A 114697-nucleotide genomic window follows, 5' to 3' on the forward strand; every position below is an offset into this window, starting at 1 on the left:
GCAATGATCCCATCAGGCTATGGTGGCTGGGTGGGGAGGCGGGGCGGGTGGTCTGCAGCGAACTACGGCTGCAGCGCGTTGATGCCTTCCTGGACCCGCGCCTCGATCTCGCTGCGCGGCAGGCCCGCCGGGATCGCCTCGCCAAACCGGTAGGTGATCTGGCCCCGCCGCTTGATCAGGCCGCGATAGAGCGGCCCGCTGTTCACCGCGACCGGCACCACCGGAAGGCCGAGCAACTTGTAGAGGCCTGCAAAGCCCGAGACGATTGCGCCTTCCTCACCATGCGGCGTGCGCGTGCCTTCCGGGAAGATCAGGAAGGGTCGCCCCTCTTCCTTGGCCACCTTCGCCGCGCGCATCAGGCTGCGCAGTGCCTTGGCGCCTTCGTCGCGCGCAACCGGGATCAGCCCGTACTTGGTCGCCGCGCTCCCCCAGATCGGGATCCTGAACAGTTCCTGCTTGGCAAAGATCACCGGCTCTTCGAAAACGCACGCTGCATCGATCGCTTCGAAGAAGCTTTCGTGCCGCATGGCATAAAGCGCGGGGCCATCGACCGGCCCGCCTTCCTGGATTATACGGATGCTCAGCAGGTGGTGCACGCTCCAGCGGTGCAGCTTGGTCCACGCTCCGGCTACGCGGCGAATACCGCGCCTTCCCTGCAGTGGCACCAGCAGCAGCAGGGGCAATGTCCCGAGATAGAAAACGCCATAGAAGGCGAGGCTGCGGATCAGGTTCATCCTACGAAAACAGCGGGCCCACGCTGCGGCTCACCAGCCATTTGTGATACTCGACGAACAGCATCCAGAAGCTCGGCTCGCTGCGCACCGCATCCTCGATCAGCTTCACGTCGCCGGGCAGTTCGCGCCGCAATTCCGCCGCCGCACGGCGCATGTGCCAGTCGCTGGTGACGAGCCGCAGGCTCTTGACCCCGTTTGCCTCGGTCCATTCGCGGGTTTCCTGCGCATTGCCGCGCGTATCGGTCGCTGCGAAACCCAGCGTGACGCAGCATTCCATCACCTTGTCGGGAACCTTGAATTCCTCCGCAAACTCGGCGGGCTTCACTTCCGGGTCGACCCCCGTCACCAACAGGGTATCGGCGCTGTCGGTCTGGACGACTTCGAGCCCGCGACCGATGCGCCCGGCAGAGCCGGTCGGCACGATCACCGCGTCGGTCCGCTCCATCGGCGCAGGTTCGGGCAGCCACCCGGCGAACCAGACGAAGCCGAGCAGCCACGCAAGCAGCGCCAACAATCCGATACGCCAGATCACAACATCGTCCGAACCGCTGCCAACACAGTGAAGCGCGCGGTCAACACCGCCAGCGCCACCCCGAAGATGGGGATCAGTGCAATCAGTCTCCAGTCCAGCCAGTCCAGACCAGCGCTGGCGATCATTCCGCTGTCGAGAGCGGAGAACTGGTAGCCCAGGCCCAGAACCGCCGCGAGCCCCAGCAACAGCCCAACGATCCCGCCGAGGATGGAATCGAACAGCACCGCACGCTGGAACAGTTGCGCAATCTGCCCATCGGTGCCGCCCAGCAGGTGGACGATCGCGATCGTCTCGCGGTTATTGCCCAACGCACTGCGCGCCGCGAGGAACACGGCTGCCGCGCTCGTCACCGCCAGCAGCAGCACCAGTGCGAGCGCAAGGTACTGAAGCGATGTAAGCGCGCTGAACACCGGTTGCAGCCAGGATGATTGCGCATCGACCCGCGCATCGGGCGCGACATCGGCCAGTCTTTGTCGCAATTGCTCGATTGCTTGCGGATTTGCCTCTCCGCCCAGCCGCACGTCGATCAGCGCGGGCACGGGCACGCTTTCCGCATCGCCCGCCCCGCCCAGCCAGGGTTCGAGCAGGGCGTCGAGTTCTTCCTGCGGGACCAGACGGCTCTGCGCGACGATATCCATCGTCTGCAAAGCCTCCTGTGCCGCCGCTGCCTGCTCGGCGCGGCCTGCTGGATCTGCCTCCAGGATCTGCACGGTCGCGCCGCCCGACAGTTCGGATTGTGCACCACCCGCAAGGTTGCCGAGCGACAGCCCGGCCCCGGCCGCCAGCACAGTCAGCGCGACCATGATGGCAAGCACCCACGGCATTGGCCCGGCGAGCCGCGCCTGCGGAATCAGCGCACGCGCCTTGGCACCATCGAAGGTCGACTGGCCGGAACGCGCGGCATCGGTAATCGGTGGCTTGCTCATCGATGCGTCTCGTCACCGGCATGCCTGCGCGGCGGGTAGCGCAAGGCGCCCGTCGGGTCCGCGAGACGTCCCTTGTCGAGCCGCATGATCATCGAACTGCGTACGTTCTGCAGCAGGTGCACATCGTGCGTCGCCACAATCACCGTGGTGCCGAGGCGATTGAGCGATTCGAACAGCCGCATCAGCTTCAGCGCCATGTCGGGGTCGACATTGCCCGTCGGCTCGTCGGCCAGCAGCATATCGGGCCGCCCGATAACCGCGCGGGCAATCGCCGCGCGCTGCTTTTCGCCGCCCGAAAGCGTCTCGGGCCGCGCCTCGGCCCTGTGCGCCAGCCCCACCCAGTCAAGCATGTCAGAAACCGGCTGCACCAGTTCGCTCTCATCCACTCCCGCGATCCGCAGCGGCAGCGCGACATTGTCGAACGCGGACAGGTGATCGACCAGCCGGAAGTCCTGAAAGACGACGCCCAGCCGCCGCCGGAACCCCGGCAGGCGCGAGCGCGGCATGGTGATGACATCGCTGCCGAACATGCGGATGATCCCGCGCGAGGGCCGCTGCGCGAGGTACAGCAGCTTGAGCAGGCTGGTCTTGCCCGCGCCGCTGGCCCCGGTCAGAAAATAGAAACTGCCCGGCCACAGCGAGAAGCTGACATCGGTCAGGATCTCCTTGCCGGTGCCATAGCGCAGCCCCACGTTATCGAAGAACGCGACTTCGCCGTCACCACCTGACATGGTGTTGCCTCATGCTGTCCGGACCCGTCCCGTGGTTAACACAAGGCGGGATATAGGGTGCATTGCGTGTGGACAAAAGGCGCAAAACCTGCCCGTCCACCACCGGGGCGCTTGCCTCTGCATGCTTGCAAGGCGTAATGGAAATGACACTATGATCCTCGCCTGTCCTGCCTGCGACACACGCTATGCCGTGCCCGACAGCGCCATTGGGGCGGAAGGACGCACGGTACGCTGTGCGCGATGCCGCCACAGCTGGTTCCAGGAAGGCAGCACACTCGACCTCGAAACGCTGGAAAAGGACGGTTCGGCCAAGGCCGAAGCCGCACCCACGCCGCGCCAACCGTGGCACGATGTGCCACCCATTGCCGATGAAGAGGATCGTGAGCCGGCAGCGGATACTCGCTCGCAATTCGCCGCCGAACCCCCATTCAAGCCACGCCGCAACCCGGTGAAAATGTGGGGCATGGCCGCCAGCCTGTTCGCGATGATCTCCGTCGGGACGATTGCGGCGGTCAGCTATGCCGGCCTGCCCGACTGGGTACCGGTCAGCCGCCCGACCTTCGCCACGAACGAGCCCGACCTGGTGCTGGAATTCCCGGCCAACCAGCAGGACCGGCGGACCCTGCCCGATGGCAGCGAATATTTCGGCGTCGCGGGCGAGATCAAGAATGTCGGGCGCGAGACCAAGGCTGTCCCGCCCGTGCTGATCGTCCTTTACGATTCGCGCAATCGCAAGGTCTATAACTGGGAGATCCTGCCGCGGCAGGGCCGCCTGCAGCCGGGCGAGTCGCTTGATATCAACGAGGCGATCACCGACCTGCCGAAATCGGCCAAGTTTGCCGAGATCGGCTGGAGCCCTTCCTGAGCCTTTCGAGGGCTTTCTGAAACCTGTTGTAAAGGCGCTTGCGGGGTGCGTGCACCCCTGCTAGGGCGCCGCTTCCTCACGGGGACTGGCCAATGCGCCAATCCCTGAATGCAGCCCGGAAACACGCGGGCATGTGTGCGGTCGTGGCGGAACTGGTAGACGCGCAACGTTGAGGTCGTTGTGGCCGCAAGGCCGTGGAAGTTCGAGTCTTCTCGACCGCACCAAACCCTTCATCATCGGGTCAATTCGGGCAAGCACATAAGGGGCTGCCCGCACTCGCGCTTCAAATCACCCAGTCGGGTGCGATGGCGCTCGCTTGTGAGACATCGCGCGCATCGCTGCCTTCGGGCCGCGGCGATGCGGTCGCAACCACCACGGTCGCCCCGCTGCGTGCAGCCAGTGTCGCCACGGCATAGGCGCGTGCGCCCCATTCGGCAGAGCCGCGGTCCAGCCCCGTACACACGCTTTCCTGCAAGTCCCCGTCATCGAAGGCCATCACGCGATTACCGCTGGCGGAGAGCCCCGCGACGATCCGTGACAATTCATGCGCGGAGTCTTCAACTCCTCCGGCATCGAACCACACGATGTCGGCCTCAGGGCCGTTCCGCAAACCGGACTGAGCGCTATCCAATGCACCGATCATGCCCGCCGCGACAGTCGCTTGCGTTTCCTTGTCGAGCAGGATGAACGCGCCGAACAGGCTGCCTGCCTTATAGGGCTCGACCGGCAATTCTCCCGTCGTTTCGAGCGAGACGGTCCGCATCGCGTTCAGCGCAAGCTCCTGCCCGCCGTCGGGGAGGTCCACCCGCACCGCTATCGAGCGCGTAGCAGACTTCAGCACATAGTCGCGCGTCGGGCTGAAGCTTTGTTCGGACAGCCACACCAGTTCCGATGTCATGCGCGTGGCCAGTGGCAAGGGTTTGTCGGCAGATGCGATCACATCCCCACGCGAACAATCGACCTCGTCGGACAGAACGAGCACCACGGCCTGGTTCGCACCCGCGCTTTCAAGGTCTCCGTCCATCGTCACGATACGTGCGATGGTGCTGGCATGCCCGCTCGGCTGCACGAGAATGCGGTCGCCAACGGCTATGCTGCCCGATGCGATGGTGCCTGCGAAGCCGCGAAAACCTTCATCCGGGCGCAGCGCCAATTGCACAGCCATGCGGAACGGTTCTTTTGCCCGCTTTGACCGCAGCCCCGTGGGCACGGTTTCCAGCAGGCTGAGCAGCGCGGGCCCATCGTACCAGGGCATCGCGCTGGACGAAGACGCGACATTGGCGCCGGTCAGTGCGGAGAGCGGCACGGCATCGAAGTGCTCGATCCCCTCTTCCCTGGCGAAAGCTGCAAAGGCGCCGACCACCTCGTCGAAGGCGTCCTGCAGAAGGCGCACACGGTCCATCTTGTTGACCGCCAGCACCATGCCCGAAACGCCCAGCAGCTTGAGCACGCGCGCGTGGCGCCGGGTCTGTTCGGTCAGCCCCTGCCGCGCATCCACCAACAGCACGCCATAGTCGGCCTGCGAGGCGCCGGTGACCATGTTGCGCGTATATTGTTCGTGCCCCGGCGCATCGATCACGATGAACTTGCGGCTCTCCGTCGCAAAATAGCGATACGCGATGTCGATGGTGATGCCCTGCTCACGCTCAGCCGACAGGCCATCGACCAGCAACGCGAGATCGAGCGAGTTGCCCTGCGTACCGAAGCGACGGCTTTCGGCGGCGAGCATTTCCAGCTGATCGGTTGGCACGCTGTTGGTTTCGTACAGCATCCGCCCGATCAGCGTGGACTTGCCGTCATCTACGCTGCCGCACGTGATGAAGCGCAACAGGTCTTTTTCGAGCGGGGGAGCGGCGCGCGTTTCGGCCTGCGCGCTGGCTGCGACGGACCCATGCATCAGAAGTATCCTTCGCGCTTCTTGCGCTCCATCGAGTCGAAACTGTCACGGTCGATCGCGCGGCCCTGCCGTTCGGAAACCTTGGTAGCCAGCGTCTCGGCAACCACCGCCTCCAGCGTATCGGCGCGGCTTTCGACGGCCCCGGTCAGCGGGTAGCAACCCAGCGTGCGGAAGCGCACCCAGCGCTCTTCCGGTACCTCGCCATCGCGCAGCGGGAAGCGATCGTCATCGACCATCAGCAGCATGCCATCGCGCTCCACCACCGGGCGCGGAGCCGCGAAATAGAGCGGTACGATGGGAATGTTCTCGGCAGCGATATATTGCCAGATGTCGGCTTCGGTCCAGTTGGAGAGCGGGAAGGCTCGGATCGTTTCGCCCGGTGCCTTGCGCGCGTTGTAGAGGTTCCACAGCTCGGGCCGCTGGCGGCGCGGGTCCCAACGGTGCCCTGCGGTGCGCACGCTGATGACACGCTCCTTCGCGCGGCTCTTGTCCTCGTCGCGGCGGGCGCCGGCGAAGCTGGCATCGAACTTGTGGAGGTCAAGCGCCTGCCGCAGCCCCTGCGATTTCCACATGTCGGTGTGTAGCGGGCCGTGGTCGAACGGGTTGATCCCGCGCTCCTTGGCCTCAGGGTTCTGGTGGATGAGCAGTTCGACGCCGTACTTCTCCGCAATCGTATCGCGAAATTCGTACATTGCGCGGAATTTCCAAGTCGTGTCGACGTGCAGCAGCGGAAACGGGACCGGCGCCGGGAAGAAGGCCTTGCGCGCCAGATGCAGCAGCACGGCGGAATCCTTGCCCACCGAATAGAGCATCACCGGATTTTCGCTCTCCGCGACGACTTCGCGGAAGATATGGATGCTCTCCGCTTCGAGCATCTGCAGATGGCTGAGCGGCGCGGTCATGCGGCATTCCCGATGATTTCGCGCACGGCCTCGCGCGTGACCTGGCCGATAAAGACCAGCACGGGCGCACCTTCCGGCAATGTGGCTGCACGCTGGGGCAAGGCGGCGAGCGAGCCGCGCACCTCGGTCTGCTCAGGCAGGGTCGCGGATGCAATGGCGAGCGCGGGAGTCAGCGGATCGAGCCCTGCGCCAATGGCGCGGCTGGCGAATTCGGCCAGTGTCGCGCGCGGCATGTAGATCGCCGTGGTTACGTGCGGGTCCGCAATAGCCTGCCAGTCGATATCCTCGGGCAAGGCGCCCGCCATCGAATGGCCGGTAACGAATTGCACGCGGCGGGCATGCTCGCGTTCGGTGAGCGAGAAGCCCAGCGCGGCGGCGGCCCCCTGCGCGGCAGTGATGCCGGGGATGATCGCCACGGGCACCCCGGCGGTGCGGCAGGCCTCCAGTTCTTCGGTCGCGCGGCCGAAGATCAGCGGATCGCCACCTTTCAGGCGCACCACCCGCTCGCCTGCCTGGGCGAGCCGCACCAGCTCTGCATCGATATCGCGCTGGCTGACCGAGGGCCCGCGTCCACGCTTGCCAACGGAAATGCGATGCGCTTCGCGCCGGGCGAGTTCCAGCACCTCGGACGACACCAGATCGTCGTAGAGGATCACGCTCGCGCCCTGCAGAGCGCGCACGGCTTTCAGGGTCAGGAGCTCCGGATCGCCCGGGCCTGCGCCCACCATGGTCACGCTGCCGCCGGTTTCGCCTTCGTCCTTCAACAGGTGGGTAAAATCGCGGGTCGTCGGGCTGTGTTCGGGTGCGCTCCAAGCTGCGGCAGTAAACCGCTCCCAGAAGCGCCGACGCGCCTTGGCATCGGGCACGCGGGCCTTGAGCGTCGTGCGCCAGCGCTGGGCGGCGGCGGCCCAGCCTGCAAACCCGTTGGGCAGCACGGCTTCGATCCGGCTGCGAATCGACTGGCCCAGCATGGGCGCCGCACCATCGGTCGAGATGCCGATCACCACGGGTGAGCGGTTGACGATCGATCCGATCTGGAAGTCGCACAAGGTGGGCTTGTCGACCACGTTGACCGGCACCTTCGCAGCACGCGCAGTAGCGGCGAAGGCCTCTCCATCGGAATGATCGAGATCGCCGATGGCCAGCGCGAGCCCGTCGAAGTCGGTCGGCAGCCAGTCGCGTAGTTCCAGAGTGACGGGGCCATCGACCGGGTTTTCGACGAGGCCCGTCCACCGCTCTGTACTGGCTTCGGGACCGGCAAGCACCAGCACATGCGCGCCCGCCGCGCTCATCAATTCCGCCTTCCAGCGCGAACCATCGGTATCGCCCGCCACCAGCACGCGCCTGCCATCCAGCGCATGGAACAGTGGCAGCTTGGCAAGCGGCGCGATACGCGGCGGAGTCCTTGTCGGCTTGCGGCTCATTGCACGGCCTCCTTTGCGCGGACGAACTTGCCGTCGGCATCGACATGCAGCCCGCATTCCTTCGCGTCGTCCTGCTCCCACCACCAGCGACCCGCGCGTTCCGGTTCGCCGGGCTTCACAGCGCGGGTACACGGCTCGCAGCCTATCGAGGGGTAGCCCTGCGCATGGAGCGCGTTGACCGGCACGCCATTGGTCTCGCAGAAACGTGCCACATCCTCGCGCGACCAATCGTGCAGCGGCGCGGCCTTCGCCAGGCCGCGGCCGGTGTCGAACTCGATTGCCATCACATCGCCCCGCGCTTGCGACTGGTCCGCCCGAAGGCCTGTGACCCACGCTTCGGCGCCCGCAAGCGCGCGCTTGAGTGGTTCGACCTTGCGCACGCCGCAGCAGGCAAGCCGCGCGTCCTTCGTGTGATAGAAGCCGTTCGCGCCCCAATCGTCGAGCAGCGCGGCAAGCGCCTGCGGATCGGGATGGAAGGATCGGATGCGCAGGCCGTAGCGCTGCTCCGTCTCCGCCCAGACCGCGTGCGTTTCCGAATAGAGACGGCCCGTGTCGAGCGTCACGATCTCGATATCGTGCCCGCCCTCGCGGATCATGTGCGTGATCGCCTGATCCTCCAGCCCAAAACTGGTCGTGAAGACGATGCGACCCGCCACCGAGCGGCGCAGCGATGCCAGCCGTTCTTGCGGGGTCGTGCCGGAGAAGTCGGGCAGGCTCATGCCGCGCCCCTTTCCGCCTTACGGGCTTGGGCTCTCCTGGCGAAGATTCCGTCCGGGCCCACGTAAGTGCGCGTGATGGTGGCCGCGGCGGCGCGCCATTGCTCCAGCGGCTGACGGGCAAGATGTTCTTCGGTGATCTCTACCTGGTCGATTCCGCAGGCGAGTGCGAAGGCGAACTGATCGGGGATCAGCGGGCCGACCACGCGGATCGTCCCGCGATAGCCGCGCTGGCGCAGCGTCTCGGCTAGGCTGAAGATGCGCCCGTTGCCGGTCTTCTCGAATGTGATCGCGATCAGGTCCGCCCGCGATGCACCGCGCGCCAGAGACTCGCCATCGGCCTCCGCCGGGACTTGCACCCCGATCCGGTCGCCCGGTCCACGGTCGCAGAGCACGCTATCCAGAGCATCCAGCTCCACGAACGTGGCCTCATCCTGAGTCAGTCCCTTGGCATCAAGCAGAGGCATCGGCGGCCTCCTGTTTTGCTACGAGCGCGGGCTTGAAAGGGTCGGGTCCGGTGCGTTTCAGCACATCCAGGAAATGCTCCTGCGGGCCTTCGCGCAGATCGAGGTAGGTATCGACAATCGCCTCGATTGCACCGGGCACGGCTTCGGCATCGATGCCGGGCCCCAGCCGCTCGCCCAGAGCGGTGGCGTTGCCCGGATCACCGCCCAGCGTGATCTGGTAGTTTTCGCGCCCGGCACGCTCCAGCCCCAGAATGCCGATATTGCCGACATGGTGGTGCCCGCAGGCATTGATGCAGCCCGAAATCTTTATGCTGAGCTTGCCGATCGCCGCCTGCCGTGCAGGGTCCGCGAACACGCGCTGGATATCCTCGGCAATCGGGATCGAACGCGCCGTGGCGAGCGCGCAGTAATCCATGCCGGGGCATGCGATAATATCGGTAATGAGCGCCGCGTTGGGCTCTGCCAGTCCGGCCTCCAGCAGCCGTTCGAAAATGGCAGGCACATCGTCGAGGCGGATATGCGGCAGGACCACATTCTGCATGTGGGTGACGCGCAGTTCGTCGTGCGAGAATTGCTCGGCCAGGTCGGCGAGCACGCGCATCTGGTCTGCGGTCGCGTCTCCAGGCGGCTTGCCGATAGGCTTCATCGATACGATCAGCGCCGCGTGGCCGCGAACCTTGTGGGGTACGAGGTTATGCTGCGCAAACAGCTCCAGCGCGGGGTCGGCATTGCGCGCGTCTGACAGCACTGCCGAAGGTTCCTCGCGTTCATCCAGTGCGGGCGGCGCAAAGTATTCTGCGATGCGGGAAAGCTCGGCCTGCGCCACTTCCGGCCCGCCGCGTTCCATCACGCGGAATTCTTCTTCCACTTGCGCGGTGAATTCGGCGGCGCCCAGCTCGTGCACCAGGATCTTGATGCGGGCCTTGTACTTATTGTCGCGACGACCGTGGCGGTTGTATACGCGCAACACCGCTTCGAGGTAATCGAGCAGTTCTTCGCGCGGCACAAAATCGCGCACGGTCTTGCCGACCATCGGCGTGCGGCCAAGCCCGCCGCCCACGATCACGCGATACCCGACCTCGCCCGCATCATTTGCGACGATCCGGATGCCGATATCGTGCACGTTCACCGCCGCGCGATCTTCCTCCGCGCCCGTCACCGCGATCTTGAACTTGCGCGGCAGGAATTCGAATTCGGGGTGCAGCGTCGACCATTGGCGGATCAGCTCGGCAGTCGGGCGCGGGTCCTCGATCTCGTCGGCGGCGACGCCTGCCAGATGGTCGGCGGTGACGTTGCGGATGCAGTTGCCCGAGGTCTGGATGGCATGCATCCCGACGTCGGCGAGCATCGCCAGGATGTCCGGCACGTCGACCAGTTTCAGCCAGTTATACTGCAGGTTCTGCCGCGTGGTGAAATGCCCGTATCCGCGATCGTACTTGTCGGCGATCTCCGCGAGCTGGCGCATCTGCGCGGAGTTGAGAGTGCCATAGGGCACAGCAACGCGCAGCATATAGGCGTGCAACTGCAGGTAGAGCCCGTTCATCAGGCGCAGCGGCTTGAACTCGTCTTCGCTCAGCGACCCATCGAGGCGGCGCGCGACCTGCCCGCGAAACTGATCGACCCGCTCGCGCACCAGCTGCTCGTCGAATTCGTCGTAGCGATACATCAGGCTTCCCCGCCGAATGAGATGGTCGGGCCCGAGGATCGGATCTGTTCGCGGTAGTGAGCCGCCACCGGTTCCCCGCCCTCGCCTTTCGCAGCCGAAACGAGATAAGCGTCGACAACAGTTCCCGCGCTATCCGCCGCGACCCGTTCGAAACCGCGCGCGGTAGGCTCATCTTCCGCCAGCACGGCATCGGCGAGGCGCAGGACCCAGCCCTCGCCGTCGAAATAGACGACATCCCCACTGCGAAGATCGTTCGCAGTCAGGACGACGGGCAGGCGCGGCAATTTGGAAGATTTTTCCATCCGCGCGATATAGCGCGAACCGCATTGCGCCCCAATGCAGGGATTGCAATAACATGCGCTCTGCTGGAATATCTGCTAATTGAGCATATTTTTCTAATTCGAGGCAATCAGACGCATGGATTCAACTGACCGGGCGATCTTGCGGCTCTTGCAGGAGGACGCCTCGCGCCCCGTCACTGAAATCGCGGAGCGGGTGAACCTGTCGCAAACGCCGACATGGCGCCGCATCCAGAAGCTGGAGGAAGCGGGCGTAATCGCCAGACGCGTGGCGTTGCTCGACCCAGCGAAAATCGGGCAGGACATCAGCGTGTTCGTCGACGTCGAAGCTGCCGACCACTCCCCGGAATGGCTGGACTCTTTCGCGCGTGCCGTAACCGCCATGCCGCAGGTAATGGAGGTCTACCGCATGGCGGGCGAGGTCGATTACACCATCCGCATATCGGTCGGCTCGATGGCCGATTTCGACGCGTTCTACCGTGCGCTGATCGAGGCTGTCCCGCTCAAGAACGTAACCTCGCGCTTTGCCATGGAGCGAATCAAATACACTACTGCCTACTCGCTGTAGGCTGGCGCCACGTCAGCCGTGTGCGCCGAACTGGTTGGCTATGGCGGTGGAGATGCGCAGGCACAGGCCGTAGGCGCGCTCGATCGGCTCGATGTAATCGCGCCGGATCGCGGCATAGCCCTCGCCCTCGCCCTGAGGATAGTCGCCCGGCTCGGCCACAGGGAAATCGCTCTTGCGCGCCATGTCTGCCGGATACGCGCGGCGAAGCTGCGCCAGCGCATCGTCCACCCGCAAGGAGAACACCATTTCCAGCACGTCTGTGCGGCTGATGTCGTTTGCGCGGCTGAACGCAGGGACCGAGACGACCTTCAGGAACATGTGCTGTAGTAGTGCGAGGCGCAGCGCCTGCAACGCGCCGATTGTGCGACGAACCTCCTCACGCTCGGGATCGTGCGCCTCTTCAGGCAACAGGTCGAGCACCCGGTGAAACTTCAGCGCATCGACCCGCAGCCGCGATGCCAGCCGCCGGAACACGCCCGTGCGATCGTCCCCGATCAGGTATTCGGCCAGTGCCTCGCAGGATCGTGCGAGGTGGTCCTCCGTCCCGCGGTAGGTGCGGCTTGCCCAATAGGCGGAGTTGAACAGTTCGCCATGTGCGGCGACCGTCTTGATACTGGCCAATGAGTCCGATGCACGCGCCAGCCGCATGATCTGCCGCCCGCGCGGGCTGTCGTTAAGCAGGGTGGCGATATCCTCATAATTCCCGCTCGCCGCACTGCCGAGCCCTGCGATGATATTCACCGGGTAGCCGAGCTGCTGCAGGATCGCGTTGTGCGGGATTGCGCGGATCTGGCGCAGGCTCATCTCGCGCTCTGCATTCAGGTCCGACTGGCGGCGTGACTTGCGACTGCCCGTCTGGTTCAGCAGCCCCAGCCCGAAGCTGGTAATCGCGCGCGAATAGGTGCGGCTTTCCAGATGGTGGCGCTGGTGATCCTTGATCGCGCGGTAGAAATCGAGGCTCAGGTCGGTGCGGCGGTAGAACGGATCGGTGGGAGCATCGGGATCGCCGATTTCGGGTGTCAGCGCGGCAATCTGCGTCAGCGTCGCGAGCGCCAGTTCCGGCCCTGCGAAGAACAGGTAGCCATCGCCGCCCTGAAAGCTCGCTTCGGCTTCCAGCCTGATTCCTGCACGCGCGAAACGGCGGCGCGCCCACGGGCTGAGCGGCCATTCCAGCCGGTCCGAGAAGCTGGCAGGATGCGCCCCGCGCCCCATGCCCTCGCCATGCGTGTTGAAGACCAGCGCTGCGACATCGGTCAGGTCATTATTGGCCATCGCTTCCGCGAGGCGGCCCTGCAGCCTTTCGATTGCGAGACTTGCAGGCACCTGTCCGACAAAGCGGCCGGCATCGGAAAAACCGGTCTGGATCGCGATCCGGCCACGCCGCTTTGCGTAATCCTTGTAAGCCCTCTCGGCGAGCAGGGCGTCGAGAAAACGCCCGCCATGTTCAAGCGCGCTCTCGGTTTCGAACAGGGGCGAGATATCGATCCGCTCCTCGATCCCGAACAGTTTCGCGAAATAGAGCGCGGCCAGCATGGTCGCAGGCTGTTCGCACTCGGCAACCAGCATGCGGATCGGCGCATCTGCGTCGATATGCTTGAGGATGTGCGCCATTGCGAGAAACTGGCGGACTGCCGTGCTGCTTTCCACCGCAAGGCTGGCAAGGTTGGATCGCTGCGGCTGCGCCTTGGCCAGCAGGTCGCGCAGCGCGGCCATCGCGCCCCGGCTGGACAGGTCGATTTCGGGATCGTCGAGTTCGCGCCGGATCGCGTTGTGCAGCTGCTTCGCGTTCACGCGGAAATGGATCCAGCCCATGCCCAACCCATCGGCCCGCATCGCGGCGGTGAGAGTGCGCAGGGCAACCGCCTGCCCGGGCTCCGCATTGCGCGCGTCCGCTTCCAGCCGGTCGATAATCGGCTCCAGGGTCAGGATCTTGTCGTCCGCCCCTTCCGACATGCGATCGGCCACTGCGGTAAAGTCCGCCGGGTCCGAAACATCCTCAGAAAGACGCTCGGCCAGTTCCTGCGCTCGCTTCTGCGCTGCCAGAACCGGGGCGAGCAGTTTGTGCGAGGGGTCTATCGCTTCCAGCGAGCGGACGTAGCGCGCGAGCCGCTGCGCCTTCTCCGCCAGCCGGAAGGCAATCGAATTCATCCATGTAATGTCCGTGCGCCCGTCCATGTCGTAACCGACCCAGGTGGCAAAGCGGAACGGCAGCGGATCGAGCTCGTGCCAACGGTCGGGCCATTTCTCCTGTGCTGCGCGCAGTACCGCAGCTACGATGCTGTCGCGCGCATCCTGTGCGTGGGCCATCGCGGACATCGCGCATTCGTGCTCGTAGCGAAGCGTGATCTCGGGTTCGATCGCGTCCTTTGCCGACGGCGGCGTATCGCCCGTAAGTGCGCCCTCTGCGACTGCCGCCGATTGCGCGGGTGTCAGCAGGAAAGTCGGGTGCGCAGTGAACACCGCATGCATGCGCGGGTGGGACCAAGCCTCACGGAAAGCATCGAAATCCTCGCCCGTGTTGCGCGCAAGGTCGGTCAGGCGGGATCGGCGCGTTTCGGGGTCGATCAGTCGGCGCAGGCGCGCGGCACGCGCATCCAGCGAACGCTCGACCAGCCCATCGACCAGCCCTTCGATGCCATCCAGCGTCATCTCGCCGCTTTCCAGCGCGCGCGACAGATCGTGCGACAGCTGGAAAACGGGGTTGAAAAGCGGCGTCTCACGGGTCCGCTGATGAAGCGACTGTAGCCGCGCGGTGAGATCTTGAAGGTCCGCCAGTACGGGCTGTTCGCTCATCATTGTCCCCATTCCACGCTTCCTGAACGACTTCGGCGGGCTGGAGGTCCCAAGTCAAGGAAAGCCGGCGCGGTGCAGCGCGCATTCGTCTGCATTGCACGCGGCAGGGTCAGCTGGCGGTCTCAGCCCGTGTCTGCGCGACCCTTCAGGTACGTATCCAGGGCATCGACCTGTTTCGGATCGAGCCGCAGGCCCAGCTTGGTGCGCCGCCAGAGAACGTCGTCCACCGTGACAGCCCACTCATTGGCGACCAGGTGATCGACCTCGCGCTGCGTCAGGCCATGTCCGAAATCGATGCCGCACTCTGCGAGGCTGTCTGCACCAGCAAAGATTTCCAGTGCGGTCGTGCCATAGGCATGCACCAGCCGCGTATGCGTTCGCTGGTCCAGAAACGGCGTGCGCCCGGCAAGCTGCCCGATGAGCGCACTCGCTCCATCCTGGGCGAAGTTCCCGCCCGGTAGCGGCTCATCTCCGGTCCACGCATCGGGGTGCGGGAACTCCTGCCGCGTCGCGAGCATGTCCACCGCCTCTTCCCCGAGGTGGCGATAGACCGTCAGCTTGCCGCCGAACACATTGAGCAGCGGTGCACCGCGCGAGGCGTCCGACAGTTCGAGCCGATAGCCGCGCGTCGCCGCCTCCGGCTTATCCGACCCATCGTCGATCAGGGGCCGCACCCCAGCGTAAGACCAGACCACATCGTCCGGCGTGATCGCTTTCTCGAAGAATCGGCTCGCGCCCTCGCACAGATAGGCGATCTCCTCCTCGCTCGCCCGCACATCCTCCAGCGATCCCGCATGATCCGCGTCCGTGGTGCCGATCAGCGTGAAATCCTCCTCGTAAGGAATCGCGAAGAAGATCCGCCCGTCGGGTAGCTGGAAGAAGTAGGCGAAGAGATGGTCGAACAGGGCGGCCACCACGATATGCGATCCGCGCACCAGCCGCATCCGGCTGTCGTCCTCCACATGACCTGCTTCGAGCACGTCGAGCACTCCGGGACCCGCTGCGTTGACCAGCGCGCGAGCACGGTACCTCTTGCCCCCAGCGTCGACACGCCAGCCATCGCCTTCTCGCGCAAAGCCCGTGACCCGCGATCGTGTGCGAATATCGGCCCCGCGATTGGCGGCATCGCGCGCATTGAGCACCACCAGCCGCGCATCGTCCGCCCAGCAATCGGAGTAGACGAATGCCTTCTGGAATTCGGACTTCAGGGGTTTGCCCGCCGGGTGATCCCGCAAGGCGATGGACAAGGTCGCGGGCAGCTTCCTGCGGCCCCCGATATGATCGTAGAGGAACAGGCCCAGCCGCAGCAGCCAGCGCGGACGCAAGCCATCGACATAGGGCAGCACGAAACGCATGGGCCAGATGACATGCGGCGCGATGCCCCACAGGCGTTCGCGTTCACCCAATGCCTCGCGCACCAGGCCGAATTCGTAATGCTCCAGATAGCGTAGCCCGCCGTGGATCAGCTTCGACGAGGCAGACGAAGTCCCGCTGGCCAGGTCGTTTGCCTCCAGCAGAAGCACCTTCGCACCCCGGCCAGCTGCGTCGCGCGCGATTCCGCATCCATTGATGCCACCGCCGATGACGGCGATGTCGTAAATATGGAGGTTGTCTAAAGCGGTCATGTCGGTCGCATCATCTTGGCCATGCCTGTGGAGCGAAAGCAAGCCGGAGGGTCGGAAACACCGTAATGGTAGCGCTATCTTCAATAGTTGAGAGATCGATTAGCGATGGGCGATGTCAAATGGCACGTCCCCTGCGGCGGTGATACTTTTAACGAATTCGTACTTGCCCCATCGCGATTTTCACGAAATGATACCGCTCACATTTAGTATCGCATCACAGAATGCGCAGGGAGAGGGACAATGTTGGACTGGACACGGGTCGGCAGCACGATCGGCTTGGCGCTTGCGATTACGGCATGCACTGCGACAACGGATGAAGGCCTGTCCACCAGCGTGGCACAGCCCCAGCCGCAGCCAGCCGAAGTGGCCGGCAAGGGTATAGCCAATCCGGAAATCTGGCCAGCCTACGAATATCCGGTGGCGGTCCCGGCGGAAGATCGCACGATGATCGCCGACCTGCTTTCCCGCATGACCCTGGAGGAGAAGATCGGCCAGCTGGTTCAGGCAGACCTTTGCTGCGTCACCCCAGAGGACGTGAAGACCTATAATCTCGGCTCGATCCTGGTGGGTGGCAACAGCGGCCCCAACGGCAACGATCTCTCCCCCGCGCCCGACTGGCTCGAAGCGGCGGACGCCTTTTACCTCGCTTCGGTCGACAAGAGTGACGGCGGACTTGGTATCCCGATCGTGTGGGGAACGGACGCTGTCCACGGCCACGCGAATATCATCGGCGCGACGGTCTTCCCGCACAATATCGGCCTCGGCGCGATGCGCGATCCCGACCTGGTCGAGAAGATCGGCGCGGTGACGGCCAAGGAAATCCGTGTGACCGGGCAGGAATGGACTTTCGCGCCCACCGTCGCGGTGCCGCAGGATTTCCGCTGGGGCCGCGCTTACGAAGGCTACTCCTCGGATCCGGAGCTGGTCGCCTCCTATGTCGGCGCGATGGTGCGCGGGTTGCAGGGCCCGCCCAGCAACGATAACCTTCTCGCCGGACCCTACGTCATCGCATCGACCAAGCACTTCCTTGCTGACGGGGGCACGGATAACGGGGTCGACCAGGGCGATTCCTCGATCAGCGAAGAAGACCTTCGCGACATCCATGGGGCCCCCTATGGCCCCGCCATCGCCGAGGGTGTGTCGACCGTCATGGTCAGCTTCTCCAGCTGGCAGGGCAAGAAGATGACCGGCAACAAGTCGCTTGTCACCGGCGTGCTGAAAGACCGGATGGATTTCGGCGGTTTCGTGGTGTCCGACTGGAACGCGCACGGCCAGGTCGCCGGATGCACAAACGAAAGCTGCCCGCAGGCACTGATGGCGGGCGTCGACATGTATATGGCGCCCGACACATGGAAGCCGATCTATAACGACCTGCTGGCGCGGGCGAAGAGTGGCGAGCTGCCGATGAGCCGGGTCGACGAAGCCGTGACCAAGATCCTCGAAGTCAAGGCACGGCTCGGCCTGTTCGAGGCAGGCAAACCCTCCGCCCGGCCCTACTCGGGCGAGTATGAGTTGCTCGGCGCGCCGGAGCACCGGGCAGTTGCGCGCGAAGCCGTGCGCAAATCGCTGGTGCTGCTCAAGAACCAGGGCGTCTTGCCATTGAAGCCCGGCGGGCGCCTGCTGGTCGCGGGCGAAGGAGCAGACGATATTGCCCGCCAGTCGGGCGGATGGACGCTCAGCTGGCAGGGCACGGGGATCGACAACAGCCACTTCCCCGGTGCGACCTCGATCTGGTCGGGCCTGAAGCAGGCCGTCGAGGCGGGCGGCGGAAGCGCGCAGATGTCGCCCGACGGCAGTTTCACCACCCGGCCCGATGCGGCGGTCGTCGTGTTTGGCGAAACACCCTATGCGGAATTCCAGGGCGACCGCGCCGTGCTGGCGCTCGACCCCGAACTGACTGGCCCGTATGAAACCATGCGCAAGCTGAAGGCACAGGGTATCCCGGTGGTCGCGCTGATGATTACGGGGCGTCCGCTTTACGTGAACCCCGCGCTCAATGCCTCGGATGCCTTCGTGGTCGCGTGGCTGCCGGGCAGCGAAGGCGGTGGGATCGCAGACGTGCTGGTGGGCAACGATGCTGGAAGCCCTCGCCACGACTTCGTCGGCAAACTCCCGGCAGACTGGCCGCGCACAGTGGACATGGCCGATGGCGCCTTGTTCAAATTCGGCGACGGCCTGAGCTATTCCAGTCCGCAAACGGCCTACACCGCCCTGCCCGAACTGGACGCGACGCAGCTTGGTGGCGACAGCCGCCTGTGGTTCAGTGCCGGTGCGCCGGCGGCCCGATGGTCGCTGCTGGTCAATGGCGAAGGCACCGGCGAACAGACGCGCGTCACCACCGTTCCGGCCGAGGCGCTGGGCGGGCGCGTGCGCGTGACGGCGGAAAACTTTGTGGTGCAGGAAGGTGCGCGCCGCTTCTCCATCGATGGCGGCACGGCCAGCGTGGCCTTGCGCAATTTCGAGCCGGTTGACATCGACCGGGAAACCAATGCCGACATCCTGCTGCTTGCGACGATCAAGGTGTGGGACGCACCCGATTCCGCGATGCTCGGCGCAATGGGACCGGATAGCGAGGGGCTTGCCACCGTAACGCTTCCCGAGAGCAGTCGGTGGGTGCGCTACGGCATCCCGCTCAAGTGCCTGCGCACGAAGGGCGCGGACGTCACTTCGCTGACCGAGCCCTTCATGCTCACGACCACCGGCAAAGCGGACTACGCAATCGGCGAGGTGCGGCTGGGCACCGATGCCGAGGTCGTCCTGCCCTGTTCGTAAGGTGTTGTTCCTCGCCCTGGCTGCGGGGCGAGGAGCAACATCCGGTGTGTGCCAGGGTGCGCGCTAGTGCGCCGAAGCCGCTTCGGTTTCCCGAACCGGCTGCGCCCGGCCTGCCGTAAAGGCGAACAGGCACAGCAAGCCGTAGCACAGCGCCGGCACGATGAACGCGACCGTGTAGTTGCTTGCATCGGAGACCGAACCGACCAGCAGCGGAACCAGCGCGCCGCCGACGATGCCGGTGCACAGCATGGCTGAGGTCGCTTCTTCACTCGCACTCGACCGTTCGAGCGTCAGCGTGAAGATCACCGGGAACATGATCGAGTTGAACAGGCCGATTGCCAGGGCGACATAACCCGCGCTGACACCGCCGACCGTGAACACGTACAGGCACATCAGCGCGGCAATCGCGGTGAAGATGGTCAGCAGGCGGTGCGCCTTGAAAACGTACAGCAGCGCCGAACCGACGAGCCGGCCGACGAAGGCACCACCCCAGTAATAGGACACAAGCTTGCCCGCTTCCTCCAGGCTGATGCCCCAGGTGTTATCGCTGTTGAGGAACAGGGCCATCTGCGCGCCGATGGCCACTTCTGCACCGACGTAAAGAAAAATCGCGCCAGCGCCGATCAGCGCCCATTTCGACGAGATTGCTTCCGCGATCAGCTCGAAAATGTTCTTGCCCGACCCGATGACAGGCGCCGCATTGGCCACCGTCTTGCGGGCAAAGAAGAAGAACACGAACAGCAGGATCAGCAGGCCGCAAATCCAGAAATAGGCTGTATCGATCCCGAGCAGCGCGTTGTTGCGCACCTCTTCGGTCAGCGCGACGCCTTCCTCCACTTCGACCCCCTTCAGGAACAGAACCGAGCCGAGGAACGGCCCGATAATCGTGCCGAAGCTGTTGAGGGTCTGCGCCAGTGTCAGCCGGAAATGGCTCTTTTCCGGGTCACCCAGCGCGGCGGCCAGCGGGTTGGCCGCGACCTGCAGGATGGTGATCCCGCTCGCAAGCACGAACAGGCCGATTAGCACGAGGTTGTAGTTGGCGATATTCGCCGCGCCGAGCATGATCAGGCACGCGATCACCATCATCGCCAGCGCGACGAGGATCGAAGGCACCGCCCGCCATTTGGCGATGATCGCGGCGGCGGGAAAACTCACCACGCCATAGGCGATGAAGAACGCGAAGGCGGAAAGCATCGCCTGCCGGTCGTTCAGGGTGAAGATGCCCTTCACCGCCGCGACCAGTGGATCGATCAGGCTGGTGATGAACCCCCAGGCGAAGAACAGCGTCGTCACCGCGATAAATGCGGCCAGCACGCCGGACCGTTTTTCCATTATTTTCCCTCCCCAAGTGAGCGCTTTACCCGCGCCGCCTGACTATGATAGCGCTACCCATGAGCACCGATCAAGCAGATCGGGCCATGGGGAGATGCCGTATGAAACCATTTCTAACGATGGGCTTGTGCGCCCTGTCGCTTGTCACCACCAGCACGGTTTCGCTTGGCTCTAACCCAGATGTGAACGTTTCCACAAGCTTGCCGGTGGGCACCTGCATCAACATGGGCAACATGCTCGAAGCGCCAGAGGAAGGCAGCTGGGGCGGGAAAAGGATCGACGCAGAGGATTTCGCGCGCATCAAATCCGCCGGGTTCGAAACTGTGCGCATCCCGGTACGCTGGCACAACATGAGCTCGCAGACGCCGCCCTACGCGGTCGCGCCCGCATGGATGGACCGCGTGCAGGAAGTGGTCGACATGGCCCTCGCGGCCGATCTCAACGTGATCCTCAACAGCCACCATTTCGACCCGATCCACGAGGACCCGCTGGCGGTTTCGGAGTGGCATGGGGCGGTGTGGAAACAGATCGCGGATCGTTTTGCGGGTTACCCGGACGAGACGCTGTGGTTCGAACTGGAGAACGAACCGCACAAGAACTTTGACCATTCCAACCTGCTCGAAACGCTTGAACCGGCTTACAAGGCAGTACGGGCCAAGCATCCGACGCGCGCGATCATCTACGGTGGCGAGAACTGGAGCGGGATCGACTCGCTCGCCACCCTGCCGATGCCTGACGATCCGAATGTCCATCCGACGTTCCACTATTACGATCCCTTTGCGTTCACCCACCAGGGCGCAACCTGGGTAGGCCCCGATGCCCCGCCGGTCGGGCGCACCTTCCCGAGCGAGGCGGACCGGGTGCAACTGGAGAAGGATGTCGAGAAGATCCGCACCTATATCGCCCGTACCGGGAAGACCCCGTTCATGGGCGAATCGGGTGCCATTGATGGCCCCATCGCCACTGCCGATCGCGCGACTTACCACCGGACCGTACGCGAAGCCTTCGCGGCGACCGGCATCGGCATCTGCGTGTGGGCCTACGCCAACACTTTCCCTTTCTGGAATAGCGAAGACGACCAGTGGTTGCCCGGAATGCGCGCGGCCTTGGGCCTGCCCGAAGATTGAGCGCGAAGGAGTAAGGCAATGAAGTTTCGCACCATCATCACCGCTTCGGCTTCCATCGCACTGGCGATGGGCGCTGCGTCAGTTTCGGCACAGGAGCTTTCGCCCGAATTGCAGGCGTTCGACGCACAGCTTCCCGGCAGCCTGGTCAACGACCCGACCGACCTGGTCTGGCAGACGCAGGGTCCGCTGGATGTGGAAGGCGTGCAGGACGACGCAATCCCCGGTGGCGGCGCCGCGCGCCGCTATGAGATCGACAGCAAGAATGCCAATATCTGGGCGTCGCAGACCTATGTCCCCCTGCTGGCAGGAATTTCGCGCGGGGACGTGATGACGGTCGGCTTCTATGCCCGCACCATCGCCGCCGATACGGACAATGGCAAAGGTGTGATCGGCGTTCGCTTCCAGCAGAATGCGGCGCCCTATGCCGGATTTGCGGACACGACCCTGTCCATCGGGACGGAGTGGGACTGGTACGAAGTAAGCGGCACCGCGAATACCTCGATTGACCAGAAGGAAGCGACCGTCGTGCTGCAACTCGCCGGTGCGAAGCAGACCGTGGAGATCGGGCAGGCCATCGTGGTCAAGGGCGCCGATTCCATTCTGGGCGCTCCGCAGGCCGCAGAGCCGGAGCCCGAAGCGCCAAGCGAGGAACCGCTGGTCCCCGAACCACTGGCGAATACAGGCACGCTGCTGAACCGGCCGGATGTGAGGAACTGGCAGAACAGCGCTGTCATCGGTACGATCGAGGATCGCGAGGAACCGGCGATCTGGCTGGGCCGCGCCACGCGCTTCTCGCTCTCGCAGATTGGCGAAAACGACTGGGATCTGGTGGCGAATATTCCGATCGAGCAAGCCATTGCGGCGGGCGACAGACTGCTCGTGGCAATCGCCGCGAAAACCGTCAGCGCCGATACTCCCGATGGCAATGCGGTGGTTGCGATGCGCATCCAGGACAACACGCCGCCCTATGACGGGTTTGCCGGAAACGTCTTCAAGATCGGCCAGAGCTGGCAACTCATCCGCATCAACACGAGTGCACCGCGAGACATGGCTGCCGGGACCGCCCAGCTATCGCTGCACTTCGCTGCGGAAGCGCAGTCGGTCGATATCGGGCCGGTCTACATCTTCAAGGTCGACTAGTTACCGGTTCCCCGCGACGGCATAGGGGCCGACTACCAGCCCGGTGAAGAGCCCCGCATGGATCGACGCGAGCGGCTCGACATTGATCGTGGGCGATTGCTGCCAGTCGGACGCTTCATCGCTGCGCCACGCGGCCACAGCACTGCCGCCATCGAAGGCCAGCCGAAGCTGCGCGCGTGCGCTGGTCCAATCGGTGCTGTAGACCAACGCCCCGCGTTTCTCGTCCGCATCATCCTTGCGCATCCGCACGGCGATCCGGCGCGAACCATCGGCACCTTCGATCCCCACGGTGAGGAAGTGGCCCTCGTCCATGAAGGCCAACAGGCCCGCGAAATCGCCTGCGTTCTGGCCAGTGAATTCCACTTCGGTCGAAATTTCTGCGGAGTGATGGCGCATCCGGCGGCCGATAAAGGCAGGCCGACCGAGATCGCCCGCCGTCACCGTGCCCGGCTGAAGCTGGATCGTGCCGCCTTCGACATCGTGCCAGATCTGCGATCTGTCGGTCGGTGTCCGAAGTGTGATCCATTCGGGCGAGAGGGTGATAGTGTCGAACCCGTCGTGCCAGTCGCCCCATCCAGTGCCCTGCATCTGCGCTAGGGGTGGCACAGGCACCACCGGCGGCACGGCTTCTCCGGGATCGAGGAATCGCGGCCAGCCATCCACCCAGCGAACCGGCAAAAGGAACGTCTCGCGACCGAGAAGTGTCGACTGGCCTGCGAATGGCCGCGTGGCGAGGAACATGCCCCACCAGCTGCCATCGTCCAGTTGCACCAGGTCCGCATGTCCTGTGGCCTCGACCCGGTCCGGGCGGTCGGGCGAAAGGTCCCGCTGGGTCAGGATCGGATTGACCGGACCGGGCTTGTAAGGCCCATCGACTGAGCGTGAGCGGTAGATGGTCTGCGAATGCTGGTCTGCCGTGCCACCCTCTGCCGCCAGCAGGTAATACCAGCCATCGACCTTGTAGATATGCGGTCCTTCCGCCCAGACCGGCTTGGTGGACAGGTCGACCCCGCCATCGACCAGCAGCGTGCGCTCCGGCATGACCTGCATCGACGCTGTGTCGAATTCCTGCAGCCATAGCGCGCGGTGGCCCTCATATTGCGGCTCGCCGGGAGGCGCGTCGTTATAGACGATCCACGCGCGATCCCCTTCAAAATAGAGCGAGGGGTCGATGCCTCCGAATTCGAGCCATTGCGGGTCGCTCCAGGGCCCGGCCGGGTCCTCCGCAGTGATGACGAAGTTGCCCTTGCATTCGATGCAGGTGTTTACGATCCAGAACTTGCCGTCATGGAAGCTTATGGCGGGCGCGAAAAGGCCTCGATTTGTGCCGAGCCCGCTGAAGTCGACCTGCCCGGGGCGGTCTATGGCATGGCCGATCAGCCGCCAGTTGACGAGATCGCGGCTGTGAAACACCGGAAGCCCGGGAAACCAGCTGAAGGTCGATGTGACCGCATAGAAATCGTCTCCCACCCGCACGACCGAGGGATCGGGATGGAATCCAGGTAATACGGGATTACGAAAAGTAGCCGCGGCTGGCGCCTCTAGATCATCGGTCGCATCATACGACACAAAGTCGAAGATCGCGCGCGGCTGCGCTGCAGCAGGCGCAGCTTGAACACATGCGGCCAGCGCCAGAATCTCCACCAACCGCCGCACCATGTTTCTCTCCCAATTCTGTTCTGTTTAGCCCTTGCCCCCAAACAGGGAGGTCCATATGGTAGCGCTCCCAATGGGAGGGGCAAGAGCCGAAGTGGCCGTCAGACTTACAGATTTACTTCCCGCAGATTTTGCGGACGGACATTTCCTCGGGCGTGCGATTTCGCCGGAGGGACCGGTCGTCATTTCGATCAGGAACGGGGCGCTGTTCGACCTGACCGGGAAGGTCTCGTCGGTCTCCGGCGCAGTGGCCCGGCGGGCTTTCGATTCGGGTCGGGAGCTTGGCCCGGTCGCGGATGGCCTCCCCGACGGGTGGGCTTTGGCGAGCCCGATCGACCTGCAGTGCATCAAGGCGAGCGGGGTGACCTTTGCCCTCTCCGCGATCGAACGTGTGATCGAAGAGCGCGCGCGGGGCGATGCGGGCCAGTCCGCGGCAATCCGCACCCAGCTCGAAGCGACGATTGGAGCTGGCATTCGCTCGGTCGTTCCGGGCAGTGCCGAAGCCGAACAGCTGAAAACCGCGCTGATCGACCAGGGCATGTGGTCGCAATACCTCGAAGTGGCGATCGGGCCCGATGCGGAAATCTTTTCCAAGTCGCCGGTGCTCTCCTCGGTCGGCTATGATGCACCCATCGGTGTGCGGTCGGATTCGAGCTGGAACAACCCCGAACCCGAAGTCGTGCTGGTGTGCGATCCGCATGGCGACGTAGTCGGTGCGACGCTGGGCAACGACGTGAACCTGCGCGATTTCGAAGGACGCTCCGCGCTGCTCCTTTCGAAAGCGAAGGACAACACCGCCTCGTGCGCGATCGGACCGTTCATCCGGCTGTTCGATGACGGGTTCACAATCGAAGACGTGCGCAAGGCCGATGTCGAGCTGACGATTGAGGGGCCTGAAGGCTATCTCCTCGAAGGACGCAACGAGATGGCGCAGATCAGCCGCGATCCGCTCGACCTGGTTCAGCAGTGCCTGTCCGAACACCACTACCCGGATGGCTTCGTGCTATTCTGCGGTACCCTTTTCGCGCCGACGCAGGATCGCGATGTCCCGGGCGCCGGCTTCACCCACAAGATCGGGGACCGGGTGACCATCCGTTCCGAACGGATCGGTACGCTCGCAAACACGGTCACCACGTCGCGCGATGCGCCCGCATGGTCGATGGGCATTGCCGGCTTCATGCGAAACCTCGCCACGCGCGGGCTGGCGGAGAGAATTTGACGATGACGAACGAACTGGCCCCCGAAAATGGCGCCGCGATCTACCCCAGCCTCGCCGGCAAGCGGGTGATCGTTAGCGGTGGCGCATCGGGCATTGGCGAAGGCATTGTCGAAGGCTTCGTGCGGCAAGGTGCGCATGTAGCCTTCGTGGATGTGCAGGACGAGGCGAGCGAGGCCCTGATCAAGCGCTTGGCCAACGCCCCGACACCACCGATATACCTCAATTGCGACATTACCGATTGCGCGGACTACGGGACGAAGATCGAAAAGCTGATCGATCGCCTTGGCGGGTGCGATATCCTGATCAACAACGCCGCCAATGACGACCGGCACGAGGTGCTGGACGTCACACCCGAATACTGGGACCAGCGCATGGCGGTGAACCTGAAACACCAGTTCTTCGCCGCAAAGGCCGTGGTGCCCGCGATGAAGGCGGCGGGTGGCGGCAGCATCGTGAACCTCGGTTCGATCAGCTGGCACCTGGGGCTAGAAAACCTGACGCTCTATCAGACCGCGAAGGCCGGGATCGAGGGCCTGACGCGCAGCCTGGCGCGCGAGCTGGGGCGCGAGGGAATCCGGGTGAACACGATCATTCCCGGCAACGTCCAGACACCGCGGCAAATGCAATGGTACTCGCCCGAGGGCGAAGCAGAGATCGTCGCGGCGCAATGTCTCGACGGGCGCCTGCAACCCGTCGACATCGCGGCGATGGTGCTGTTCCTCGCGTCCGACGATGCACGCTTTTGTACCGCGCATAATTACTGGGTGGATGCCGGATGGAGATAAAGGCCGAAGTTCGCCGCGTCCTCGACGCGAAAAACAAGCTGGGCGAAGGCGTGTTGTGGGATGACGCACGCGGGGTCGTCTGGTTCGTGGATATCAAGCGCCATCGCCTATGGCATTTCGACCCCGACACCGGCAGCAATTCCTACGCCGAGGCGCCCGAACAGATCGGGTGGGCGATCCCGGCCGAAGGCGGCCGCCTGCTGTGCGGCCTGAAGGACGGCCTGTACACCTTCAATCCCGAGACGCAGCGGTTCACGAAGCTGATGGCCGTGCCCGGCGAACCTGCGGGCAACCGCCTCAACGATGCCTGCACCGATCCCTGGGGCCGCGTCTGGTTCGGGTCGATGGACGATGGCGAAAATGCCGCATCGGGCCGTTTCTATGTCTTCGACAAGGGCGAGATACGCCCTGCGGGGCCTGCTGGCATAAAGATCACCAATGGTCCTGCCATCAATCGCGCGGGCAGCCGGATCTACTTTACCGACACGACTGAGCAGAAAATCATGGTCGCGAACCTGTCGCGCGAAGGCGTTGGCGACGCGCGGCCCTTTGCCGATACGGGCGCGCTGTTCCCCGATGCCTACCCCGACGGGCCGGTGGTCGACGCAGAAGATCACGTGTGGACCGGGCTCTACCTCGGCAGCCAAGTCGCGCGCTTCGCGCCGGACGGGAAACTGGTCGCGACCATTGCCATGCCCGCCCGCGACATCACCAAGATGGCGCTCGGCGGCGCCGATTTCGGCACCGGCTATGTGACCACCGCAATCAAGAACATGGAGCCGGCAGACATGCAGGAATATCCACTTGCCGGAGGGCTTTTCGCCTTCGATGCCCCGGTAAAGGGGTTTGCGCAGCCGCTGGCGAAACTGGGATGAAACGGCTCCTCGCCCTCGCCGCGCTGCTCGCATCCGCTCCTGCACTGGCCGAACCGCATGTCGGACCGGGTTACGGCGAGGGAATGGTCCTGCAACGCGATATGCCGATCATGGTCTCGGGCACGACAGCGCCGGGCGCCAAGGTCCAAGGCACGCTCGGCGGAGCCAAGGCGAACACCACCGCAGAAGCGGACGGCAGCTTCACACTCACCTTTCCTGCGCGCCCCGCAAGCGAGACGGGCATTTCGCTGACCCTGCGCGACGCGACCGGCGAAACCTCGATTGGCAACCTGCTGGTTGGGGACGTGTACCTGTGTTCCGGCCAGTCGAACATGGAGCTGTCGGTCAACCGCGCGCTTGACACCTACAACCAGCTTCGGCTTGCGCCGGATGACGGAATTCGGTTGCTCAAGGTTCCCAAATCGACCGCAGCCGTGCCGCAGGCCAGTTTTTCCGAGCCCGTATCGTGGCAGCCCGCCACGCGCGAGAGCGTGGCCGAATTTTCCGCCGCCTGCTTCTACATGGGCAAGCAGCTGCGCGCCGACCGTGCGGGCGTGCCCGTGGGCCTGATCCATTCTAACTGGGGCGGCAGCGCCGCACGCGCCTGGTTCACGCCGGAAAGCGTGGCCGTGATCTACGGCCAGGAAGCACTCGAACAGCTCAAACTCTACGAACGCGATCCGCTCGCCGCTGCGCAGGCTTTCGTGCCGCAGTGGTATGACTGGTGGCGCGCGAACGATAACGGACGCGAACCGTGGACCGACAGTTCGATGCTGGACTGGCAGCCGATCCCACAATTCTCCTTCTGGAACGAGTGGGAGGGCACCGGGCTCGACACCCAGCCGCAGGCCAATGTGTGGCTGCGCCAGACCGTCACGCTCACCGCCGAGCAAGCAGCCGGAGAAGGCGCGCTGGCAATCGGCGCCATCGACGACCTCGATCTCACTTGGGTCAACGGCAATCCGGTGGGCTATACCTTCGGCTGGGGCGTTGAGCGGACCTATCGCGTCCCCGCGCAGTATCTGCGCGAAGGCGAGAACGAGATCCTGATCGCGGCCAACAATATGTGGGATACCGGCGGGTTCTTCGGTGGGCCGGACAGCCTCTCTTTCACGCCCGATGGCGGGCAGGCGATCCCGCTGGGCGCGGATTGGGAGTACGCCATCGGCACCGTGAAGGGCGTGCCGCCGCGTGCGCCGTGGGATGCGAATGCCGGGATCGGCGTGATGCACAACTTCATGGTCGCACCGCTCGGCACCATGCGGCTGGCGGGCGTCGCCTGGTACCAGGGCGAGTCCGACGTGGGCCAGCCGGACTACGACGTGAAGCTGCGCGAGCTTTTCGCCGGATGGCGGCGCCAGTTCGGCCAGCAGACCCGTATGATGGTGGTGCAACTGGCCGATTACGGCGCGCGCCAGAGCGAGCCAGTCGGCTCGGCATGGGCACAGCTGCGGCAGGAGCAACTCGATGCCGTTGCAGCCGATGCCAATGCCGCGCTGGTCACCGCTATCGATATTGGCGAGCCGACCGATATCCACCCGGCCAACAAGAACGACCTGGGCAAGCGTCTGGCAATGGTCGCGCAGGGCGAACGTATGCCGATGCCGCTTGCAGCGACGCTCACGGGCGACACGGTAACGGTGACCTTCACCGGGATCGAGGACGGGTTGCATGCGCTGGGCGGGCCCTATGCCCTTGGCGTGGAACTGTGCGGCGACGCACAGGAGAGCTGCCGGTTCGTCCTGCCCGAACTGGCGGGTGACGCCATGCTCATCTCGCTGGCCGACGGCCAGCCTGCCACGCGCATTCGCCATGCCTGGTCGGACGCGCCCATCGTGAACCTGTACGACGGACGCGGCCTGCCGGTGCCCGGATTCGAACTGGAGATCGCCCGATGACCATCGACCGCCGCAAGTTCCTCGCCACGACCGGTGCTCTCGCCGGGGCTGCACTGCTGCCCGGTTGCTCGACCATTGGTGGCACCGAAAACGGATTCGTCACCCGCGAGGGCATGAAGCTGATGCGCGACGGCAATCCCTACCGGATCGTCGGCGCGAACATGTGGTATGCTGCGTGGCTCGGTGCCGATGCGCCCTATGGCAACCGCGCGCGGCTCACCCGCGAGCTGGATCGCCTGCAAGCAGCCGGGATCAACAACCTGCGGATCATGGCTTCGGGCGAGGAAGGGCCGCTCAAGAATTCGATCAAGCCGGGTTTCACCAACGAAGACGGTACGGACAACACCGCGCAATTCGACGGGCTCGATTTCGCGATGGCCGAAATCGCCAAGCGCGGAATGACGGCAGTGCTCGTACTCTCCAATTTCTGGGAATGGTCGGGCGGCCTGCAGACGCTGCTGTGGCGCGCGACCGGCGATTACATGGACATGGGCGATCCCGCGCATCCGTGGCCCGCATTCCCCGATGCCAATGCGCCGTTCTACGCGAGCAGCCAGGCGCGCGCGCTGTACGACGAGCACCTGCGCAAGATTGTGACGCGGACCAACTCGATCACCGGCATCCGCTACGTGGACGATCCTGCCGTGATGAGCTGGCAGCACGCCAACGAACCGCGGCCCGGCGGCACGGATGGGCAGATCGCGGCCTACGAGGAATCCTACTACGACTGGATCGACGAGACTGCGGCAACGATCCGCGACCTCGATCCCAACCACCTCGTCAGCCTGGGGCACGAGGGGACGATGGGCGCCAATGGCAGCGAGGAGATCGTCACCCGTGCTCACCGCAATATCGACTATCTCACCGCGCATATCTGGCCGTTGAACTGGAGCTGGGTGAGCGGCGACGACCTGCCGGGTACATGGCCAACCGCAGAGAAGAACACACGCGATTACCTCGAGGTGCATGAGCGGTTGGCACGCGATCTGGACAAGCCCCTGTTGGTCGAGGAATTCGGCTTCCCGCGCGACGAGGAAGCCTACTCGCCCGATACCACCACGCAGTTCCGCCAGCGCTTCTACGGCGAGATCTACGACGCGGTCGAAGCATCGTGGGACAATGGCGGCCCGATCATGGGCAGCAACTTCTGGGCGTGGAACGGGGAAGCGCGCGCCGCACACCCCGATGCGAAGTTCCGCGACGGCGATCTCGTCTACATGGGCGACCCGCCGCACGAGCCGCAGGGCTGGTACGGCAATTTCGACACCGACGAAGGCATGCTGTCGCTGATCCGCGCGCACGCCAAGAAGGGCGGGCTTGCCTGACATCGCACTGACGGTCGGCGACTGGGAAGCCAGGCTGCGACCGGAGGTTGGCGGGTGCCTCTCTGCGCTCGCATTTGGCGGCATGCCGGTGTTGCGCGCGATGGAGAATGGCGCGGACCATCCCCTGCAATCGGCCTGTTTCCCGCTGGTGCCCTTCAGCAACCGCATCGCGCATGGCCGCTTCGCCTTCGCCGGGCGGGAGGTGGTGCTGTCGCCGAACATGGGCGACCATCCCCACCCTCTCCACGGCACGGGCTGGTTGCGCCCCTGGCGCGTCATCCGGCACGATGGCACGAGCGCGCTGCTGGAAGATGCCTATGCCGGAGACGGCGAGTGGCCCTGGCCCTATCTTGCGCACCAGCACATCGCGCTGGACGAAAGCGGCTGCACGATCCGCCTGCTGGTCGAGAACCGCAGCGAAGAGCCCGCCCCGCTCGGCATCGGCCTGCACCCCTACCTCCGCCGCACGCCCGACACCTGCGTTACCTTCCACGCCCATGCGATGCTGGGGATCGATCGCGATTGCCTGGCAGACGGCACAGCCCATGCCGCGGATACCATCGCGCCCTGGGCCAAGGGGGCCACGCCGCCAGACGAGCTGGTCGACCATTGCTTCACCGGTTGGGAAGGTACGGCTGAAGTCACCGACAGGCACGGTACGGTTGCCCTGCGCGGCTTCGGCTCGCCGCACTGCCACGTCTACGCACCACCCGGTGGCGAGGAATTGTGCATCGAGCCGGTGAACCATGTGCCCGACGCCCTTAACCGTGATCCCGATACCCTGCCTCTCGTCCTGCCCGGCTGCGCCGCAGGCATCGCGCTGCGGATCGGGGCGAGCGCCGCCTGAGCACAGGCGAACCTGACACACCGACCGGGGTACTCTGCGAAATTTCGGTCCTGTAAAATGTCGCACCAATCCGGTGCCTTGCGCATGAAAACGCGGCTTCGCGTGTCAACTTCCAGAACCGCAGCACCGCGACAATATCTGCGAATCTGAAACACCTCACGAACCCGACCAACCAATGTAGACGAGCCGCACCGTGGCAGACTATCCTTGAGTAGGAAAATGGCGGCGACGATGGGCCCCACCCGCAAACACCAAGAGGACCCAACGCCCCCTTTAGTGATTGTGCCGCGGCAGTTTCCGGCTCGTCCCGCGATACTTCAGCGCGAAGTCCATCACCCCGCCCTCGCCCAGCTGGCCGGTCTTTTCGCGGAAGAGCTCTTCCCACGGCGTATTGTGTTCGGGGATCGGCGGCGCAGGCTCATCGGCCAAGCGGCGCGCAATCTCCGCTTGATCCACCAGCGCGTTGCAGGTCGCCGCGTTCAGATCGACGCGGATCGTATCGCCCGTCCGGAGCCATGCCAGCCCGCCGCCAGTCGCGCTTTCGGGGCTGACGTTGAGGATGGAAGGGCTGTCGCTGGTGCCCGACTGGCGGCCATCGCCCAATGTCGGGAGCCATTGCGTGCCCTGCCGGATCAGCGCGTCGGGCGGCTGCATGTTGACCACTTCGGCGCTGCCCGGCCAGCCGACCACGCCCGACCCTCGGATGACGAGAATGCAGTCTTCGTCGATCTCAAGATCGGGATCGTTGATCCGGTGATGATAATCGTCCGACCCGTCGAACACGACCGCGCGCGCCTCGAACACGCCTTCGTGCCCAGGTCGCGAAAGATAGCGCTGGCGAAACTCGTCCGAGATGACCGAGGTCTTGAGGATGCCGAAGTCGAACAGGTTGCCCGACAGGACGACGAAGCCTGCCTTTTCCATCAGCGGATCGGCGAAGGGGCGGATCATCTCCCGATCCTTCGTCTCACGTCCCGCGAGATTCTCGCCCATCGTCGCGCCGGTGCAGGTCCGCACGCCGCCGTGCAGCTTGCCCGCTTCCAGCAGTTCCCACATCGCGGCGGGCACGCCGCCCGCGCGGTGGAACCGCTCGCCCAGATAGGCCCCGGCAGGCTGCATGTTGACCAGCAGCGGCAGGTCGTATCCGTGATCCTGCCACACGCCGGGTTCCAGCGGCACGCCTGCATGCGCGGCCATCGCCTGGATATGCGGCTGTGCATTGGACGATCCGCCAATCACGCTGACGGTGGCAATCGCGTTTTCGAACGCTTCGCGCGTCAGGATGTCGGACGGTTTCAGGTCCTCGCGCACCATTTCGACGATCCGCTGGCCAGTGCGATAGGCATATTGCCCGCGCTCGCGGTAGGGCGCGGGGATCGCGGCACAGCCGGTCAGCGACAGGCCGAGCGCTTCGGCCACCGCATTCATCGTGCTGGCGGTGCCCATTGAATTGCAGTGCCCTGCGCTGGGCGCGCTGGAGGTGGCACGGCGCAGGAATTCCTCTTCGTCGATCTCGCCCGCCGCCAGCTTGCGGCGGCTGCGCCAGATCACGGTGCCGCTACCGACCAGTTCACCCTCGTGCCAGCCGTCGAGCATAGGCCCGCCGGACAGGACGATGGCGGGGATATCCACGGTCGATGCCGCCATGATCTGGCTCGGCGTGGTTTTGTCGCAGCCCGTGGTCAGCACGACTCCGTCGATCGGGTAGCCATTGAGCAGTTCGACCAGCCCGAGATAGAGCAGGTTGCGGTCGAGCGCGGCGGTCGGCCTGCGGCAATTCTCGAAGATCGGGTGGACCGGGAATTCGATGGGGATGCCGCCCGCATCGCGGATGCCGTCGCGCGTGCGCTTGGCAAGCTCCACATGGATGCGGTTGCACGGGGAAAGATCGCTGCCCGACTGCGCGATCCCGATGATCGGCTTGCCGCTGCGCAGCTCCTCGGGCGTGATGCCGTAATTCATGAACCGCTCCAGATAGAGCGCGGTCATGTCCATCCGCTCCGCATTGTCAAACCAGTCGCGGCTGCGCAGGCGGCGGTCTCCGGGTTTGCTCACGTGCTGTCTCGAACCTTGGAAGCGGAAGAAGAGCCCGCCAGGCTGGGTGCGGCATCCGATTCCCTGCGGACCAGCGTATAGGGCAGGATCGTCTGCTCCACCTTCAACCGCTCGCTACCCCGGCGCGCCCGCGTGATGCGGGCAATCGCGGTGACGGCCCACGCGGTCATTTCGCGGATCGGCTGGCGGATGGTGGTAAGCTCGGGCCAGATCGTGCTGGCCATCGCGGTGTCGTCGAAACCGCACACGGTGATATCGTTGGGCACGTCCAGGTGCCTGCGATGCGCCACCGCAACCGTGGCCGCTGCCATATCGTCGTTGGAAGCGAAGATCGCCGTCGGCAGGGGCGAAAGCGCCAGCAGCTTTTCCGCCGCCGCCATGCCCGATCGGTAGGTAAAGCGCCCCTGCACGATCAGATCGTCGAGCGGTTCCAGCCCGGCATCCTCGATCGCGGCGCGATATCCGTTGAGGCGACGTCCACTCGCCACCTGTTCCGGGTTGCCGATGATGAAGCCGATCCGCGTGTGGCCCAGCCCGATGATATGCTGCGTCATGTCATACGCGGCCTGGAAATCGTCGATCATCACCGCGCCGTGCGATCCGGTTGCCTTGCCCGGCCCCACCGCAATCGCGATGGCGTCCAGCTCGCTCACCAGATCGAGCAGCGACTGATCGTCGCACAGCGGCGGCGGCAGGATGAAACCGCCAATGCCGCCTTCCGCCAGCTTGCGCACCAGCGGCGCGGCATCCGCCGGATTGTCGCAGCTCTGCACCTCAAGGTGGATATCGTTGCGCGCCGCCTCTTCCAGCGCGCCCATCAGGAACTCGCTGAGATAGGAAGCCGACGGGTTATCGAACATCAGCGCAATGCGAAGCTGTTCGCCCCCCGCCAGGCTGCGGGCCGCGCGGTTGGGCGAATAGTTGAGCTTGCGCACTGCGGCGAGCACCTGTTCGCGCGTTTCCTCGCGCACGTTGCCTTCGCCATTGATAACCCGGCTGACCGTCATGGGTGAACAGCGGGCCTCGCGCGCTACATCCGCAATCGTGGGTGCCGAGTTGCCGCGCCGTGCGCCGCGCTTCTGCCGTTGTCTTGTCGTCACATCGCGTTCAGCCATGGTCATTCCCATAGCCCTCGCTTCGCTTTTGCGGCAAGCCGCCTCATTGCCCGGGTGCCTCCGGGAAGGTGAAGGCCTTGTAGTGATCGAGCGTATGTTCCGGTTCGCGCACTCCTGCGGGTAGTTCCAGCCCATTGACCGATTGCCAGTAGCGGAGCGAGGCATCGCGCCACCAGCGTGCTTCACGCTGCTGAATTTGCAGGCTTTCGCTGACTGCGCGGTGACGCTGGGCATCGACGTAGGGTGCCAGAGAGCGCCACGTCAGGGCCATCGCGTCGACTTCTGTGATACCGCGATCATAGCGGTGGACAAGTTCCGCCCACAGCGTGCGCCCGCTGCCCATGCGGTAGTCCCACGGCAGGTGGTGGAACCATAACAGGTAGCGATCGTCCATCTGCGCCGGATCGGACCAGGTGGCAGCAATGCCCGGCGCGTACTGCGCCAGCGCGTCTGACCCCGTTTCCGTACGATCGAAGCCGATCCCGTCCTTGTCGGCGCGGTGGTAGTAGCACGGGTTCCATTCGGGGCGCGGCAGGTCGCATACCCATGGGCCGGGGCCGTAGTGGTGGCCGGTGTCCATCAGGTGGGCGAGCCCCATCGGCGTCATGTATCGCGCCACGCTCTCGCGGCTGGAGAGCATCATCGGCACTGCTGCGGTAAGGAAGCGCTCGTCGTGGCCGAAAGTCTGCGCCGCCCATTCGCGCGCGATGGCCTCGCTCGAAAGCGAGGGGTCCCACGCCATGCGACCGAAGGCATACCAGTTGGCCTGGTCGAAATGGCTCCCGCTCCAGTTACGGTCCGACCCGGTATTGGCGACACCCGCCATGCCTGCCGGGGCGACGACCTGCGCGACGGTGCCGCCCCGCCCCGTGTCGGCGTCCAGCACTTCCTCCCACATGGGCGCGAGGAAGGCGAGATGGCTCGCAAAGCCCAGATATTCCTTGGTGATCTGCGCTTCGAGCATCAGCTTCGTGTTCGGCATCGCGCCGAACATCGGGTGGAACGGCTCGCGCGGCTGGAAGTCGATCGGCCCGTTCTTGACCTGCACGATCACGTTGTCTGCGAACTGCCCGTCGAGCGGGACGAATTCCTCGTAGGCCTGCTTCGCCCGGTCGGTCTCGTCCTCCGCCGAATAGACGAAAGCGCGCCAGATCACCGTGCCCCGTTCGCCCAATGCCTCCGCAAGCATGTTCGCCCCGTCGGCATGGGTGCGGCCATAGTCCTGCGGACCGGGCTGGCCCTCGCTGTTGGCCTTGACCAGGAACCCGCCGAAGTCCGGAATGCTCTCGTAGATCTCGTCTGCCTTGGCCTGCCACCATGCCGCTACCTGCGGATCGAGCGGGTCGGCGGTGTCGAGCCCGCCGATATCGCGCGGTGCACTGAACCGGGCGGAAAGGTACACGCGGATGCCGTAGGGCCGCCACGCATCGGCCAGCCGCGTCAGCTTGGCGATATAGCGCGGCTCCAGCATGAAGGCCCGCGCGTTGACATTGTTCACCGCCGCCCCATTGATGCCGAGCGAGGCATTGGCGCGGGCATAATCAATCATCCGCTGGTCGAGCCGTTCTGGCAGGTGCCACCAGTCGAAGATCGACCGCCCGGCATAACCGCGCTCGACATGCCCGTCCGGATTGTCCCAGTGGTTGAGCATCCGCAGCGGCATGGCGGGGCGGTATGTCTTCGCCATTTCCGGCAATGGACGATCCCCGGCGAGATGCCGTAGCAGGGCGAAGGCTCCGTAGAGCAGCCCCGTTTCGTCGTTCGCCACGATAATCGTGCCGGCATTCGGGTCTGCGGCAATCACGAAGGACCCGTCGGGCGCGCCTTCCAGTTCGGCGGCCAGCCAGCTCTCACCTTCGGTCAGGTCCTTGGTCTGCGACAGGGTGACGGACCGTTCCCCCGGAGTATCGCCGACCAGTCCCGAAAGGCCGCGTTCGATTTCCTCCTGCGCCAGTCGTGCCGTCTCACCGGCTTCGCCGCGGACTTGCACGGGGCCGGTGACCTCGCGCACCTCGGCCGCGCGCGCCGCTTCCAGCGGGGCATATCGCAGCCACAGATCGTAGCCGTCCTCGGCCTGCGCAGCGCCTGCCGACAGCACGCTCAGCAACAGCGCGGCAAGCAGCGCTCCAATCCGGTTGACAACCTCTCTCCCTCTCATCATGGTAGCGCTACCACACAATGCCGCCCAGTCAAGCGAGGTGGCTCAGGGAGAGAGACAAGCAATGCGAATGATGCTGCGTGCCAGCCTGGCCGCAAGCGCCGCGATCATGGCGCTTACCGGACCTGCGACCGCCCCCCTGCTGGCGCAGGAGGTAACGGTAGAAAAGCCTATGGCAGATGCGCCCTACTGGAATGCAAGCCTGCCCGTCGAACAGCGCGTCGAAGACCTGCTGGCCCGCATGACGGTGGAAGAAAAGGTCGCGCAGATCATCACCGTCTGGAACTCCAAGGGCGATATCCAGAGCGAAGGCGACGTGTTCGATCCGGCCAAGGCGTCCAAGGTCTATCCCGACGGGATCGGCCAGATCGCGCGGCCCTCCGACCGGCTCGGCCCCTCGTCCCCGCGCGTCGTCCCCCGGCGCAATATCGAAGACAGCATCCAGTATGTGATCGACGCGCAGAAATGGGCGATCGAGGAAACGCGGCTCGGCATTCCCGTGCTGTTCCATGAGGAATCGCTGCACGGCTTCGCCGCCAAGGACGCGACCGCCTTCCCGCAGTCGATCGGCCTCGCCAGCACGTGGGACCCCGACCTTGTGCGCGAGATCAACGATCTGATCGCGGGTGAAGTGCGCGCACGCGGTGTCCACCTCGTCCTGTCGCCTGTGGTCGACGTCGCGCGCGAGGCGCGGTGGGGACGAATCGAAGAAACCTTCGGCGAAGACCCCTACCTCGTTGGCGAGATGGGTGTCGCCTCGGTCGAAGGGCTCACCGGGCCCGGCACCGACCGCAAGCTGCGCGACGGGCAGGTGATGGCCACGCTCAAGCACATGACCGGCCACGGCCAGCCCGAGAGCGGCACCAATGTGGGCCCGGCGCAGATCAGCGAGCGGACCCTGCGCGAGATGTTCTTCCCGCCGTTCGAGCAGGTGGTCACGCGCACCGCCATCGACGCGGTGATGGCCAGCTATAACGAGATCGACGGCATCCCGTCGCACTCGAACAGCTGGCTGCTGAACGACGTGCTGCGCGGAGAATGGGGTTTCCGCGGCGCCGTGGTCAGCGATTATTACGCCATCGAAGACATGGCGCGGCTTCACCATATCGTGGCCGACTACAAGGAAGCAGGCGAACTCGCGATCAATTCGGGCGTCGATGTCGACCTGCCCGAGGGTGACGGGTTCGAAAATCTCGCCACCAGCGTGCGCGAAGGCAAGGTCTCGATGGAGGCGCTCGACACCGCTGTCCGCCGCTTCCTGACCATGAAGTTCAACGCCGGACTTTTCGACAATCCCTGGCCCGATCTGGCCAAGGCGAAGACCTCCAACGGTCCCGAGGGTGTTGCGCTGGCCCGCAAGGCCGCGGAAAAATCGCTCGTCCTGCTCAAGAACGACGGTGTCCTTCCGCTCGCCCTGCCCGAGGCAGGTCGTACGAAACCGACGATCGCGGTCATCGGACCTAATGCCGACATTGCCCGTCTGGGCGGCTATTACGGCGAACCGCGCGCCAGCGTGACCCCGCTGGAAGGCATCCGCTCGCTCGTCGGTGATCGCGCGAAGATCGTCCATTCGCTGGGCGTCGAGATCACCAAGGGTGACGATGACTGGTGGGAAGACGAAGTCGAGCTGGGCGACCCAGCGGAGAATCGTCGGCGTATCGCAGAAGCGGTGAAGGTCGCACGCAATGCGGACACCATCCTGCTGTTCATCGGTGACACCGAAAAGACCAGCCGCGAAGGCTGGGCCGAAGGTCATCTGGGCGACCGAACCTCGCTCGACCTGGTGGGCGAGCAGAACGAGCTGTTCGCGGAGCTGAAGAAACTCGGCAAACCCATCGTCACCGTGCTCATCAACGGTCGCCCGCCCAGCTACCCAACCGTGGCGGAAGAGGCCGATGCCATCCTCGAGACATGGTACGCGGGCGAACAGCAGGGTACCGCGATTGCCGATACGCTGTTCGGCAAGGTCAATCCGGGTGGCAAGCTGCCGGTTACGGTGGCGCGCAATGTCGGCCAGCTGCCCCACTTCTACAACCACAAGCCCAGCGCCCGCCGCGGCTACCTGTTCGACGAGGTGACGCCGCTATACCCGTTCGGGTACGGGCTCAGCTACACGACGTTCGAAATGTCGGCGCCCGCACTCTCGGCATCCACCATCGCTGCCGGTCAGCCGGTTACCGTGACCACCACTCTCACCAATACGGGCGACATGGCGGGTGACGAAGTTGTGCAGGTGTACCTGCGCGACGTCGTCAGTTCGGTCACGCGGCCGGTAAAGGAACTGGTCGGCTTCGAGCGCGTCACCCTGCAACCGGGCGAAAGCCGCGCCGTGTCGATCGAGATCGAACCGCGTTCGCTGATGATGTGGAACCGCGACATGGAGCGGGTGATCGAACCGGGCGAATTCACCGTCATGGTCGGTCCCAATTCGCAGGACCTGCAGGAAACCACGCTGACGGTCGAACCGTGAGCGCGACCCGTCGCGATGCGCTGAGACTGTTTGCCGGGGGGAGCCTGTCTGCACTCGCAGTGGGACAGGCTCCGATGGCCTTCGCACAGGCCAGCCCACTCTACCGCAACTCCGCAGCACCTATCGCGGCGCGGGTTGCCGACCTGATGGCGCGGATGACGCTGGTAGAGAAGGTCCAGCAGATCCGCACGGCGTGGCAGAGCAAGGGCGAGATGATCGACGATCTCGCCTTCAACCCGGCCAAGGCGAGCGCTGCCTTTCCCGATGGGATCGGCCATGTCACCCGCCCCAGCGACAAGCGCGGCGTACCGGGCATCACCGGCGCTTCGGGCGGCACCGCCGCGCGCTGGCGCACTCCGCAGCAGACGGTCGAGTTCATCAACGCGCTGCAACGCTGGGCGGTGGAGGATACGCGGCTGGGCATTCCGGTGCTCGTCCACGAGGAATCGCTGCATGGCTACATGGCGACAGAGGCGACAATGTTCCCGCAGGCCATTGCGCTGGCGGGCAGTTTCGACACGGGGCTGATGGAGCGCGTGCAATCGGTCACCGCGCGCGAAGTGCGTGCGCGCGGCGTGCCGCTGGTCCTCTCGCCCGTGGTCGACATCGTGCGCGATCCGCGCTGGGGCCGGATCGAGGAAACCTGGGGCGAAGACCCGTACCTGTGCGCCGAGATGGGCGTGGCAGCGGTGGAGGGCCTGCAGGGCCCCGGCAAGTTCGAGACACTGCGCGATGGCAAGGTGTTCGCCACGCTGAAGCACATGACCGGGCACGGCCAGCCCGAGGCGGGCAACAACATCTCCCCCGCCCAACTTTCCGAGCGCGAGTTGCGCGAGAACTTCTTCCCGCCCTTCCGCGAAGTGGTCCGCCGCACCAGCGTGGGCGCGGTGATGCCCAGCTATAACGAGATCGACGGCATCCCCAGCCATGCGAACACATGGCTGCTGGGCAAGGTGTTGCGCGGTGAATGGGGCTTCGACGGCGTGATCGTGAGCGATTACGGCGGCGTGCACGAACTCGCCACGCTGCATCACGTGGCGAAGGATCTGGAGGATGCCGCGCACCAGGCGCTACTGGCAGGCGTGGACAGCGAACTGCCAGAAGGCATGGCTTACGAAACGCTGGTCGACGCGGTCGAGGCAGGCCGCATTCCGGTCGAGCTGGTCGACACCGCCTGCGCGCGGATGCTCGCGTTCAAGTTCCGCGCCGGCCTGTTCGAGAACCCCTATGGCGACGCCGATTATGCCGCGCGCATCACCGGCAATGCCGAGGCGCGCGCACTGGCGCTGGAGGCGGCGCGCAAGGGCATGTGCCTGCTGACCAATAATGACGGTGCTTTGCCGCTCGATCCCGGCTCGATGGGCCGGGTCGCGGTGATCGGCCCCAACCACGCGATCGCGCGGCTGGGTGGCTATTCATCCGTGCCCAAGCAGACTGTCAGCCTGATCGAAGGCCTGCGCGCTATTGCTCCGCAGGCGGATTTCGTCACTGCGCAGGGCGTGTTCATCACCACGAGCGAGGATCGCTCGCTAAGCGCGGTCGAACTCGCACCGCGTGGGCGCAACCTGGAACTGATCGCCGAAGCGGTCGAGGTTGCGAAGGGTGCGGACACGATCATACTCGCCATCGGCGATACCGAGCAGACCAGCCGCGAAGGCTTTGCCAAGACGCACCTTGGCGACCGGGTCGATATCGACATCGTCGGCGAACAGAACGAACTGGTCGATGCGCTGGCCGCGCTGGGCAAGAAACTGGTCGTGTGTGCGATCAACGGGCGCCCGCCGAGCTGGCCCAATGTGGTCGAGAAGGCCGATGCCGTGCTCGAATGCTGGTATGCCGGGCAGGAAGGCGGCACCGCGATTGCCGAGACGCTGCTGGGCCGCAACAATCCGGGCGCGAAGTTGCCCGTCACCGTGGTGCGCAACGAGGGGCAGGTACCCTATTTCTACAACCACAAGCCCAGCGCACGGCGCGGCTACCTGTTCGACGACAAGACCCCGCTGTTCCCCTTCGGGCACGGCCTCAGCTACACCAGCTTCACGATTTCCGACCCCCGCCCAGCGAAGATGCAGTTCCGCAGCGACGAGCCTGTCGTGGTGGAGGCACAAGTCGCCAATACCGGCGCGATGGCTGGCGACGAGGTCGTCCAGCTTTACGTCACGCGCACGCAAGCATCGGTGACGCAGCCCGTGCTGGAGCTCAAGGGGTTCGAGCGCGTCACGCTCGCCCCCGGCGAAAAGCGGACAGTGCGTTTCGAGGTCGAGCCCCGGCGGCTTGCGATCTGGAACCGCGCCATGGAAGAGGTCAACGAGCCGGGCCCGCTGATGCTGTCGGTTGGCAACAGCAGCGCCTCGCTAAAAAGCATCGAAGTGGAGATCGTATGAGTATCGAGCGGTTCACTCTCAACCGCCGCGCCGCGCTTGCGGGGATGGCGGCCTTGCCAGTCATGGGCTGCGCCGATGCCGCAATGGTTCCGGCAGCTTCCGCACCGGGCGCGGGCACTGCGCCCGGCGTATCCGGGCCCAGCCTCGATGCCCTTGCGATGCGTGGAAACCGCCGCTTCGGCAGTGCGGTCGCCTCGACCCCCGGCCGGACCGACGCCGGTTCGATCCAGAACCCGCGCTATGCCGATATCGTGAAGGCGGAATGCGGCATTGTCGTGCCGGAGAACGAGATGAAGTGGCAGGCCACGCGCCCCGGCCCGGACAGCTACGACTTTGCGCGGATGGACCAGATTGCCGCGTGGGCGTCGGCCAACGACCTTGCCCTGCGCGGCCACACCCTGCTGTGGCATCGCCCGCAGTGGTTCCCCGACTGGCTCAACACCTATGATTTCGGGGCCAACCCCGTTCGCGAGGGCGAGCGCCTGGTGGCCGAGCATATCCGTGCCGTAACGCGCCGTTATCGCGGGCAGATCACCAGTTACGACGTGGTCAACGAAGCGATCGACCATGATCGCAACATGCCGATCGAGACCAGCCTGAGCCGCGCGATGGGATCGCCCGAAGCGGTCCTCGACCTCGCCTTCCACACCGCGCGCGAGGAACTGCCGCAGGGGCAGCTGGTGTATAATGACTACATGAGCTGGGAGCCCGCGCATGCGAAGCATTGCGCCGATGTGCTCCGCTTGCTGGAGGGCTTCCGCAAACGCGGGGTGCCGGTCGATGCGCTGGGCATCCAGTCGCATATCGAGATGTTCGAGATCGACCCCGCCACCGGGGTCGGCCCCTATGACGAGCGTGGCTGGCGCATGTTCCTGGATGAAGTGACCGGCATGGGTTACCGCCTGCTGATCACCGAATTCGACGTGAAGGATACCGCGCTTCCGGCAGGCATTGCCGCACGCGACGAGAAGGTTGCCGATTTCTCGCGCCGCTATCTCGATCTGATGCTCGAATATGATGCCCACCTCGACGACATACTCGCCTGGGGGATGGTCGATGGCTTCAACTGGCTCCAGTATTTCGACCCCGCCAAGCGCGAAGACGGATTGGAAGTGCGGGGTACACCCTATGATTCGCAGTACCGCGCGAAGCCGCTGCGGACCGCGATCGCACAGGCTTTCATCGACGCCTGACCCGCTTCCGGGCTGACATGCCACGCACCCGGTGGCGGTGCGGCGCGTTCCTGCGCCGGCATGACCTCGTGCCTGCGTAGACCCTGTACCTGCGCCAGCGAGGTCTGCCGCCTCCGACCGGTGCCAACCCGTTCCGCATACAAAACGGCCGCCATGCATTTCTGCATGACGGCCTTTTTACGCTCCGAAGGGAACTAGAAGTTGCCGCGGATGATGAAGGAGAACCGGCGGTCGTTCATGAAGTAGGAGCGCGGTGCCAGTTCATCCGGGTTGCCGGTGTAGGCCTGGCTCGTCTTGGTCACTTCGTTGAGCAGGTTTACACCCTGCACACCGATCCGGATGCCACCCGGCAGGTCAAACGCATCGCTTACGTTGAAGAAGAGCGACGCATCGAGCTGCCCCGTCGGCTCGTTGAAGATCGAGTAGTACGGGTAGATCACGTCCGATGCCGTCAGCAGGAAGCGCGAACGCCAGTTATAGGCACCCCTGACAGAGATCGGACCCTTCTCGTAGAACAGCGCAACGTTGTAGTTGTGCTTCGAAAGCTGTTCGAGCGGCAGGTTACCCGGCGGGATGGTCGACGGGTTGACCGCCGTTCCACCGTTCAGGAACGTGTTCGGCAGGCCTTCACTGTCGATATAGGTGTAGTTGGCCGACGCACCGAAGCCGTTCAACGGACCAGGCAGGAAGTCGAACGTCTGCTGGTAGGCAATCTCGAAGCCCTTCACCTTGCCGTGACCATCGAAGTTCGCAGGGCCGCGAACAGTAACCGTGCGCGTCTCGTCCGAAGCATTCGTGATCGTTTCCTGACGGACCGACTGGTAGAAGAAGTTCTCAATATCCTTGTAGAACGCGTTCAGTGTCAGCGAGCCGACCCGTGCAAAGTACCACTCCAGGCTGGCGTCGAACTGCCATGCAGTTGCGGGCAGCAGTGACGGGTCTCCTGCCGAAGCCAGGTAGTTACCCTCGGTATCGACGGTGGGCGTGAAGTAGTTGCGAATATAGCTGTTCTCGGGCCGCGAAAGCACCTTCGAACCGGCCAGACGCAGGATCAGATCGTCCGTCAGGCCAAACTTCAGGTTCAGGCTGGGCAGCAGGTACTCGTAGTCGTTGTAGCTGACATCGTAGGACAGGCTGCCATCCGCGAAGGCGCGCAGCGATTCATACGCTGTCTCGCCAATCGTACAAATACCGCCCGGGACGACTGTGCCGCCACCCAGTTCGGGCGGGCGGCTCCGCGGTGCGCAGCGCACCGAATACGGATCCGTCAGCCCCAGATCGTCCTGACTGCCGGGGCCCCGCGAGCTCGCCGAGCGAATATCGCTCCGCACGTACCGAAGGCCGACATTGCCGGAGAAACGCATTCCGCCAAAGTCATCGCTGCCGAAGGTGAGCATGCCGTAGAGAGCATAGTCGTCCTGGTCGATCGTCTGGATATCGCTCGGCAGATAGGGCGTGCCGGCAATCGCCTGTGCACGCTCGGCCAGGGGCATCCAGTCCACCGTCGCGCCCGACTGGACCGCCAGGTCCTGAATCGACCGGATGAAATTGATCGCACCGGCATAGTCGCCAACCAGGTCGCCCGAGTAGTAGTACGCACCTGGCGGGGGCGTGGTTTCGCCACGGAAGAAGTTGTCGAACTCGTAACGTTCCGAAGCATCCGCCGGTGTGTCGGCGAAGTTGATCGGGCGGCTACCGGTCCACACTTCGGACAGGCGACCCCAGTTATAGGTCGTGTAACGCACGTCCTGCTCACGCCCCTGGAAGCGGGCGCCGAACTTGGCACGGCGGATGAACGAGTCCTCGTCGAATTCGTAGTCGAGGTCGGCCGAGAATGCGAACTGTTCGCCACGGCTGTCTTCGGCGTGATCCATCGCCGCCCGCCAGAACTGGAAGCGCGGATCGCCGAAGTATTCGGCATCCGTCGCCGCAGCCAGATCCGGGCTCGGCGCGGACCACGTATAGCCGAGGTATTGCGGCTTGTGCGGTACGGCGACCGGGACGGAACCCGAGATATCGAGCTCCTGATCGGCAAACATCGAGCCGAACAGGCTGAAGTCCAGGTTTTCCTTACGCGACGTGGCATATTGCGCATCGACTTCGACCGTCAGGCGGTCGGTCAGCTCGGTACGCAGGTTGAGGCTGTAGTCTGTATTGGTGACTTCGTCCGCGACCTGCCGGCGGGCGAGCGAGAACTGCGAACCGCCGATCGGAACATAGGGCGAGCCGCCCGTGCCCAGCGTCGGATCGTAGTTGTTGGTGGCACCGCGCCAGCCGTTCGAGGCATCGACGATGTAACCCGACTGGAACAGGTTGTTCTGGTCGTAGATGAAATCCGTGAAAGCGCCGACGGGGCACTGCGCGCGCGGCGGAGTTTCGTCGTCCGGGTTGATCGCGCCATTGCCGTCGATCACGTTCGGGCCGTTGGCGTTCTGCTGGCAGCCGATCGGGTACGTGCTGTACTCGGTCAGGTCGGGCGCGGTCTCGTAAGTATACTCGCCCCAGTTATTGGTCGTGTGCGACCGGATGAATTCGGCCGTCAGCAGGGTGCGCTGATCGATCGATTCAAACTGGGCCGAAACGGCGATACCATCGCGCTTGCGGTCGAAGTTCTGCGTGCGGAACTGGCCACCAACCGGTGCGACACGGTAGTCGGCATAGTCGGCGAAGCCGTCTGCGCCGGCGCTGCCGAAGTTGCCGCAAGCTGCCCCGCCCGGAGGCAGGGTCATGGTGTCCTCGGCCGAGGGAAGCGGGTTGCGGCATACGAAACGATCGGTCGTGTTCGCAGTCCGCACAAGCGTTCCGTCGCGGGTCTGGTAGTTGGCGACCTGCATGCCGTCTGCGCGGCTCTTGATCTGCGAGAAGGAACCGCTGGCAAGAATGCCGAAGCGGCCGATTTCGGTGTCCCAGGTGTTGCTGACGAGCAACGAGCCGGTCGGCGTCCATTCCTTCTGGAAATCGCCGTAATTGGCTTCCGCGCTGAAACCGACATGGAAGCCGGGCCGGTCGAACGGCTTGCGGGTGTTGAGGTTGACCGTACCGGCAAGGCCGCCTTCGATCATTTCGGCAGTGGCGTTCTTGTTGATGATGACCGATCCGAGCAGTTCGGAGGGGACATCGGCAAAGTTCAGCGCCTGCCCACCAACGCCGGCGGCGAATGCCGTGCGGCCGTTGAATTCGGAACGGACGAAATTGAGGCCGCGAACGGTAACGCCCGAGCCTTCGACCGAGAAGTGATCGGGGTCGTTCGAACCGGCGAAACGGTTGATCGCGATCCCGGGGACGCGCTGCAGTGCTTCGGTAACCGAGCGATCGGGCAGCGCACCAATGTCTTCCGCGGTGATCGCGTCGACCACGGTATCGGCATCGCGCTTGATATCCTGCGAATTGGCAAGCGACTGGCGGATCCCGCTAACGACAAGGACGTTGTCGCCAACCGCCGTCGGCTCTGCGCCCTGCTGGCCCTCGCCCGCTTCCTCGGTCTCGGTCGTTTCCGGCCGGTCCTGCGCCAGCGCCGCCTGGCTGGTCAGCAAGCCGCCCAGCACCAGTGACGACGCACCAGCGCGCAGGAAAAAACGAATCTTGTCGAAATTGCGGTCAGCAGACCCGCCGTTAAGCGTCTTAGCCATATCGGCCACCTCTCCCCATGTTAGCGCTACCATACCACGGCAGTGCTTATCGTTATTATTGACCGAGCATATCGGCACATTCCGCCCTATGCAATAGCAGGCAAACAGATTAGCCTCGCGGGTGTTGCAAAGACGAAACAATAGGGGTCGAGGGAATGTCCGGGGCTGGTGGTATCGCTACCGCGAACCGCATAGAAAAGGTCGTCATCGTCGGGGGCGGAACTGCCGGGTGGATGGCCGCTGCGGCCCTGTCCCGCTTCTTCAACGATGGCCGACGCTCTATCACGCTCGTCGAATCCGATGCCATCGGCACCGTTGGCGTTGGCGAAGCGACAATCCCGCCGATCCGCAACTTCAACTCGATGCTCGACATTCCGGAGAACGAGTTTCTGAAGGCGACCAGGGGCACCTTCAAGCTCGGCATCGAATTCGTCGACTGGGGTCGCAAGGGCGATCGCTATTTCCACCCCTTCGGCGATTACGGCCACGACCTGCACGGCATCCCGTTCCACCAGCTCTACCTGCGCGAACTTGTCCGCAACCGGGATGGTGCCGGTGCGATCGGCGACTATTCGATGAGCACGGCAGCCGCTGGCCTGAGGCGTTTCGGGCGCCCCTCTGCCGGGGCCCGCTCGGCGATCTCCGAAATCAACTACGCCTTCCATTTCGACGCCAGCCTGTACGCGGCCTACCTGCGCAAACTGGCCGAGCGGCAGGGCGCGATCCGCCGCGAAGGCCGGATCACGAAGGCGCACCGCGATCCCGAAAGCGGTGACGTAGTGTCGGTCTCGCTGGAAGACGGATCGAACATCGAAGGCGACCTGTTTCTCGACTGCTCGGGCTTCCGCGGGCTCCTGATCGAGGAAGAGCTCGAGGCAGGCTACGAAGACTGGAGCCAGTGGCTGCCCGTCGACCGGGCCATCGCCGTTCCCACCGGCAATATTGCCTCGCCCGATCCGTTCACCCGCGCAACCGCGCATGGCGCGGGCTGGCAATGGCGCATCCCGCTGCAGCACAGAATGGGCAACGGGCACGTGTTCTCCAGCAGTTTCATGGACGAGGACGAGGCGCGCGATATCCTGCTGGCGAATATCGAGGGCGAAGTGCTGGCAGAACCGCGCACCCTGCGCTTCCTCACCGGGATGCGGAAGCAGGCGTGGAGCCACAATGTCCTGTCGTTGGGGCTGTCGTCGGGCTTCATCGAGCCACTCGAATCGACCAGCATCCACTTGGTCCAGAACGGCATCCAGCGCCTGTTCGCGCTGTTCCCGGACAAGCCGATCAGCCCGGTCGAGCGCGACGAATATAATCGCGGGATGCGCGACCTTTACGAAGACGTGCGCGACTTCATCATCCTGCATTACAAGGCGACCCAGCGCGGCGACACGCCCTTCTGGCGTCACGTGCGCGACATGGACGTGCCCGACAGCCTTGCCCGGAAGATCGAGCTATGGCGGCTTCACGGGCGCGTGTTCCGCGAGAATGCGGAACTCTTCGGACAGACCAGCTGGATCGCGGTGATGCTCGGGCAGAATGTCGAGCCGAACGCGTATGACGCGATTGCCGACACGCTGGACGAGCGCAAGGTGCAGGAGGCCATGCGCCAGATGCGCGATGGCTACCGCAGCACTGCCGAGCGTTTGCCCGGCCAGGAGGACTTCCTCCGCCGCGCCGGGGCCTGGGCCGAGGATGCGCCCGCACAACCGGCTGCCGTGGGAGGCGTGCGATGAACGGCGAACCGATCCGCAAGATCGTGATCGTCGGGGGCGGCACCTCCGGCTGGATGGCGGCGGCGGCAATCTCCAGGATCCTCGGCGATTTCCCCGGCATGTCCGTCCAGCTGGTGGAAAGCGAGGCCATCGGCACGGTCGGCGTGGGCGAGGCGACCATCCCGCAGATCCTCTCGTTCAACAACCTGCTCGGCCTCGACGAGAACGAATTCGTGCGCGAGACGCACGCGACCTACAAGCTCGGCATCGAATTCGTCGACTGGCTGCGCCCCGGGCATTCCTACGTCCATCCTTTCGGCCGCTACGGGATCGACATGATGGGAGTCGAATTCCATCATTTTTGGCTGCGCGGGCGCGCGCTGGGCAAGCGCGAGGAGATCGACGAATATTCGATCGCCGCGATGGCCGGGAAGGCGGGCAAGTTCTTCTGGCCGCAGCTGGGCAACCCGAACTCCCCGCTGTCGAAGCTGTCCTACGCATTCCAGTTCGATGCGAGCCGCTATGCCCGCTACCTGCGCACCATTGCGGAGAAGCAGGGCGTCGTCCGGCACGAAGGCAAGGTCGTCGAAGTCGTTCAGGATGGCGAGAGCGGTTTCGTCACTTCCGTGCAGATGGAAGACGGATCGCAGATCGAGGGAGAGCTGTTTCTCGACTGTTCGGGCTTCCGCTCGCTGCTGCTCGGGCAGGCACTCGGCGTGCCCTTCCGCGACTGGAGCAAGTGGCTGCCATGCGACCGCGCGGTGGCGGTGCCGTGCACTCTGGCAGGCGAGCACCAGCCGCTGACCCGCTCCACCGCCCGCCCCGCAGGCTGGCAGTGGCGTATCCCGCTGCAGCACCGGATCGGCAACGGCCACGTCTACAGCTCTGCGCATATGAGCGAGCAGGAGGCGACCGACCTGCTGCTCGCCAATCTCGACGGGAAGCCCTTCGCCGATCCCAACCCGCTACGCTTTACCGCAGGCCATCGCGAACGCGCGTGGGAGAAGAACGTCGTTGCACTAGGCCTCGCCGGGGGGTTCCTCGAACCGCTCGAATCGACCGCCATCCACCTTGTCCAGTCGGCCATCGCGCGCCTGATCGCTTATTTCCCGACCTTCGCGTTCGGAGAGCAGGAAATCGCGCGCTTCAATCGCGACACGGCGCGCGAATATACCGACATCCGCGATTTCCTGGTGCTGCATTACAAGGCAACCGAACGCGAGGATTCCGAATTCTGGCGCTATTGCCGCCATCTCGAACCGCCCGAAGGACTGGCCGAAAAGCTCGCCATGTTCCGTAGCTCGGGCCGTGTGATCCGCGAGCACGAGGAGCTGTTTACCGAAACCAGCTGGCTGTCGGTAATGGCGGGGCAAGGCATCGAACCGCAAGGGTATCACCCGGTCGCCGGTCTGCTCGACGAGGCCGAGACGCTCAAGCGGCTCGACCATATCCACTCAGTGATCGCGCAGGCCGTGTCGCAGATGCCGACGCAGGACGATTTCCTGGCCCAGCAAGGCAGCGCGATCCCGGCGACCGAACGCGTTCAGGCATGAGCGGACTGCCCTCCCCCCAACCCATCCGCGAGTGGGAGGGTGCGCCGGGCGATGCCTCGCTCGACGCGATCAGGGAGCTTGGCGAGCCGGTGGTGTTGCGCGGTCTGGTGGCCGACTGGCCATCGGTGCAGGCGGCAAGGACCGGCGATCGGGCCATCGTCGACTATATCATCGACGGCGGTGCCACCCGCCCGGTGGTCGCAATTGCCGCGCCACCAAGCGAGGGGGGGCGGTTCTTCTATAACGAGGCGCTGACCGGGTTCAATTTCAGGAAGGGCCAGGGACGCCTCGATGCCTTTCTCAGGGACCTGCTCAACGCTGCCGACATGCCCGATGCGCCGGGCGTTGCCGTCCAGTCCGAAATCATCTCCGAACTCCTGCCCGCATTCCATCGCGAGAACCGGCTGGCATTGCTGCCGCACGTCGAGCCGCGCATCTGGATCGGCAACCGGATCAAGGTTGCGCCGCATTTTGACATCAAGGAAAACATCGCCTGCTGCGTCGCAGGCCAGAGGCGATTTACGCTCTTCCCGCCCGACCAGACGCCCAATCTCTATCCCGGCCCCTTCGAACTGACCCCGGCCGGAACGCCGGTGAGCATGGTCGATTTCACTGCGCCGGACCTCGCGTCATTTCCCCGTTTCGAGGATGCGTGGGCGAGCGCGCGGCAGGCGACGCTCGAACCCGGCGATGCACTCTACATCCCCTATTGCTGGTGGCACGGGGTGGAATCGCTCGCGTCGGTCAGCATCCTCGTGAATTACTGGTGGACCGAGGGACAGCCGCAGGGGATCGGCCAGCCTTACGACGCGCTGCTGCATGGCATCCTGGCCTATCGCCACCTGCCACCCGATCAGCGCGCGGTGTGGCGGCATATGCTGGACTATTACATCTTCGAACGTACCGGCGATCCGGCCGCCCACCTGCCCGAGCATGCGCGCGGCGTGCTCGGCGCACCCCAGCCGGGCCTGTTCGAGCAGATTCGCGCGATCTTGCGCTCTACGCTGGGCTAGGCTGCGTGACCGAAGCCATCCACCGCGCATAGGGCGGCGCGACCTCCAGCGCCTGTCGCGCCATCGTGGCAAACTCGGCCTGCGCAGCCTCGATTGCGCGCGGGTCTGTATCGGTCTCCTGCGGGGTCGTACCCCGCTCGAAGCCGAGCGCGCCGAGCAGCTCCATCTGCTCTTCTTTGAGTAGTGCGGATTCCTCGCGGAATGGCAGGCGTCCGCGTCGCGCAAACTGGTCGAGCGCAACCTTCACCGGCTCGGGTGTTTCGACATCGCCGAACACCTGCCGCGCGCGCGGCGATGCGTAGTATAGGGAGAGCAGATCGCGCACCCCGTCGATCATCAGCCCCGCCCGGCGGTTATATTCCGCCCGTTCGAGCGGGTGGATATCGCGCCCGGGCAGCAATTCGAGCAGCAGCGCGAGCTGGCGGTGCGCGAGGTCGAGGTTGAAGTTGCCGAGCGGCTCGAACTGCGCGCTGGCATCGCCGATGGCGATGACATTGCCGACCCACGGCTGCTGAATGCGACCGGGCGCAAGCGGGAAATCGGCAACCTGTTCGGCCCCCAGCGCCTGCACCGCGTCCCCGTCGCTCACGCCCTCGCCCACCCCGAGCATGGTCTGCAACCCGTCGCGTCCGGCGAGTTCGATCAGCCAACCTGCATCGAGCAGCGTCGTCCGATCTTCCAGCGCGAGCATCGCCTGTCCCGGCGGCGCGACAAGAATGCGCCGGGTCGGCAGTGCGGCGGACCAGTCGATGATCGCGAACCCGGGCAAGGCCGAAGCGAGCACCGCCGCCGAGCCGCTGCAATCGACGAACAGGTCGGCATCGAGCCAGCCCTGCCCCTCCATCATCAGCCCCGAGATGCCCCCCGAACCATCGCGCTCGATAGTTTCGATCCGGGCGTGGACATGGCCGATGCCGAGGTGCTGCGCGAACTGGATCAGCAGGTCGCGATAGGCCTGCGGGTTCCAGCGCAGCGCATACTCGACGCTGGAGAGCGGGTTGTCGCGGTCGGTCGGCGGAGGCGCAAAACGCCCTGCATCGGCCAGCACTTCGGCCAGCGACCCGGCGGGGCGCTGCTCGCCGACATTGCGCGGTCCGCGGCCCCAGTCGCGCGCGAACCGGGTATGCAGGCCGGGGCTGCTCGGCCCGCCATGCGTGAAGACGCCCTGCTGGCCTTCCTCGCCCCAGCCGAAAGTGCGCGTGGCCAGCCGATGGCTGCCGCCCGCGCCCAGGATCAGCCGTGCCTCGTCGATCTCCAGCCGCTCGTGCAGCTGGTTGGTGAACGGCAGCGCGGTCGCGGCGAAATCGGCAAACGAAGGACCCTGCGGCGCGAGTGCAACCACCACGACTTCTGTGCCGGGCAAGGCACGGCGCAGCCCGATGGCGCTCAGCACGCCGACCGGGCCGCTGCCGACCACGACGATCCGGCGTAAGGGTTCGCGCGCTTCGCTCATGATGCTGCGGCCAGCCGCGCCGCCTCTGCGTGTAGGTATTCGCGGTGGTTCGGCATGCGCGATACTTCGCTCGCGATCTCCTGCTGCAGGCGGTCGGCCGCAGCCTTCAGCCGCGCGGGATCGACTAGCCCCGTGCGCGCGTCGTGCCGTCGCGGCAGGTACCCCTGCCCGACATAGACCGCGATCCAGCTCGCATCGTAGAACAAGCCGTCGGAGTATTTTTCGATCCGGCCCGCCTCGCGCCAGAGTTCAAGCTTTTCGGCAAGACTGTCCGGCACGTCCATCGTGCGGACATGGTTCCAGAATTCGGAATCGCTGCGCGTCGTCGTATGGTAGTGCAGGATCAGGAAATCGCGCACCCGGTCGTATTCCATGTCGACCAGCCGGTTGAACTCGTCGCGGTCGGCGGGTTCGATCTGGCCGCCTTCGGGGAACAGCTCGATCAGGTAGGTAATCGCCATCTGGGCGAGGTAGATCGAGGTGGATTCGAGCGGTTCGAGGAAGCCGCTCGCCAGCCCGACGCCGATGACGTTGTGGCTCCACGAGCGGCTGCGCCGCCCAGGGCGGAACCGCAGGATGCGCGGATCGGCCAGCGGCTCACCTTCCGCCGCCCCGCGGATCGCGTCGCACGCTTCCTCTTCGGAGATATGCGCGCTGGAGAATACGTAGCCATTGCCCATCCGGTGCTGGAGCGGGATCTGCCAGCGCCAGCCTGCGGGCATGGCAGTGGCGATGGTATAGGGCCGGATATCCTCGCTCGCGTGGGTGCACGGCATCGCCGCCGCGCGGTCGCACGGCAGCCAGTGGGTCCAGTCCTCCCACTCGACATCGAGCTCCTGCCCCAGCAACAGCGAGCGGAAACCCGAGCAGTCGATAAAGAGGTCGCCTTCGATCCGGCGCCCGTCTTTCAGCAGCAGCGCGGTCACATCCCCGCTGTCGGCGTCGCGTTCCACTTGCGTGACCAGCCCTTCGTGCCGCGTCACACCGATGGACTGGCCGAAGGTCCGCATGAATGGGCCGAACAGCGTCGCGTCGAACTGGTATGCATAGCCGTAGGTCGATCGCAGCGACATGTCCTGCGCGGGCGGCTCGAAACGGTTGGCCAGCGCCGCCGCGACGCACAGCGAGTAGTCGCCAAGCGGCCCGGCCAGGCCGCGCCGGTTCAGTTCCAGCCAGTAGTGGTGGAAGCCGACCCCGGCCAACTCTTCCCCGAAAGACCCGAAGGGGTGGATATAGCTTTCGCCGATCCGCCCGAAATCGCGAAAGTCGATCCCCAGCTTGTAGGTCGCGTGGGTCGCCTTCATGAATTCGGCTTCGTCGATACCGAGGCTTTCGACGAAGCCGCGGATATGCGGCAATGTCGCTTCGCCGACGCCGACGATGCCGATGTCCTCGCTTTCGATCAGGTCGACCGATACCTGGCCGTCCAGCAGGCGGGCAAGACTGGCGGCAGTCATCCACCCGGCGGTGCCACCGCCCAGCACCACGACCCTTACAGGCTTGCGCGAAGATTCGGTCATGCCGGCCATCGTGCCTCGCCAATCCCTCCGGGCCGCCCGCATATGCGAAGCGGCCCGATAGAGACTAGCCCTGCATGTCTTCCAGCTCGACGCCCTTGGTCTCGCGGACCATGAGCCACACGAAGATCACGGAGACCGCCGCGCTGGCGGCATAGAAGCCGTAAGCACCGGTCAGGCCGATCGTCGCAAGCATGATCGGGAAGGTCATGGTAATCCCGAAATTGGCAATCCACTGGGCAAAGCCGCTCACCGCAAGGCCGGATCCGCGGATCTGGTTGGGGAACATCTCGCCCAGCATCACCCACATCACCGGGCCCCAGCTGAAGTTGAAGAAGGCAACATAGGCATTGGCGGCGACCAGCGCGGCCAGGCCGGCATCGTCCGACAGGGCGAGTTTCCCGTCGACCAGCTCCCCGCTCATGAACGAAACCGCCATGATGCCGAGCGTGATCGCCATGCCGATAGAGCCGATCAGCAGCAGCGGCTTGCGCCCGATCCGGTCGATCAGCAGGATCGCGAGGATCACCGCACCGATCGAGATCGAGCCGCTGAGGATATTGATCTTGAGCGCGTCGCTCTCGCTGAAACCGACCGCCTGCCACAGCACCGCGCCGTAATAGAACACGACGTTGATCCCGACGAGCTGCTGGAACACGGCAAGTCCGATGCCGGTCCACACGATGGGGCGGATCTTGCCGCGCGTTTTGTCGACCAGATCGGACAGGCGCGGACGGTGATCGCTGGCAAGCGATTCTTCGATCTCACCCACCTTGCGCTGCGCAAAGGCATTGCCGAACAGGCGTTCCAGCACGCCATGCGCATCGCCCTGGCGCGACCGGCTAACGAGGAAGCGCGGGCTTTCCGGGATGAACAGCAGCGCGATCAGGAAGATCGTCGCCGGCACCAGTTCGATCCAGAACATCCAGCGCCATGCCTCGAAACCCAGCCAGAACTCCTGGATGGAGGAGCCTGCGTATTCGGCCAGCAGGTAGTTGGATAGAAATGCAGCAGTCAGGCCGATGATGATCATCACCTGCTGGAGGCTGGAAAGCCGCCCGCGAAGGTGCGCCGGCGTGACTTCGCTGATGTAAACGGGCGCGAGCACGCTGGCTGCGCCGACCGCGAAACCGCCGATGATCCGGTAGATCACGAACTCGGTAGAGCTGCCCGCGATACCCGACCCATAGGCGCTGACAATAAAGCAGACCGCCGCGATCAGCAGCGTCTTCTTGCGCCCAATGACGTCGGCCATCCGGCCCGCGAAGAATGCGCCAACCGCGCAGCCCAGCAGCATCGATGCGACGTTAAAGCCGGTGCCGACATCGTCCGAATTGAATGCGAGGCGCAGCCCGTCGACCGTACCGTTGATCACCCCGCTGTCGAACCCGAACAGAAATCCGCCCAGAGTCGCGACCAGCACGATCGCCGAAATCAGCCCCATATTCGGGGCATCATGTGCCTTGTCCAATGTTCCGCTCCCTATCCCGGTTGCATGACCGGTTGTTTATGTTAGCGCTACCTACAACGCAGACCGGCGCCAGCGCAAGCATACTTTGCGTGCCCGCGCCGGTCGATCTTAGCCGAACCGATATGAGATGGGAGAGTGCGCGTGACTTTGACCGGTGAGAATTTCGTGGCCGGGGAACGCCGGGCCGGAACTGCGACCTTTCAGGCCCGCGATGCCGCCAGTGGAGAGCCCTTCGGGGAAAGCTTCGCTGCGGCCAGCCCGCAGGACGTAACCGATGCGTGCAAGAGGGCAGCTACGGCGCAACGCGACTATGCCACGCGCCCGCTGGCGGAGCGAGCCGCCTTCCTGCGACTCGTCGCGGAAAAGATCGACGCGCTGGGCGATACGCTGACGCAACGTGCGATGAAGGAAACCGGCTTGCCCGAAGCGCGCCTCAACGGGGAGCGCGGGCGGACCGTCGGCCAGCTGCGCCTGTTCGCCGCCGAGGTGGAGAACGGCGCGTGGCAGGCGTTGCGCATCGACCATGCCGATGCCGACCGCACGCCGCCCAAGCCGGACCTGCGCCTGCGGATGATCCCGCTCGGCCCGGTCGCGGTGTTCGGCGCATCGAACTTCCCGCTCGCCTTCTCGGTCGCGGGTGGCGACACCGCCTCCGCCCTCGCCGCGGGGTGCTGCGTGGTCGTAAAGGGCCACCCTGCCCACCCCGGAACCAGCGAGCTGGTCGCAGGCGCGATCGCCGATGCGGTGGCCGAGGCAGGCTTGCCAGCAGGCGTATTCTCGCTCCTCAACGGGACTGAGAATGCGCTGGGCGAAGCGCTGGTGAAGGACCCGCGCATCGCTGCGGTCGGCTTCACGGGCTCGCGTGGCGGCGGGCTCGCGCTGATGAAACATGCCGCATCGCGCCCCGTGCCGATCCCGGTCTATGCCGAGATGAGCAGCGTCAATCCGGTCACCCTGCTGCCTTCGCGCCTTGCCGAAGCGCCCGAAGACCTCGCCCAGGCCTATGTCGGTTCGCTGTCGATGGGCGCAGGGCAATTCTGCACCAATCCCGGCATCGTGCTGGCCATAGAGGGCGAGGCGCTGGACAGGTTCGTTTCCGCCGCCGCCAAGGCGCTGCCCGATGTGGGCGGTCAGACAATGCTCACCACCGGTATCTCTTCCGCCTATGCCGAAGGGGCGAAGCGCCTGTCCGAGCGTAGCGGGGCCGAGCTTGTCGGGCTGGGCGAAGAGGCACCGGGCACCTGCGGACGCGCACAGGTCTACACCGTCTCGGCCGACGCATTCCTTGCCGATCCCGATTTCCAGGAAGAGGTTTTCGGCCCCGCATCGCTGATCGTGCGCTGCACGGATCTCGATCAGGTGGCGCAGGTCCTCTCGGGCATGGAAGGCCAGCTGACGACCACGCTGCACATGAACGAGAGCGATCACGAGGCTGCGGCGAAGCTGATCCCGGTGCTCGAACAGCTCGCCGGGCGCATCATTGCCAATGGCTGGCCCACAGGCGTCGATGTAACCCATGCGATGGTCCATGGCGGGCCCTTCCCCGCGACATCGGACGGGCGCAGCACATCGGTCGGCACGCTGGCGATCGAGCGCTTCCTGCGCCCCGTTTCCTATCAGGACATGCCGGCGGCGCTGCTGCCCAACATCCTGCGCGAAGGGGTCCAGGGCACGCTGCGCCGCGTGGATGGCGAATACCGGCTGTAGCCGGAAACGAATAAGGGGGAGGCAGCATGGCCGCCTCCCCCCTGATCCTCTGGTCTTGCCGCAACCCGATCAGCCGGGCCGCGCCGCCTTCAGGCGATAGAAAATGCCGCTTTCATCGTAGCCGGTCAGTTCCAGCACGCCGCTGACCACGAACATCTTGCTCTCGTTGGTCTGGAAGGATTTGTCCGCGTACACTTCGATGAACTGGTTGGGCGCAGCATGGAAATGGTACGGGCACCCGGGAGGGTAGCCGAGCAGCACGAAGTGCTTCTGCCGCGATCCATTCTCGAGCGGCATCATCCAGCCGGCGACCTTGATCCGCTTGCCTTCGAGCGATTTCACCTTCGACGTGAAGATCGGCTTTGAAACAATGTAGCCCTCGGAGTCCTTGCGAGTGCGCTCTCCGGTCGCCTCAAGCGTTTTCCAGGAGACACCGCCCTTGGGCGTTGCGGCGGGCTTCCAGATATCTTCGACCTGTCCACCCGATTGCATGGCCACCACCGGGGGCGCCGAAACAGTTGTGACGGACAGGGACGCGATGGCTGCGATAGTCAGCGTGCGTTTCAACATGTGTGGCTCCGCTATTGCGAACGACTGAGCGTATGGACCGGATCGAGGCGATAGACGCGCCATGCCGGGATCAGCGCTGCGATCGCCCCTATAGCAATCACCGCTGCACATAACATGAATTCTGCCGGCATGATATCGACGGCCGAAATTCCCAGCTCGCTCATGACCGGGAAGGCAGAGCTTGCCACGGCGATCAGCACATGCGCCAGCAGCAGGCCCGTCAGCGCGCCCATCGCGGCGGTGATGACGCCTTCCATGATGACCGTAGCGAACACCTGGGATCGGCTGGCCCCCATGACGCGCAGCAGCGCCAGATCGCCTTCGCGATTGCGCGCCATGTTCAGCAGCGCAACGAAGATCGCCAGCCCGCCCGTCAGCGCGAGCAGCCATGCGAACAGCCGGATCCCTTCGATGCTGGCACCGACCAGCCCGAGCAGGCGGGCCGTTTCCGTGGCCGGCACGGCAGCTTGCAGTTCGGTCTGTCGATTGACCATGGAAGGAATGCGGATCGCGCCCGATGCATTGCGATAGCTCACCAGCAATGCGGTCAGTTCGGGCTCGAGCTCCTGCGAAGCAGCCTGTAGAACCGGACGACGATCGGAAGCAGCCTGATCGCCGGGTTCGCCAGCCCTGTCTTCATCGTGCGCTTCTGCATCGTGCTCATGCGCATGCTCTTCTTCGGAATGGGCATCCTCGGCGTGGTCATGCCCCTCATGCTCATGGGCGTCGTGGTCGTGATCGTGTTCGATCCCGTGAACGTCCCACACGCTCTCGACCGAGGTCAGGATCAACCGGTCGGCCACACCGCCGGTGGGTTCCAGGATTCCCACCGTGGTGAAAGGCGCATGTTCATGGCCCTGCGAGTCATCCTCGGCCAGTCCGTGAGAGCCGATGAACCTTTGCCCGAGTGTCGCGCCGGTCGTCTTGGCAACGTCCGCTCCAAGGACGGCCTGCATCGGGGCATCAAAATATGCCCCCTGCGCCATCTCGAGCGAATATTGGGCGATGAAATCCTCATTGGTGCCGACAATCCGGTACCCTTGGAAATTGTCGCCAAGCGCCAGCGGCACGACCCGCCCCACCGCCGGATCGCGTCGCAAGAGCTCGATACTGTCGCCGGGAATGTTCCCGGTCGGCTGGTCGATATGGAACACGCTCGACATGATCAGCTGCAGGGGCGAACCCTTGGCGCCGACCACCAGGTCGATCCCTTCCGCATCGCGTTGCAGCCGGTCGGTACCCTGCTGCCCCAGCTGCATCAGGAGGATCAGCATGGCGACAGCGATCGACAGCAGCAGCACGTTGAGCGCCGTGGTGAGCGGTCTGTCACGCAGATAGGCCCAGGCAAGACTCAGCATCAGGCAGGCACTCCCTGCGCGGTCGGACTGTCGGCCAGTTTGCCGCTTTCGAGCCGCAAGGTGCGCGAGAAATAGGGTGCCAGCCGGTCGTCATGCGTGGCGACCAACAGGGCAGTGCCCGCTTGCTCCGAGAGTTCCAGCAACAGTTTCGCAACCGCCTCTGCATTGACATGGTCGAGCGCGGATGTCGGCTCGTCGGCAATCAGCAACTTGGGCTTGACCACGATTGCGCGGGCAATTGCGGCGCGCTGCGCCTCGCCCTGGCTCAGTTCGGACGGGCGGGCGTCGGCCCGGTGCGTAATACCGAGGCGCTCCAGGGTCTCGCCAATCATGCCCTCGTCGCTCGATCCGGTCTGTAGCCGCTGCGCAAGCGCGAGGTTGGAACGCAGGCTGAGGGCGGAAATCAGGCGCAGGGTCTGGAAGACAATGCCCAGGTTCTTCCGCCTGACCTCGTCTCCCGCAGCGCTTCCGTCCGCTGCCGCAATCGGCACCCCATCGACCAGGACGGTGCCTTCGTCGGGCGACTGGAGCCCGCAGACGATATTGATCAGCGTCGATTTACCCGAACCCGAAGGCCCTAGCAGGAGGACGCGCTCCTGCGGGGCGAGTTCGAAAGTGGCTCCGCCAAGTACGCGAACACCACCATACGCCTTGCCGACGTTGGAGACGGTTAGCAGCATCGGTCAGGTAAAGGTCGACATATCCTCGCGCGAGATCGGCTCGGAATTGCCCTGCTCTTCCCATTGGCGGATCGGCTCGGGCGCAGCTTCGGCCTTCCTCTTCGCGTTCGAATCGTCCTTCTTCGCAGCAGGCTCCGCAGCGGGGGCGGGCGCAGGGGACTGCGCGGCAGAGCCCATCGGGTATCCCTTGCCAAACGCCATACCGCCGAACGGATTCAATCGATGCATGCCATCGAAGCCGTCCAGATCGCAGGCGGAAGCCGTCGAAGGAGCCGCAACAGCCACCGATACGGCGGCAAGAGCAAGGATTTTCGGTTTGATCATAATTTGGGACCATATATCATTCTGGAATGTCTGTCGAGGTTGGCGAGCCAGCCGTATCGTCAGGCCGGCATGGCCCGTCCCGGGCCATCGAAGGCGCTGTTTTCGGCACAACTTGCATTAGATGATACATTGTTACATTAGGGCGCTTCATTGGCGCGCAGAACTTGGATTGGGGTACGTTGGACATTTCGGGGCATGAACTGCTGTGGATCGCGGTCACCGGGCTGGCGCTCCTCTCTGCGCTGATGGCGAGCATCTCGTTCATCTGGCGTGGATCGGCGCGTGGCCCCGGCTCGGGGCTCGCGCAGATCGGGGACGCGGCTGCGGGCGGGATTTTTCTGGGGGTCGGCTTCCTGCACCTCCTCCCCGAAGCGGTCTTTGCGGTTCAGGCGCAAGGGGAAGAGCCACTGCTGATCTTCGTTCTCGCCGGCGCGACGGTACTGTTTCTCAAGGTGCTGGACAGCCTGGGTGGCAACGGCGGCGCGCGCATCCAGGCTTTGATCGTCACCCTGGTCCTCGTCACCCACATGTTCCTGACCGGTTTTGCCATGGGCGCCGAAGACAGCGCGTCGATCCTCCTGGTGCTGTTCGTCGCCCTCGCCGTGCACAAGATGGCGGAAGCCTTTGCCTTCGGCAGGCTGCTTGCGCGCAGCACCATCGCCCCTTGGCTGGGGGGCATCCTGCTGCTGATGTTTGTCGCAGCCCTGCCGATCGGGGTCGTCGCGGCCGTCTTCACCACCAGTACCGACAGTTTTGCGAGCGCATACGTGCCGCACCTGCTGGCCGTGGGAGCGGGAACCTTCCTCCATTTCGGCATCGGCCACAGCCATCTTCTGGCGTCGGACGGTAGCGGCACAAGCCTGGTTGCCAAGGCAACCGGGTTTGCCCTCATTGCCGCGCTCGTCCTGCTGGGCGGCCATGCCGGTGAGCATACCCACGGGCTTACGGGAGAGCATCCGCGCACGGATGCGGGCGGGCCGAACCACCAGGATCATGAAGGGCACGCCCATGATCGGTGACGCCGCCCGCCCCGCCATCACCACCTGAATACGGAACCGGACATGTTGCTCGCATCCGCGCCTGCTCGCGAAACCTCGGCCCAGGGCTGGCCCGATCATATACGGTTCGCTGACGACTGGACTGCGATCCGGGATTCCGGAGTTTCCGTTATCGTGGAAGAGCGCCCGGCAGCACAGCTGGAACTTGCGGCAAAGCCGCTCCTGATGCTCGACCCGTTCATGTGGCGCGGCAGGGGCGCTCCGCACGAAGCGGTCGCCGCGCTTGGCGACCTGCCCGATGCGCTCGCCCGGGATATCGGCCAGCTCGCCACTCTCTTCGCGGAATTGATGAAATGCGGCGAGGTGCGCCTGCGGCTGGAACTCGTGGACAATGATTCCTGCCGAAAACTGCATGCCGACTACACCGACCTGCGGCTCATCACGACCTATGTCGGGCGCGGCACCCAGTTCGCCCCCTCCAACCAGGCAGACACGGACAACCTCCTGAATATCGGGCCCGGCGATATCGCCTTGGTCAAGGGATGGATGTTTGCGGAGGGGCACGAGCCCTGCCTGCACCGTTCGCCGCCCATTGCCGGAACGGGGGAGCGCAGGTTCCTCTTGGCTATCGACACCCCGCGGATCGATCCGGAGAATCGCCGATGAAGCACAGGACCCGCGCGACTGCCACCGCCATGGATGGCGCCGGGGTGGTGCTCTCGACCGCGTGCATCATCCATTGCCTCGTCCTTCCGTTGGCCCTGGTGATCTTGCCTAGCTGGAGCTCCGCGCTCTCGCTCCCCGAAGAATTCCATCTCATGATGGTCGCCCTGGCGGTTCCGCTCAGCAGTTACGTTTGCTCGTCTCGCGACATCGCGCGGACAGCCTCGGATTACGGCTCGGTATCGGCTTTACCGGCCTTGCGCTCATGGTCGGCGCGCTGTTCGTCAAGGGAGAACTGCTTGAAACGGGGCCGACCTCGCTCGGCGCGGCAATGGTCGCCAGCGCGCATATCCTCAACTGGCGCAGCCGGGCCAGGAGAAGCGCCGCTTTGGCCGAATAAACTGGCTGAGCCTTGCTGCAATCCTTGCTGCCGGCGCGCTGCAAGTTTCCGCGCCTGGTGACGAAACCCTGCAACCGAGCGAAGCCGGGCCGGACTCACGTCCCTCAGCCCGGTTCCGCCTGCCGCAATCTGTAAAATATCCCGCTCTCGTCCTCGCCTGTCAGTTCGAGCACACCCGTGACTACGTGAACCTTTACCTCGTCGGTGCGGAAAGGCGTTTCCGCAAAGACCTCGATGAACTGGTTGGGATTGGCGTGAAAATGGAACGGGCATCCGGGCGGATAGCCCAGCAGCACGAAATGCGTTTGCCGCGCTCCATTATCCAACGGCGTCATCCAGCCCGCGACCTTGATGCGCTTGCCCTCCAGGCTTTCTACCTTCGAGGTGAACCGGGGCTTCGAAACGATATAGCCCTCAGCATCGGTGCGCGTCGTTTCTCCGGTTGCCTCCAGGATCGACCATGAAATCCCACCGGGCGGGGTGGCGGCGGGCTTCCAGATATCCTCGATCACGGCACCAGCCTTCGGGTCGGGTGCCTGCCCCATGTCAAGCGGATCGAGCGCCTCCGGCACTGGCTCAAGCTGCAGCGCGACAGTTTCGTCGGGCTGTTCGCGCGGGGAAGTGAACCGACCATACAGGACCAGCACGCCTACCGCGACGCAGGCCAGCACGCCCACCCGCCATGTCAGCGCGAAGGCGTATTCTTTCAGCACGCCTGTTGCTGTCTACTCGCCGAGCAGATGGCGCTGCCAGAACATGATCGTCGACCAGTAGAAGTAGTCGGCATTCTCCTTCTTGGCGAACCCGTGCCCTTCGTTCTGTGCGAGGAAATGCCAGGCCTCGCCGCCATTGTCGCGGACGGCGGCAATGATCTGGTCGGCTTCCGAGGCGGGCACGCGCGGATCGTTGGCGCCGGTCGCCACCATCAGCGGGATGCGGATTTCGTCTGCGCGGGTTAGCGGGCTGATTTCCTTCAGCTTGGCGCGCTGCTCGGCATCACGCTCGTCGCCATATTCGACCCTGCGCAGGTCGCGGCGATAATCCTGCGTGTTTTCGAGGAAGGTGACGAAGTCCGAAATCGCGACGATGCAGTTCGCACCCTTGAGCCGTTCGCCATAGGCAATCGCGCTGGCGTAGCACATGTACCCGCCGTAGGAGCCGCCGGTCACTCCGATCCGGTTCTTGTCGATCCGCGGGTCCGCCTCCAGCCGGTCAAGGAACGCGCCGATATCCTTCACCGAATCCTCACGCTGGAACGGGCCGTTGTCGAGGCTGACGAAACGCTTCCCGAACCCGGTCGAGCCGCGCACATTGGGGTAGAAGATCGCGATCCCCAATTCGTTGATCAGGTAGTTGTTGCGGCCAAGGAACGTCGCGGTCGACTGCCCTTCCGGCCCCCCATGGATATTCACCAGCAGCGGGCGCGGCCCGGGGTGCCGCGAAGCATCGGGGGCATAGAGGAAGCCCGACATCTTCTCGCCATCGAAGCTTTCGATCTCGATCAGTTCGGGCAGCACGTTGGCCTGCGGATCGAGGCCACCCATCTCGCTCATCGTCCAGCGTGTCAGCTCGAGCGTTCGCGGGTCGACGCTGTAGGCATCGGCAGCGCCCCGGTTGGATACGAGCGTCATGCCTAGCTCGCCCCACGGCGCGAATTGCAGGCCACCCAGTGCACCGGGCGGCAGCGCGACTTCGCGCGCCTCACCCGAAGCAATATCATACAGCTTGAGCTGCGATTGCCCTGCGGCATTCACTTCGTAAGCGATGGTCGCGCCATCTTCGGAAATGTCGAAGCCGGTGATGTCCCAGGGCTCTTCGATGACAGGATCGAAGGTGCCGGTCGCCGTATCGAGCACGCCGAGCCGCTTGAACTCCGAGCCATTATCGCTTGCCACCCACAGCCGACCGTCGGGCGCATATTGCAGGCCGCTATAGGCAACAGAGGCGTCTTCCGGAGTGATCCGGGTGATCGCACCGCTGGCCACGTCGAGATGGTACAATTCCATCTTCGTGACCGAGATGTAGTTGCCGACCAGCGCGGTGCGGCCATCGGGTGTGAAATCGGCCACGAACCAGCCACCGCCCTGCCGTTCCGCCAGCATGCGCGTGGTCGACGGATCGCGCGGGTCCATCAGATAGAGATCGGTATCGCGCCCATTGCGCTTGGTCGAACTGAAGGCGACCATCGACCCGTCCGGCATCCATGCTCCGCGACTATTGCGGCTCGTACCATCGGTCAGCAGCGTCAGCTTGCCGTCCTCCAGCCGATATATCTGGTAGAACTCGTTGCCCCCGATATCCTTGGAAATCAGCTTCACATCGCCCGCGCCCGGCGAAACCGATACGCCGCCTATGGGCTCGGCCTCGAAGGTAAGCTGGGTGCGCGCAGCACCCGGCCGTGCGACACGGTGGAGCTGGGCAACATCGCCGAAGCGCGTGCCGATGTACATCGCGCGACTCTCAGGGTCCCAGTCGGAGAAGCCTGCAGTGCGATATTCGAAGTATGGGCGGGTCTCACTCACCAGCTCCTGCGGGACGGGCGGTATGCCGTCGGCGACCACTGCGGCGGGCTTGGGGGCAGCAGGTTCCACGGCCTGCTCCTGCGCAAGCGCCGGGGTGGCTGTGGCCAGCAGGATGGCGGCAATCGTGAATTTCATGGCTGTTTCACTCCCCTTGTCCGGCATCGCCGGCACCTGTCTGTCGCCCGGGTATCGGACGGAACTGGACGGCGCTTTACACACGACAGCGCCTACAAACGGCCAAGCGCGTAGCCGACTTCAGCGCCTAAGCTCCGCCGTCTTGAAGCCGTCACCGCTGCGGAAAACGAGGGTCTCCACATCTGTGCCCCCGCCGATATTCACGCGATTTTCCTGACGCATCCACACATCCGTGAGAATCTGCGAGTTCAATGCAATCGTCGCGGTGGCGGGCGGCGCATCCATCTCTTGGTAAACCCACAGGCTACCGCCGCTCACCTCGCTGCCGACAAAGGTCAGCGCAGCCTCTTCACCATCGACGAGGATGGAAAAGCGCTCTGCCACATAGCTGGCAAAGGCCTCCCGGCTTGCCTCGCTGCCGATAATATCGGGCGAATGCGTGCCTTCCTTGCGCAGGGCATGTTCAGCGTCGTGAAGCGGTACCTGGTGGACCACCTCGAGCATGCCCGTATGTTCGTTGATCGAGACAGTCGAGATAGCCAGCTTCTGCTGGTGCGCAGCCGCAGGCGAGATTGCCACGGCCATCATCAGGCAGGCGATCAGGAAGCGGATCATTCTCCGGCAGCCTCGTTCATCAGGTCGCGGCTGAGGCGCGAATTGCCGCCTTCCGACTTATAGGCTTCGATCCGGCTCGGGATGATGCGGCGCGGGTAGTAATTGTTCTCGATATCCGCATCGGCGGTCTCCCAATTGGGGTCGAGGACGACCTGCTGTAGTTCCTTGCCCTTGTCGAACACCAGCAGCTTGCTGACTTCGCGCGGATTGCGCCGCCAGATCTCCGCCGGGATTGTCATCTTTTGCGTGCTGCCGTCGGTGAAAGTCAGGCCGAGGATGATCGGCATGACCAGGCCGCCCTTATTGGAGAAGGTGAGGACGTAATAGTTCTTGTCCTCCTTCACCGCGCGGTCGAACACTTTGCGCTCCCACGGCTCCAGCCCTTCGAGGAAGCTGGTATACCTTTCGCGATCCTTGGGGGTGACGGTGAACTGGTCGTTCTCGTCATAATAATCCGTGATGCCGGGATGTTCGAGCACCCAGATCGGCAGATCCTGCTCCTCGTTCAGCAATACGCCGATCTTCGCCGGATCGCTCGCCAGCTCCGCCCGACGCCGCGACAGGTCGATATCCGGGTTTTCGGTGTCGATCCGCATCTTGTAAATCGAATCGAGCGAAATATCGACGTGATCGGTGGTGTAGAACCAGCCACGCCAGAACCAGTCGAGATCGGTGCCGGAGGCTTCCTCGATCGTGCGGAAGAAGTCAGCCGGCGTCGGACGCTTGAATTTCCAGCGGCGCGCATATTCCTTCAGCGCGAAATCGAACCGTTCGCGCCCGATCACCGTATCGCGCAGGATATGATAGGCGGCCGAAGGCTTACCATAGGCATTGGGGCCGAGATTGAGCACCGAGTCCGACTGCGTCATGATCGGCACCTGGTTGTTCGAGACCATGTAGGGGATGAGATCCCGGGGGATGCTGCCGCCCCATGGCATGTCCGGATCCCATTCGTAGCCGGCCACGGAATCGAGGAAGGAATTGATCCCCTCGTCCATCCAAGTCCATTGCCGCTCGTCCGAATTGACCGTCATCGGGAAATAGATGTGGCCGATCTCGTGGATCACCACGCCGACAAGGAACATCTTTTCCGACAGGGAATAGGTGCGCGTACCATCGTCGTTCAAGGTCGTGCGAGGCCCGTTGAAGGTGATCATCGGGTATTCCATCCCGCCGACCGGCCCGTTGACCGATTGCGCGGTCGGGTAGGGATAGTCGAAGCTGAAACGCGAATAGACCTTCATGGTGTGGACCACCGCTGCGGTCGAATATTTGCGCCACAGCTCGCCGCCTTCCTTGGGCCAGAACGACATCGCCATGACGGTTTCGTTCTCGGCGCCTGGCTGCTTGTGGCCCTGCGCATCCCACGCGAACTTGCGGCTCGACCCCCAGGCGAAATCGCGCACGTTCTCGGCAGCAAAGTGCCACGTCTTGGTCCCGCTCGGCCCGGTGCGCTCGTTCGCTTCCGCCTCTTGCGGTGTGACGATGAAAACCGGTTCGTCGGCACTGCGCGCCCGCTCGAGCCGCTGGCGCTGCTGGGCCGTCAGGACCTCGGCCGGGTTCTGGAGCACGCCGGTGGAGGCGACGATGTGATCGTCCGGCACCGTCATGGTCACGTCGTAGTCGCCGAATTCGAGCGTGAACTCGCCACGCCCGAGGAACTCCTTGTTGTGCCAGCCCTCGTAATCCGAATAGGCGACCAGCCGCGGGAACCACTGCGCGAAGAGGTAGATATCATTGCCGCCCGGGCGCGGATCGTCGGGGAAATGCTCGTAACCCGAACGCGCATAGATCGTGTTCTCTTCGACGATATTGAAATCGAAATCGATCGCGAACTCGACGCTCTGGCCCGGTTCGAGCGGGGTCGGCAGGTCGATCCGCATCAGCGTGCCGACAATGGTATGCGGCAGGTCGCCACCGTTCACGAGGCGCACGGACCGGATTTCGTACCCGTACTCGTTATCCTCCATTGCCTGCTGGCGACGCACCTCTTCCAGCGACAGGCGCGCAGGCTCTCCGCCTCCACCAGTGCTGACCGCCGGTCCACGGCGGCCCGGGCCACCGAAATCGTCGGTCAGCTCAGCCATGGAATCGGTGCGGAAGATGTTCTGGTCCAATTGCAGCCAGATCCACGGCAGCGTGTCGGGCGAATTGTTGGTGTAGCGAATGGTCGATTCCGCGCTCAGGCGGCGGCGATCCTCGTCCAGCCGCGCCTTGATCGTATAGTCGGCCTCCTGCTGCCAGTACTGGTGGCCGGGGGCGCCCGATGCATTGCGGTAAACATTCGGATCGGGGAGGACTTCGTCCAGCTGGCGAAACTTGTCTTCGAAATTGCCCTTGGTCTGCTGGATGCCTTGCGCCGAGGCGGGCAACGCCAGCAGAAAACATAGCAGAATCGTCGCCAGTCTCATTCGTGTCTTCCCCACTTCACTGTCGAGCGCTGTGTCACGCACCCCTCCAGCCCGCCATGTCGTTGATCGAATTTCCAGTCTGCTCGATCGAACCATTGGCCGCGTGCACCATGCACACACGGCCGACCCGCCGGACAATAATGATATAATGTCTTATCTTGAGAGAATGCAATCCCGACGCCGGCTTCCCGCCAACGTGTACCGCAAGCATCGATAGTCCGAAGCTTCGCCTGAGCTGTGTCAGGATTGTTCCGGCGTATCGACGATCTTTCGTGCGGCCATGAAGAAGAGCAAAGCCGCACAAGGGGCGCAGACGCAGACCAGGACCGATAACGACCAGCGCAGTTGATCGCTGCCGAAGACGTTGTCCGAGAGTAGTGCGACGCTGAGGGGGCCGAGGGTCATCCCGATCAGCCCGATCAAGAGGTAATAGATCGCGGCGGCCATGCCCCGATGCTCGGTCGGGATGGCGGACTGGAATGCCGCAATCCCGAGCCCGGAAGGCACGGTATAGGCAAGCAGGCCAACCGCGAGCCAGGCAAGAGCGCCGAACGCCGTGCTGCTTGCAAATCCGGCCGTCATCAGCGGTGCGACCAGTGCAGCGGCTCCTGCGCACACGACCAGGGAGGGCATGCCCCACCGCGCCGGAACGCGGGCCGCGACCCATGCTCCAACGAGGCCACCTGCCCCGCCGAACAGCAGCAGGACCAGGCCGTACTGAACACCGACGGCACTCGCTTCCATTCCGTAAGTGCGGATAAAGAAAGCCGGTATCCACCCCAGCAGTCCGTAAGCGATCACGCCGTACAGCGTCATCGCGGCCAGAAGCGGCAAAAAGGTTGCGCGATAGGTCCACATGTGTGTGCGCAGCGTGCTGTCGACGCCAGGCGTCGCAGCCTTGCGTTTCTCCCGCTCGGGCTCGGTCATCGTCATCGCGGCGATCGTCACTACGAACCCCGCCATCCCGAAATAGATGAAGACCGCCTTCCACGAGGAAATCTCGCCCACAAAAGGCATTTCATAGGTCGGGCTGGAAGCGACCAGTGCGACAACCAGGCCGCCGAGCACGAGCGAAGCCCCTGCCCCCATGCTGGACGCCGCCGTATACACACTCATCGCAAGCGGGCGCTGGCGGGGGCTGAAGGAATCGGAGATCAGCGAAACCGCCGATGGAGGCAGGGCCGCTTCCCCCGCACCCACCCCGAGCCGCGCGGCCAGCAGCTGCCAGAAGGAGTGCGAGAGCCCGCAGAAAACCGTAGCCGCGCACCAGACTGCGCTGCCGCCAGCAACCAGCCACTTGCGCGATACGCGATCCGCCAGCCAGCCGAACGGGATGCCGAGCACGGTATACAGAACCGCGAACGCCAATCCCTGCAAAAGCGAGAACTGCGTGTCGGTAAGATTCAGGTCGGCTTTGATCGGTTCGACCAGCAGGCCGATCAGCACCCGGTCCACGAATGATACCAGATAGGCGATGAACAGCACCGCCACCGTCCACCATGCAATGGCGGGCGAGGGATAGGACCGCGTGGCCGGCTCCGCTGCAATCGGAGGGTCTGTTCGTACTCGTGTCATATCAACCCTCGCTCCAGTGCCTCGCGGTGGCGAGGATCGGCAATCGAAATTAGCAGTTTGCGCCGCTCTTCTTCGGTTCGTCCGGTCAGGTGAGCGGCGCCGAACTGGGTGGCGACAACATCCACATCCGACCGGGGCGTGCTGACGCGGGGAAGCGTGCGTGCCGTGATCGCACTGATGCTGCCATCGCCGGGGCTCGCATCGAGAAGGATAATACTGCACCCTCCGGGCGAGTGGTGCGCGGCGCGCGCAAAATCTGGCTGGCCGCCAATGGCACCCAACCGCCGGTCGCCCGCACTTTCACCGTTCACCTGCCCTTGCAGGTCCACCGACAATGCGCCGTTCACAGCGACGAAGTTTTCGACATGGGCCGCGCCGAGATGCGTTTCCTCCACGCCTGCCAGTTCCAGACAGGGGTTGTCCTTCGCCCAGCGATACAGGGCCGCATCGCCCATCACCGACCCGATCGTCGCGATACCGCGCCTTACGTTCTTGCGCGCACCGGTAGCGACCCCTTGCTCGATCAGGCTGGCCAGCCCGGCACTCAACAGGCCGCTGTGGATGCCAATGTCCTTCCGATCGGTCAGCAGTGCAGCGATTGCCTCTGGAGCGCTGCCCACGCCGATCTGGAGCACGGCACCATCTTCGATAAAAGGTGCGGCATTGCGTGCAATAGCGTGGGCTGTGCCATCGGTTTTGATTGGTGGAAGCTTCGCAGGTGTTCGGTCGGTTCGCACCGCCAGGTCGATTTCTTCCGGGCCGATGGAAATACCGGGCAACGACGGGATCTTGTCGCTGATTTCCGCAATGACAAGCCGTGCGTGGCGGATAGCGGACTGGAGATAAAGCGCAGTAAGGCCAAGCGAATGGCGCCCATCGCGTGCCGCCGGTGGCAGGGCAATGGCCACGACGTCGAAGCGAAGGGCGCCTGCGCGAAGCAGTGCGGGGATGCTGCCCATGCTGACTGGCACGATATCGAGCTTGTCCGCAGCAGCAAGCTTGCGGGTGGTCCCGAGCGCACCATAGCTGCGAAAGCGGAGCGCGTCGCCATGCTCGGGCGTAAAGCTGCCTGCGAAGCCCATGCCGAGAAACACAGAGATATCCGTAAGCGCATGGCGCTGCGCGACGAAGCTCTCTGCGAGCGAGAGCGGTTCCGCACCGCACTCGGCAAAAAGCACGGTTTCGCCCGGTTCGAGCAGCGCCGACCAATCGACCTGTCCGAGTGAGGCCTTGCGGCTCATGCCTGGGTCGCTGCCAGGATCGTGCGTGCCTGCCGCACCAGCGGCTCGTCGATCATCCGGCCATCGATCACGCAGGTTGCGCGCCCCTCTGCCAGAGCACGCTCGTGCCCTTCGACGATCCGTTGCGCCGCTTCGATGGCTGCGTCGTCCGGTCGGAAAGCCGTGTTGACCAGCGCGACCTGGCGCGGGTGGATGCACATCTTGCCGCTATAACCCTGCGCCTTTCCTGCAATCGCGTCCGCGGTGCATCGCTCGTCGTCGCGCACATCGACGGTTACAAAGTCGAGCGCCTCCACGCCGGCCCGCCTCGCTGCGATGGCAATGGTAGCGCGCGGGTAGGCGACTTCGGCGTTGGACGGGGTGCGGACGCCGCCGAGTTCGGCGATAAAATCCTCCGCGCCGAAGAAAACGCCTGCGCTGGCCGAGGCGCAGATGGAATCGATGGCATACAGTCCTTCGATCGACTCGACGCCCGCCATCACCGGCAAGCCGCAGCGTTGCGCCGTCTCCGCGACAGCGCGCCCGCTCTCCGCCTTGGGCAGCAATATGCCATCCCATGCCGAGGCGGCAACGGCGCGGCAATCCTCCTCGTAGTCTGCAGTGTCCGGTGCATTAATGCGCAGGTACAGCCGAGCAGCAGCGGGTGCATGGCCGCGCGCCGCGGCGAGGATTTCGGCGAGCCTTTCGCGCACCGCAGGGCGTTCCGCCGCCGGCAGCCCGTCCTCCAGGTCGATCGCGAAGGCATCTGCAGGTATAGCGCCGAACTTGGCCAGAAATTCGCCCCGGTTCGCCGGTGCGAACATCAACGACCGAACAGGGGCGTTGTTCATTCGGTGGGTTTCCGATGCATGAGCGCAGCACGTTCGCATGTCGCAACGCACTCATCGTTCTGGTTGAACGCCTCGTGCAGGAAGGTGACGATGCCCTGCTGGGGGCGCGACGAACTGTCGCGCGTGTCCTTAACGGTGGTGACCACGCGGATCGTGTCGCCATGGAAGGTCGGCTTGGGGAAGCGCACGTCAGACATGCCGAGATTGGCAACCGTGGTGCCCAAAGTCGTGTCGTTCACCGTCATCCCGATCATCAAGCCCAGCGTGAACAGCGAGTTGACCAGCGGCTTACCGAATTCGGTGCCCTTGGCGAACTCGAAATCGATGTGCAGCGGCTGCACGTTCATCGTCAGGTTCGAGAACAGCATGTTGTCGTACTCGGTGACTGTCCGCCGCCACTCATGTTCGAACCGTTGGCCGATCTCGAATTCCTCGAACCACAGCCCGCTCACAGCATGTCCCCCGCGATGCGCAGCGCGAGCGCGTCCTCGGAAAGCGGGCAGGCCGACATTGCCTTGTCGAGAGCTGCGGTCGGTACTGCCACCCCGGTTCGGTGGATGTCGCCCAGCAGGGTGCGCGCTGCTGCCAGCGCCAGATAATCCCGCTTGTCTCCATCGGACACGGTCTCTGCCGCTTCGAGTGCCATAGCGCTTTCGGCGAGACGCATCTGGAAGGCAGGCTCGTCGGCCGGGCCCCTGATCGCTTCATCCAGCCAGGCCTCGTAAGTCGCGCTCGCTTCGCGCAAGAGGTTGCCAGTCGGGCTGTCGGGCAGATTGTCCGGCCCGCGAGATTTCCCGGCACGCGCGCGCTTCGCCTCGGCGCGGCCGATGATGGTCCGCTGTACTTCCGAGGCTCCTTCATAAATCGTGGTCGGCCGCGCAGCCCTGCCCAGCGCCTCGATCTCGTAGCCCACGATCACCCCGCGTCCGCCGTGGATCTGCTGCGATTCGTGGATCACCTCGAGCGCCGCCTCGGTCGCGTAGGCCTTGGCTGCCGCGCCTTCGAGCATGATGCGTTCGCCATTGTCGCACATCGTCGCTGCGCGTTCGACCAGTGCGGCACCACCCGCGACGATCGCCGCCATCCGGCCCAGCTTCAGGCGAATGCCTGGCAGTTCGGACAGTGGTGCGCCGAATGCGTGGCGCTCGCGCACCACGTTCAAGGCCAGATCGATCGCCCGCTTGCCCATCCCCACGGTGGCCGATCCCACCGAGGGACGGAATATTTCCAGCGTGCCGAGCGATGCGCGCAGGCCCTCGCCCGGTTCGCCGAGCCGCTGCCTGTCGGAGATCCGGCAATTATCGAAATCGAGGTAGCCGATTGCGTGGGGGGCCTGAAGGTCGATCCCGCCGCGTGCGGTGAAGCCCGGCGTACCGGTCTCAATCAGGAAGGCGGTAATAGCGCGATCGTCGCCTTCCTCCCCGGTTTTTGCGAAGGTAATATATACATCGGCATCGGGCGCGCCCGAGATGAACATCTTCGATCCATTGAGGACCCACTCGTCCCCGTCGCGGTGCGCCCGGGTCTTCATTCCCAACACATCGGAACCACTATGTGGCTCGGTCAGCGCAAAGGAGAACAGCGTCTTGCCCGATGTCAGACCCGGAAGATAGCGGCTGTGCTGGTCGTCCGTACCCATTCGCAAGATCGCGCTGGTACCCAACCCCTGCACCGCGAAATGCGTGTCGATCAGCGGATCATGATACCCGAACCTCTCGCGCAGCAGACAGAGCAGGTGCGAATAGCGGTCGAGCTGTCCCGCCCCACCATAGGCCTCGGGTAGGGCGAGCCCGAACAGGTTCTCCTGCGCAAGCGCCTCGATAAGTTCGCGGCAGGTACGATCGTGTTCGGGCCACGCACGCACAATCGGCAGCAGCCTCTCTGTGCAAAGCTCGTCGACCCGGCGCCTGAGCGCGCTGTCGTCCGCCAGATCGGTGCTCGCGATCGCCGTCATGGAGTTCATCGTCATCCCCTAAAAGATTGTCCAGGAAGGGCCGGGTTTCGCCCCCGCTTGACAATGATGGTTTGCACATACTACTCGGTAGGTCAATGAGATTATCGGGCCGTTGATGCGCTGCCTTCGCGGACAGGCTATGGCATGGCACCAAGGTAAAGGACGGATGCGCGCATGGCAGGAATGTCGAAAAATCAGTTACTTCATGCTTACCGGATCATGCAGCGGTCGATTCTGCTCGAACAGGTGGTCCTGCGCCTGATCGAAGATGGCACCGCGCGCATCCTGCTTCATTCCGGGCGCGGGCAAGAGGCGATCGGGACGGGAGCCTGCGCTGCACTGCGCGAGGACGATATGCTGTTCTACAGCCATCGCGGCGTGACCCAGATCCTCGCCAAGGGGATGCTGGTCGGCCCGCTGCTCGGCGATTTCCTCGGGAGGGTGGACGGTGCCACCAAGGGGCTTGGCGCAGGCATCGTCCATGCGGTCGACCAGTCGCTTGGCATCATGGGATCGAGCGGCACGCTGGGTGGCGGCTTCGTACTCTCCGCAGGTGCCGCGCTCGGTGCGCGCAAGCTCAAGGACGATCGCGTTTCGGTCCACATCTTCGGTGAAGGATCGGCCAACCGCGGCACGTTCCATGAGGCCGCCAACGCCGCCGCCCTGTGGAAGCTCCCGATGGTATGGCTGTGCGAGAACAATGGTTACTCGGTGTCGGTCGCGCATCGCGAAGCGACTTCTGTCGAGGACGTGGCAGACCGGTCGCTGGCATACGGAATGCCCAGCCGTATCGTCGACGGGCAGGACGTCGAAGCGGTGCACGAAGCAATGGCCGAAGCCGTCGCACGCGCCCGCGCAGGCGAAGGCCCGACGCTGATCGAGGCGAAAACGCTCCGCTTCCGGGGCCATTTCGAAGGCGATCCGCAGACCTATCGCGACAAGAACTACCTCGACACGATGCGAGAGCGCGATCCGGTAAAGCTAGCCGCCGACAAGCTGGCAGCCATGGGTGTGGGCGATGACGATCTCGCCGCGATCCGCGATGAAGAGTCCGAAGACCTCGAAACAGCAGTCGAGAAGGCGCTGAAATCGGCCAGGCCGGGTCCGGAGCGTATCTACGAAGGCCTGCTGGCCGAAGGAGGCGCAGCATGACCGAACAGAAATCCGAAGCCACGCGCACGCTCAGCTATCGAGCAGCTCTGCGCGAAGCGCTGATCGAGGAAATGGAGCGCGACGAACGGGTCTTCATGATGGGGCAGGACGCAGGCCCGTTCGGCGGCGTTTTCGGTGTCTCCAAGGGCCTGACCGAGATGTTCGGGGCGGACCGCGTGTTCGACACACCCATCTCCGAGGCCTTCATCGTCGGCGGCGGGGTGGGAGCCGCGCTCGCCGGCGCGCGTCCAGTGGTAGAGCTGCAATATGCCGACTTCGCGCTGATTTCGATGGACGAGATCGTCAACAAGGCAGCGAAGTGGCGCTACATGCATGGCGGCGGTCAAGCCGTGCCGCTGGTGATCCGCGCGCCGGAAGGCGTCGTCGGCGGTCTCGGGCCCGAGCATTCCCAGTCGCTCGCGCAGTATTTCTGGCATAGCTTCGGTCTCAAGGTCGCGATGCCCGCGACCCCGGCAGACGCAAAGGGAATGCTGAAGTCCGCTATCCGCGACGATGACCCCGTGCTCTTTCTCGAGAACAAGTCGCTCTATAACCGGCGCGGCCCGGTGCCAGAGGGTGAGTACCTGGTCCCGCTGGGTGTCGCGGCGAATCTACACGAAGGCGATGAAGTAACGGTCGTCGCCTGGTCGCGCATGACGACCATCGCGATGAAGGCTGCGGACGAATTGGCCGAGAACGGAATCGGCTGCGAGGTCATCGATCCGCGCGGTATTCGCCCGCTCGATCTGGATGCCGTGCTCCGCTCCGTCGAGCGCACGGGGCGGCTGGTGGTCGTCCATGAAGGACCCGTAACCGGCGGCCTTGCGGGCGAACTGATCACGCAAGTGGTGGAACGTGCCTTCGGCAAGCTGAAGGCGGCACCAGTGCGCGTCGCCGGAAACGACTCCTACGTTCCGCAGAACCTCGACCTCGAAGGCCTGCTGACACCCGATGCTGACGCGGTAGTGAAGACCATCGAAGCGGTCATGGCCGCACCCACCACGAAGGATTGATGATGTTCGAAATCAAGCTCACCAAACTTGGCCAGACGATGGAAGAGGGCACCATTACCGGCTGGATGAAGAAAGTCGGCGATAGCTTCGAACAGGGGGAAATCCTCTACGAATGCGAGACCGAGAAGGCCGTGAACGAGGTGGAAGCCACGCGTGCCGGAACCTTGCGCGAGATCGTAGTGCCCGAAGGGGAAACCGTCGAGGTTGGGACGGTAATCGCGAGGGCGGACGATCCTGCATGACTGTAAGCACCGAGACCCTGACCGGCGTGCACAAGGCGATGGCATCCACCATGGCCGCAAGCTGGAGCGAGATTCCCCACTTCGCAGAGATCGTGCAGGTAGATGCCACCGCGCTGAAGGAACGCTTGCGGACCGAGCGCGAAGCGCTGGCTGGCGACGCGAATGCCCCCCGTATTTCGATCAATGACCTGGTGGTCCACGCCGCTATCGAGGCGCTGGGCAAGGAGCCTGCGCTCAACGGTGTATTCGTCGATGGCAAGATCGAGCGGCCGGATAATGTTTCCGTCGCCGTCGCCATAGCGACCGATCACGGTTTGATGACGCCGGTACTGAAAGATGCGGCATCCCTTACCCTCAAAGAAATCTCCACATCCATCGTTGCGCTGCGCGAAGCCGCCGACAGGCGCCGTCTTGGAGCCGAAGCCTTCGAGGGCGCGGTGATGACCATTTCCAACCTCGGCGCCTACGGCATCGATACGGGTTTCCCTACTATCAACCGCCGCCAGAGCGCATTGCTGTTCGTCGGTTCGTTGGCGGATCGTCCGGTGGTGATCGACGGCGAAGTGGTTGCCCGGCCGACCATGTACCTCACACTCGCCTGCGATCATCGCGTCGTCGATGGCCTCACTGCGGCACGCTACCTCGCCGCCCTGCGCGGTATCATCGAAGGGGAAACTGGCGCATGACGGGTAAGCTGGCAGAACGCGTCGCGGTCGTCACCGGGGCAGGACAGGGGCTTGGCCGCAGCTATGCGATAGGTCTTGCAGCGCAAGGCGCGAAAGTCGTGGTAAACGACATCGGGAAGAACGACGCGGGCACGTGGACCGCAGAGGCAGTGGTCGAGGAAATACTCGAGGCCGGTGGCGATGCGGTAGCAAACACCGATAGTGTCGCCAGTGGTGATGGAGGAAAGGCCATCGTCCAAGCTGCGCTCGATCACTTCGGATCGATCGACATCCTTGTCTCCAATGCCGGGATCGAGCGGAACAAATCCTACGCCAAGTCGGACGAGAGCCATTGGGACCCGGTGATCGACGTTCACCTCAACGGCACGCATCACCTGTGTCATGCAGCCTGGCCGCATATGAAGGAGCGCGGCCACGGGCGCGTGATCCTCGTCACTTCGCCATCAGGCCTCTGGGGCAATTTCTCGCAAGCCTCCTACGCTGCGGCAAAGATGGGCATCATCGGCCTCGCAAATGTGCTGGCGATCGAGGGGAAGCGCTATGGCATCCTCGTCAACAGCCTTGCCCCGATCGCGACTACACCAATGTCTGCCCACACACTTCCCCCCGGGCTCGGCGAAAAACTCCCGCCCGATCTCGTAACACCCGCGATCGTCAAGCTTGCGTCAGATGATCTGGACGTCACCGGCGCAGTTCTGGTTGCGGGCGGTGGCTGGTTTACCAGTGCACACATCGCCATCGCGCCCGGCGTGCACTTGAAACCCGGCGAACAGCTCGAGGATCACTGGGACCAGGTCCTCGATGGAAGTGCCATCGAGCCGGGCGCGCCGCTCGATCCCGATACGCTGAGCGCAATGTTCTCTGGCTGAGCGCAACACACCGCCAGCACCGGCTGGCACATATCCTTGAACAAACTGCCGGGTAGCTTCCCGGCTTCGCAGACGGATGGAAACGGAATGAATTTCGAGCTCACCGAGACCCAGCAGGAAGTCCAGCAAGCGGTTCGCACTCTCGCGAATACTTTCGACGATGCTTACTGGCGCGAACGCGACAGCAAGCATGAGTTCCCGTGGGATTTCTACAATGCCTTTGCCGAGAACGGCTGGCTCGGCATCGCAATCCCGGAAGAATATGGCGGCAGCGGGCTTGGCATTACCGAGGCAGCGCTGCTGCTGCAGGAAGTGGCAGCCTCGGGCGCGGCGATGAACGGGTGCAGCCCGATGCACCTCAGCATCTTCGGGGTGAACGTGGTGGCCAAGCATGGCTCGGAAGAGCTGCGCCAATCGCTCCTCCCGCGCGTCGCCAGCGGCGATTGCCACGTGTGCTTCGCCGTAACCGAGGCCGATGCCGGGACCGACACGACCCGTATCCGCACTTTCGCCAAGCGGACCGAAAATGGCTATGTCATCAACGGGCGCAAGATCTGGATCACCAAGGCGCTGGACTCCGAGAAGATGATCCTCGTCACGCGAACATCCCCTCGCGAGGAATGCGCAAAGCCGACCGACGGGATCACGCTGTTCCTGATCGACATCGACCGGTCCAGGATTTCGATCCGCCCGATCGACAAGATGGGCCGCAATGCGGTCGCCTCTACCGAAGTGTTCATCGACGATCTCGAAGTGCCCGAATCCGCTCGGATCGGGGAAGAAGGCAAGGGCTTCCGCTACCTGCTCGACGGTCTCAATCCCGAACGCATCCTGCTGGCGCATGAGTCGCTCGGCATCGGGTACGCCGCACTTCGCCGCGCCGTGCAGTACGCCAATGAGCGGGTTGTATTCGAGCGCCCGATCGGCGCTAACCAGGCGATCCAGCACCCGCTGGCGCAAGCCTATGCCAACCTGCAATCGGCCGAGCTGCTGGCACGCAAGGCGGCATGGCTCTACGACCGCGGCGAGCCATGCGGAGCAGAAGCTAACATGGCGAAATTGCTGTGCGCGGATGCCGCATTCTTTGCTGCGGACCGGGCCGTCCAGACTCTCGGTGGGCTGGGTTACGCCAGCGAGTACGATGTGGAACGCTATTTCCGGGAAGCACGCCTGATGCGCATCGCCCCGATCAGCCAAGAAATGGCGTTGAACTATATCGCGCAGCAGGTCGTCGGATTGCCCCGATCATACTAAAGCAAGGGGATGCACAACACGCTCATTGAGAGAATCGCCCGGCACGATCCCAAGCACACGGCGCTGATTGTGACGCACCCCGCAGGCGACCAGCAGGTTTCCTATGGCGAACTGATCGATGCAGTAGAGCGCTGGGCGAGCTGGCTTGCAGGGAGAGGCCTGAAGCCAGGCGCACGGATTGCTGTATGCCTTCCCAATGTCGCGGCCTGGCCGATACTGGAGCTCGCCGCCGCGCGCTGCGGACTGATAATCGCACCGGTCAACACGCGTTGGCGAGCGACCGAGATCGCGCACCTTCTGAGGCGGACCGAACCTGCGCTCTTCATTCACCCAAGCGATTTCCAGGGCATCGACTTCGCTGCAATTCTCGCCGAGGCCGCGAAAGGATTGCCGCCCATCGAGACGGTCATGGTCGATTGCTCCGCTCTACTACCGCCAGCGGGTGACATCGCCCTTCCCCCTGACAAGCTCGGCGACCAACCGCTCAACCTGTTGGCAACCAGCGGTTCGACCGGGGAGACGAAGTTTGCGGTTCACACCCAGTCGGGTCTGGTGATCCGCTTTTCTGCCGCCGCCGAACGCTTCGCGATCTCCGCGGGCGATACGGTGCTTTGCGCCCTTCCGATGTGCGGGATCTGGGGCCTGGGCATCACTCTGGCGACATTGATGACCGGCGGCACGGCCGTATTGATGCCGGTGTTTGACGCGGATGAGGCAGCCAAAGCGATGACGCGGCTCAATATTGCGCATGTCCACGGCGGCGATAACCTCATCCTCGCGATCGTGCAGTCAGATCGATTGGCGCGTGGCAGTTTGCCAGACTGGAAGACGTGCTATTTCGGCGCTTTCACAGGTCGCGACCCCGCCGACGTCATAGCCGCAGTCGAGCCGTGCGGCGGATCGGGATTGCGTGCCGCCCAAGCCTACGGATCGTCCGAAGGGCTGGCCTTCGTTGCCGGATGTTCGCCCGATGCGCCACCTGAAGACCGACGCCATGCCGGTGGCCCGCTACTCGACGGTTCAACCCGGGCGCGAATAGTCGATCCGCAAACAGGCGCGTCCGTAGAGCCAGGTCAACGTGGCGAAATCCAGCTGCGAGGGGCCACGGTGACATCGGGCTATTTCGGTGATCACGAAGCGACTTCGCTGGCATGCACGGATGATGGATGGTGGCGGACCGGCGATCTTGGGGAGCGGACCGCTAACGGTTTCCGCTTCATCGCACGCATGGGAGACGCCTTACGCCTGCGCGGAACACTGGTCGATCCGGCGGAAATCGAGGCCGCGCTGTGCAGTCACCAAGCAGTCGCAGAAGCGCATGTAGTGGGCGCAAAGGATTTCGAACGCGGCGATGTCGCGGTCGCGTTCACCCGGTTAACAGCGGGCAGCACGTCGACTGAACAGGAATTGCGCGACTTCGTTCGGAGCATGCTCGCGAGTTACAAGGTCCCTGAAAGGATCGTGCTGGATGCCCAGATCCCGGTCACGGTCAGCGCAAACGCGACGAAAGTGCGCAAGGACGTTTTGCGAGAGATGGCACAGGCCTACCTCGAAAGTACCCCACCCATCACGTAGTCGACGATCAGCTCCGCGATCTCGGCCCGGCTTTCGTCCGTAGCACTTGGGCGATCGAGATACCACATGGTCGTCCAGTTGAGGGACCCGAGCAAAGGCTTGGCCAGCAGCTTCGGATCTGCTTCCCGAAACAGGCCCTGATCCATGCCCTTGCGCAGGTTATCGATGAACAGCGATTCGTAGTCACGCCGAACCTTCGAGATTTCGGCCATGAAGTCCTGTTGCTTCTCGTTTACGAACAGGTCGGTAGTCGAAAGCAGTGCTACCCGCGTAAACGCCAGATTCTCCATCACAATCAGCGCGTGCCGCCTCACCATTCGCCGGATGGCGTCGGCCGGGTCTTCTGCAGCCTGGCTTTCGGCGACGGCGGCGGAGTACATCATGTCCAGCACATGCCGGTGAATATCCATCAGGATATCCGCCTTGCTGCGGTAATAGTGATAGACCCTGCCCTTGGTCGCGCCCATCTGGTCGGCGATCTCGTCGATCGATGCGCGCGCGTAGCCGAGCCGCATGAAGGCATCTGTCGCCGCGGCGAGGATTTCCAGCCGGCCTTCTTCGTTGCGGTTGGGCCGTGCCCGTGTCGTGCGGACCTTGTTCACCTGCCCCGGCATAACTTCCTCATTCCGCTCAATTCACCACTTCAGCACTTCACTCTTAGCGCTCGATCCCCGGACGTAAAAGGTGCCGGTCCTACATCTGGATCTTTTGGCATGCAGGACCGGCGTGTCGCGTCAGAACTTGAAGGCAATCTCTGCCCCGTAGGTGCGCGGTGCCCCGAAGCGCGACACCTCGTCATTCAATGCGTAATTGACGGTCACGCGATACTCGGTGTCAGTGAGGTTCCGGCCCCAGATCGCCGCAGTCCAGCGATCATTCAGGGTATAGGAGATCCGCGCATCGAGCAGGCCGTAGGACTCTTCGAACTGCGCATTGGTCGGGAACCAGAAGCTCTTTCCCCTCCCCGTGTAGTTGGCACGAAACTTCAGTTCGTCACGATCGCCCACGGGAAGGGTGTACTGCATGCCGAGGTTGAACTGATGCTTTGGTGTGCGCTGCAGGAAATTGCCAGTGTTGTCGTTCCCCAGGGAATCGGTGAACTCGAGATATTCGGTATCGAGCCACGTCAGGCTGCCGAACAGCTCCAGTCCGCGAACGGGAATGAGCTGCCCTTCCAACTCGATCCCGCGAATGCGAGCGTCCGCTGCATTGTCGGTCACGCTGCACAAGCAGTTGGTGTCGGTTTGGGTGACCTGAAGGTCATTATAGTCCATCTGGAACACGGCCAGATTCAGGCGCGCACGACGGTTCAGGAACTCGACCTTGGCGCCGAGTTCGTAGTTGTTCACCGTTTCCGGATCGTAGCTGATTGCCGCTGCAGCCGCGTTGGCGGGCGTATCTTCGAACCCGCCGCCTTTGTAACCCGTGGCATAGGTCGCATAGACAAGCACATCGTCATGGGGGGTGAATTCCAGTGTGAATTGCGGAGTCAGCTTGTCCCAGCTTTCCGAATAGGTAGCCGTGAATGACTGACCCTCGGCAAGGGTGGGTCCCAGGGGGGTTAACGGCACGGTCCCGCCGGGATTGAACCGGTCGCCGGTTTCGACCGCGGTCGCGGTGATCTCTCCCGACTTCTTGTCACTGGAGTAGCGCAGGCCGGCGATGACCTTGAACATCGGGCTGAACTGGTAACCAACCTGACCGAACACGGCCCAGGATTCCGATTCCGCAACGTTGTTCCACAGCGATTCCCCGCTAATAAGGTCGAGCGCGGCAAGCGGGATTTCGCCCCAGAACCGGTCGATCTTGGTAACATCATCGCGCTGGTGATAGGCTCCTACGATCCATTCGAACCCGCTTTCGGTGGGTTGCGACACGAGGCGGATTTCCTGGCTGAACTGCGTTGCATCTTCAGATTCATTGACAGGCGTGGTGAACAGAAGTGGCGACAAGACCCCGAAGCCGTTCGACGGGCCGACGCCGGTCTGGTCGTACTGGCTGTCTGCCTGACCATCGCGATAACCGATGACCACCTGCAGATCGGCCACATCGCCCAGCCCCTTGCTCAACTGGCCGACAATGCTGACAGCATCACGCGTGAGGCCATGCGGCGTAGGCGCAATATCCCCCTTGAAGATGGGATGCTGTGGCAAAGCCTCACGGATCGTAAGAGGCTCGCCGCGCAGCTGCCCGATCTGTTCACGCGCGGCGCTCCATGGGCCCTGCCCGGCGTCCGGGCCGTCGATGGCGATTTGCGCAATGCCGTTCGATTCATCATGGACAGCATCGACGATCAAGCGCGCCTCGAAATCCGATTCCGTTGGCTGGAACAGCAATTGCCCGCGCGCCTGGATGCTCTGGATGTCATCCAGGTCTCGATTATTGAGAATATCGCGCGAATAGCCCGTATTGCTGTGCGACTGGAAAGAAACGCGCGCTGCCAAGTTTTCGCTCAACGGGCCTGTCAGGTGGCCACGGGTAAGCAGGTCGTTATAATTGCCATAAGACAGGCTGACGGAACCGCCCTGCGTAAACTTCGGACTGGCGGTGATGATATTGATCGCCCCGCCGACCACGTTACGTCCAAGCAGCACGCCCTGGGGCCCACGAACCACTTCGACCCGCTCGATATCATAGAGGTCGAAATTGAAGAGGCCCGGCCGTCCGACATAGACGTCATCGGTGAAGATGCCGATCGACTGGTCCGCCGAGGGCGAGTCGAGCCGCGTATTCGTGATCCCGCGAATGTTGAATTCCTGATCGAGGCCGGAAATCGCGGTGAAGGAAAGCGACGTAGTGCGCTTGGCGACATCCTCGAAACTGAGAATGCGATCTTCTGCAATCGCTTCGCCGGAAATGGCGCTGACTGCGATTGGCGCCTGCTGCAGGCCGACCTCACGGCGCTGGGCGGTGACGACAATCGTCGAGAGTTGGTCAGGCTGGGCCTGCTCTTCGCCAGCTTCGGCTTCATCCTGCCCTGCGACAGTTCCGCTGGCATCCTGCGCCATTGCCGAAGCCGGCGCAAGAACGGCTGCAATCGCAAGCAGCGACGGTACGGTTGCTCTACGCATAATGTTCTCTCCCATAGTGGTTTTCATGCGGTGCGTCTCTACATCGCTGCATAACCTACTCGGTAGTATGTCGTCGGAATGGGCTGCGGTCAACAGTCTTGACGGGCACTGATGGAACATACTACCCAGTAGGTCATGAGCGATCCTCACCTATCCGACATTGCTGCACCGCTCGACGGAATCCGCGTTATCGACCTAGGAATGCTGCTTCCGGGCCCGGTCTGCGCGCTGCATCTCGCGTGGCTCGGGGCCGAGGTCGTGAAGGTCGAGCCGCCTAGTGGCGACCCGGGCCGGCACCTTTATGATGGCGCCTTTTTCGACACGTATAATCGCGGGAAGCAGTCGGTCGCGATCGACCTTAAAAGTGCTGCGGGGCGCGAGCAGATGCTGACGCTGGTGCGCGAGGCAGACGTCCTGATCGAGAATTTCCGGCCAGGCGTCGCCGAGCGGCTCGGAATTGGATCGGACACGTTGCGAGACGAAAATCCGCGACTGATATATTGTGCAATCACCGGGTTCGGATCAGGCTCCCGGGCGTCTGCCCCGGCACATGACCTCAATTTTCTCGCCGGTTCGGGTGCTTTGGGTGCGGCAACCACTTGGTCAGGGAAAACACGACAATCGACCCGTCCCGCCATGCCGGTGGCCGATTTCGGCGGAGCGGCAATGGCGGTTCAGTCGATCCTCGCCGCGCTGATCCAGCGTTCGCGCACCGATCGCGGCGCCCAGCTCGAAATTGCGATGCAGGAGGTCATGCTTCACTGGATGGCATGGCGCGTGCCTGCCGAGGATCGGCAGGACGATTCTGCCTGGACGCGCTATCTTGAGCCGGCAAACGATATCTATGTGGCGCGCGACGGGCGAGCTGTCGCCATCGGCGCAATAGAAGCGCGCCTTTGGCATGCGCTCGTCGATGCCCTTGCAGCCGACGGGCATGCCCTCCCCGCGGATGCGCGAGATTGGGACTGGCGCGATCGGCGCGACAACGGCGAAGCCCTCGCCGCTGCATTGGCAACAGCCTTTGCCACCCGTGACAGGGACGATTGGGTTTCGCTGCTCGAACGCGCGGGCGTCCCCGCCGACGCTGTCGCCACGCCAGCAGAGGCATTTGCAGACCCCTGGCTTGCCGAGCGCAACCTCCAGTCAAGTGACGGCTGGATCAGGCCGCCCATGCCCGGAAGCGGCAATCTCTCCCCGTCTCCGACACTCGACGCAGATGGCGAACGGCTGCGCTCGGGTCCGTTTTGGAGCTATGGATCTCATCATGAACACAATCGACGATATCCTTCGCCACGTTGCCGACAGCGACCCCAAGCGATCTGCCCTCACATTCGAGGGGCGGACGCAGACCTACGAAGAACTCGATCGCTCGACGAACCGTCTTGCACGCGCACTTGCCGATCTTGGAGTCGGTCCTGGCGATCGTATCGCCTTCCTCGGTCGCAACCGGGCAGAGCACTTCGAAATCATCTTTGCGGTGGCCAAGCTTGGCGCGATCTCGGTCGGGATGAACTGGCGCCTCAGCGCTGCGGAACTTGCGGCACAATTGACCGATTGCACGCCGAAGGTCGTGCTGGGATCGAGCGCAGTGAGCGGTCTCGTTGCCGATGCGCTTTCCAGGTTGAGCGATCCGCCCCTGGTCATCGACCTGGATGATACCGGGAGCGATGGTTACGCGGCCCGGCTCGCGGCACAGGCCGATAACACCTTACCCATCGTCTCGCGCGCCGATGACACCTGCATGATCTGCTACACCTCGGGCACCACCGGGAATGCAAAGGGTGTTGCGTTTACCCATGGCAGCCTGTGGTCGATCTTACCCGGGGCTGCGAAAGAATGGGGGTTCGACGCCGACAGCGTGAGCCTGGTATGCATGCCGACCTTCCATACGGCGGGCGCGCTTTGGGGGCTGCTGGCCATGTCGCAAGGCGGGCACGATGTGCTCGTAGGCGATTTCGACCCGGTTGAAGTTGCCGATCTGATGGCATCGGAAAGTGTCACCAACGCAATGCTCGCACCGATCATGCTGGAGCAGGTCATTGCGGCTGTGGAGGCCGATCCCACGCGCGATCTCTCTGCCCTGCGAAAAGTTCTGTATGGCGCAGCCCCGATTACGGAGGCGGTACTCGCGCGCGCACTCGAAACGCTCAATTGCGGTTTCGTGCAGGGCTATGGGCTGACGGAAGTCAACGGAACGATCACCGTTCTGCGTTCCGAAGATCATGTCCTCGAAGGGCCGCATCGCGATCGTCTGCGGTCCGCAGGCACGCCCGTGCCCTGGGGGGCTGTGCGCGTCGTCGACCCCGAAACCGGTAACGACCGCCCCCAAGGCGAGGTGGGCGAAGTCTGGGGGAAGAGCCCGGGCATGATGGAAGGCTACTGGCACAAGCCGGAAGAAACTGCAGCGGCGATCACCGATGATGGCTGGCTGCGAACCGGGGATGCAGGATATCTCGACGAAGACGGCTACCTGTTCCTGACCGACCGGATCAAGGACATGATCGTGACGGGGGGAGAAAACGTCTACCCGATCGAGGTCGAGAACGCGTTGGCTGCCCACCCTTGCGTCGATGCAGTCGCGGTCATCGGTGTGCCCGACGAAAAGTGGGGTGAAGCGGTCAAGGCCGTGGTGAGCACTCGTGGAGAGCGCCCAAGCCCCGACGATCTCATCGCATGGGCACGCGAACACGTTGCTGCATACAAGTGCCCGAAATCCATCGATTTCATTGACGAAATGCCGCGCAATGCTTCGGGAAAGATCCTGAAGCGGGTGCTGCGCGAAAAGTACTGGAGTGGCCATGGCCGCAGGATCGCTTGATACGCTTCGCCCCGGCTTGCTGGAAGGCAAGCGATGCCTCGTAACCGGTGCCGGCAGTGGCATCGGGCGTACAATCGCACTCAGGCTGATCGCGCTTGGCGCCCACGTCACCGGCGCGGGCCGGACGATCGACACTTTGCAGGCGACAGGCGAGCAGGCGGCCGGGCTTGCCGGAACGTACGAAGCCGTTGTGTGCGACGTGCGCGATGCCGATGCAGTGGGCGACCTGGTCGCTACGGCAGCGGGTGATCACGGGCTCGACCTGCTGGTCAACAATGCCGGTGGACAGTTCTACGCTCCTGCGACCGATATTTCCCGCCGCGGCTGGGATGCGGTGATCGACCTGAACCTGTCATCCGTGTTTTCGATCACCCTGGCCGCACGTCCGCACCTGGCGAAACGGCGTGGCATGGTTGTCAGCATTTCGCTGACGGGGATCGACCGGGGCATTATGGGTGCCTCGCACGGCGTTGCTGCCCGCGCTGGCGTTCTCGGCCTGATGCGCACGCTCGCGCTCGAATGGGGTGGCGACGGGATCAGGCTGAACTGCATCGGTCCGGGTATCGTCCTGACCGAGAACCTCGATCCCAAGGCACGCGACCGGATCCTGGCGCGGATGGATGCCGTTCCGCTGGGCCGTGCGACCGAAACTTCGGAAATCGCCGAACTGGTCGGATTTCTCGCCAGCGACGGCGGCAGGCTGATCACCGGCCAACTCCTCCAGATCGACGGCGGAGCGCACATCGGCCCGGGTATCCACGCCTGGGAGCCCGAAAGGAAAACCGCATGAGCAAGCGCTTCGACGGAAAGGTCGCCTTCATCACCGGTGCTGCACGTGGACAGGGGCGCGCCGCCGCTGTCGCCTTCGCCAACCAGGGCGCGGATATCATCGCCTTGGATGTGTGTGGAGAGGTCGCGCCCGATTCTCCTGCCAGTGTCCCGGCAGATTTCGAGGAGACCGTCGCAGCGGTCGAAGCTGCCGGGCGCCGGATCGTGGCGCGCAATGGTGACGTACGGAACCTGGCAGAGATCGAAGCCGCGATTGCCGATGGTATCGGGCAACTTGGCCGGCTCGATTTTGTGATCGCCAATGCCGGCATTGCCGGGATGGGGCCGTCCGATGAACTGACCGAAGAACAGTGGGACCGGATGATGGCGGTCAATCTGTCGGGCGCGTGGCGCACGTGTCGCGCCGCGATTCCTCACCTGCGCGAAGCCGGCGGTGGTTCGATCGTCTTCACCGCATCTGCCGCCGGTTTGAAGGGCATGCCGTGGGTCTCGCACTATTCCGCGGCGAAGCACGGCGTCATCGGGCTGATGGAATCGCTCACAGCCGAGCTTGGGCGGAAATGGATCCGGGTCAATGCAGTGTGTTCCACCACCGTACGGACCCCGCTGATCGAGCATGAAGAGCACTTCAAACTCTTCCGGCCCGATCTCGAGCATCCGACCGCCGCAGATATCGAGAAGGCAGCTTCCAAGCTCAACCTCCTCCCGACCCCGTGGGTCGAGGCCGAAGACGTCGCCAACGCAATCCTCTGGCTCTGCTCGGAGGAGGCCCGTTTCATCACGGGTGTCGCACTCCCCGTCGACGCTGGATTCCTGGTTAAGTGAGGACCACCGCATGAACCCCGTATCCTATCGCGAGACACGCGGGATTGCCGTTGTCACGATCGACCATCCCCCGGTCAACGCGCTGAGCGTCGTGGTCCGCGAGGGGCTGGGGGATGCCATCGCCAAGGCCAATGCCGACGATGCGGTGCGTGGCATCGTCTTGCGAACAGAAGGCAGTACCTTCGTCGCGGGCGCCGATATCAAGGAGATGCAGCAGGGGCGTCATCTCGAAAGCCCAACCGTCCGGGAAATCCAGGACGCACTGCAGGCCGGCAAGCCGAGCGTGGCCGCCATCCATGGCGCTGCACTGGGCGGCGGGCTGGCCCTGGCGCTGGCATGCACGTTCCGCGTTGCTCTGCCAGACGCGCAGGCGGGCCTGCCCGAAGTGAAGCTGGGGCTTTTGCCCGGCGCAGGCGGGACGCAGCGGATCACCCGCTTGTGTGGCCCGGCCACCGCGCTAGACATCGTCGTTTCGGGCCGGAAAGTTCCTGCGCAAGAAGCACTTTCGCTCGGTGTATTCGATGCCTTGGTCGACGACACGGATAACGCAGCCATCGATTTCCTGAACGCTGCCCTTGAGACGGACGATATCCCCGGGCCGATCCTCGACCGCACGGACGCCGTACAAGGCATCGAGAGCGCCATCTTCGAAGCGGCGCGAGCGAAGGCGGAACGGCGGGGCGCGAAGGCCCCACTATCGATTATCGATTGTATCGAGACAGCGTGCCGCGCTGGCGGCGAGGAAGGCCTCGCATTTGAGCGTGCCGCATTCGACGATCTGAAAGGGGGCGACCAGAACAAGGCGCTGACCCATGCCTTCTTCGCCGAGCGCGCTGCGGCCAAGCTTTCCCAAGGGGAGGCACTGCCCATCCAGCGGGTCGGCATCGTCGGCGCGGGCCTGATGGGCAGCGGGATCGCCATTGCGCTGGCCAACAAGGGCATTTCGGTGGAGCTGGTCGACCGAGACGCTGGCTCCCTTGAACAGGCGCGGGCGCGGATCGACCAGATCTACGAGGGGACGCGCAAGCGTGGCCTCATGAGCACCGAGCAATGCCGAATTGCGCAAGAACTCATTGGTAATGGCACAGACTATACCCGCTTTGCCGAGTGCGATCTCGCCATCGAGGCCGTGCCCGAGAAGATGGAACTGAAGGAGCAGGTCTTCGCCCAGCTTGACGAAGCGCTGCCCCCGCACGCGATCCTCGCCACCAATACCAGTTCGCTGGATATTGATCGCATGGCTGCGGCCACCAAGCGCCCCGGTTCGGTAATCGGTCTGCATTTCTTTTCGCCCGCGCACATCATGAAGCTGGTCGAAGTCGTGCGCGGCGAGGCGAGCACACCGGATGCCGTAGCGAGCGGCATGGCGCTCGTCCGCCGCATCGGGAAGGTTGGCGTAGTCGCGGGTAATTGCGACGGTTTCATCGCCAACCGGTCCCTGCAATTCTACACCGGCCAGGCCGAGTTCCTGATGGAACAGGGCGCCTCGCCCGAACAGATCGACCGGGTAGCCGAGGAATTCGGGATGCCGATGGGCCCGGTGGCGATGCGCGACATGGCCGGGCTCGATGTTGCGGCACTGGTGCGCGAAGTGCGTGCAAAGACTCTGCCTCCGGAAGAGCGGCTCTCCCCCCTTATCGAGAAAATGGTGGAAGCCGGCCGGCTTGGCCAGAAAAGTGGCGCTGGCTTCTATCGCTATTCCGATCGCAAGCGTGTGCCCGATCCAGAGGCAATTGCAATTATCCAGCAGGCCGCGCGCGAGCTCGGTGTCGAACAGCGCAGCTTCGATGATGACGAGATCCGCGCGCGGCTATTCCTGCCCATCGTCAACGAGGGCGCTCGCGAGCTGGAAGAAGGCATCGCGATGCGCGCGGGCGATATCGATGTGGCATGGATCAACGGCTATGGCTTTCCTGCCCATCGCGGCGGCCCCATGCACTGGGGCGAACAACTGGGTCTGGACCGGGTGGTCGCCATGGCGGAACGGCTAGGTGCCGACCTGGGGCCACGCTGGCAGCCTTCCGCTCTCCTGAAAGACCTCGCCGCGAACGGTCGCGGCTGGGCCGAAGCTGGATACTGAGGAGACTCACCGTGCGCGAAGCCGCCATCGTCGCCACCGCCCGCACAGCAGTCGGTCGTGCCAACAGGGGATCGTTCAACGCGACCGAGGCCCCCGTTCTGGGCGGACATGTTTTGCGCGCCGCAGTAGAGCGCGCAGGGATCGATCCCGAACGGATAGATGACCTTTATTTCGGTACGGCGCTGCAACACGGCTCGCAGGGGTCGAACCTCGGTCGGCTGTGCGTCTTTGCATCGGAACTGCCGATCACAATCCCTGCGATCACGATGGATCGCAAATGCGGCTCGGGCCTGTCCGCAGTGGCGATCGCCGCGCGCTCGATCATGGCGGACGATTGCGATGTCTGCCTCGCAGGCGGAATGGAAAGCGTCAGCCTGGCCATTCCCCAGGCGCCCCGGCCTGTGCGCAATATCTCGGCGATGGCGCAGCAGCCTCACGCCTACATGGCTATGATCGAGACGGCGGAAGTTGTCGCCGACCGCTATGGAGTGACACGCGAGGCGCAAGACGAATTTGCGGCCGAGAGCCACCGGCGCGCGGCGCACGCGATGGAATGCGGCGCTTTCGACGAAGAGATCGTCCCGATCACGGTCACGCGCGAACTCCGCGACAAGGCCGATAAGGTAACTGGCGAAGAAGTTGTTACGGTTGCACTTGACGAAGGGGTGCGCCCCGACACGACGGTCGAACGGCTAAGCGAGCTCAAGCCGGTCTTCCGGGATGGCGAAGTAATCGCGCAAGGCCAATATGTGACGGCGGGCAATGCGAGCCAGCTATCGGACGGAGCATCGGCCCAAGTGCTGATGGACCGCGCAACGGCCGAAGCCGAAGGGCGCGATATCCTTGGCATCTATCGCGGCTTCCAGGCTGTCGGCTGCGCGCCGGAGGAGATGGGCATCGGGCCGGTGCTCGCCATCCCCAAGCTGCTCGATCGCGCCGGGCTGAAGGTTGGCGATATCGACTTGTGGGAAATCAACGAGGCGTTCGCCAGCCAGTGCCTCTATTGCCGGGACGCTTTGGGGATCGATCCTGAGCGGATGAACGTGAATGGTGGTGCGATCGCCCTTGGCCATCCCTTCGGCATGACCGGCAGTCGCCAGGTCGGGCACCTGTTGATCGAAGGCCGCCGTCGTGGCGCACGCTGGGTCGTCGCATCAATGTGCACCGCCGGGGGAATGGGCGCAGCGGCCTTGTTCGAGCTCCCATCCTGACCGACGAGAGGGCGCCGCCCGGTCGAACGAAGTGCGCGGCCCTGCGGGCCAAATTCTCAGTCTGAAGGAAATCACCAGACTAGGTGGCGGAGCGGGAGGGATTCGAACCCTCGATACGGGGTTACCGTATACACACTTTCCAGGCGTGCGCCTTCGACCACTCGGCCACCGCTCCGCGTTCCCGTCCGCGCTACTGCTTTGCAGCTTGAGCGCTTGGGAAGGGCAGGCCCCTAGCTTTGTTACTCATGCTTCGCAAGGCACAGCGTCCGCGCTAGAGCAAAGGCCATGCGCAGCTTCGGTACACCTATAACGCTGGACGAGATGGAAGCACTTGGCCGGGCGGCGATTGCCACCCTCCCCGCCACCTTCCGCGAGCAGATGGGCGATGTCGTTTTCACGGTCGAAGATTTCGCGGACGAAGAAACGCTTCGCGAACTGGGGATGGAAAACCCTTTCGAACTGACCGGCGTGTACGAAGGCCATGCGCTGACCGAACGCAGCATCGAGATGTCGGGCAACCTGCCCACCCGCATCCGCCTGTTCCGTCGCCCGATCCTGGACGAATGGGCCGAGCGCGGGGACGAGACGCTGGAGCATCTCGTGCGCCATGTGGTGATCCACGAGATCGGCCATCACTTCGGCCTGTCCGACGCGGACATGCATGCGCTGGAAGACATGACCGGAGATTGATCTTCCAAATCCGCCCGCCCTGAGCCTGTCGAAGGGCCGCCCTTCTTTTGTGCGGTTGCTCCCGAGGACAGTACAGTGCTTCGACAAGCTCAGCACGAGCGGGGTTTGTGTTTGCAGGTTTTGGTGGCAAACCTTCAGACATGAAGCATACCATCCCGCTCGCTGCCGCCGCACTCGCGCTCGCGCTTGCCACAACCTCCACCGCACAGGATGTCGAAACCCCGGCAGCGCCATCTCCGGGCGAGATCGTCGATGCTGCCCCGTACGAGGATTGGGTGACCATCGACCCCGAAGATCTGGTCGTGATGACGCTTGCCCCCGATGCCGAGGGCAACGCGCGCAAAGTGGTGATCCAGCTGATCGGCGCGCCGTTCAGCCAGGGATGGGTCGAGAATATCCGCACCCTCGCCCGCGCCGAATACTGGGACGGCAGCGAAGTGCTGCGCGTGCAGGACAACTACGTGACCCAGTGGGGCCAGCCCGACCCGGAGATGGGCGTCGATCCCAAGCCGGTGCCCGAGGGCCTCAATGTGATGACCGAGGCGGATTACGTCAGCACGAATGACGACATTACCGATGTGCTAATGGCACGCACACCGGAAGCTGACATTGCGCGGATCTTGGCTGAGGGTGAAGGAAGCGCCGAGTACGGGATCAAGATGAGACTCCGTGCGATCCTGGGCGAGGATACCTACTCGGAGGGAGGCGCTTTGTTTTGTTCGGGTTGGCCGCTCGCGTCTGCTGGGCGGGAATTGGCGTCCGATATTTGGCCCGTCCACTGCTACGGCATGGTCGGCGTGGGCCGGAACTACTCGCCCGATACCGGCGACGCCTCACAGCTTTACACCGTGATCGGGCACGCTCCGCGCCATCTGGACCGCAACATCGCGCTCGTCGGTCGCATCGTCGAAGGGATGGAGCACCTCTCCAACCTGCCGCGCGGCAAGGGGCCGCTGGGCTTCTACGAAGACCCGGCCAGACGCGTCCCGATCCTGTCTGTCCGCATCGGCGCGGACTTGCCGGAGAATGAAAAGCCTCGCTTTGAGTACCTCTCCACCGAGAGCGCCAGCTTCGCAGCCTACGCAGAGGCGCGCGCCAACCGCCGCGATCCGTTCTTCATCGTGCCTGCTGGTGGGGCTGACATCTGCAATATCCCGGTACCCGTGCGGTCATTCGAACTGATGGACGAGGGAGAATAAATCCTGCCGTGCGGCGCTAGAACCGCTGCACGAATTCCAGCCGGTTGCCGAAGGGATCGTCGGCAAAGAAGCGGACGCACCCGGGAACCGGCTTGTCGTCCTGGCAAGTAACCCCTGCGTTCTCCAGCCGCGCGCGCAGGCCCGCCAGATCGTCGGTCAGGAAAGCCGGATGTGCCTTGGTCGCGGGCCGGAAATCGGGATCGATGCCGATATGGAGCGACACCGGCACCGCTTCGAACCAGCATCCTTGCGGGGATAGCGTATCGGGTTTGGGCACTTCGCGCATCCCGAGAAGGTCGACGAAGAAGGCACGCGTGCGGTCTTCCCCGCCGGGCGGAATCGCAAGCTGCACATGATCGTAGCCCAGCAGGCCGCTCATATCCGGTCTGCCCGCGCCACCGCATCGCTGGCGCGCAACGCGCTGAGCACGCGGGTCAGGTGCGCCAGATCCTGCACCTCCACGTCGATCTCGTAAGTCGCGAAGGGATTCTCCACCCGCACCTGTTCCAGGCTGCGTACATCGGCATTGTTGCGCGCCACGATATTGGCCATTTCGGCGATGGTGCCGCGCCGGTCGTACAGGATGACCGACAGGCGACCGATCGCCGAGCCCGTCGGGCTGCCCCAATTGAGGTCGATCCAGTCATTATCGATCCCGTCGGCCAGCGACAGGCAGTTGATGTTGTGCACCTCCACACTCTCGCCCTTGCGGCGCAGGCCCACGATCCGGTCGCCCGGCACGGGGTGGCAGCATTCGGCCAAGGTATAGGCATTGCCCGGCTTGATCCCGCGGATCGAGATTGCCTGCTTGTTGCGCTTGATCCAGTCGCGGTCTTCCTCGAACCCGGCCGTGATCCCCGGCACCAGCGCCTCCATCACCTCGTGATCGGTGATCTGCGCCGCGCCGATGGCGTACATCAGGTCTTCCTCTTCCTCCATGTCGAGCCGCTTGAGCGCCTCGCGCAGGGCCTTCTTGCCGATCTTTGCGGGCGTGCGTGCGGCGATCTGGTCATAAAGCTTGGTGCCCAGCTCGGCGACCTCTTCGCGCTCCTTGTTGCGCACCGCGCGGCGGATCGCGGCGCGCGCCTTGCCGGTCACGACGAAGCCCAACCACGACAGCTGCGGTTCGACATCGGTGCCCTTGATGATCTCCACCACGTCGCCATTCGAAAGCGGCGTGCGAAGCGGCATGTGCCGCCCGTTGATCTTCGCGCCGACGGTCTGTGCGCCCAGGTCTGTATGGACGGCGAAGGCGAAATCGACCGGCGTCGCGCCCTTGGGCAGCTGGAACAGCGCGCCTTTGGGGGAAAAGGCGAAGATGCGATCCTGGTAGATCGCCAGCCGCGTATTCTCGAGCAGTTCCTCGGGATCGTGGCTGGCATCGACGATCTCGATCAGGTCGCGCAGCCAGGCAACCTGACCGTCTGGCTTGTCGGCCTGCTTGTAGGCCCAGTGCGCGGCGAGCCCGAAATGGTTGGTCCGGTGCATTTCCTGCGTGCGGATCTGCACCTCCACCCGCATCGACCCTTCGTAGATCAGCGCGGTGTGGAGCGAGCGATAGCCGTTGTTCTTGGGCGTGCTGATATAATCCTTGAAGCGCCCCGGGATGAACTGCCAGGTGGTGTGCAGGATGCCCAACGCGCGGTAGCAATCCTCCGGCTTTTCGCACAGCACGCGGAAGGCGAAGATATCGGTCACCTGGTCGAAGCTGACATGGCGTTCGGCCATTTTGCGCCAGATCGAGAAGGGCTGCTTCTCGCGCCCCTTCACTTCCACCTTCAACCCCGCCTCGGCCAGCGACTGCTTGATCGCCAGCGCGATCGCATCAACCTGTGCGCCTTCCTGCTCGCGGATCTGCGCTAATCGGCCCGAGATGGTCGCGTAGGCATCGGGTTCGAGGTGCTCGAAGGCGAGCGACTGCATCTCGCGCATATATTCGTACATGCCGATACGCTCGGCCAGCGGCGCATAGATATCGATCGTTTCGCGGGCGATGCGGTGCCGCTTGTCCTCGTTCTTGATGAAATGCAGAGTGCGCATGTTGTGCAGCCGGTCGCCCAGCTTTACCAGCAGCACCCGGATATCCTCGCTCATGGCAAGCAGGAACTTGCGCAGGTTTTCCGCCGCACGCTCGTTCTCGGGCATCGCCTCGATCTTGGAAAGCTTGGTCACCCCGTCGACCAGACGCGCGATCTCGGGCCCGAAATTGGCGCGGATATCGTCAATGGTCGCCAGCGTATCCTCGACCGTGTCGTGGAGCAGCGCGGTGGCGATGGTCTCCTGGTCCAGCTTGAGGTCGGTCATCAGCCCGGCCACTTCGACCGGGTGGCTGAAATAGGGATCGCCGCTGGCGCGCTTCTGCGTCCCGTGTTTCTGCACGGTGTAGACATAGGCGTGGTTGAGCATCGCCTCGTCGGCGTCAGGGTCGTACGCCTTGACCCGCTCTACCAGTTCGTATTGCCGCAACATTGCCGAAATGTGCGGTCAACAACCATCTATTGCAACGCAAAAAAATGCGCCGCGTGCGTGAGTGGCAACTTCAGCTGCCATCCGCCGCGGCAACATCGTAGCCCAGCGTCGCGTCCACCCTGCTGCGGGTATAGGAATGGTAACCGCCGCGCGTTTGCGCGTAGATCCTGCGCGCGATGGGTTTGCCCCAGGCGCTTTCATTCAGGGCGGTGAACAGCGGGCTCACGAACTTGTTGCGTCCGACGCGCGCCAGGAAGCGTTCGGCTTGCGGTACGGCGGGTTCGTACTGGTTGCGCAGCGCAGCCTCCAGCCACAGGAACAGCACTTCGTTGTTGCCGGTCTTCGACAGGCCAAGCTTGCTATCGAGCGTGGCGAGCTGATTGTCCGAGAGTTCCTCGGGCAGTTCCTCCAAGAAACGCCGCTGTTCCGCCGCAGTCCAGCCAGCCCACGTGCTGGCGACCGGGAGGGTTCCGTCCGCCCGATAGGCGGCAACCGCACCATCCACGGCCGCGAAAGCCTGCGGATCGGGCTTCCACGCATTCGCGGGCAGGCCGGTGCCGTAGACCCATTCGTCCAGTATCAGGCCCTGTTCCAGTGCCGTGTCGCTACCCGTCAGGTTTGCGCGCAGATCGGCGAGGAACATTTCCGAAGTCACCGGCTCGAACGCGTGATTGTCGAACCACTGGGTCAACCACGCATCGAACTTGTCCCGACCGACCGCGTTCTCGACCGTGCGAAGGAACACCGTGCCCTTGTCGTAGATGGCGACGCCCTGCGTTTCGAAAGGACTGATGGAATCCGGCGATCGCATGGCCGTGTTGGGGTTGTCGGCGCCGGCTTCCTCGATCCCCTCGGCCAGCGATGCGTAGCTGAGCGCATATTCCTGCTCTGCCCGCTGCTTCCCGTAGACTTCCTCGACGATGCGATTTTCGAAATAGGATGTCACACCTTCGTTGAGCCACCCGTCGCGCCAGCTCGCATAGGTGGCAAGGTTGCCCGACCAGCTGTGCGCCAGCTCATGCGCGACGAGGCCGTTGTTAGACTTGTCGCCCGCGATGAAGGTCGGGGTGAGGAAGGTCATCACCGGGTTTTCCATGCCGCCATAGGGGAAGGACGGCGGCAGCACGATCATGTCGTAGCGGCCCCAGCGATAGGCACCGTAGAGCGATTCCGCAGCTTCGATCAGTTCTTCGGTATCGTTGACCTCTCGCCAAGCACGATCGAGAGTCGCAGGCTCGGCCCAGACGCCCGAACGCGGGCCGGTCGCCTTGAAATCAATGTCGCCCGCAGCAATTGCGATAAGGTACGGCGGCACCGGCTTGTCCATCAGAAAATGAAAGGCGCGGCGCCCGTTACCGATCTCCTCCGGATCGCCCTGCAGAACGCCGCTCATCACGACATCGAGCGGCTTGGGCGCGGTAATCCGCGCCTCCCACGTCTGCCGGATGCCGGGGCTGTCCTGCGTCGGGATCCATGTGCGATTGAGGATCGCCTGCCCCTGGCTGAACAGGAAGGGGTGCACACCGCCTTCGGTCTGCTCGGGCGTCAGCCATTGCAGCGCGGTTGCATCTGCGGGTGCCTGGTAGGTGATAACGATATGGTCGGCGCCATTGAGCTGGATCGTCAAAGGCGCGCCCTTGGCCGGATCCAGGTCACCGATCGTGAAGGGCAGGGGATTGCCCGCGCGATCCGTGACGCTGGCAATCTCCAGCATCATGCTGTCCAGCACGATCTCCCGCGCGCCAGGAGCCGCCAGGATATCGAGTGCAGCCGTGCCGCCGACCCGGTTGGCGTCGAAATCGAGGTCGAGATCGAGCGCGACATGCGTCACCCGCGCCACCTGGGGCCGGGCAAAGGTCTGGTCGTCCATCGCCTGGGCGGTGGTCAGGATCGGGGGGACCAACGCCTGGCGCTCCGCCATCGAGGCCGTGCCTCCTTCCGTGGTCGTGCAGGCAGAGACCAAAAGTGCGGCGGCAGCAATGGCGGTGGCACGAAACATCGAAATCTCCGGAAACTGAACTCTTGTCGACCCAACGCGTCGCATGACGATGCGTGCCACAGCCTTAACGGCACTCGCCCCGCCTACGTCAATGGTGCGTTCGCGCCGGGGGCACGGTTCCAACGCCGAAGGGCTGGCCAAACGCCTCATCGCGTGCAATGAGAACGTTAACAACGAGAGGGAGAGAATTGATGATCCGCACCTGTCTGGCAGGGCTCGCTGCTGCTACCTGCCTCGCATACACGCCAGCCGTTGCGCACGAGCCGACCGAGCGAGTGCTGGTCTGGGCGGATGAATTCAACGAGGCCGAGCTGGATCGCGACAAGTGGATCGTCATCGGCACGGATTTCTGGGTCAATAACGAGCAGCAGGCCTATCTCGACTCGCCCGAAGTCATCCAGATTGTCGATGATGCGGAGGGCGCCGATGGCGGCGCGCTGATGCTTCGCCCCGTCTATAAGCCGGGCGTGGACCCCCATGCCGAACGCAAGGCGGATTTCATCTCGGGCCGGGTGGAGACCAAGGGTCTGCACGACTTCACCTATGGCCGCGCCGAAGCGCGCCTGAAGCTGCCCGATGCCGAAGGCGTGTGGCCCGCCTGGTGGATGCTCGGCAACGGTCGCTGGCCCGAAATCGGCGAAATCGACATCATGGAATATGTGGGCGAGAAGGACTGGATCGGCGTCGCGCTACACGGCCCCGGCTATTCCGGCGAAACGCCGCTGGTGAACAAGTACTTCTTCGAAGAAGGCGAGGACGTGACCGACTGGCACGTCTACGCGGTCGAGTGGACCGAGGACGAAATGCTGTTCCAGGTTGATGGCCACACGCTGTACCGCGTGACGCGCCCGATGGTGGAACATTACGGCAAGTGGTCCTTCGACAATCCGAAGCACCTGATCCTCAATTTCGCGCTTGGCGGAGCCTATCCGTTCAAGACCAACGGGATCGAAGAGCCGTATAACGGGCTGCCGCAAGCCACGGTCGACCGGATCAAGGCCCGAGATGTCGCCATGATGGTCGACTGGGTAAGGGTCTACGCGCCTGAGGAATAGCGATGGGTCGCCCCGGCCGCAGAGTATTCACGCGGCCAGAGCCGCGCTATCTCCTGCATCGAGCAGGTCCCGCATATGCACCATTGCCTCGCGCGCATTGAGTGTGGCGAGCAATTTGATTTCGGCCAGCGCGGCATGCCGGTCGACCGCGCACCCGTCTTCGTCGACAAGGCAGGCCATGCCCCATTCGGCGAATTGCCGTTCGGGCACGGTCTGGAGATCGATCAGTTTGAGTTCGCAGTGGCGGAAATCGCAGCAGATGCGCTCGAAAGTCGCCTCGATCGGGCCCTGCTGGCCTTCCAGCACCTGGATGAAGTGTCCGTCGATAAAGGCAAGCGAACCGGTCAACCCGACCGCCGCGTTACGAGCGGCACTGGTCTGCGCAATTTCGCGAGCGATCGAGACTCCGCGCGATGCATCGGATTCCACGATCCTGCTGGTGTAGAAAAGGCGCTGAATTGGCATATGGGGTTCCTCAGGCGGCCGAACGACGCGGGGCCGCATCCGCGAAGAGTTTCGCGACGCTTGCCGCATCCACGGGCCTGCTGAACAGATAGCCCTGCATGTTGCCGCAGCCGTGTTGGGCGACGTAATCGAACTGCTCGTCGGTCTCGATCCCCTCCGCGGTCACTTCCAGCTTCAGGCTTTCGCCCAGCTGGGCGATGGCCCTGACGATGGAGGCGCTGCCCGGGTCGCCCGGAAGCTGGTTCACGAAGCTGCGATCGATCTTGATCCGGTCGATCGGGAAACGGTGGAGGTAACTGAGCGAGGAATAGCCGGTCCCGAAATCGTCGAGCGAAATCTTGACGCCCAGTTTGCGAACCTCCTGCAATGCCGTGAGCGCAAGCTCGTCGTCGGCAACGAGTGCCGTTTCCGTGATCTCGATTTCCAGCCTGTGCGGTGCCAGACCAGTCCGGTGCAGCGCCTGCGCGATATTGCTCGCCAGCCTGCCGCCCATCATCTGGACAGGCGAGACATTCACCGCGACCGTGATGTCCTCGGGCCAGGTGACCGCCTGCTCGCACGCCTTATCCAGCACCAGCGCACCGATGTGGGAAACGAGGCCCAGTTCTTCCGCCACGGGAATGAATACCGTCGGCGGTACTTCGCCGCGATCGGTGCTCTTCCACCGCACAAGCGCCTCTGCGCCGATAAACTTGCGGGTCTTGGTATCCAGCACGGGTTGGAAATGAACCTCGAACTCATCGCGCATGCAGGCGCGGCGCAGATCCTGCTCCAGTTGCCGGCGTTCGCGCAGGGTCTCGGTCAGCGAAGGATCGAAGAAGCTGTGCCTTCCGCGTCCCTCGTGCTTCGCATGGTACAGGGCCACGTCCACCTGCTGGTTCAGGCTTTCGGCATCGCTACCATCGGCGGGCGCCAGAGTGATGCCGACACTCGCCCCGATTTCGGCAACCTGCCCTCCGACGACGAAGGGGCGTGACAGGACATCGACGATCCGTTCCGCCAGGTGACCGGCGATTTGCGGATCGCTGAGACCATCAGTAATGATCGCGAATTCGTCTCCGCCGATGCGCGCGACCATGTCGTTTTCCCGCACCGCCGTCTGCAGGCGCGCTGCGACTGCCTTTAGGACGCGGTCGCCGACAGGGTGGCCGAGCGTGTCGTTCACGGGCTTGAACCGGTCGAGATCCACCATCAGCAGGGCAAAGGGCGGGCCACCCCGGGCCAGCCGCTGGCAGCGCCGGCGCAGCTTACCGTTAAAGGCATGGCGGTTTTCCAGGCCCGTCAGCGCATCGTGCATCGCGATATGGTGCAACTGGTCCTGCGCATCGACACGCGTGCGCATTTCGACGAGATAGGTCGAAACGCCCGTCCCTACGATCAGCAAGGCGGCCATCGCAATCGCCGCTGCCATGGCAAAGAACACGTCGCTCTGCGGGCCACTTCCGAAATCCGCGATCGGCGTGACCGAGAACGCTGCCATACCGACGAAGTGCAGCATGACGATTGCCAGGACCAGCAATGCGGTCGCAACCAGCGTGGCCGATGAACGATTGTGCAAACGCAGCCGGTCGATCGCAAGCGCGCCGAATACTACCGCAAACACGAGCGACGCGGCGACATAGCCCGGACGCCACTCGACGATCCCGTCGGCCCGGTAGGCGAACATGCCGACATAATGCATCGCGGAAATCGCCAGACCGATGGTTCCGCCGCCGCAGATTGCGGCAACCCAGCGGTTGCGCAGGCATGAGAGGAGCAGGCCGATCCCCACCCCGCCAATAGCGATGACAGCCGAAACGATAGTCAGCGACGCATGGAAGGTTACCGGCACACCCGGCTGGTAGCCCAGCATGGCGATGAAGTGCGTCCCCCAGATCGAGGAGCCCGCACAGACCGAGGCCAGGAAGCACCAGTGGAAGCGGGATCCCCCGCGTGCGTCGATCGTCCTGCGGAACAGCTGTACGGAAACGTACGAACCGATCATGCACAGCAGCGCTGCGAGCGCTACCAGCGCGAGGTTATGTTCGTAAAAGAGGCAAGTCAGTACACGCAAAGTATCGCCCTCGAAGAATGCCGAGGGCCAAAATGCGCAACGACGGTCCACCAAGTACAAATACGATGGTTAAGATTGCGTGTTTTTACCCATGCCTGTTTTTCGCAAGGCAACGGGCTCAGCCTCGACCGATACCGGGCCGCGCTACGTCCAAATTGCTTCGGGTGGCAGGCTCATGAGAATCGCATCGACATTGCCGCCCGTCTTGAGGCCGAACAGCGTTCCCCGGTCGTACACCAGGTTGAACTCGGCATAGCGGCCGCGCCATTCCAGCTGGCGGCGCTTGTCCTCATCGTTCCACTCGGTATCCATCCGCCGCCGGACGAGCTTGGGGAACACTTCCAGAAACGTCCGCCCGACATCCTGCGTGAAATCGAGATTACGCGCAAACCCCGCTTCGTCCGCACATTCGAGGTGGTCGTAGAAAATCCCGCCGACCCCGCGATTCACGCCGCGGTGCGGGATATAGAAATAGTCATCCGCCCATTTACTGAAGCGCTCGTAATAGGTGGGGTTGTGCTTTGCGCAGGCAGCGCGGAAGGCGGCGTGGAATCCCTCGGTATCCTCTTCGTAGGGGATCGGGGGGTTGAGGTCCGCCCCGCCGCCGAACCAAGCCTTGCCGGTAACCAGGAAACGTGTGTTCATATGCACGGCGGGCACATGCGGGTTGGCCATGTGCGCGACCAGGCTGATGCCGGTCGCCGAAAAGCGCGGATCGTCTTGTGCCCCGTTGATCGTCTTGGCGAACTCGGGCGCGAACGTGCCCTGTACGGTCGAAACGTTGACCCCGACCTTTTCAAAAACCTTCCCCTTCATCAGGCCCTGCACGCCGCCGCCGGGGCTCTCGTTCCCCTCCTCCTCCCGCTGCCATGGGGTATACTCGAAGCTGGCCTCCGATCCCGCCTCGCGCTCGATCGCTTCGAATTCGGCACAGATCGAATCGCGCAGGCTTTCGAACCAGTTGCGGGCTTCTTGCGTTTGGGCTGACCAGTCGGACATGCTCTTCTCTGGGTTGCGAGGGGGGGATTGCCATCCCTTGCCAAGCCCGTCGGGACAGGGCAAGTGGGGCCAATGGTTCCCCTTTCGTTCGGCACAACGGAATTGCTCTTGCGGAGCGATCGCTCGGTCTACTGGCCGGACGAGAAGACGCTGTTCGTGGCCGACCTGCACCTGGAAAAGGCCAGCTTTTTCGCGCAGCATGGCCAGCCGCTACCGCCCTATGACAGCCGCGCCACGCTGGAGCGGGTGGCGCAGGGGGTCGAGGAAACCGGGGCACAGCGGGTGGTAACGCTGGGCGACAATTTCCACGATGCGGAAGGGGCCACACGGCTGGAGGATGTCGCGTGCGACATGCTCCGCGCCCTCACTGCCCGGGTCGAGTGGAGCTGGATCACCGGCAACCACGACGGTCCGTCCGACGCAGCCTGGGCCGCAACGAATTGCGGGGGCACGCTGCACGAAGAACTGGAGATCGGCGGGATCGTCTGCCGACACGAGGCCCAGCCGGGCGAAACGCGGCGCGAGCTCTCCGGCCACTGGCACCCCAAGCTTGACGTGACCGTGCGCGGACGCCGCATCCGCCGCCCCTGCGCGGTGATTGCGCGCAGCGACAGCCGCGAACCGCGCATGGTCCTGCCCGCATTCGGGACGTTCACCGGTGGAATGGACGCGGGCCATGCTGCGATTCGCCGTGCACTAAGCCCCGCCGACAGGATCGAAGCCGCCTGTGCCGTACGCGGCCGGCTGGTGCGCCTGCCCCTGTGGCGGGCGGAACAACACGCTGCATAATCGCTTCGCTCAAAGGGAAATCGCGCAAGTAATCGCGAGGACCCTTTCGCAGCCGCGCAAAAATCCCTAAATACGGCGCTCGTTTATCAATCAATCAGGAGAGCATCCCATAGCACGCCCCCCCCGTCGTTCCCTCCAGCCGCCGACCAAGAGCGGCCCGCGCTACGACAATTTTATCCAGAGCCCCAAGGTCCGCGTCATCGATGATACCGGGGAGAATATCGGTGTCCTCAACACGCGCGATGCGATCGAACGCGCTGCCGAAGTTGGCCTGAACCTCGTCGAGGTGTCGCCAAACGCCGATCCGCCCGTGTGCAAGTTCCTCGATGTTGGGAAGCACCGCTACGAAGCGCAGAAGAAAGCCAACCTCGCGCGCAAGACGCAGAAGACGCAGGACATTAAAGAGGTCAAGATGCGTCCGAACATCGACACGCACGATTACGACGTGAAGATGCGCAATGTGAACAAGTTCATCGAGAACGGCGACAAGGTGAAAGTCACCCTGCGCTTTCGCGGGCGCGAAATGGCGCACCAGCAGATCGGGATGGACCTGCTGCGCCGCGTGCAGGACGATGTCGAAGAAATCGCCAAGGTCGAAGCCTTCCCGCGGCTCGAAGGCCGCCAGATGCTGATGGTGCTGGCCCCTAAGTAAACTTTTGCAATCGGATAGCTGCAATGGGGCGGCGGAACCCTGGCGGGCGGTAGCGGATTGGATTCGCATGAACACTGCACGCTGTTTCGCCGCCCTTTGCATGGGTCTCTCCACAATCTCGCTGGCTGCCTGCGATGCCGCCAAGGCTCCGGCACCCTCCCCTCCGATAGAGGATGAGGCAGGCGCGACAGGGTCTGACGCACCACCTGCCGAAGATGACGCCTCCGCTTCGCCCGACAACGCGCAACCGGAGAGCGGCGTGACCGATGGCGCGCCCGACCTGACCCCCGCCCCCTTGGCTGGCGAGGCCGAACGCGGCGAAAGGGGCGCGCGCAATGTGCTGCTCTCCTTCATCCGCGCGCTGGAGCTCAAGGAATTCGACCAGGCTTACGATCTGCTGCGGCAAGACGCACGCCGTGGCATGACCAAGGCGCAATTCGCAGCCCAGTTCGACGGGTTCGGGCAAATTACGGTCGCCTCGCCAAAGGGTATGATCGAAGGCGCGGCGGGGACCATCTATTACACGGCGCCCGTCACCATCACCGGCTCGAACGGGCAGGAACTAGACGGCGAGATCGTGCTCAGCCGCGTCAACGATGTGCCCGGTGCCAGCGAAGAGCAATTACGCTGGCGTGTCAGGAGCATCGATCTGCCCGAGTGAGTACCCGCGCTATTCGACGCGGAAGTCGAGCAAGGTAAACCGCGCCGGACCGGTGGCATAAACGCCATGGCCACGCAGCGAGGCCGACCCGAAGGTGAAGCCGATGGTGCCTGCGCGGGCGGTTGCCATGCGGAAATCCTGCGGAATGGCGGACCGCTTCTCATGCGTCATCGCAATCCACTCCTCGTCCATATCGATCGCGATCTCGTGCGTGCCCGGCGTCAGCGGGACAAGCTGGTTGGCCGGCGAATACCAGCGATAGCGCGGCGTGCGCATCGTCCAGCTGTCGCCCGCGCGCTGGAAGTAGAGCGACAGGACGGCCTGGTTGTGCGGGTCTTCCTCTGGCACGAAGCGCGTGCCCGGTGCCGCGTCGATCCGATAGCGCATGACGATCCGCTTCGCATTGGCGAGCGAACCGCTGCGGGTCGTCACGTAGTGGACATGGCCTGCCCTCGGCGTGGGATAAGGAAAGTCGAAACTGGCCCCTTCGCGCGTAGGCTGCATCGTTGCAGGCATGCGGTGCGAACGGTTCTTGCCCTTGATGATCGGCCCGATCGACCAAGTCGAACGTTCGGACTGCGCAGCGAGCGGGGCAACGGCCACCCCGGTGGCTACCAATGCTGTCGTCGCAAGGCCTGTCAGGAAAATACGTCTTTTCATGAACAGCCTTTTAGGGGATCGCGCTAAATCGTAGCTGAACGCGGTGTTGGGATCATCGCCAACGCCCCCTTGTCGCCGCCTGACGAACGCGTATCAATCTTCGCGGGAGAGGTGGAATGATACGGATCGTCGGGTTTGTCGTGGGCGTGATCGCCCTGTTGCTGGCGATATTTGCGCCGACACCGGACGGGCTGAGCCGCGAAGGACTGATCGTGGCCGGCCTGGTCGCGCTGATGGCGGCATGGTGGATTACCGAGGCCCTGCCACTGACGGCGACCGCGCTGATGCCCTTCCTCGTCCTTCCCTTTGCCAGCGTGATGGACGCGAAAGCGACTGCCAGCGCTTATTACTCGCCGATCCTGTTCCTGCTGCTGGGCGGCGCCTTCATCGCCCTTGCCATCGAGCGGGTCGGCCTGCACCGGCGGCTGTCGCTCGGCATCCTGCGGCTTGTCGGTCCTCGTGCGGGGCCGGGGCGCCTGCTGCTGGCCTTCATGGCGAGTGCGGCAATCCTTTCTATGATGATCTCCAACACCTCGACCGCACTCATCATGATGCCCGTCGCGCTGGCTGTATTGGCGGCGGGTGATGTCGGCAGTGCAGAACTGCCATCCACCGAAGGATTATCGGGCGCGCTGCCGATGGGCATTGCCTTTGCGTGCAGCATCGGCGGGCTTGGCACGCTGGTCGGCTCCCCGACCAACGCGATTGCGGTAGGCCTGCTCGACCAGACAATCGACGTGCAGATCAGCTTCGCGCAGTGGACGCTGTATGGCCTGCCGGTGGTGATCCTGGGCATTCCGCTCGCCGCATTCATCATCGCCCGCGTGCAGCGCGTGGGAGCGCACAGCTTCGATGCCAGCGCGGCACGAGCAGCCATCCCGGTCGAGCGCAGCTGGAGCACGCCAGAGAAGCGGCTGGTGCCCGTGGTGGCGATCACTTTCCTGCTGTGGATGGGCCAGCCTTTACTGGGGCCGATCCTGCCCGAAGGATCGCTGACCGATGGCACCATCGCCATCGCGGCCAGCCTCGCGCTGTTCCTGCTGCCCGACGGGACGGGCCGCGCCCTGCTCAACTGGGAGGAAGCGAACCGCGCGCCGTGGGGCGTCATCATGATGTTCGGTGGCGGGCTGGCGCTTGCGGCGGGCATGACGGCGAGCGGTCTGGCCACGTGGCTGGGTGACGCGCTCTTGCCGCTCTCCGCCGTGCCGCTTCTGCTGGTCGCGCTGTGCGTCGTGGCCATGGTGATCCTGATCACCGAATTTGCCAGCAATGTCGCCACCGCCTCTGCCATCGTACCGGTAGTCGCGAGCCTGATCGTCGCGCTGGGCGTGCAGCCCGAACTGCTCGCCATCCCCGTCGCCTTCGCAGCGAGCTGGGGCTTCATGCTGCCCGCCGGTACCGGGCCCAACGCGATTGCGTGGTCGACCGGCCGGATCAGGATCGGGCGGATGGTTACCGCAGGGCTCGCGCTCGATGTGATCGGGGCCTTCCTGATCGTGGTGGTCGTATGGGGGATCGCCGCGATCTTCGCCTGAGAGGAGTTGATCGCAGAAACCGTCGGCGGTAGTGGCGCGTTCGAAAACCGGCAGCCGGTGGAGATGCGTTCCTGCGGAGGTTAGGAACGGGCCGCCTCCGGCCCTGCCTCGAAAGCCGAGCCCCCGCCTTCCTGGGGGCGCATTTGAGGAGGCCGTCTGTATGACCGACGCCGTCGATTCCGTCGAAACCCCCACTCCGCGCCGCAAGCCGAAGCCCGAGATCACCAAGATCGAAGGCCGCAAGATGAAGCCCTCCACGCTGATGATGGGCCACGGTTACGATCCGGCGCTGTCCGAAGGCTCGCTCAAGGCACCGATCTTCCTGACCAGCACCTTCGCCTTCGAAAGCGCGGCTGCGGGCAAGCGCCACTTCGAAGGCATTACCGGCCTGCGCGAAGGCGGGGCGGAAGGCCTCGTCTATTCGCGCTTCAACGGGCCGAACCAGGAAATCCTGGAAGACCGGCTGGCGATCTGGGACGGCGCAGAAGACGCGCTGTGCTTCTCCAGCGGGATGACCGCCATCTGCGTGATGATGATGGCCTATTGCAGCGCAGGCGACGTGATCGTCCACTCGGGCCCGCTCTATGCCGCCTCCGAAGGCTTCGTCGCCAAGATCCTCGCCAAGTTCGGGGTGAAGTATATCGACTTCCCCGCGGGCGCCACGCGCGAGCAGTTCGACGATGTGCTCGCCAAGGCCAAGGACATGGCGAGCGAGAATGGCGGCAAGGTCAGCATGATCTACCTCGAAAGCCCCGGCAACCCGACCAATGCGCTGGTCGATGTCGAGATGGTGCGCGACGCACGCAATGCTGCGCTTCCCGCCGACTGCCCGATCGCGATCGACAACACTTTCCTCGGCCCGCTGTGGCAGCGTCCGCTGGAGCACGGCGCGGACATCGTGTGCTATTCGCTGACCAAGTATGTCGGCGGACACTCCGACCTCGTCGCAGGCTCCATCGCGGGCGATGAAAAGTGGATGAACCCCGTCCGCATGATCCGCAACACGATGGGCGGCATCGCCGACCCGAACACCGCGTGGATGCTGCTGCGCAGCCTCGAAACCGTGGAACTGCGGATGCAGCGCGCGGGCGAGAACGCGGCCAAGGTGTGCGAATTCCTGAAGCAGCACCCCAAGGTCGACGGGCTCGGCTATCTCGGCATGATCGAGGATGCCCGCCAGCAGGACATCTACGACCGCCACTGCCTTGGCGCAGGCTCCACCTTCTCGCTGTTCATCAAGGGCGGCGAAGAGGAATGCTTCCGCTTCCTCGACTCGCTCAAGGTCGCGAAGCTGGCGGTCAGCCTGGGCGGGACGGAAACGCTCGCCAGCCATCCCGCCAGCATGACGCACCTCTCTGTGCCCCATGCGCGCCGCCAGCAACTCGGCATTTCGGACGCGCTGGTGCGGATCAGCATCGGGATCGAGGATGCCGAAGACCTGATCGCGGACTTCGACCAGGCACTGGAGGCGGTCTAACTCGGATCGAAAGCGGGTGGCGCCGACATGGCGTCACCCCTACCATTCGCTCTAGGCTTAGGTGTAGAACCATAGGAGCCGGCGGCTAATTTCTAGGCAGCTCTTTGCCTAGATCATCCATTGAGCCGACCTTATCGTCCCAGCCAAAAGTAACGAGGCTCTTGCCATATTTCTTTTGCATAGCACGGTCATAGTGGTTCAAATTTTCCCAAGCTTCCCGGACATTCTCAAGGGAGCTTTCACGAATGCTAGTAATCAATCCTTCCATCGTCGCAACACGAGGCATCATTGCCATAACCTGATCTTTGGTCAGGTTGGCCGACATCACACCACCTGATACAGAATTGGGCGACGGTCCGTTGTCCCGCATGAGTCTGTATGTATTCGCATATTCATGAACTGTCGAAATTAGACTTTGATAACGACCAAACTCGCGATGGGCGCGCATTAGTAAATCTGCTTCTTGAGATCGCATCAGAAAATTGATCTGCGCCTCGTTCAGCGCAAGACTTGGATCAAGCTCAACCCCAATTAGCGGGAAGGTAGATCGCCACCGTTCCACTTTTCCATCGATACCTAGAAATCTTGGATCCGGTGCAACCCAAAAATGTCGATAAATATCATGCGATGAATTTAGTACGCCCAAAAGCTTCCGAGCTATTTGCAGCGCTTGGTTCTTCTCATCCCGGTCTATGTCGGCCTTCCGTCGGCAATCAGCGATCCACTGAGCGGAAAGTGCCACGACAACTGCTGAAGTTGAAGCCAAGCCGGCGAACCAATTTGCCCAACTCCCCGAAGGAAGAGAGAAACCCAGTAGCTCATAAAACGGGCTACTCACCCCTGCCACTCTCTGCGCGCTTCGGCAGCCTTGAGCACTTCGTAGGCCAGCTGCAGCTTCTGGAACTCGGCGGCGGCTTCCTTGTCGCCCGGCTTCACGTCCGGGTGCACGGTCTTGGCCTTTTCGCGCCACGCACGCTTGATCGCGGCGAAATCCGCATTGGCTTCCAGCTCCAGCGCGTCGAGTGCGCGCATCTCGTCCGCCGAGCGCGATCCATCACCCGATCCGGCCCAGCCATAATGCGAAGCCTCGGCATAGCCCGCGTTGTCGCGCCGTTCGTTGCGCGCGCGTTCTTCGGCCTCGGCCTTTTCCAGCCCTTCGAAATAGTCCCACTTGGAATTATATTCCGCCGCGTGCTTCTGGCAGAAATACCAGCGATCCGGGCTATTGGGCGCCTTGGGTGCGGGGCAATCGCCCGGCTCCTCGCATCCATGGCGATCGCATAGCCGCACCGTTGTCGCCTCGCGAGAGGAGCCATAGCCCCGCCAGCGGGGGAAACCCCAGTCGTTCGATCTGCGCGGTTTTGCCATTGGTCTAGTTTAGGGGCCCTGCACGATGCCGCAAGGTGCGGGGGGCTGGGCGAAAATAAAAAGGCGGACGCCCGGTCCGGACGCCCGCCCTCTTTGTTCGCAAGACTTACGCCTAGTTGATCACAACCGTCACCGCGCGACGGTTCTGCGCCCATGCCTGAGGCGTGGAGGCCGTGGCGACCGGGCGTTCCTCACCAAAGCTCACGGTGCGAATGCGGTTGGCCGCAATGCCGAGGCTGACGAGGTAGTTCTTGGCCGCATTGGCACGGCGTTCGCCCAGCGCGAGGTTATAGTCGCGCGTGCCGCGCTCATCGGCATGGCCTTCGATCGTGACGGTGACATTCGGATATTGCGACAGGTACTGCGCCTGGGTCTGCAGCGCAGCCGCATCGGCAGTGTCGATATTGTAGCGATCGGTATCGAAGTAGATCACGTTCTGGCCGTTCACGGCGTTGACGAAGTGTTCCTGCGTCCCCTCGCCGTAGCCCGGGCCATTATTGCCGCCATTACCCGGCTGGCTCACGCCCGGCTCGGGCGGCAGCTGTTCGGGAGCGGGCGACTTGCAGGCCGCAAGCGACACGGTGGTGGCAAGGACGATCGCAAAGCTGATACGCGCGTTCATAGGTCTCTCCTCACAAAAGTGCCTTCATGTTCGTCGGTGCGACCCCACGAAATCAAGTGTAATACTGGCAACGTCTCACGGCAGGATTGGACCCCATGCCGGGTCTGATGCATCGACCGGGGTCGGCAGGCGGCGCAGGTTGTCGCCGGTCAGATCGACCTGGTAGATTGCGGTGCGGCCCGTGTTGCGCTCCGTCCGGAAGAACTGCAGCACGCGGCCATTGGGCGCCCATGTCGGGGCCTCGTCCTGCCAGCCATCGGTCAGCTTGCGGAAATTGCCGCCGCTCGGGCTCATGGTGGCGACGTTGAAATCGCCCGGAATATAGGTGAACGCGATCTGGTCGCCGCGCGGGCTCCATTCGGGCGTTGCCGCACGCCCGCCGAAGAAGCTGATCCGGCGCTGGTTCGATCCGTCTGCGTTCATCATGTAGATCTGCTGGCTGCCAGAACGATCGCTTTCGAACACGATCCGGCTGCCATCGGGCGAGTAGGATCCGCCCACGTCGATACCCGGCGCATCGGTCAGCCGTTCGCTCTGCCCGCCATTGGCGGAGACGCGATAAATGTCCGTATTGCCATTGACCGCCATCGAATAGAGCACCCAGCGCCCGTCGGGGCTCCAGCGCGGGGCGAAGGTCGGGTTGGCGCTTTGCGTCACCAGCGTCTGCTGGCCGGTGCCGATATCGTAGATGTAGATGCGCGGATTGCCATCGACGTAGCTGAGGTACATCAGCTTGCGATAATCGGGCGAATAGCGCGGGGTAAGCGCGGTCGCGCGGCCCGTGGTGATGAAACGGTGATTGGCGCCATCGCTGTCCATGATCGCCAGCCGCTTGGTGCGGTTATCCTTGGGGCCGGTCTCAGCGATATAGGCGATCCGGCTGTCGAAGAACGGGCTTTCGCCGGTCAGGCGCGAATAGATCAGGTCGGCACATTTGTGCGCCGCACGGCGCCAGTCCGACGGGGGGACGACCCAGCCGGAGCGGACCAGTTCATCGCGCAGGGCCACATCGTACAGGTAGCAGCCGACGATCAGCTTGCCGTCTGGGCGAGAGCGGACGTAGCCCTGCACCAGCATCTCTGCCCTGCGCACGTTCCACGTACCCCACACGGGATCGGTAATCTGCGGATAGCTGGGCTTGGGCAAGGCATCCGGCCCGGTCGGCGCGAACAGGCCGTTGTTCTGCAGATCGGCAGTGACCACGCGGGCGAGTTCCTCGCCCAGCGCTGCGGTACCGCGCGCATTGGCAGCGGTCGGCACGTCGCGGTCCGCGGCAAAGGCGGGGATGGCGAGCGCGAGGTTATCGAGCGCGTTTTCGTCGGTAACGGTGAAACTGATCCCGTCGGTTTCCTCGGTGGCGCTGTCAGCCGTTTCGACCGTTTCGACTTCTCCGCCAACGGGGGGTGCCGTGCCCAGATCTTCATTTTGCGCTATTGCGGGGGATGCAAGCGCAAGAGCCAGGATGAAAAGGAGGTTCTTCATAATCACAGGTTCCTATCGAATCTGGCGCCACGAACAGATTTCCAGGCATTATAGTATTCGGGTGGCAAATCGAAGGGCGCGGCAAGCTGCACAGCCCTTATCGCGCGTTCGGCATGAAGCTGTTTTTGTGCTCGGTTAGCTTCCGTCTCGCCGAGTTGGTCCCTTACTCGAGGACGCCCCTTCAGGCTTCCATCGGGGTTGAGATCGAAGTCCAGCAGCGTGACCAGCTGCTCCACATCGACGCCCGAAGGCGCGCTCCAGTGCGGCCTGATCTGGCGGATGAAAGCCGCCTGGATGCTTGCCTGCGCGCTCGCGCCGATTTGCGATGCGGGGATGCGCGTTTCGCTGGTGGTCGTGGAATTGCCCTGCCCGGCAAGAAAATCGTCGCCCACGCGGCTGCCGCCACTGCGGCGTGTTTCGCGCGGAGGCTCCTGCCGTGCCGGCGTCGGGGTAGTACGAGTCTCCCGGCGCTGCTCGGTCCGCTGCACGGGACGCCTCGTTTCGCGCGGGGTAGGCGTGGGGGCCGCCCGCCGTTCCGGCATCGGAGGGGGAGGCGTGTATTCGATCGGCGGAGGCGCGGCCTCGCCCAGTTCCGGGGCCACGGAGGCCGCCGATTCCGGCACTGGATCGGGTGTGGCGGACGTCATCCCGACTTCTTCGGCGAAATTGACCGTAATCCGCTCGGGCACAGGGATCGGATCGCGCGTCAGGCCCTGCACCAGCAGCAGCGCGACCAGGGCCAGATGCAGCGCGCCTGCGATAATCAGCGCTACGGCATCGAGGCCCAGGGAGGATTTCGCCTGCATCAACTGCCGAGCGCTAGAGCGATTCGCTTGAACTGTTGGTGACCAGCGAGATCGAATTGCAGCCCATGCGGTTCAATTCGCCCATCACGCCCATCACCAGCCCGTAATCGAGCGAACGATCCGCGCGCAGGATCACTTCGCGCTGGTTGCAGGCCGCGCCTTCGCTCGCGGCAGCCAGCGCCGCCCCCAGCTGGCCTTGCGGCACGGCATCCTCTCCCACGAAGATCATTCCGCTGCTGTCGATCGCGACGTTCAGCGGCTCCTCTTCCTGTGGCAGCGCACTGGCGCGGCTGTCCGGCAGGTCCACGGGCACGCCTGCGGTCAGCAGCGGCGCGGTGACCATGAAGATAATCAGCAGCACCAGCATCACGTCCACTAGTGGGGTGACGTTGATTTCTGCCATCGGCGCGCGCCGCGAATTGCGCCCGCGCTTCGATTTGAGGACGCCCATCGCCATAAATCTATACCCGCTCCAGCTCGCGGCCGAGGTTCGCGTTAAACCGGTCGGCAAAGCGCTGGAGGATCGATTCATAGCGGTTCACGCTGGCGGAAAAGCGGTTGTAGGCGATCACCGCGGGAATGGCGGCGAACAGGCCGATCGCGGTCGCGAATAGCGCCTCTGAAATCCCCGGCGCCACGACTGCGAGCGAGGAATTGTTCTGCGCGCCGATCTGGAAGAAGCTGTTCATGATGCCCCACACGGTGCCGAACAGGCCCACGAAGGGCGCAATCGCGCCGAGCGTGGCGAGGAAATTGAGCCGCGCCGCGAGCAGGTCCGCCTCCTCGGCAACATGGCTGTCCATCACCGCGGCGATCCGGCCCTGCGCGCCGCGCACGTCCTTCACGCCGCCCTTGGTGGACTTCTTCCATTCGGTGATCGCAGCCCACGCCACGCGCGCCGGGGCCACATCCTGGTTGCGATAGGCGTCCAGCGTGGCCTCGTAATTCTCCGAGGCCCAGAAATCCTGCTCGAACTTGCGCGCACGCCGCTTGGCGCCGCCGATCTTGAGCGCGAAGGAGATGATGATCATCCAGCTCCACACCGATGCCAGCAGCAGGCCCGCCATCACCGCCTGGACGACGATATCCGCGTCGAGGAACAGCTTGATTGGCTCCAGCCGGGTCGGCGGGGCCGAAGTGGTCGCGGCAAGCAGGTCAAAAAGGATCATTCAGGCTCCCCATCGGTATCGAGAACTTTTTTAAACGCTTCACGCCATGCATCGGGCTGGCGGCGCGGGCGGCCGTCGAAACCGACGAAGCCGACGCGAAAATGTGCGGTGCAGATCGTTTCTCCATCGCGCTTCGCCTCCTGAGACATTCGCACGCTGGCTGCCTTCAGTTCGCTGCACCTTGTATGAATGACGATATCGTCGTCGAGCCGCGCGGGACGGATGTACCGCAATTGTACATCGGCAACCGCATAGGCTCCCCCCTTTTCTCCCCTCGCCCCTGCCTCGATCTCTGCGCGCTGGTCGATCCCGAGCATGCGCAGCACATCGGAGCGGGCGCGTTCGAACCAGCGCAGGTAATTGGCGTGATAAACGATGCCCGAAAGGTCCGTATCCTCGTAATAGACCCGCACCGCATAGAGGTGCAGCGTGCCGTCGAAGACACCGCCCGGAGGGGTTGGCAATACGGGATCGGATGCGTCGGTCATAGGCCCCGCGCCTTTACGGCAAAGCGAGTCCGCGCGGCAATCACAATCGCTGCACCCATCGCGCAAGGAATGCCGTTCGCCGCGCCGCGCGCGGCCCAGACACCTGAAATCAGGCGATCATCCGGCCCAGCTTCTGCCCGCCGAAAATATGGACATGCAGGTGCGGCACTTCCTGCCCGCCATCTGCGCCCACGTTTGCCAGCAGGCGATAGCCGGGCTCGACCAACCCCTTGGCGCGGGCAACATTGCCGACTGCGCGCACGAAACCGGCAATCTCTTCGTCCGACGCCTTTTCCGAAAAATCGTCCCAGCTCACATACTTGCCCTTGGGAACGACCAGCGTGTGGATCTCGGCCTGCGGGTTGATGTCCTCGAACGCGATGGCCCACTCATCCTCGTAGACCTTGGTAGAGGGGATTTCCCCGCGCAGGATCTTCGCGAAGATATTGCTGTCGTCGTAAGCTGCGGTGGCATCAATCGGCATGCGTAACCTCCCTGCCGGCCTTCTCTTCCAGGCCCGAGATCCCCTCGCGCCGCTCGATCTCGGCGATCACATCGCCAAATGCGATTTCCCGATCGGCCAGCAGCACCATCAGGTGGAACAGCACGTCCGCCGCTTCGCCGACCAGCTCTTCATCGCTGCCCGAAAGCGAGGCGACCACGGCTTCGACCGCTTCTTCGCCCAGCTTTTGCGCCATGCACTCGCGGCCCTTGTGCTTCAGATGCGCGACATAGCTGGTTTCCGGGTCGCAATCGCGACGCTTCTGGATCACCTGTTCGAGGCGGGCGAGAGTTTCCATGCTTGCGGTGCTCTTTCTGCTTATCGGTGACGGCTCAACCGCGATCCGGAAGCCTAGGTTCCTGATTGCGTGCTGGAAAGCCCGCCTTGCGCAATGCGCCCTGGGCTTCGGCCACGGTGTGCTGGCCGAAATGGAAGATGCTGGCGGCGAGTACGGCGCTGGCATGGCCTTCGCGCACGCCTTCGACCATGTGATCGAGCGTACCGACGCCGCCGCTGGCGACCACGGGAATATCCACCGCATCGGCAATCATGCGGGTGAGGTCGAGGTCGTAGCCGTCCTTCGTGCCGTCGCGATCCATGGAGGTGACGAGCAGTTCGCCCGCGCCGAGCTGCGCAAGCTTCGTGGCATGTTCCAGCGCGTCGATCCCCGTCGCGCGGCGGCCGCCATGGGTGAAAATCTCGTAGCGAGTTTGCCGTTCCTCCGTTCGTCCTGAGCTTGTCGAAGGGCGAACGCCCGTCCGCGGTTCGACAGGCTCACCACGAACGGTCGGAGGCGCCACGCGGCGCGCATCCACGCTCGCCACCACGCACTGGCTCCCCATGCGCTGCGCGATCTCGGCGACAAGTTCGGGCCGCGCCACGGCGGCGGAATTGATCGCAACCTTGTCCGCCCCGGCCAGCAGCAGCGCGCGCGCATCCTCCACGCTGCGCACTCCGCCGCCAACGGTCAGCGGCATGAAACAGACCTCGGCGGTGCTACGCACGATATCGACCAGGGTCGCGCGCCCTTCATGGCTCGCGGAAATATCGAGGAAGCACAGTTCATCCGCCCCCGCCGCATCATAGGCGCGCGCCTGCCCTACCGGATCGCCAGCGTCCTTGAGATCGACAAAGTTGACGCCCTTGAC

Annotated in this window: 96 protein-coding genes, 2 tRNA genes and 2 pseudogenes (1 of these 100 cut by a window edge); 44 read left to right on the forward strand and 56 right to left on the reverse strand. The window is 63.9% G+C overall.

Going from position 1 to position 114697, the window contains the following annotated elements:
- Nucleotides 1–62: 62 nt before the first annotated feature.
- Genes ACEQXE_RS01325 through ftsE form a run of 4 tightly spaced genes read right to left on the reverse strand, consistent with a single transcriptional unit; the run spans nucleotide 63 to nucleotide 2923 of the window.
- Nucleotides 63–734 (reverse strand): lysophospholipid acyltransferase family protein, encoded by a 672-nt coding sequence (locus ACEQXE_RS01325; RefSeq protein ID WP_370177087.1) that lies wholly within the window; start codon nucleotides 732–734, stop codon nucleotides 63–65.
- A gap of 1 nt (nucleotide 735) precedes the next feature.
- Complete coding sequence (locus ACEQXE_RS01330) at nucleotides 736–1266, reverse strand: YdcF family protein (RefSeq protein WP_370177088.1); 531 nt, start codon at nucleotides 1264–1266, stop codon at nucleotides 736–738.
- Nucleotides 1263–2192: a cell division protein FtsX gene (locus ACEQXE_RS01335; protein ID WP_370177089.1), complete on the reverse strand. Its 930-nt coding sequence runs from the start codon at nucleotides 2190–2192 to the stop codon at nucleotides 1263–1265. The genes ACEQXE_RS01330 and ACEQXE_RS01335 overlap by 4 nt, the downstream gene beginning before the upstream one ends.
- Nucleotides 2189–2923 carry a cell division ATP-binding protein FtsE gene (gene ftsE / locus ACEQXE_RS01340; protein ID WP_370177090.1) on the reverse strand — a complete coding sequence of 245 codons (735 nt, stop codon included), beginning with the start codon at nucleotides 2921–2923 and terminating at the stop codon, nucleotides 2189–2191. The genes ACEQXE_RS01335 and ftsE overlap by 4 nt, the downstream gene beginning before the upstream one ends.
- A gap of 151 nt (nucleotides 2924–3074) precedes the next feature.
- Here ftsE and ACEQXE_RS01345 point away from each other — a divergent pair, with 151 nt between their 5' ends.
- Together ACEQXE_RS01345 and ACEQXE_RS01350 are read left to right on the forward strand one after the other, a co-directional pair.
- Nucleotides 3075–3788 carry a zinc-ribbon domain-containing protein gene (locus ACEQXE_RS01345; RefSeq protein ID WP_370177091.1) on the forward strand — a complete coding sequence of 238 codons (714 nt, stop codon included), beginning with the start codon at nucleotides 3075–3077 and terminating at the stop codon, nucleotides 3786–3788.
- 137 nt (nucleotides 3789–3925) lie between these two features.
- A tRNA-Leu gene (locus ACEQXE_RS01350) sits at nucleotides 3926–4012 on the forward strand.
- Between the two features lie 59 nt (nucleotides 4013–4071).
- Here the strand turns inward: ACEQXE_RS01350 and ACEQXE_RS01355 are convergent.
- The 7 genes from ACEQXE_RS01355 to ACEQXE_RS01385 are packed head-to-tail and all read right to left on the reverse strand — an operon-like array spanning nucleotide 4072 to nucleotide 11162.
- Nucleotides 4072–5685, reverse strand: coding sequence for a sulfate adenylyltransferase subunit 1 (locus ACEQXE_RS01355; RefSeq protein ID WP_370177092.1), 1614 nt, complete (start codon nucleotides 5683–5685; stop codon nucleotides 4072–4074).
- Nucleotides 5685–6587, reverse strand: coding sequence for a sulfate adenylyltransferase subunit CysD (cysD, locus tag ACEQXE_RS01360; protein ID WP_370177093.1), 903 nt, complete (start codon nucleotides 6585–6587; stop codon nucleotides 5685–5687). The genes ACEQXE_RS01355 and cysD overlap by 1 nt, the downstream gene beginning before the upstream one ends.
- Nucleotides 6584–8011, reverse strand: a complete 1428-nt coding sequence (cysG, locus tag ACEQXE_RS01365) for a siroheme synthase CysG (RefSeq protein WP_370177094.1) — start codon at nucleotides 8009–8011, stop codon at nucleotides 6584–6586. The genes cysD and cysG overlap by 4 nt, the downstream gene beginning before the upstream one ends.
- Nucleotides 8008–8730 carry a phosphoadenylyl-sulfate reductase gene (locus ACEQXE_RS01370; protein ID WP_370177095.1) on the reverse strand — a complete coding sequence of 241 codons (723 nt, stop codon included), beginning with the start codon at nucleotides 8728–8730 and terminating at the stop codon, nucleotides 8008–8010. The genes cysG and ACEQXE_RS01370 overlap by 4 nt, the downstream gene beginning before the upstream one ends.
- Nucleotides 8727–9194, reverse strand: coding sequence for a DUF934 domain-containing protein (locus ACEQXE_RS01375; protein WP_370177096.1), 468 nt, complete (start codon nucleotides 9192–9194; stop codon nucleotides 8727–8729). The genes ACEQXE_RS01370 and ACEQXE_RS01375 overlap by 4 nt, the downstream gene beginning before the upstream one ends.
- On the reverse strand, nucleotides 9181–10860 hold the full coding sequence (locus tag ACEQXE_RS01380; RefSeq protein WP_370177097.1) for a nitrite/sulfite reductase: 1680 nt from the start codon (nucleotides 10858–10860) through the stop codon (nucleotides 9181–9183). Before ACEQXE_RS01380 ends, ACEQXE_RS01375 begins: the two co-directional genes overlap by 14 nt.
- Nucleotides 10860–11162 (reverse strand): DUF2849 domain-containing protein, encoded by a 303-nt coding sequence (locus tag ACEQXE_RS01385; RefSeq protein ID WP_370177098.1) that lies wholly within the window; start codon nucleotides 11160–11162, stop codon nucleotides 10860–10862. Before ACEQXE_RS01385 ends, ACEQXE_RS01380 begins: the two co-directional genes overlap by 1 nt.
- Nucleotides 11163–11277: 115 nt before the next feature.
- Here ACEQXE_RS01385 and ACEQXE_RS01390 point away from each other — a divergent pair, with 115 nt between their 5' ends.
- Nucleotides 11278–11727 (forward strand): Lrp/AsnC family transcriptional regulator, encoded by a 450-nt coding sequence (locus tag ACEQXE_RS01390; protein WP_370177099.1) that lies wholly within the window; start codon nucleotides 11278–11280, stop codon nucleotides 11725–11727.
- 12 nt (nucleotides 11728–11739) lie between these two features.
- On the opposite strand, the gene ACEQXE_RS01395 is transcribed toward ACEQXE_RS01390, so the two are convergent.
- Both ACEQXE_RS01395 and glpD read right to left on the reverse strand, forming a co-directional pair.
- Nucleotides 11740–14523 carry a phosphoenolpyruvate carboxylase gene (locus ACEQXE_RS01395; RefSeq protein ID WP_370177100.1) on the reverse strand — a complete coding sequence of 928 codons (2784 nt, stop codon included), beginning with the start codon at nucleotides 14521–14523 and terminating at the stop codon, nucleotides 11740–11742.
- Between the two features lie 119 nt (nucleotides 14524–14642).
- Nucleotides 14643–16145 (reverse strand): glycerol-3-phosphate dehydrogenase, encoded by a 1503-nt coding sequence (glpD, locus tag ACEQXE_RS01400; protein ID WP_370177101.1) that lies wholly within the window; start codon nucleotides 16143–16145, stop codon nucleotides 14643–14645.
- A 240-nt stretch (nucleotides 16146–16385) separates the two neighbouring features.
- Between glpD and ACEQXE_RS01405 the strand changes: the two genes are divergently transcribed.
- Nucleotides 16386–18917 (forward strand): glycoside hydrolase family 3 N-terminal domain-containing protein, encoded by a 2532-nt coding sequence (locus tag ACEQXE_RS01405; protein WP_370177102.1) that lies wholly within the window; start codon nucleotides 16386–16388, stop codon nucleotides 18915–18917.
- 63 nt (nucleotides 18918–18980) lie between these two features.
- On the opposite strand, the gene gluP is transcribed toward ACEQXE_RS01405, so the two are convergent.
- Nucleotides 18981–20249 carry a glucose/galactose MFS transporter gene (gluP, locus tag ACEQXE_RS01410; RefSeq protein ID WP_370177103.1) on the reverse strand — a complete coding sequence of 423 codons (1269 nt, stop codon included), beginning with the start codon at nucleotides 20247–20249 and terminating at the stop codon, nucleotides 18981–18983.
- Nucleotides 20250–20350: 101 nt separating this feature from the next.
- On the opposite strand from gluP, the gene ACEQXE_RS01415 reads away from it, so the two are divergent.
- Nucleotides 20351–21376 carry a glycoside hydrolase family 5 protein gene (locus tag ACEQXE_RS01415; RefSeq protein WP_370177104.1) on the forward strand — a complete coding sequence of 342 codons (1026 nt, stop codon included), beginning with the start codon at nucleotides 20351–20353 and terminating at the stop codon, nucleotides 21374–21376.
- Nucleotides 21377–21394: 18 nt separating this feature from the next.
- A complete protein-coding gene (locus ACEQXE_RS01420; RefSeq protein ID WP_370177105.1) occupies nucleotides 21395–22516 on the forward strand; it encodes a hypothetical protein in 1122 nt (373 codons plus the stop codon).
- Here ACEQXE_RS01420 and ACEQXE_RS01425 read toward each other — a convergent pair whose 3' ends face one another.
- Nucleotides 22517–24175, reverse strand: coding sequence for a family 43 glycosylhydrolase (locus ACEQXE_RS01425; protein ID WP_370177106.1), 1659 nt, complete (start codon nucleotides 24173–24175; stop codon nucleotides 22517–22519). It lies immediately after the preceding gene.
- A 55-nt stretch (nucleotides 24176–24230) separates the two neighbouring features.
- On the opposite strand from ACEQXE_RS01425, the gene ACEQXE_RS01430 reads away from it, so the two are divergent.
- The 6 genes from ACEQXE_RS01430 to ACEQXE_RS01455 are packed head-to-tail and all read left to right on the forward strand — an operon-like array spanning nucleotide 24231 to nucleotide 31121.
- Complete coding sequence (locus ACEQXE_RS01430; RefSeq protein ID WP_370177107.1) at nucleotides 24231–25391, forward strand: fumarylacetoacetate hydrolase family protein; 1161 nt, start codon at nucleotides 24231–24233, stop codon at nucleotides 25389–25391.
- 2 nt (nucleotides 25392–25393) lie between these two features.
- A complete protein-coding gene (locus ACEQXE_RS01435) occupies nucleotides 25394–26176 on the forward strand; it encodes an SDR family NAD(P)-dependent oxidoreductase (RefSeq protein ID WP_370177108.1) in 783 nt (260 codons plus the stop codon).
- Nucleotides 26167–27051, forward strand: coding sequence for an SMP-30/gluconolactonase/LRE family protein (locus ACEQXE_RS01440; RefSeq protein WP_370177109.1), 885 nt, complete (start codon nucleotides 26167–26169; stop codon nucleotides 27049–27051). Before ACEQXE_RS01435 ends, ACEQXE_RS01440 begins: the two co-directional genes overlap by 10 nt.
- The gene (locus ACEQXE_RS01445) at nucleotides 27048–28949 is read left to right on the forward strand and encodes a sialate O-acetylesterase (protein WP_370177110.1); all 1902 of its coding nucleotides are present in this window, start codon (nucleotides 27048–27050) and stop codon (nucleotides 28947–28949) included. The genes ACEQXE_RS01440 and ACEQXE_RS01445 overlap by 4 nt, the downstream gene beginning before the upstream one ends.
- Nucleotides 28946–30274, forward strand: a complete 1329-nt coding sequence (locus tag ACEQXE_RS01450) for a cellulase family glycosylhydrolase (RefSeq protein WP_370177111.1) — start codon at nucleotides 28946–28948, stop codon at nucleotides 30272–30274. The genes ACEQXE_RS01445 and ACEQXE_RS01450 overlap by 4 nt, the downstream gene beginning before the upstream one ends.
- Complete coding sequence (locus ACEQXE_RS01455; RefSeq protein ID WP_370177112.1) at nucleotides 30267–31121, forward strand: aldose 1-epimerase; 855 nt, start codon at nucleotides 30267–30269, stop codon at nucleotides 31119–31121. Before ACEQXE_RS01450 ends, ACEQXE_RS01455 begins: the two co-directional genes overlap by 8 nt.
- A gap of 273 nt (nucleotides 31122–31394) precedes the next feature.
- Here ACEQXE_RS01455 and ACEQXE_RS01460 read toward each other — a convergent pair whose 3' ends face one another.
- The 3 genes from ACEQXE_RS01460 to ACEQXE_RS01470 are packed head-to-tail and all read right to left on the reverse strand — an operon-like array spanning nucleotide 31395 to nucleotide 36452.
- Entirely contained in the window at nucleotides 31395–33176 is a 1782-nt protein-coding gene (locus ACEQXE_RS01460; protein WP_370177113.1) for an IlvD/Edd family dehydratase, read from the reverse strand.
- Complete coding sequence (locus tag ACEQXE_RS01465) at nucleotides 33173–34291, reverse strand: LacI family DNA-binding transcriptional regulator (protein ID WP_370177114.1); 1119 nt, start codon at nucleotides 34289–34291, stop codon at nucleotides 33173–33175. The genes ACEQXE_RS01460 and ACEQXE_RS01465 overlap by 4 nt, the downstream gene beginning before the upstream one ends.
- 43 nt (nucleotides 34292–34334) lie before the next feature.
- On the reverse strand, nucleotides 34335–36452 hold the full coding sequence (locus ACEQXE_RS01470; protein WP_370177115.1) for an alpha-glucuronidase family glycosyl hydrolase: 2118 nt from the start codon (nucleotides 36450–36452) through the stop codon (nucleotides 34335–34337).
- 61 nt (nucleotides 36453–36513) lie between these two features.
- Between ACEQXE_RS01470 and ACEQXE_RS01475 the strand changes: the two genes are divergently transcribed.
- From ACEQXE_RS01475 to ACEQXE_RS01485, 3 genes are all read left to right on the forward strand, one after another.
- Nucleotides 36514–38919, forward strand: a complete 2406-nt coding sequence (locus ACEQXE_RS01475; protein WP_370177116.1) for a glycoside hydrolase family 3 N-terminal domain-containing protein — start codon at nucleotides 36514–36516, stop codon at nucleotides 38917–38919.
- A 74-nt stretch (nucleotides 38920–38993) separates the two neighbouring features.
- The gene (locus ACEQXE_RS01480; protein WP_370177192.1) at nucleotides 38994–41303 is read left to right on the forward strand and encodes a glycoside hydrolase family 3 N-terminal domain-containing protein; all 2310 of its coding nucleotides are present in this window, start codon (nucleotides 38994–38996) and stop codon (nucleotides 41301–41303) included.
- Nucleotides 41300–42496, forward strand: a complete 1197-nt coding sequence (locus tag ACEQXE_RS01485; protein WP_370177117.1) for an endo-1,4-beta-xylanase — start codon at nucleotides 41300–41302, stop codon at nucleotides 42494–42496. The genes ACEQXE_RS01480 and ACEQXE_RS01485 overlap by 4 nt, the downstream gene beginning before the upstream one ends.
- 194 nt (nucleotides 42497–42690) lie before the next feature.
- Here ACEQXE_RS01485 and ACEQXE_RS01490 read toward each other — a convergent pair whose 3' ends face one another.
- A complete protein-coding gene (locus ACEQXE_RS01490; protein ID WP_370177118.1) occupies nucleotides 42691–46125 on the reverse strand; it encodes a TonB-dependent receptor in 3435 nt (1144 codons plus the stop codon).
- Between the two features lie 155 nt (nucleotides 46126–46280).
- On the opposite strand from ACEQXE_RS01490, the gene ACEQXE_RS01495 reads away from it, so the two are divergent.
- From ACEQXE_RS01495 to ACEQXE_RS01505, 3 genes are read left to right on the forward strand one after another with little or no spacing between them, the layout of a single operon-like run.
- Nucleotides 46281–47855, forward strand: coding sequence for a tryptophan halogenase family protein (locus tag ACEQXE_RS01495; protein WP_370177119.1), 1575 nt, complete (start codon nucleotides 46281–46283; stop codon nucleotides 47853–47855).
- The gene (locus tag ACEQXE_RS01500; protein ID WP_370177120.1) at nucleotides 47852–49387 is read left to right on the forward strand and encodes a tryptophan halogenase family protein; all 1536 of its coding nucleotides are present in this window, start codon (nucleotides 47852–47854) and stop codon (nucleotides 49385–49387) included. Before ACEQXE_RS01495 ends, ACEQXE_RS01500 begins: the two co-directional genes overlap by 4 nt.
- A complete protein-coding gene (locus ACEQXE_RS01505) occupies nucleotides 49384–50400 on the forward strand; it encodes a cupin-like domain-containing protein (RefSeq protein WP_370177121.1) in 1017 nt (338 codons plus the stop codon). The genes ACEQXE_RS01500 and ACEQXE_RS01505 overlap by 4 nt, the downstream gene beginning before the upstream one ends.
- Here ACEQXE_RS01505 and ACEQXE_RS01510 read toward each other — a convergent pair.
- The 3 genes from ACEQXE_RS01510 to ACEQXE_RS01520 all read right to left on the reverse strand — a co-directional run bounded on the left by ACEQXE_RS01510 (nucleotide 50387) and on the right by ACEQXE_RS01520 (nucleotide 54814).
- On the reverse strand, nucleotides 50387–51853 hold the full coding sequence (locus ACEQXE_RS01510) for a tryptophan 7-halogenase (RefSeq protein WP_370177122.1): 1467 nt from the start codon (nucleotides 51851–51853) through the stop codon (nucleotides 50387–50389). The two genes, ACEQXE_RS01505 and ACEQXE_RS01510, sit on opposite strands and share 14 nt — an antisense overlap.
- A complete protein-coding gene (locus ACEQXE_RS01515) occupies nucleotides 51850–53373 on the reverse strand; it encodes a tryptophan halogenase family protein (RefSeq protein ID WP_370177123.1) in 1524 nt (507 codons plus the stop codon). Before ACEQXE_RS01515 ends, ACEQXE_RS01510 begins: the two co-directional genes overlap by 4 nt.
- Nucleotides 53374–53437: 64 nt before the next feature.
- Nucleotides 53438–54814 (reverse strand): sugar porter family MFS transporter, encoded by a 1377-nt coding sequence (locus tag ACEQXE_RS01520; protein WP_370177193.1) that lies wholly within the window; start codon nucleotides 54812–54814, stop codon nucleotides 53438–53440.
- A 168-nt stretch (nucleotides 54815–54982) separates the two neighbouring features.
- Between ACEQXE_RS01520 and ACEQXE_RS01525 the strand changes: the two genes are divergently transcribed.
- Nucleotides 54983–56548 carry an aldehyde dehydrogenase (NADP(+)) gene (locus ACEQXE_RS01525; protein WP_370177124.1) on the forward strand — a complete coding sequence of 522 codons (1566 nt, stop codon included), beginning with the start codon at nucleotides 54983–54985 and terminating at the stop codon, nucleotides 56546–56548.
- Between the two features lie 69 nt (nucleotides 56549–56617).
- Here the strand turns inward: ACEQXE_RS01525 and ACEQXE_RS01530 are convergent, their stop codons facing one another.
- Genes ACEQXE_RS01530 through ACEQXE_RS01545 form a run of 4 tightly spaced genes read right to left on the reverse strand, consistent with a single transcriptional unit; the run spans nucleotide 56618 to nucleotide 59480 of the window.
- Complete coding sequence (locus ACEQXE_RS01530) at nucleotides 56618–57118, reverse strand: DUF3299 domain-containing protein (protein ID WP_370177125.1); 501 nt, start codon at nucleotides 57116–57118, stop codon at nucleotides 56618–56620.
- Nucleotides 57119–57129: 11 nt separating this feature from the next.
- A complete protein-coding gene (locus ACEQXE_RS01535; protein WP_370177126.1) occupies nucleotides 57130–58476 on the reverse strand; it encodes an FtsX-like permease family protein in 1347 nt (448 codons plus the stop codon).
- Nucleotides 58476–59156 carry an ATP-binding cassette domain-containing protein gene (locus ACEQXE_RS01540; RefSeq protein ID WP_370177127.1) on the reverse strand — a complete coding sequence of 227 codons (681 nt, stop codon included), beginning with the start codon at nucleotides 59154–59156 and terminating at the stop codon, nucleotides 58476–58478. Before ACEQXE_RS01540 ends, ACEQXE_RS01535 begins: the two co-directional genes overlap by 1 nt.
- A 3-nt stretch (nucleotides 59157–59159) precedes the next feature.
- A complete protein-coding gene (locus tag ACEQXE_RS01545; protein WP_370177128.1) occupies nucleotides 59160–59480 on the reverse strand; it encodes a hypothetical protein in 321 nt (106 codons plus the stop codon).
- 245 nt (nucleotides 59481–59725) lie between these two features.
- On the opposite strand from ACEQXE_RS01545, the gene ACEQXE_RS01550 reads away from it, so the two are divergent.
- The 4 genes and pseudogenes from ACEQXE_RS01550 (at nucleotide 59726) to ACEQXE_RS01565 (ending at nucleotide 61541) form a co-directional block, all read left to right on the forward strand.
- A complete protein-coding gene (locus tag ACEQXE_RS01550) occupies nucleotides 59726–60499 on the forward strand; it encodes a ZIP family metal transporter (protein WP_370183052.1) in 774 nt (257 codons plus the stop codon).
- 42 nt (nucleotides 60500–60541) lie between these two features.
- Nucleotides 60542–61144, forward strand: a complete 603-nt coding sequence (locus ACEQXE_RS01555; protein ID WP_370177130.1) for a DUF1826 domain-containing protein — start codon at nucleotides 60542–60544, stop codon at nucleotides 61142–61144.
- A 29-nt stretch (nucleotides 61145–61173) separates the two neighbouring features.
- A pseudogene (locus ACEQXE_RS01560) lies at nucleotides 61174–61317 on the forward strand (MerC family mercury resistance protein); the annotation flags it as partial.
- A 17-nt stretch (nucleotides 61318–61334) separates the two neighbouring features.
- Complete coding sequence (locus ACEQXE_RS01565; protein WP_370177196.1) at nucleotides 61335–61541, forward strand: MerC family mercury resistance protein; 207 nt, start codon at nucleotides 61335–61337, stop codon at nucleotides 61539–61541.
- Nucleotides 61542–61645: 104 nt separating this feature from the next.
- Here the strand turns inward: ACEQXE_RS01565 and ACEQXE_RS01570 are convergent, their stop codons facing one another.
- The 9 genes from ACEQXE_RS01570 to ACEQXE_RS01610 all read right to left on the reverse strand — a co-directional run bounded on the left by ACEQXE_RS01570 (nucleotide 61646) and on the right by ACEQXE_RS01610 (nucleotide 72833).
- Complete coding sequence (locus ACEQXE_RS01570) at nucleotides 61646–62254, reverse strand: DUF3299 domain-containing protein (RefSeq protein WP_370177131.1); 609 nt, start codon at nucleotides 62252–62254, stop codon at nucleotides 61646–61648.
- Nucleotides 62255–62266: 12 nt separating this feature from the next.
- On the reverse strand, nucleotides 62267–64198 hold the full coding sequence (locus tag ACEQXE_RS01575; protein ID WP_370177132.1) for a prolyl oligopeptidase family serine peptidase: 1932 nt from the start codon (nucleotides 64196–64198) through the stop codon (nucleotides 62267–62269).
- A 120-nt stretch (nucleotides 64199–64318) separates the two neighbouring features.
- Nucleotides 64319–64813: a DUF6702 family protein gene (locus ACEQXE_RS01580; protein WP_370177133.1), complete on the reverse strand. Its 495-nt coding sequence runs from the start codon at nucleotides 64811–64813 to the stop codon at nucleotides 64319–64321.
- Complete coding sequence (locus ACEQXE_RS01585) at nucleotides 64810–67224, reverse strand: M1 family metallopeptidase (protein ID WP_370177134.1); 2415 nt, start codon at nucleotides 67222–67224, stop codon at nucleotides 64810–64812. The genes ACEQXE_RS01580 and ACEQXE_RS01585 overlap by 4 nt, the downstream gene beginning before the upstream one ends.
- Before the next feature lie 240 nt (nucleotides 67225–67464).
- Entirely contained in the window at nucleotides 67465–68799 is a 1335-nt protein-coding gene (locus ACEQXE_RS01590; RefSeq protein ID WP_370177135.1) for an MFS transporter, read from the reverse strand.
- Entirely contained in the window at nucleotides 68796–70040 is a 1245-nt protein-coding gene (locus ACEQXE_RS01595; protein WP_370177136.1) for an acetyl-CoA hydrolase/transferase family protein, read from the reverse strand. The genes ACEQXE_RS01590 and ACEQXE_RS01595 overlap by 4 nt, the downstream gene beginning before the upstream one ends.
- The gene (locus ACEQXE_RS01600) at nucleotides 70037–70843 is read right to left on the reverse strand and encodes a CoA ester lyase (RefSeq protein ID WP_370183056.1); all 807 of its coding nucleotides are present in this window, start codon (nucleotides 70841–70843) and stop codon (nucleotides 70037–70039) included. The genes ACEQXE_RS01595 and ACEQXE_RS01600 overlap by 4 nt, the downstream gene beginning before the upstream one ends.
- A gap of 23 nt (nucleotides 70844–70866) precedes the next feature.
- Nucleotides 70867–71322, reverse strand: coding sequence for a MaoC family dehydratase (locus tag ACEQXE_RS01605; RefSeq protein WP_370177138.1), 456 nt, complete (start codon nucleotides 71320–71322; stop codon nucleotides 70867–70869).
- Complete coding sequence (locus ACEQXE_RS01610) at nucleotides 71319–72833, reverse strand: acyl-CoA dehydrogenase family protein (protein ID WP_370177139.1); 1515 nt, start codon at nucleotides 72831–72833, stop codon at nucleotides 71319–71321. The genes ACEQXE_RS01605 and ACEQXE_RS01610 overlap by 4 nt, the downstream gene beginning before the upstream one ends.
- A gap of 210 nt (nucleotides 72834–73043) precedes the next feature.
- Here ACEQXE_RS01610 and ACEQXE_RS01615 point away from each other — a divergent pair, with 210 nt between their 5' ends.
- The 7 genes from ACEQXE_RS01615 (at nucleotide 73044) to ACEQXE_RS01645 (ending at nucleotide 79615) form a co-directional block, all read left to right on the forward strand.
- On the forward strand, nucleotides 73044–73976 hold the full coding sequence (locus ACEQXE_RS01615) for a thiamine pyrophosphate-dependent dehydrogenase E1 component subunit alpha (RefSeq protein ID WP_370177140.1): 933 nt from the start codon (nucleotides 73044–73046) through the stop codon (nucleotides 73974–73976).
- Nucleotides 73973–74989, forward strand: a complete 1017-nt coding sequence (locus ACEQXE_RS01620; RefSeq protein WP_370177141.1) for an alpha-ketoacid dehydrogenase subunit beta — start codon at nucleotides 73973–73975, stop codon at nucleotides 74987–74989. Before ACEQXE_RS01615 ends, ACEQXE_RS01620 begins: the two co-directional genes overlap by 4 nt.
- Complete coding sequence (locus ACEQXE_RS01625; RefSeq protein ID WP_370177142.1) at nucleotides 74989–75231, forward strand: biotin/lipoyl-containing protein; 243 nt, start codon at nucleotides 74989–74991, stop codon at nucleotides 75229–75231. The genes ACEQXE_RS01620 and ACEQXE_RS01625 overlap by 1 nt, the downstream gene beginning before the upstream one ends.
- The gene (locus tag ACEQXE_RS01630; protein WP_370177143.1) at nucleotides 75228–75917 is read left to right on the forward strand and encodes a 2-oxo acid dehydrogenase subunit E2; all 690 of its coding nucleotides are present in this window, start codon (nucleotides 75228–75230) and stop codon (nucleotides 75915–75917) included. The genes ACEQXE_RS01625 and ACEQXE_RS01630 overlap by 4 nt, the downstream gene beginning before the upstream one ends.
- A complete protein-coding gene (locus tag ACEQXE_RS01635) occupies nucleotides 75914–76786 on the forward strand; it encodes an SDR family NAD(P)-dependent oxidoreductase (RefSeq protein WP_370177144.1) in 873 nt (290 codons plus the stop codon). Before ACEQXE_RS01630 ends, ACEQXE_RS01635 begins: the two co-directional genes overlap by 4 nt.
- A gap of 87 nt (nucleotides 76787–76873) precedes the next feature.
- Nucleotides 76874–78040, forward strand: a complete 1167-nt coding sequence (locus ACEQXE_RS01640; protein ID WP_370177145.1) for an acyl-CoA dehydrogenase family protein — start codon at nucleotides 76874–76876, stop codon at nucleotides 78038–78040.
- Between the two features lie 9 nt (nucleotides 78041–78049).
- Nucleotides 78050–79615: an AMP-binding protein gene (locus ACEQXE_RS01645; RefSeq protein WP_370177146.1), complete on the forward strand. Its 1566-nt coding sequence runs from the start codon at nucleotides 78050–78052 to the stop codon at nucleotides 79613–79615.
- Here the strand turns inward: ACEQXE_RS01645 and ACEQXE_RS01650 are convergent.
- Entirely contained in the window at nucleotides 79585–80217 is a 633-nt protein-coding gene (locus ACEQXE_RS01650) for a TetR/AcrR family transcriptional regulator (protein ID WP_370183060.1), read from the reverse strand. The genes ACEQXE_RS01645 and ACEQXE_RS01650 overlap by 31 nt on opposite strands.
- 132 nt (nucleotides 80218–80349) lie before the next feature.
- Entirely contained in the window at nucleotides 80350–82686 is a 2337-nt protein-coding gene (locus ACEQXE_RS01655; protein ID WP_370177148.1) for a TonB-dependent receptor, read from the reverse strand.
- A 201-nt stretch (nucleotides 82687–82887) separates the two neighbouring features.
- On the opposite strand from ACEQXE_RS01655, the pseudogene ACEQXE_RS01660 reads away from it, so the two are divergent.
- The 6 genes and pseudogenes from ACEQXE_RS01660 to ACEQXE_RS01685 all read left to right on the forward strand — a co-directional run.
- Nucleotides 82888–83766: pseudogene (locus ACEQXE_RS01660) on the forward strand (CaiB/BaiF CoA transferase family protein); the annotation flags it as partial.
- Between the two features lie 184 nt (nucleotides 83767–83950).
- Nucleotides 83951–85504: a long-chain-fatty-acid--CoA ligase gene (locus ACEQXE_RS01665; RefSeq protein WP_370177149.1), complete on the forward strand. Its 1554-nt coding sequence runs from the start codon at nucleotides 83951–83953 to the stop codon at nucleotides 85502–85504.
- On the forward strand, nucleotides 85485–86294 hold the full coding sequence (locus tag ACEQXE_RS01670) for an SDR family NAD(P)-dependent oxidoreductase (RefSeq protein ID WP_370177150.1): 810 nt from the start codon (nucleotides 85485–85487) through the stop codon (nucleotides 86292–86294). Before ACEQXE_RS01665 ends, ACEQXE_RS01670 begins: the two co-directional genes overlap by 20 nt.
- A complete protein-coding gene (locus ACEQXE_RS01675) occupies nucleotides 86291–87118 on the forward strand; it encodes a mycofactocin-coupled SDR family oxidoreductase (protein ID WP_370177151.1) in 828 nt (275 codons plus the stop codon). The genes ACEQXE_RS01670 and ACEQXE_RS01675 overlap by 4 nt, the downstream gene beginning before the upstream one ends.
- Before the next feature lie 10 nt (nucleotides 87119–87128).
- The gene (locus ACEQXE_RS01680) at nucleotides 87129–89198 is read left to right on the forward strand and encodes an FAD-dependent oxidoreductase (protein WP_370177152.1); all 2070 of its coding nucleotides are present in this window, start codon (nucleotides 87129–87131) and stop codon (nucleotides 89196–89198) included.
- Nucleotides 89199–89209: 11 nt separating this feature from the next.
- On the forward strand, nucleotides 89210–90409 hold the full coding sequence (locus ACEQXE_RS01685; RefSeq protein ID WP_370177153.1) for an acetyl-CoA C-acyltransferase: 1200 nt from the start codon (nucleotides 89210–89212) through the stop codon (nucleotides 90407–90409).
- Nucleotides 90410–90493: 84 nt separating this feature from the next.
- Here the strand turns inward: ACEQXE_RS01685 and ACEQXE_RS01690 are convergent.
- Nucleotides 90494–90584, reverse strand: a tRNA-Ser gene (locus ACEQXE_RS01690).
- Nucleotides 90585–90694: 110 nt separating this feature from the next.
- Between ACEQXE_RS01690 and ACEQXE_RS01695 the strand changes: the two genes are divergently transcribed.
- Both ACEQXE_RS01695 and ACEQXE_RS01700 read left to right on the forward strand, forming a co-directional pair.
- Nucleotides 90695–91099 carry a metallopeptidase family protein gene (locus ACEQXE_RS01695; RefSeq protein ID WP_370177154.1) on the forward strand — a complete coding sequence of 135 codons (405 nt, stop codon included), beginning with the start codon at nucleotides 90695–90697 and terminating at the stop codon, nucleotides 91097–91099.
- Nucleotides 91100–91239: 140 nt separating this feature from the next.
- Nucleotides 91240–92298, forward strand: coding sequence for a peptidylprolyl isomerase (locus ACEQXE_RS01700; protein ID WP_370177155.1), 1059 nt, complete (start codon nucleotides 91240–91242; stop codon nucleotides 92296–92298).
- A 16-nt stretch (nucleotides 92299–92314) separates the two neighbouring features.
- Here the strand turns inward: ACEQXE_RS01700 and ACEQXE_RS01705 are convergent, their stop codons facing one another.
- The 3 genes from ACEQXE_RS01705 to ACEQXE_RS01715 all read right to left on the reverse strand — a co-directional run bounded on the left by ACEQXE_RS01705 (nucleotide 92315) and on the right by ACEQXE_RS01715 (nucleotide 96766).
- The gene (locus ACEQXE_RS01705) at nucleotides 92315–92677 is read right to left on the reverse strand and encodes a VOC family protein (protein WP_370177156.1); all 363 of its coding nucleotides are present in this window, start codon (nucleotides 92675–92677) and stop codon (nucleotides 92315–92317) included.
- Nucleotides 92674–94767: a bifunctional (p)ppGpp synthetase/guanosine-3',5'-bis(diphosphate) 3'-pyrophosphohydrolase gene (locus ACEQXE_RS01710; RefSeq protein WP_370177157.1), complete on the reverse strand. Its 2094-nt coding sequence runs from the start codon at nucleotides 94765–94767 to the stop codon at nucleotides 92674–92676. Before ACEQXE_RS01710 ends, ACEQXE_RS01705 begins: the two co-directional genes overlap by 4 nt.
- Before the next feature lie 70 nt (nucleotides 94768–94837).
- Complete coding sequence (locus tag ACEQXE_RS01715; protein WP_370177158.1) at nucleotides 94838–96766, reverse strand: M1 family metallopeptidase; 1929 nt, start codon at nucleotides 96764–96766, stop codon at nucleotides 94838–94840.
- A 191-nt stretch (nucleotides 96767–96957) separates the two neighbouring features.
- Here ACEQXE_RS01715 and ACEQXE_RS01720 point away from each other — a divergent pair, with 191 nt between their 5' ends.
- On the forward strand, nucleotides 96958–97821 hold the full coding sequence (locus tag ACEQXE_RS01720) for a family 16 glycosylhydrolase (protein WP_370177159.1): 864 nt from the start codon (nucleotides 96958–96960) through the stop codon (nucleotides 97819–97821).
- 27 nt (nucleotides 97822–97848) lie between these two features.
- On the opposite strand, the gene ACEQXE_RS01725 is transcribed toward ACEQXE_RS01720, so the two are convergent.
- From ACEQXE_RS01725 to hemF, 3 genes are all read right to left on the reverse strand, one after another.
- The gene (locus tag ACEQXE_RS01725; RefSeq protein ID WP_370177160.1) at nucleotides 97849–98286 is read right to left on the reverse strand and encodes a BLUF domain-containing protein; all 438 of its coding nucleotides are present in this window, start codon (nucleotides 98284–98286) and stop codon (nucleotides 97849–97851) included.
- 10 nt (nucleotides 98287–98296) lie between these two features.
- Nucleotides 98297–100339 (reverse strand): putative bifunctional diguanylate cyclase/phosphodiesterase, encoded by a 2043-nt coding sequence (locus ACEQXE_RS01730; RefSeq protein WP_370177161.1) that lies wholly within the window; start codon nucleotides 100337–100339, stop codon nucleotides 98297–98299.
- Between the two features lie 144 nt (nucleotides 100340–100483).
- The gene (gene hemF / locus ACEQXE_RS01735; protein ID WP_370177162.1) at nucleotides 100484–101338 is read right to left on the reverse strand and encodes an oxygen-dependent coproporphyrinogen oxidase; all 855 of its coding nucleotides are present in this window, start codon (nucleotides 101336–101338) and stop codon (nucleotides 100484–100486) included.
- 72 nt (nucleotides 101339–101410) lie between these two features.
- Between hemF and pdeM the strand changes: the two genes are divergently transcribed.
- The 3 genes from pdeM (at nucleotide 101411) to ACEQXE_RS01750 (ending at nucleotide 103440) form a co-directional block, all read left to right on the forward strand.
- Nucleotides 101411–102127: a ligase-associated DNA damage response endonuclease PdeM gene (gene pdeM / locus ACEQXE_RS01740; RefSeq protein WP_370177163.1), complete on the forward strand. Its 717-nt coding sequence runs from the start codon at nucleotides 101411–101413 to the stop codon at nucleotides 102125–102127.
- Nucleotides 102128–102236: 109 nt separating this feature from the next.
- The gene (gene infC, locus ACEQXE_RS01745) at nucleotides 102237–102779 is read left to right on the forward strand and encodes a translation initiation factor IF-3 (RefSeq protein ID WP_370177194.1); all 543 of its coding nucleotides are present in this window, start codon (nucleotides 102237–102239) and stop codon (nucleotides 102777–102779) included.
- A gap of 100 nt (nucleotides 102780–102879) precedes the next feature.
- Nucleotides 102880–103440, forward strand: a complete 561-nt coding sequence (locus ACEQXE_RS01750; protein WP_370183074.1) for a hypothetical protein — start codon at nucleotides 102880–102882, stop codon at nucleotides 103438–103440.
- 9 nt (nucleotides 103441–103449) lie between these two features.
- Here ACEQXE_RS01750 and ACEQXE_RS01755 read toward each other — a convergent pair whose 3' ends face one another.
- A complete protein-coding gene (locus tag ACEQXE_RS01755; RefSeq protein WP_370177165.1) occupies nucleotides 103450–104100 on the reverse strand; it encodes a hypothetical protein in 651 nt (216 codons plus the stop codon).
- 116 nt (nucleotides 104101–104216) lie between these two features.
- On the opposite strand from ACEQXE_RS01755, the gene ACEQXE_RS01760 reads away from it, so the two are divergent.
- Together ACEQXE_RS01760 and ACEQXE_RS01765 are read left to right on the forward strand one after the other, a co-directional pair.
- The gene (locus tag ACEQXE_RS01760; protein WP_370177166.1) at nucleotides 104217–105635 is read left to right on the forward strand and encodes a DASS family sodium-coupled anion symporter; all 1419 of its coding nucleotides are present in this window, start codon (nucleotides 104217–104219) and stop codon (nucleotides 105633–105635) included.
- Between the two features lie 160 nt (nucleotides 105636–105795).
- Entirely contained in the window at nucleotides 105796–107112 is a 1317-nt protein-coding gene (locus tag ACEQXE_RS01765) for a cystathionine gamma-synthase family protein (protein WP_370177167.1), read from the forward strand.
- Between the two features lie 85 nt (nucleotides 107113–107197).
- Here ACEQXE_RS01765 and ACEQXE_RS01770 read toward each other — a convergent pair whose 3' ends face one another.
- From ACEQXE_RS01770 to hisF, 11 genes are all read right to left on the reverse strand, one after another.
- Nucleotides 107198–107950: a hypothetical protein gene (locus ACEQXE_RS01770; RefSeq protein WP_370177168.1), complete on the reverse strand. Its 753-nt coding sequence runs from the start codon at nucleotides 107948–107950 to the stop codon at nucleotides 107198–107200.
- Nucleotides 107947–108480: a J domain-containing protein gene (locus tag ACEQXE_RS01775; protein ID WP_370177169.1), complete on the reverse strand. Its 534-nt coding sequence runs from the start codon at nucleotides 108478–108480 to the stop codon at nucleotides 107947–107949. Before ACEQXE_RS01775 ends, ACEQXE_RS01770 begins: the two co-directional genes overlap by 4 nt.
- Before the next feature lie 112 nt (nucleotides 108481–108592).
- Nucleotides 108593–109102 (reverse strand): peptidoglycan-associated lipoprotein Pal, encoded by a 510-nt coding sequence (pal, locus tag ACEQXE_RS01780; protein WP_370177170.1) that lies wholly within the window; start codon nucleotides 109100–109102, stop codon nucleotides 108593–108595.
- A 75-nt stretch (nucleotides 109103–109177) separates the two neighbouring features.
- Nucleotides 109178–110584 (reverse strand): Tol-Pal system beta propeller repeat protein TolB, encoded by a 1407-nt coding sequence (gene tolB, locus ACEQXE_RS01785; protein ID WP_370177171.1) that lies wholly within the window; start codon nucleotides 110582–110584, stop codon nucleotides 109178–109180.
- A gap of 2 nt (nucleotides 110585–110586) precedes the next feature.
- Nucleotides 110587–111390 carry an energy transducer TonB gene (locus ACEQXE_RS01790; RefSeq protein ID WP_370177172.1) on the reverse strand — a complete coding sequence of 268 codons (804 nt, stop codon included), beginning with the start codon at nucleotides 111388–111390 and terminating at the stop codon, nucleotides 110587–110589.
- 13 nt (nucleotides 111391–111403) lie between these two features.
- Nucleotides 111404–111847, reverse strand: a complete 444-nt coding sequence (locus ACEQXE_RS01795; protein ID WP_370177173.1) for an ExbD/TolR family protein — start codon at nucleotides 111845–111847, stop codon at nucleotides 111404–111406.
- Between the two features lie 4 nt (nucleotides 111848–111851).
- On the reverse strand, nucleotides 111852–112559 hold the full coding sequence (gene tolQ, locus ACEQXE_RS01800; protein WP_370177174.1) for a protein TolQ: 708 nt from the start codon (nucleotides 112557–112559) through the stop codon (nucleotides 111852–111854).
- Nucleotides 112556–113047, reverse strand: coding sequence for a YbgC/FadM family acyl-CoA thioesterase (locus tag ACEQXE_RS01805; protein ID WP_370177175.1), 492 nt, complete (start codon nucleotides 113045–113047; stop codon nucleotides 112556–112558). Before ACEQXE_RS01805 ends, tolQ begins: the two co-directional genes overlap by 4 nt.
- A 109-nt stretch (nucleotides 113048–113156) precedes the next feature.
- Complete coding sequence (locus ACEQXE_RS01810; RefSeq protein WP_370177176.1) at nucleotides 113157–113531, reverse strand: histidine triad nucleotide-binding protein; 375 nt, start codon at nucleotides 113529–113531, stop codon at nucleotides 113157–113159.
- The gene (locus ACEQXE_RS01815; RefSeq protein ID WP_370177177.1) at nucleotides 113521–113847 is read right to left on the reverse strand and encodes a phosphoribosyl-ATP diphosphatase; all 327 of its coding nucleotides are present in this window, start codon (nucleotides 113845–113847) and stop codon (nucleotides 113521–113523) included. The genes ACEQXE_RS01810 and ACEQXE_RS01815 overlap by 11 nt, the downstream gene beginning before the upstream one ends.
- Nucleotides 113848–113881: 34 nt before the next feature.
- Nucleotides 113882–114697: the 3' portion of an imidazole glycerol phosphate synthase subunit HisF gene (hisF, locus tag ACEQXE_RS01820; RefSeq protein WP_370177178.1), read on the reverse strand. The gene runs 54 nt beyond the window's last position; the window shows 816 of its 870 coding nt (coding positions 55–870); the start codon falls outside the window, past its right edge; the stop codon is at nucleotides 113882–113884.

It is taken from the genome of Alteriqipengyuania sp. (assembly GCF_964222115.1).
Lineage (GTDB): Bacteria > Pseudomonadota > Alphaproteobacteria > Sphingomonadales > Sphingomonadaceae > Alteriqipengyuania.

Bases quoted from the DNA above. Each gene is read 5' to 3' on its own strand.
- ACEQXE_RS01325 (WP_370177087.1), bottom strand. From the start codon at position 734: ATGAACCTGATCCGCAGCCTCGCCTTCTATGGCGTTTTCTATCTCGGG.
- ACEQXE_RS01335 (WP_370177089.1), bottom strand. From the start codon at position 2,192: ATGAGCAAGCCACCGATTACCGATGCCGCGCGTTCCGGCCAGTCGACC.
- ftsE (WP_370177090.1), bottom strand. From the start codon at position 2,923: ATGTCAGGTGGTGACGGCGAAGTCGCGTTCTTCGATAACGTGGGGCTG.
- ACEQXE_RS01345 (WP_370177091.1), top strand. From the start codon at position 3,075: ATGATCCTCGCCTGTCCTGCCTGCGACACACGCTATGCCGTGCCCGAC.
- ACEQXE_RS01355 (WP_370177092.1), bottom strand. From the start codon at position 5,685: ATGCATGGGTCCGTCGCAGCCAGCGCGCAGGCCGAAACGCGCGCCGCT.
- cysD (WP_370177093.1), bottom strand. From the start codon at position 6,587: ATGACCGCGCCGCTCAGCCATCTGCAGATGCTCGAAGCGGAGAGCATC.
- cysG (WP_370177094.1), bottom strand. From the start codon at position 8,011: ATGAGCCGCAAGCCGACAAGGACTCCGCCGCGTATCGCGCCGCTTGCC.
- ACEQXE_RS01370 (WP_370177095.1), bottom strand. From the start codon at position 8,730: ATGAGCCTGCCCGACTTCTCCGGCACGACCCCGCAAGAACGGCTGGCA.
- ACEQXE_RS01375 (WP_370177096.1), bottom strand. From the start codon at position 9,194: ATGCCTCTGCTTGATGCCAAGGGACTGACTCAGGATGAGGCCACGTTC.
- ACEQXE_RS01380 (WP_370177097.1), bottom strand. From the start codon at position 10,860: ATGTATCGCTACGACGAATTCGACGAGCAGCTGGTGCGCGAGCGGGTC.
- ACEQXE_RS01385 (WP_370177098.1), bottom strand. From the start codon at position 11,162: ATGGAAAAATCTTCCAAATTGCCGCGCCTGCCCGTCGTCCTGACTGCG.
- ACEQXE_RS01390 (WP_370177099.1), top strand. From the start codon at position 11,278: ATGGATTCAACTGACCGGGCGATCTTGCGGCTCTTGCAGGAGGACGCC.
- ACEQXE_RS01395 (WP_370177100.1), bottom strand. From the start codon at position 14,523: ATGATGAGCGAACAGCCCGTACTGGCGGACCTTCAAGATCTCACCGCG.
- glpD (WP_370177101.1), bottom strand. From the start codon at position 16,145: ATGACCGCTTTAGACAACCTCCATATTTACGACATCGCCGTCATCGGC.
- ACEQXE_RS01405 (WP_370177102.1), top strand. From the start codon at position 16,386: ATGTTGGACTGGACACGGGTCGGCAGCACGATCGGCTTGGCGCTTGCG.
- gluP (WP_370177103.1), bottom strand. From the start codon at position 20,249: ATGGAAAAACGGTCCGGCGTGCTGGCCGCATTTATCGCGGTGACGACG.
- ACEQXE_RS01415 (WP_370177104.1), top strand. From the start codon at position 20,351: ATGAAACCATTTCTAACGATGGGCTTGTGCGCCCTGTCGCTTGTCACC.
- ACEQXE_RS01420 (WP_370177105.1), top strand. From the start codon at position 21,395: ATGAAGTTTCGCACCATCATCACCGCTTCGGCTTCCATCGCACTGGCG.
- ACEQXE_RS01425 (WP_370177106.1), bottom strand. From the start codon at position 24,175: ATGGTGCGGCGGTTGGTGGAGATTCTGGCGCTGGCCGCATGTGTTCAA.
- ACEQXE_RS01430 (WP_370177107.1), top strand. From the start codon at position 24,231: ATGGTAGCGCTCCCAATGGGAGGGGCAAGAGCCGAAGTGGCCGTCAGA.
- ACEQXE_RS01435 (WP_370177108.1), top strand. From the start codon at position 25,394: ATGACGAACGAACTGGCCCCCGAAAATGGCGCCGCGATCTACCCCAGC.
- ACEQXE_RS01440 (WP_370177109.1), top strand. From the start codon at position 26,167: ATGGAGATAAAGGCCGAAGTTCGCCGCGTCCTCGACGCGAAAAACAAG.
- ACEQXE_RS01445 (WP_370177110.1), top strand. From the start codon at position 27,048: ATGAAACGGCTCCTCGCCCTCGCCGCGCTGCTCGCATCCGCTCCTGCA.
- ACEQXE_RS01450 (WP_370177111.1), top strand. From the start codon at position 28,946: ATGACCATCGACCGCCGCAAGTTCCTCGCCACGACCGGTGCTCTCGCC.
- ACEQXE_RS01465 (WP_370177114.1), bottom strand. From the start codon at position 34,291: ATGGCTGAACGCGATGTGACGACAAGACAACGGCAGAAGCGCGGCGCA.
- ACEQXE_RS01470 (WP_370177115.1), bottom strand. From the start codon at position 36,452: ATGATGAGAGGGAGAGAGGTTGTCAACCGGATTGGAGCGCTGCTTGCC.
- ACEQXE_RS01475 (WP_370177116.1), top strand. From the start codon at position 36,514: ATGCGAATGATGCTGCGTGCCAGCCTGGCCGCAAGCGCCGCGATCATG.
- ACEQXE_RS01480 (WP_370177192.1), top strand. From the start codon at position 38,994: ATGGCCTTCGCACAGGCCAGCCCACTCTACCGCAACTCCGCAGCACCT.
- ACEQXE_RS01485 (WP_370177117.1), top strand. From the start codon at position 41,300: ATGAGTATCGAGCGGTTCACTCTCAACCGCCGCGCCGCGCTTGCGGGG.
- ACEQXE_RS01490 (WP_370177118.1), bottom strand. From the start codon at position 46,125: ATGGCTAAGACGCTTAACGGCGGGTCTGCTGACCGCAATTTCGACAAG.
- ACEQXE_RS01495 (WP_370177119.1), top strand. From the start codon at position 46,281: ATGTCCGGGGCTGGTGGTATCGCTACCGCGAACCGCATAGAAAAGGTC.
- ACEQXE_RS01500 (WP_370177120.1), top strand. From the start codon at position 47,852: ATGAACGGCGAACCGATCCGCAAGATCGTGATCGTCGGGGGCGGCACC.
- ACEQXE_RS01505 (WP_370177121.1), top strand. From the start codon at position 49,384: ATGAGCGGACTGCCCTCCCCCCAACCCATCCGCGAGTGGGAGGGTGCG.
- ACEQXE_RS01510 (WP_370177122.1), bottom strand. From the start codon at position 51,853: ATGAGCGAAGCGCGCGAACCCTTACGCCGGATCGTCGTGGTCGGCAGC.
- ACEQXE_RS01515 (WP_370177123.1), bottom strand. From the start codon at position 53,373: ATGACCGAATCTTCGCGCAAGCCTGTAAGGGTCGTGGTGCTGGGCGGT.
- ACEQXE_RS01520 (WP_370177193.1), bottom strand. From the start codon at position 54,814: ATGGGGCTGATTTCGGCGATCGTGCTGGTCGCGACTCTGGGCGGATTT.
- ACEQXE_RS01530 (WP_370177125.1), bottom strand. From the start codon at position 57,118: ATGTTGAAACGCACGCTGACTATCGCAGCCATCGCGTCCCTGTCCGTC.
- ACEQXE_RS01535 (WP_370177126.1), bottom strand. From the start codon at position 58,476: ATGCTGAGTCTTGCCTGGGCCTATCTGCGTGACAGACCGCTCACCACG.
- ACEQXE_RS01540 (WP_370177127.1), bottom strand. From the start codon at position 59,156: ATGCTGCTAACCGTCTCCAACGTCGGCAAGGCGTATGGTGGTGTTCGC.
- ACEQXE_RS01545 (WP_370177128.1), bottom strand. From the start codon at position 59,480: ATGATCAAACCGAAAATCCTTGCTCTTGCCGCCGTATCGGTGGCTGTT.
- ACEQXE_RS01550 (WP_370183052.1), top strand. From the start codon at position 59,726: ATGGCGAGCATCTCGTTCATCTGGCGTGGATCGGCGCGTGGCCCCGGC.
- ACEQXE_RS01555 (WP_370177130.1), top strand. From the start codon at position 60,542: ATGTTGCTCGCATCCGCGCCTGCTCGCGAAACCTCGGCCCAGGGCTGG.
- ACEQXE_RS01575 (WP_370177132.1), bottom strand. From the start codon at position 64,198: ATGAAATTCACGATTGCCGCCATCCTGCTGGCCACAGCCACCCCGGCG.
- ACEQXE_RS01580 (WP_370177133.1), bottom strand. From the start codon at position 64,813: ATGATCCGCTTCCTGATCGCCTGCCTGATGATGGCCGTGGCAATCTCG.
- ACEQXE_RS01585 (WP_370177134.1), bottom strand. From the start codon at position 67,224: ATGAGACTGGCGACGATTCTGCTATGTTTTCTGCTGGCGTTGCCCGCC.
- ACEQXE_RS01590 (WP_370177135.1), bottom strand. From the start codon at position 68,799: ATGACACGAGTACGAACAGACCCTCCGATTGCAGCGGAGCCGGCCACG.
- ACEQXE_RS01595 (WP_370177136.1), bottom strand. From the start codon at position 70,040: ATGAGCCGCAAGGCCTCACTCGGACAGGTCGATTGGTCGGCGCTGCTC.
- ACEQXE_RS01600 (WP_370183056.1), bottom strand. From the start codon at position 70,843: ATGTTCGCACCGGCGAACCGGGGCGAATTTCTGGCCAAGTTCGGCGCT.
- ACEQXE_RS01610 (WP_370177139.1), bottom strand. From the start codon at position 72,833: ATGAACTCCATGACGGCGATCGCGAGCACCGATCTGGCGGACGACAGC.
- ACEQXE_RS01615 (WP_370177140.1), top strand. From the start codon at position 73,044: ATGCAGCGGTCGATTCTGCTCGAACAGGTGGTCCTGCGCCTGATCGAA.
- ACEQXE_RS01620 (WP_370177141.1), top strand. From the start codon at position 73,973: ATGACCGAACAGAAATCCGAAGCCACGCGCACGCTCAGCTATCGAGCA.
- ACEQXE_RS01625 (WP_370177142.1), top strand. From the start codon at position 74,989: ATGATGTTCGAAATCAAGCTCACCAAACTTGGCCAGACGATGGAAGAG.
- ACEQXE_RS01630 (WP_370177143.1), top strand. From the start codon at position 75,228: ATGACTGTAAGCACCGAGACCCTGACCGGCGTGCACAAGGCGATGGCA.
- ACEQXE_RS01635 (WP_370177144.1), top strand. From the start codon at position 75,914: ATGACGGGTAAGCTGGCAGAACGCGTCGCGGTCGTCACCGGGGCAGGA.
- ACEQXE_RS01640 (WP_370177145.1), top strand. From the start codon at position 76,874: ATGAATTTCGAGCTCACCGAGACCCAGCAGGAAGTCCAGCAAGCGGTT.
- ACEQXE_RS01645 (WP_370177146.1), top strand. From the start codon at position 78,050: ATGCACAACACGCTCATTGAGAGAATCGCCCGGCACGATCCCAAGCAC.
- ACEQXE_RS01655 (WP_370177148.1), bottom strand. From the start codon at position 82,686: ATGCGTAGAGCAACCGTACCGTCGCTGCTTGCGATTGCAGCCGTTCTT.
- ACEQXE_RS01665 (WP_370177149.1), top strand. From the start codon at position 83,951: ATGAACACAATCGACGATATCCTTCGCCACGTTGCCGACAGCGACCCC.
- ACEQXE_RS01670 (WP_370177150.1), top strand. From the start codon at position 85,485: ATGGCCGCAGGATCGCTTGATACGCTTCGCCCCGGCTTGCTGGAAGGC.
- ACEQXE_RS01675 (WP_370177151.1), top strand. From the start codon at position 86,291: ATGAGCAAGCGCTTCGACGGAAAGGTCGCCTTCATCACCGGTGCTGCA.
- ACEQXE_RS01680 (WP_370177152.1), top strand. From the start codon at position 87,129: ATGAACCCCGTATCCTATCGCGAGACACGCGGGATTGCCGTTGTCACG.
- ACEQXE_RS01695 (WP_370177154.1), top strand. From the start codon at position 90,695: ATGCGCAGCTTCGGTACACCTATAACGCTGGACGAGATGGAAGCACTT.
- ACEQXE_RS01700 (WP_370177155.1), top strand. From the start codon at position 91,240: ATGAAGCATACCATCCCGCTCGCTGCCGCCGCACTCGCGCTCGCGCTT.
- ACEQXE_RS01705 (WP_370177156.1), bottom strand. From the start codon at position 92,677: ATGAGCGGCCTGCTGGGCTACGATCATGTGCAGCTTGCGATTCCGCCC.
- ACEQXE_RS01710 (WP_370177157.1), bottom strand. From the start codon at position 94,767: ATGTTGCGGCAATACGAACTGGTAGAGCGGGTCAAGGCGTACGACCCT.
- ACEQXE_RS01715 (WP_370177158.1), bottom strand. From the start codon at position 96,766: ATGTTTCGTGCCACCGCCATTGCTGCCGCCGCACTTTTGGTCTCTGCC.
- ACEQXE_RS01720 (WP_370177159.1), top strand. From the start codon at position 96,958: ATGATCCGCACCTGTCTGGCAGGGCTCGCTGCTGCTACCTGCCTCGCA.
- ACEQXE_RS01725 (WP_370177160.1), bottom strand. From the start codon at position 98,286: ATGCCAATTCAGCGCCTTTTCTACACCAGCAGGATCGTGGAATCCGAT.
- hemF (WP_370177162.1), bottom strand. From the start codon at position 101,338: ATGTCCGACTGGTCAGCCCAAACGCAAGAAGCCCGCAACTGGTTCGAA.
- pdeM (WP_370177163.1), top strand. From the start codon at position 101,411: ATGGTTCCCCTTTCGTTCGGCACAACGGAATTGCTCTTGCGGAGCGAT.
- ACEQXE_RS01750 (WP_370183074.1), top strand. From the start codon at position 102,880: ATGGGTCTCTCCACAATCTCGCTGGCTGCCTGCGATGCCGCCAAGGCT.
- ACEQXE_RS01755 (WP_370177165.1), bottom strand. From the start codon at position 104,100: ATGAAAAGACGTATTTTCCTGACAGGCCTTGCGACGACAGCATTGGTA.
- ACEQXE_RS01760 (WP_370177166.1), top strand. From the start codon at position 104,217: ATGATACGGATCGTCGGGTTTGTCGTGGGCGTGATCGCCCTGTTGCTG.
- ACEQXE_RS01765 (WP_370177167.1), top strand. From the start codon at position 105,796: ATGACCGACGCCGTCGATTCCGTCGAAACCCCCACTCCGCGCCGCAAG.
- ACEQXE_RS01775 (WP_370177169.1), bottom strand. From the start codon at position 108,480: ATGGCAAAACCGCGCAGATCGAACGACTGGGGTTTCCCCCGCTGGCGG.
- pal (WP_370177170.1), bottom strand. From the start codon at position 109,102: ATGAACGCGCGTATCAGCTTTGCGATCGTCCTTGCCACCACCGTGTCG.
- tolB (WP_370177171.1), bottom strand. From the start codon at position 110,584: ATGAAGAACCTCCTTTTCATCCTGGCTCTTGCGCTTGCATCCCCCGCA.
- ACEQXE_RS01790 (WP_370177172.1), bottom strand. From the start codon at position 111,390: ATGCAGGCGAAATCCTCCCTGGGCCTCGATGCCGTAGCGCTGATTATC.
- ACEQXE_RS01795 (WP_370177173.1), bottom strand. From the start codon at position 111,847: ATGGCGATGGGCGTCCTCAAATCGAAGCGCGGGCGCAATTCGCGGCGC.
- tolQ (WP_370177174.1), bottom strand. From the start codon at position 112,559: ATGATCCTTTTTGACCTGCTTGCCGCGACCACTTCGGCCCCGCCGACC.
- ACEQXE_RS01805 (WP_370177175.1), bottom strand. From the start codon at position 113,047: ATGACCGACGCATCCGATCCCGTATTGCCAACCCCTCCGGGCGGTGTC.
- ACEQXE_RS01810 (WP_370177176.1), bottom strand. From the start codon at position 113,531: ATGCCGATTGATGCCACCGCAGCTTACGACGACAGCAATATCTTCGCG.
- ACEQXE_RS01815 (WP_370177177.1), bottom strand. From the start codon at position 113,847: ATGGAAACTCTCGCCCGCCTCGAACAGGTGATCCAGAAGCGTCGCGAT.